At 56.6% G+C, this 115,343-nt stretch carries 93 protein-coding genes and 4 tRNA genes (1 of these 97 running past the window's edge); 50 read left to right on the top strand and 47 right to left on the bottom strand.

Annotation, left to right across the window (positions count from 1 at the left end; genetic code table 11):
* The 3 genes from G1C95_RS09940 to G1C95_RS09930 all read left to right on the top strand — a co-directional run.
* On the top strand, positions 1 to 1,728 hold the 3' portion of the coding sequence (locus tag G1C95_RS09940; protein ID WP_169172790.1) for an ABC transporter ATP-binding protein. It extends 141 nt beyond the left edge of the window; only the last 1,728 of its 1,869 coding nucleotides appear in the window; its start codon lies beyond the left edge, outside the window; its stop codon occupies positions 1,726 to 1,728.
* Positions 1,729 to 1,912: 184 nt separating this feature from the next.
* The gene (locus G1C95_RS09935) at positions 1,913 to 3,226 is read left to right on the top strand and encodes an ATP-binding protein (RefSeq protein ID WP_169172789.1); all 1,314 of its coding nucleotides are present in this window, start codon (positions 1,913 to 1,915) and stop codon (positions 3,224 to 3,226) included.
* 231 nt (positions 3,227 to 3,457) lie between these two features.
* Positions 3,458 to 4,747, top strand: coding sequence for an ATP-binding protein (locus tag G1C95_RS09930; RefSeq protein ID WP_240947529.1), 1,290 nt, complete (start codon positions 3,458 to 3,460; stop codon positions 4,745 to 4,747).
* Between the two features lie 137 nt (positions 4,748 to 4,884).
* Here the strand turns inward: G1C95_RS09930 and gdhA are convergent, their stop codons facing one another.
* Complete coding sequence (gene gdhA / locus G1C95_RS09925; RefSeq protein WP_169172788.1) at positions 4,885 to 6,231, bottom strand: NADP-specific glutamate dehydrogenase; 1,347 nt, start codon at positions 6,229 to 6,231, stop codon at positions 4,885 to 4,887.
* Positions 6,232 to 6,415: 184 nt separating this feature from the next.
* On the opposite strand from gdhA, the gene G1C95_RS09920 reads away from it, so the two are divergent.
* Together G1C95_RS09920 and G1C95_RS09915 are read left to right on the top strand one after the other, a co-directional pair.
* Positions 6,416 to 7,474, top strand: a complete 1,059-nt coding sequence (locus tag G1C95_RS09920; protein WP_169172787.1) for a bile acid:sodium symporter family protein — start codon at positions 6,416 to 6,418, stop codon at positions 7,472 to 7,474.
* A 459-nt stretch (positions 7,475 to 7,933) separates the two neighbouring features.
* Positions 7,934 to 8,356, top strand: a complete 423-nt coding sequence (locus G1C95_RS09915) for a hypothetical protein (RefSeq protein WP_169172786.1) — start codon at positions 7,934 to 7,936, stop codon at positions 8,354 to 8,356.
* Positions 8,357 to 8,415: 59 nt separating this feature from the next.
* On the opposite strand, the gene G1C95_RS09910 is transcribed toward G1C95_RS09915, so the two are convergent.
* Entirely contained in the window at positions 8,416 to 8,607 is a 192-nt protein-coding gene (locus tag G1C95_RS09910; protein WP_169172785.1) for a hypothetical protein, read from the bottom strand.
* A gap of 140 nt (positions 8,608 to 8,747) precedes the next feature.
* On the opposite strand from G1C95_RS09910, the gene G1C95_RS09905 reads away from it, so the two are divergent.
* The 3 genes from G1C95_RS09905 to G1C95_RS09895 all read left to right on the top strand — a co-directional run bounded on the left by G1C95_RS09905 (position 8,748) and on the right by G1C95_RS09895 (position 14,160).
* Positions 8,748 to 9,452 carry a LytR/AlgR family response regulator transcription factor gene (locus G1C95_RS09905; RefSeq protein ID WP_169172784.1) on the top strand — a complete coding sequence of 235 codons (705 nt, stop codon included), beginning with the start codon at positions 8,748 to 8,750 and terminating at the stop codon, positions 9,450 to 9,452.
* A gap of 1 nt (position 9,453) precedes the next feature.
* Positions 9,454 to 10,854, top strand: coding sequence for a sensor histidine kinase (locus G1C95_RS09900; protein WP_240947528.1), 1,401 nt, complete (start codon positions 9,454 to 9,456; stop codon positions 10,852 to 10,854).
* Between the two features lie 261 nt (positions 10,855 to 11,115).
* On the top strand, positions 11,116 to 14,160 hold the full coding sequence (locus tag G1C95_RS09895; RefSeq protein ID WP_169172783.1) for a glycoside hydrolase family 3 N-terminal domain-containing protein: 3,045 nt from the start codon (positions 11,116 to 11,118) through the stop codon (positions 14,158 to 14,160).
* Positions 14,161 to 14,274: 114 nt separating this feature from the next.
* Here the strand turns inward: G1C95_RS09895 and G1C95_RS09890 are convergent, their stop codons facing one another.
* The gene (locus G1C95_RS09890) at positions 14,275 to 15,249 is read right to left on the bottom strand and encodes a DUF5692 family protein (RefSeq protein WP_169172782.1); all 975 of its coding nucleotides are present in this window, start codon (positions 15,247 to 15,249) and stop codon (positions 14,275 to 14,277) included.
* 123 nt (positions 15,250 to 15,372) lie between these two features.
* Positions 15,373 to 15,564 (bottom strand): hypothetical protein, encoded by a 192-nt coding sequence (locus G1C95_RS09885; protein WP_169172781.1) that lies wholly within the window; start codon positions 15,562 to 15,564, stop codon positions 15,373 to 15,375.
* Between the two features lie 32 nt (positions 15,565 to 15,596).
* Here G1C95_RS09885 and mscL point away from each other — a divergent pair, with 32 nt between their 5' ends.
* Positions 15,597 to 16,031, top strand: a complete 435-nt coding sequence (mscL, locus tag G1C95_RS09880; RefSeq protein WP_169172780.1) for a large conductance mechanosensitive channel protein MscL — start codon at positions 15,597 to 15,599, stop codon at positions 16,029 to 16,031.
* 522 nt (positions 16,032 to 16,553) lie between these two features.
* On the opposite strand, the gene G1C95_RS09875 is transcribed toward mscL, so the two are convergent.
* Positions 16,554 to 16,626: transfer RNA gene (locus G1C95_RS09875), tRNA-Ala, on the bottom strand.
* Positions 16,627 to 16,690: 64 nt separating this feature from the next.
* Positions 16,691 to 16,764 (bottom strand) — tRNA-Ile (locus tag G1C95_RS09870).
* Between the two features lie 476 nt (positions 16,765 to 17,240).
* On the opposite strand from G1C95_RS09870, the gene G1C95_RS09865 reads away from it, so the two are divergent.
* On the top strand, positions 17,241 to 17,837 hold the full coding sequence (locus tag G1C95_RS09865; RefSeq protein ID WP_169172779.1) for a M48 family metallopeptidase: 597 nt from the start codon (positions 17,241 to 17,243) through the stop codon (positions 17,835 to 17,837).
* A 138-nt stretch (positions 17,838 to 17,975) separates the two neighbouring features.
* Here the strand turns inward: G1C95_RS09865 and G1C95_RS09860 are convergent, their stop codons facing one another.
* Complete coding sequence (locus G1C95_RS09860) at positions 17,976 to 18,707, bottom strand: FadR/GntR family transcriptional regulator (protein ID WP_169172778.1); 732 nt, start codon at positions 18,705 to 18,707, stop codon at positions 17,976 to 17,978.
* A 169-nt stretch (positions 18,708 to 18,876) separates the two neighbouring features.
* Here G1C95_RS09860 and G1C95_RS09855 point away from each other — a divergent pair, with 169 nt between their 5' ends.
* The 3 genes from G1C95_RS09855 to gnd all read left to right on the top strand — a co-directional run bounded on the left by G1C95_RS09855 (position 18,877) and on the right by gnd (position 21,948).
* Positions 18,877 to 20,307, top strand: coding sequence for a GntP family permease (locus tag G1C95_RS09855; RefSeq protein ID WP_169172777.1), 1,431 nt, complete (start codon positions 18,877 to 18,879; stop codon positions 20,305 to 20,307).
* Positions 20,308 to 20,402: 95 nt separating this feature from the next.
* The gene (locus G1C95_RS09850) at positions 20,403 to 21,011 is read left to right on the top strand and encodes a gluconokinase (RefSeq protein ID WP_240947527.1); all 609 of its coding nucleotides are present in this window, start codon (positions 20,403 to 20,405) and stop codon (positions 21,009 to 21,011) included.
* Between the two features lie 19 nt (positions 21,012 to 21,030).
* Positions 21,031 to 21,948, top strand: coding sequence for a phosphogluconate dehydrogenase (NAD(+)-dependent, decarboxylating) (gene gnd, locus G1C95_RS09845; RefSeq protein WP_169172776.1), 918 nt, complete (start codon positions 21,031 to 21,033; stop codon positions 21,946 to 21,948).
* 94 nt (positions 21,949 to 22,042) lie between these two features.
* Here the strand turns inward: gnd and G1C95_RS09840 are convergent, their stop codons facing one another.
* From G1C95_RS09840 to G1C95_RS09830, 3 genes are all read right to left on the bottom strand, one after another.
* Positions 22,043 to 22,522: a Dps family protein gene (locus G1C95_RS09840; protein ID WP_169172775.1), complete on the bottom strand. Its 480-nt coding sequence runs from the start codon at positions 22,520 to 22,522 to the stop codon at positions 22,043 to 22,045.
* A gap of 390 nt (positions 22,523 to 22,912) precedes the next feature.
* A complete protein-coding gene (locus tag G1C95_RS09835; RefSeq protein ID WP_240947525.1) occupies positions 22,913 to 24,352 on the bottom strand; it encodes a hemolysin family protein in 1,440 nt (479 codons plus the stop codon).
* 137 nt (positions 24,353 to 24,489) lie between these two features.
* Positions 24,490 to 25,179, bottom strand: coding sequence for a carbonic anhydrase (locus tag G1C95_RS09830; protein ID WP_240947524.1), 690 nt, complete (start codon positions 25,177 to 25,179; stop codon positions 24,490 to 24,492).
* A gap of 263 nt (positions 25,180 to 25,442) precedes the next feature.
* On the opposite strand from G1C95_RS09830, the gene ahpC reads away from it, so the two are divergent.
* The 4 genes from ahpC to G1C95_RS09810 all read left to right on the top strand — a co-directional run bounded on the left by ahpC (position 25,443) and on the right by G1C95_RS09810 (position 30,023).
* Positions 25,443 to 26,006 carry an alkyl hydroperoxide reductase subunit C gene (gene ahpC / locus G1C95_RS09825; protein WP_169172774.1) on the top strand — a complete coding sequence of 188 codons (564 nt, stop codon included), beginning with the start codon at positions 25,443 to 25,445 and terminating at the stop codon, positions 26,004 to 26,006.
* A 169-nt stretch (positions 26,007 to 26,175) separates the two neighbouring features.
* Positions 26,176 to 28,029 (top strand): FAD-dependent oxidoreductase, encoded by a 1,854-nt coding sequence (locus G1C95_RS09820; RefSeq protein ID WP_417852269.1) that lies wholly within the window; start codon positions 26,176 to 26,178, stop codon positions 28,027 to 28,029.
* Between the two features lie 191 nt (positions 28,030 to 28,220).
* The gene (locus G1C95_RS09815; protein WP_169172773.1) at positions 28,221 to 28,460 is read left to right on the top strand and encodes a hypothetical protein; all 240 of its coding nucleotides are present in this window, start codon (positions 28,221 to 28,223) and stop codon (positions 28,458 to 28,460) included.
* Between the two features lie 132 nt (positions 28,461 to 28,592).
* Positions 28,593 to 30,023, top strand: a complete 1,431-nt coding sequence (locus G1C95_RS09810) for an AIPR family protein (protein ID WP_205832805.1) — start codon at positions 28,593 to 28,595, stop codon at positions 30,021 to 30,023.
* 132 nt (positions 30,024 to 30,155) lie between these two features.
* Here the strand turns inward: G1C95_RS09810 and G1C95_RS09805 are convergent, their stop codons facing one another.
* From G1C95_RS09805 to G1C95_RS09795, 3 genes are all read right to left on the bottom strand, one after another.
* A complete protein-coding gene (locus G1C95_RS09805; RefSeq protein WP_169172771.1) occupies positions 30,156 to 30,527 on the bottom strand; it encodes a type II toxin-antitoxin system PemK/MazF family toxin in 372 nt (123 codons plus the stop codon).
* Positions 30,514 to 30,747, bottom strand: coding sequence for a hypothetical protein (locus G1C95_RS09800; protein WP_169172770.1), 234 nt, complete (start codon positions 30,745 to 30,747; stop codon positions 30,514 to 30,516). The genes G1C95_RS09805 and G1C95_RS09800 overlap by 14 nt, the downstream gene beginning before the upstream one ends.
* A gap of 116 nt (positions 30,748 to 30,863) precedes the next feature.
* Positions 30,864 to 32,186: an ATP-binding protein gene (locus G1C95_RS09795; protein ID WP_169172769.1), complete on the bottom strand. Its 1,323-nt coding sequence runs from the start codon at positions 32,184 to 32,186 to the stop codon at positions 30,864 to 30,866.
* A gap of 257 nt (positions 32,187 to 32,443) precedes the next feature.
* Here G1C95_RS09795 and G1C95_RS09790 point away from each other — a divergent pair, with 257 nt between their 5' ends.
* Positions 32,444 to 33,049 carry a sugar O-acetyltransferase gene (locus tag G1C95_RS09790; protein WP_169172768.1) on the top strand — a complete coding sequence of 202 codons (606 nt, stop codon included), beginning with the start codon at positions 32,444 to 32,446 and terminating at the stop codon, positions 33,047 to 33,049.
* Positions 33,050 to 33,357: 308 nt separating this feature from the next.
* Here G1C95_RS09790 and G1C95_RS09785 read toward each other — a convergent pair whose 3' ends face one another.
* A complete protein-coding gene (locus G1C95_RS09785) occupies positions 33,358 to 36,111 on the bottom strand; it encodes a phosphoenolpyruvate carboxylase (RefSeq protein ID WP_169172767.1) in 2,754 nt (917 codons plus the stop codon).
* 245 nt (positions 36,112 to 36,356) lie between these two features.
* On the opposite strand from G1C95_RS09785, the gene G1C95_RS09780 reads away from it, so the two are divergent.
* A complete protein-coding gene (locus G1C95_RS09780; RefSeq protein WP_417852271.1) occupies positions 36,357 to 38,351 on the top strand; it encodes a threonine/serine exporter family protein in 1,995 nt (664 codons plus the stop codon).
* Positions 38,352 to 38,533: 182 nt separating this feature from the next.
* On the opposite strand, the gene G1C95_RS09775 is transcribed toward G1C95_RS09780, so the two are convergent.
* Together G1C95_RS09775 and G1C95_RS09770 are read right to left on the bottom strand one after the other, a co-directional pair.
* Positions 38,534 to 39,805 (bottom strand): MFS transporter, encoded by a 1,272-nt coding sequence (locus G1C95_RS09775; RefSeq protein ID WP_169172765.1) that lies wholly within the window; start codon positions 39,803 to 39,805, stop codon positions 38,534 to 38,536.
* An 18-nt stretch (positions 39,806 to 39,823) separates the two neighbouring features.
* On the bottom strand, positions 39,824 to 40,621 hold the full coding sequence (locus tag G1C95_RS09770) for an alpha/beta hydrolase family protein (RefSeq protein WP_169172764.1): 798 nt from the start codon (positions 40,619 to 40,621) through the stop codon (positions 39,824 to 39,826).
* A 122-nt stretch (positions 40,622 to 40,743) separates the two neighbouring features.
* Here G1C95_RS09770 and G1C95_RS09765 point away from each other — a divergent pair, with 122 nt between their 5' ends.
* The gene (locus G1C95_RS09765; RefSeq protein ID WP_169172763.1) at positions 40,744 to 41,763 is read left to right on the top strand and encodes a LacI family DNA-binding transcriptional regulator; all 1,020 of its coding nucleotides are present in this window, start codon (positions 40,744 to 40,746) and stop codon (positions 41,761 to 41,763) included.
* A gap of 291 nt (positions 41,764 to 42,054) precedes the next feature.
* Positions 42,055 to 43,692 carry a sodium/proline symporter gene (locus G1C95_RS09760; protein ID WP_169172762.1) on the top strand — a complete coding sequence of 546 codons (1,638 nt, stop codon included), beginning with the start codon at positions 42,055 to 42,057 and terminating at the stop codon, positions 43,690 to 43,692.
* A gap of 316 nt (positions 43,693 to 44,008) precedes the next feature.
* Here the strand turns inward: G1C95_RS09760 and G1C95_RS09755 are convergent, their stop codons facing one another.
* The 3 genes from G1C95_RS09755 to trpS form a co-directional block, all read right to left on the bottom strand.
* On the bottom strand, positions 44,009 to 45,115 hold the full coding sequence (locus G1C95_RS09755) for a hypothetical protein (RefSeq protein WP_240947523.1): 1,107 nt from the start codon (positions 45,113 to 45,115) through the stop codon (positions 44,009 to 44,011).
* A gap of 110 nt (positions 45,116 to 45,225) precedes the next feature.
* Positions 45,226 to 46,824, bottom strand: a complete 1,599-nt coding sequence (locus tag G1C95_RS09750; RefSeq protein ID WP_169172868.1) for an amidohydrolase — start codon at positions 46,822 to 46,824, stop codon at positions 45,226 to 45,228.
* Between the two features lie 143 nt (positions 46,825 to 46,967).
* The gene (trpS, locus tag G1C95_RS09745) at positions 46,968 to 48,059 is read right to left on the bottom strand and encodes a tryptophan--tRNA ligase (protein WP_169172761.1); all 1,092 of its coding nucleotides are present in this window, start codon (positions 48,057 to 48,059) and stop codon (positions 46,968 to 46,970) included.
* Between the two features lie 133 nt (positions 48,060 to 48,192).
* Between trpS and G1C95_RS09740 the strand changes: the two genes are divergently transcribed.
* A complete protein-coding gene (locus tag G1C95_RS09740; RefSeq protein WP_169172760.1) occupies positions 48,193 to 48,588 on the top strand; it encodes a DUF3073 domain-containing protein in 396 nt (131 codons plus the stop codon).
* A gap of 76 nt (positions 48,589 to 48,664) precedes the next feature.
* Here the strand turns inward: G1C95_RS09740 and G1C95_RS09735 are convergent, their stop codons facing one another.
* Genes G1C95_RS09735 through G1C95_RS09720 form a run of 4 tightly spaced genes read right to left on the bottom strand, consistent with a single transcriptional unit; the run spans position 48,665 to position 52,387 of the window.
* The gene (locus G1C95_RS09735) at positions 48,665 to 49,084 is read right to left on the bottom strand and encodes a sterol carrier family protein (protein WP_169172759.1); all 420 of its coding nucleotides are present in this window, start codon (positions 49,082 to 49,084) and stop codon (positions 48,665 to 48,667) included.
* Between the two features lie 23 nt (positions 49,085 to 49,107).
* A complete protein-coding gene (locus G1C95_RS09730) occupies positions 49,108 to 50,358 on the bottom strand; it encodes a sensor histidine kinase (RefSeq protein WP_169172758.1) in 1,251 nt (416 codons plus the stop codon).
* 1 nt (position 50,359) lies between these two features.
* Complete coding sequence (locus G1C95_RS09725) at positions 50,360 to 51,007, bottom strand: response regulator transcription factor (protein WP_240947522.1); 648 nt, start codon at positions 51,005 to 51,007, stop codon at positions 50,360 to 50,362.
* A gap of 27 nt (positions 51,008 to 51,034) precedes the next feature.
* Positions 51,035 to 52,387 (bottom strand): MFS transporter, encoded by a 1,353-nt coding sequence (locus G1C95_RS09720; RefSeq protein ID WP_169172756.1) that lies wholly within the window; start codon positions 52,385 to 52,387, stop codon positions 51,035 to 51,037.
* 344 nt (positions 52,388 to 52,731) lie between these two features.
* On the opposite strand from G1C95_RS09720, the gene G1C95_RS09715 reads away from it, so the two are divergent.
* Positions 52,732 to 55,176, top strand: coding sequence for a glycogen/starch/alpha-glucan phosphorylase (locus G1C95_RS09715; protein ID WP_169172755.1), 2,445 nt, complete (start codon positions 52,732 to 52,734; stop codon positions 55,174 to 55,176).
* Between the two features lie 346 nt (positions 55,177 to 55,522).
* Here the strand turns inward: G1C95_RS09715 and G1C95_RS09710 are convergent, their stop codons facing one another.
* Complete coding sequence (locus G1C95_RS09710; protein ID WP_169172754.1) at positions 55,523 to 55,750, bottom strand: hypothetical protein; 228 nt, start codon at positions 55,748 to 55,750, stop codon at positions 55,523 to 55,525.
* A gap of 195 nt (positions 55,751 to 55,945) precedes the next feature.
* Positions 55,946 to 56,158, bottom strand: a complete 213-nt coding sequence (locus G1C95_RS09705) for a helix-turn-helix domain-containing protein (RefSeq protein ID WP_169172753.1) — start codon at positions 56,156 to 56,158, stop codon at positions 55,946 to 55,948.
* Positions 56,159 to 56,298: 140 nt separating this feature from the next.
* Here G1C95_RS09705 and G1C95_RS09700 point away from each other — a divergent pair, with 140 nt between their 5' ends.
* Entirely contained in the window at positions 56,299 to 57,072 is a 774-nt protein-coding gene (locus tag G1C95_RS09700) for a rhomboid family intramembrane serine protease (protein ID WP_169172752.1), read from the top strand.
* Positions 57,073 to 57,564: 492 nt separating this feature from the next.
* Here the strand turns inward: G1C95_RS09700 and G1C95_RS09695 are convergent, their stop codons facing one another.
* Entirely contained in the window at positions 57,565 to 58,134 is a 570-nt protein-coding gene (locus G1C95_RS09695) for a hypothetical protein (RefSeq protein WP_169172751.1), read from the bottom strand.
* Between the two features lie 314 nt (positions 58,135 to 58,448).
* On the opposite strand from G1C95_RS09695, the gene G1C95_RS09690 reads away from it, so the two are divergent.
* The 7 genes from G1C95_RS09690 to G1C95_RS09660 all read left to right on the top strand — a co-directional run bounded on the left by G1C95_RS09690 (position 58,449) and on the right by G1C95_RS09660 (position 65,169).
* On the top strand, positions 58,449 to 59,195 hold the full coding sequence (locus G1C95_RS09690; RefSeq protein ID WP_169172750.1) for a response regulator transcription factor: 747 nt from the start codon (positions 58,449 to 58,451) through the stop codon (positions 59,193 to 59,195).
* Positions 59,186 to 60,361: a sensor histidine kinase gene (locus G1C95_RS09685; protein WP_169172749.1), complete on the top strand. Its 1,176-nt coding sequence runs from the start codon at positions 59,186 to 59,188 to the stop codon at positions 60,359 to 60,361. Before G1C95_RS09690 ends, G1C95_RS09685 begins: the two co-directional genes overlap by 10 nt.
* Positions 60,362 to 60,951: 590 nt before the next feature.
* Positions 60,952 to 61,110 carry a Blp family class II bacteriocin gene (locus tag G1C95_RS09680; protein ID WP_169172748.1) on the top strand — a complete coding sequence of 53 codons (159 nt, stop codon included), beginning with the start codon at positions 60,952 to 60,954 and terminating at the stop codon, positions 61,108 to 61,110.
* 16 nt (positions 61,111 to 61,126) lie between these two features.
* On the top strand, positions 61,127 to 61,279 hold the full coding sequence (locus tag G1C95_RS09675; RefSeq protein ID WP_169172747.1) for a class IIb bacteriocin, lactobin A/cerein 7B family: 153 nt from the start codon (positions 61,127 to 61,129) through the stop codon (positions 61,277 to 61,279).
* The gene (locus tag G1C95_RS09670) at positions 61,254 to 61,493 is read left to right on the top strand and encodes a hypothetical protein (protein WP_169172746.1); all 240 of its coding nucleotides are present in this window, start codon (positions 61,254 to 61,256) and stop codon (positions 61,491 to 61,493) included. Before G1C95_RS09675 ends, G1C95_RS09670 begins: the two co-directional genes overlap by 26 nt.
* Positions 61,494 to 61,632: 139 nt before the next feature.
* Complete coding sequence (locus G1C95_RS09665; protein WP_169172745.1) at positions 61,633 to 63,786, top strand: peptide cleavage/export ABC transporter; 2,154 nt, start codon at positions 61,633 to 61,635, stop codon at positions 63,784 to 63,786.
* Between the two features lie 18 nt (positions 63,787 to 63,804).
* On the top strand, positions 63,805 to 65,169 hold the full coding sequence (locus tag G1C95_RS09660) for a bacteriocin secretion accessory protein (protein ID WP_169172744.1): 1,365 nt from the start codon (positions 63,805 to 63,807) through the stop codon (positions 65,167 to 65,169).
* A 314-nt stretch (positions 65,170 to 65,483) separates the two neighbouring features.
* Here G1C95_RS09660 and crgA read toward each other — a convergent pair whose 3' ends face one another.
* On the bottom strand, positions 65,484 to 65,963 hold the full coding sequence (gene crgA, locus G1C95_RS09655) for a cell division protein CrgA (RefSeq protein WP_169172743.1): 480 nt from the start codon (positions 65,961 to 65,963) through the stop codon (positions 65,484 to 65,486).
* Between the two features lie 99 nt (positions 65,964 to 66,062).
* Here crgA and G1C95_RS09650 point away from each other — a divergent pair, with 99 nt between their 5' ends.
* From G1C95_RS09650 to G1C95_RS09640, 3 genes are read left to right on the top strand one after another with little or no spacing between them, the layout of a single operon-like run.
* Positions 66,063 to 66,881 carry a DUF881 domain-containing protein gene (locus G1C95_RS09650; protein WP_169172742.1) on the top strand — a complete coding sequence of 273 codons (819 nt, stop codon included), beginning with the start codon at positions 66,063 to 66,065 and terminating at the stop codon, positions 66,879 to 66,881.
* Between the two features lie 20 nt (positions 66,882 to 66,901).
* Positions 66,902 to 68,065, top strand: a complete 1,164-nt coding sequence (locus G1C95_RS09645) for a class E sortase (protein ID WP_169172741.1) — start codon at positions 66,902 to 66,904, stop codon at positions 68,063 to 68,065.
* A 40-nt stretch (positions 68,066 to 68,105) separates the two neighbouring features.
* Positions 68,106 to 68,750 (top strand): anthranilate synthase component II, encoded by a 645-nt coding sequence (locus tag G1C95_RS09640; protein WP_169172740.1) that lies wholly within the window; start codon positions 68,106 to 68,108, stop codon positions 68,748 to 68,750.
* A gap of 105 nt (positions 68,751 to 68,855) precedes the next feature.
* Here G1C95_RS09640 and pknB read toward each other — a convergent pair whose 3' ends face one another.
* The 8 genes from pknB to G1C95_RS09600 form a co-directional block, all read right to left on the bottom strand.
* Entirely contained in the window at positions 68,856 to 70,916 is a 2,061-nt protein-coding gene (gene pknB, locus G1C95_RS09635; protein ID WP_169172739.1) for a Stk1 family PASTA domain-containing Ser/Thr kinase, read from the bottom strand.
* A 2-nt stretch (positions 70,917 to 70,918) separates the two neighbouring features.
* On the bottom strand, positions 70,919 to 71,863 hold the full coding sequence (locus G1C95_RS09630) for a serine/threonine-protein kinase (protein ID WP_169172738.1): 945 nt from the start codon (positions 71,861 to 71,863) through the stop codon (positions 70,919 to 70,921).
* Positions 71,860 to 73,326, bottom strand: a complete 1,467-nt coding sequence (locus G1C95_RS09625) for a peptidoglycan D,D-transpeptidase FtsI family protein (RefSeq protein WP_169172737.1) — start codon at positions 73,324 to 73,326, stop codon at positions 71,860 to 71,862. Before G1C95_RS09625 ends, G1C95_RS09630 begins: the two co-directional genes overlap by 4 nt.
* Entirely contained in the window at positions 73,323 to 75,020 is a 1,698-nt protein-coding gene (locus tag G1C95_RS09620) for an FtsW/RodA/SpoVE family cell cycle protein (RefSeq protein WP_205832804.1), read from the bottom strand. The genes G1C95_RS09625 and G1C95_RS09620 overlap by 4 nt, the downstream gene beginning before the upstream one ends.
* Positions 75,017 to 76,720 (bottom strand): PP2C family protein-serine/threonine phosphatase, encoded by a 1,704-nt coding sequence (locus G1C95_RS09615; RefSeq protein ID WP_169172736.1) that lies wholly within the window; start codon positions 76,718 to 76,720, stop codon positions 75,017 to 75,019. The genes G1C95_RS09620 and G1C95_RS09615 overlap by 4 nt, the downstream gene beginning before the upstream one ends.
* 4 nt (positions 76,721 to 76,724) lie before the next feature.
* A complete protein-coding gene (locus G1C95_RS09610) occupies positions 76,725 to 77,246 on the bottom strand; it encodes an FHA domain-containing protein FhaB/FipA (protein WP_169172735.1) in 522 nt (173 codons plus the stop codon).
* A gap of 12 nt (positions 77,247 to 77,258) precedes the next feature.
* Entirely contained in the window at positions 77,259 to 77,960 is a 702-nt protein-coding gene (locus tag G1C95_RS09605; RefSeq protein ID WP_169172734.1) for an FhaA domain-containing protein, read from the bottom strand.
* 426 nt (positions 77,961 to 78,386) lie between these two features.
* Entirely contained in the window at positions 78,387 to 79,421 is a 1,035-nt protein-coding gene (locus tag G1C95_RS09600; RefSeq protein ID WP_169172733.1) for a hypothetical protein, read from the bottom strand.
* A 644-nt stretch (positions 79,422 to 80,065) separates the two neighbouring features.
* On the opposite strand from G1C95_RS09600, the gene G1C95_RS09595 reads away from it, so the two are divergent.
* The 8 genes from G1C95_RS09595 to G1C95_RS09560 all read left to right on the top strand — a co-directional run bounded on the left by G1C95_RS09595 (position 80,066) and on the right by G1C95_RS09560 (position 90,415).
* Complete coding sequence (locus G1C95_RS09595) at positions 80,066 to 82,681, top strand: S9 family peptidase (RefSeq protein WP_169172866.1); 2,616 nt, start codon at positions 80,066 to 80,068, stop codon at positions 82,679 to 82,681.
* Between the two features lie 148 nt (positions 82,682 to 82,829).
* Positions 82,830 to 83,981 carry an alpha/beta fold hydrolase gene (locus G1C95_RS09590; protein ID WP_169172732.1) on the top strand — a complete coding sequence of 384 codons (1,152 nt, stop codon included), beginning with the start codon at positions 82,830 to 82,832 and terminating at the stop codon, positions 83,979 to 83,981.
* 127 nt (positions 83,982 to 84,108) lie between these two features.
* The gene (gene yddG, locus G1C95_RS09585) at positions 84,109 to 85,050 is read left to right on the top strand and encodes an aromatic amino acid DMT transporter YddG (RefSeq protein WP_169172731.1); all 942 of its coding nucleotides are present in this window, start codon (positions 84,109 to 84,111) and stop codon (positions 85,048 to 85,050) included.
* 325 nt (positions 85,051 to 85,375) lie between these two features.
* Entirely contained in the window at positions 85,376 to 85,834 is a 459-nt protein-coding gene (locus tag G1C95_RS09580; RefSeq protein ID WP_169172730.1) for an Hsp20/alpha crystallin family protein, read from the top strand.
* 427 nt (positions 85,835 to 86,261) lie between these two features.
* Positions 86,262 to 87,164, top strand: a complete 903-nt coding sequence (locus G1C95_RS09575) for a hypothetical protein (protein WP_169172729.1) — start codon at positions 86,262 to 86,264, stop codon at positions 87,162 to 87,164.
* Between the two features lie 27 nt (positions 87,165 to 87,191).
* Positions 87,192 to 88,514, top strand: coding sequence for a peptidoglycan-binding domain-containing protein (locus tag G1C95_RS09570; RefSeq protein WP_169172728.1), 1,323 nt, complete (start codon positions 87,192 to 87,194; stop codon positions 88,512 to 88,514).
* A 15-nt stretch (positions 88,515 to 88,529) separates the two neighbouring features.
* Positions 88,530 to 89,252, top strand: coding sequence for an ABC transporter ATP-binding protein (locus G1C95_RS09565; RefSeq protein ID WP_335341426.1), 723 nt, complete (start codon positions 88,530 to 88,532; stop codon positions 89,250 to 89,252).
* Complete coding sequence (locus tag G1C95_RS09560; protein ID WP_169172727.1) at positions 89,249 to 90,415, top strand: ABC transporter permease; 1,167 nt, start codon at positions 89,249 to 89,251, stop codon at positions 90,413 to 90,415. Before G1C95_RS09565 ends, G1C95_RS09560 begins: the two co-directional genes overlap by 4 nt.
* Positions 90,416 to 90,497: 82 nt before the next feature.
* Here the strand turns inward: G1C95_RS09560 and G1C95_RS09555 are convergent.
* Both G1C95_RS09555 and tgt read right to left on the bottom strand, forming a co-directional pair.
* Positions 90,498 to 90,583: transfer RNA gene (locus G1C95_RS09555), tRNA-Leu, on the bottom strand.
* 205 nt (positions 90,584 to 90,788) lie between these two features.
* Positions 90,789 to 92,078, bottom strand: a complete 1,290-nt coding sequence (gene tgt / locus G1C95_RS09550; protein ID WP_169172726.1) for a tRNA guanosine(34) transglycosylase Tgt — start codon at positions 92,076 to 92,078, stop codon at positions 90,789 to 90,791.
* 232 nt (positions 92,079 to 92,310) lie between these two features.
* On the opposite strand from tgt, the gene G1C95_RS09545 reads away from it, so the two are divergent.
* The 5 genes from G1C95_RS09545 (at position 92,311) to G1C95_RS09525 (ending at position 99,869) form a co-directional block, all read left to right on the top strand.
* Positions 92,311 to 94,230: a S1C family serine protease gene (locus G1C95_RS09545; RefSeq protein WP_169172725.1), complete on the top strand. Its 1,920-nt coding sequence runs from the start codon at positions 92,311 to 92,313 to the stop codon at positions 94,228 to 94,230.
* 261 nt (positions 94,231 to 94,491) lie between these two features.
* Positions 94,492 to 96,879 (top strand): HAD-IC family P-type ATPase, encoded by a 2,388-nt coding sequence (locus tag G1C95_RS09540; RefSeq protein ID WP_169172724.1) that lies wholly within the window; start codon positions 94,492 to 94,494, stop codon positions 96,877 to 96,879.
* A 54-nt stretch (positions 96,880 to 96,933) separates the two neighbouring features.
* Positions 96,934 to 98,382 carry an FAD-dependent oxidoreductase gene (locus G1C95_RS09535; RefSeq protein WP_169172723.1) on the top strand — a complete coding sequence of 483 codons (1,449 nt, stop codon included), beginning with the start codon at positions 96,934 to 96,936 and terminating at the stop codon, positions 98,380 to 98,382.
* A 225-nt stretch (positions 98,383 to 98,607) separates the two neighbouring features.
* Positions 98,608 to 99,591, top strand: a complete 984-nt coding sequence (htpX, locus tag G1C95_RS09530; protein ID WP_169172722.1) for a zinc metalloprotease HtpX — start codon at positions 98,608 to 98,610, stop codon at positions 99,589 to 99,591.
* A 204-nt stretch (positions 99,592 to 99,795) separates the two neighbouring features.
* A tRNA-Gly gene (locus G1C95_RS09525) sits at positions 99,796 to 99,869 on the top strand.
* A 325-nt stretch (positions 99,870 to 100,194) separates the two neighbouring features.
* Here G1C95_RS09525 and G1C95_RS09520 read toward each other — a convergent pair.
* Positions 100,195 to 101,061 carry a hypothetical protein gene (locus G1C95_RS09520; RefSeq protein ID WP_205832802.1) on the bottom strand — a complete coding sequence of 289 codons (867 nt, stop codon included), beginning with the start codon at positions 101,059 to 101,061 and terminating at the stop codon, positions 100,195 to 100,197.
* A 298-nt stretch (positions 101,062 to 101,359) separates the two neighbouring features.
* On the opposite strand from G1C95_RS09520, the gene G1C95_RS09515 reads away from it, so the two are divergent.
* Complete coding sequence (locus G1C95_RS09515) at positions 101,360 to 102,421, top strand: RNA ligase family protein (protein WP_169172721.1); 1,062 nt, start codon at positions 101,360 to 101,362, stop codon at positions 102,419 to 102,421.
* 471 nt (positions 102,422 to 102,892) lie between these two features.
* Here G1C95_RS09515 and G1C95_RS12430 read toward each other — a convergent pair whose 3' ends face one another.
* From G1C95_RS12430 to G1C95_RS09500, 3 genes are all read right to left on the bottom strand, one after another.
* Complete coding sequence (locus tag G1C95_RS12430) at positions 102,893 to 103,741, bottom strand: HNH endonuclease (protein WP_240947521.1); 849 nt, start codon at positions 103,739 to 103,741, stop codon at positions 102,893 to 102,895.
* Between the two features lie 78 nt (positions 103,742 to 103,819).
* Positions 103,820 to 104,740, bottom strand: coding sequence for a DUF4928 family protein (locus tag G1C95_RS09505; protein WP_169172720.1), 921 nt, complete (start codon positions 104,738 to 104,740; stop codon positions 103,820 to 103,822).
* Between the two features lie 12 nt (positions 104,741 to 104,752).
* A complete protein-coding gene (locus G1C95_RS09500) occupies positions 104,753 to 105,928 on the bottom strand; it encodes a DNA cytosine methyltransferase (RefSeq protein ID WP_169172719.1) in 1,176 nt (391 codons plus the stop codon).
* A 367-nt stretch (positions 105,929 to 106,295) separates the two neighbouring features.
* Here G1C95_RS09500 and G1C95_RS09495 point away from each other — a divergent pair, with 367 nt between their 5' ends.
* Together G1C95_RS09495 and G1C95_RS09490 are read left to right on the top strand one after the other, a co-directional pair.
* Positions 106,296 to 106,964 (top strand): ABC transporter ATP-binding protein, encoded by a 669-nt coding sequence (locus G1C95_RS09495; protein WP_169172718.1) that lies wholly within the window; start codon positions 106,296 to 106,298, stop codon positions 106,962 to 106,964.
* Positions 106,964 to 108,157, top strand: coding sequence for an ABC transporter permease (locus tag G1C95_RS09490; RefSeq protein ID WP_240947520.1), 1,194 nt, complete (start codon positions 106,964 to 106,966; stop codon positions 108,155 to 108,157). Before G1C95_RS09495 ends, G1C95_RS09490 begins: the two co-directional genes overlap by 1 nt.
* A gap of 39 nt (positions 108,158 to 108,196) precedes the next feature.
* Here the strand turns inward: G1C95_RS09490 and G1C95_RS09485 are convergent, their stop codons facing one another.
* The 6 genes from G1C95_RS09485 to G1C95_RS09460 form a co-directional block, all read right to left on the bottom strand.
* On the bottom strand, positions 108,197 to 108,856 hold the full coding sequence (locus G1C95_RS09485; protein WP_169172717.1) for a response regulator transcription factor: 660 nt from the start codon (positions 108,854 to 108,856) through the stop codon (positions 108,197 to 108,199).
* On the bottom strand, positions 108,849 to 109,913 hold the full coding sequence (locus tag G1C95_RS09480) for a sensor histidine kinase (RefSeq protein WP_169172716.1): 1,065 nt from the start codon (positions 109,911 to 109,913) through the stop codon (positions 108,849 to 108,851). Before G1C95_RS09480 ends, G1C95_RS09485 begins: the two co-directional genes overlap by 8 nt.
* 305 nt (positions 109,914 to 110,218) lie before the next feature.
* On the bottom strand, positions 110,219 to 111,679 hold the full coding sequence (locus G1C95_RS09475) for a zinc ribbon domain-containing protein (protein WP_277348208.1): 1,461 nt from the start codon (positions 111,677 to 111,679) through the stop codon (positions 110,219 to 110,221).
* Between the two features lie 321 nt (positions 111,680 to 112,000).
* Entirely contained in the window at positions 112,001 to 112,495 is a 495-nt protein-coding gene (locus tag G1C95_RS09470) for a hypothetical protein (RefSeq protein ID WP_169172714.1), read from the bottom strand.
* Positions 112,496 to 112,835: 340 nt separating this feature from the next.
* Entirely contained in the window at positions 112,836 to 114,572 is a 1,737-nt protein-coding gene (locus tag G1C95_RS09465) for a DUF262 domain-containing protein (RefSeq protein ID WP_169172713.1), read from the bottom strand.
* Positions 114,573 to 115,004: 432 nt separating this feature from the next.
* Complete coding sequence (locus G1C95_RS09460) at positions 115,005 to 115,160, bottom strand: hypothetical protein (protein ID WP_169172712.1); 156 nt, start codon at positions 115,158 to 115,160, stop codon at positions 115,005 to 115,007.
* Positions 115,161 to 115,343: the final 183 nt, after the last annotated feature.

Genomic DNA, 115,343 nt, shown 5'->3' with positions numbered 1-115,343 from the left:
GAGCAGCATTGGCGTATTTTCGTCGTTTGCGCGTCCATCGTGTGCTATGTGGCGGTGACTCTGGCCGGCCCGATGTACACCGCCTATCTCATCGACCTGCTGTGGGAGAAGATTCAGGCGGCGTTCACGCGTGGCGAAACCTTCCGCATCGGGTGGTTTGACGGCGGCCTGCAAATTGCGTTGCTGTTCGTGATTTACACGGTGCAGTGGGGCTTCTATTCCGCCCAAACCTTTATCATGGCCAGCTTCGCTGAACGCATCAACCTGAAGCTGCGCAACGCCGCAAGCGACAAGTTCACCAGGCTGCCGCTCAAGTATTACGACGCGAACCAGCCCGGCCGCATCATCAGCCGTGTGACCAACGATCTTGACAAGATGAGCGAGGTCATGCAGACCGGTCTGCTGCGTCTGCTGGTCGCCATCGGCCAGGTGACCGGCTCGGTTGTGATCATGCTGGTGATTAACGTGTGGCTGGCGTTGCTGTTCATCGTATTCGCTGCAGGCGCGATGGTTGTCACGCGTTTGGTGTCGAGTAAAACCTTGGTGCTGGCCGCCGAACGACAGCGTGCGGTGGGCGTGCTCACCGGGCATGTGGAGGAGGCCTATAGCGGCCGCTCCATCATCCGCTCCTTCAATCAGGAAAACACGAGTGCTGCGCGCATCCATCAAGCGACGCAGGATGTGGCGGAGGCCACGCTGCGCGCCGACTTCATGACCAACGCGATCAACCCTGCGATCCGACTGATCGTGCGTCTTTCGCAGGTGGGCATTGCGGTGCTGGCTGGCTTCATGCTGGCTGCCGGTCAATTCACTGTGGGTGTGTTCCAGGCGTTCTTCCAATACATCAACCAGGCCAGCGAACCGTTGACGGAGATGTCGTTCACCATCAACAGCCTGCAATCCGCACTGGCCTCGGTGGAGCGCGTGTTCGACATTCTGGACGCCGAAGAGATCGAGCCTGAACCGGCCGATGACAAGGCATTGCAGGTGGCGCAGCCGATTCGCGGGCAGGTTGACTTCCAGCATGTCCGCTTCGGGTATGACCCGGCAAAGCCGCTGATGAAGGACGTGACCTTCACAGCCGAGCCTGGTCATCGCACGGCCATTGTGGGTGCGACTGGTGCCGGCAAGACCACGCTGATTAACCTGCTCATGCGCTTCTACGAGATTGACGGCGGCCATATCCGTCTCGATGGTGTGGACACGCATCGTATGAATCGTGCGGACCTGCGTGCGAACTTCGGCATGGTGCTGCAGGACGCGTGGCTGTTCGACGGCACCATCGCCGAGAACATCGCCTATGGTCGACCCGATGCCACACGTGAGGAGATTATCGCCGCCGCGAAGATGGCGCGCGTGGACTACTTCGTGCGCACGCTGCCCGACGGCTATGACACGCGCCTGTCGAATGACGCGGAGAATATCAGCCAGGGCCAGCGACAGCTGCTCACCATCGCACGTGTGATCCTGTGCGATCCGAAGATCCTGATCCTTGATGAGGCGACGTCTTCTGTGGACACTCACACCGAGCAGGAGATCGGCAAGGCGATGGACACATTGATGCACGGGCGTACCAGCTTCGTGATCGCGCACCGTCTGTCGACCATCGTGGATGCCGACCTGATTCTGGTGATGGACCACGGCACCATCATCGAACAGGGCACACACCGCGAGCTGTTGGCCGCCGATGGCGCCTACGCCAAGCTCTACAACAGCCAGTTCGCGTAAGGGCTTCGCGTTGCCACCCTAGGAGATGCTTCGACTCCGCCTTGCATGACAGTGGAAGCGTTAAATGCGAAAAAATGTTGTGGTTTACATTTTTAAGTACGGAAAAATGTAAACCACAACATTTTTTCGCATTTATGATAATCTGGTGTTGTTGGAGAAACTCTGGAGCAAAGGCGGAAGCGTCATGAAACGTGCGATTATGGACACACTGATCGCGTGGGAATCACGTAAGCGTCGCAAGCCTTTGCTGGTCTATGGAGCGCGGCAAGTAGGCAAAACACATGTGTTGAAGGCCTTCGGCCAAGAGCATTGCGAATCGTGCGTCTACATCGATCTGGAACGGGATGGTCGCGCCCGTGCCGTGTTCGAGGCCGATCCGCATGCAGATCTGAATCCTCAGTCGTTATTGCGCAGGCTGAGCGCGGTGACGGGAGAGACGATCAACCCCGATTCCACATTGCTGGTGTTGGATGAGATTCAGGCATCCAATCGTGCGTTGGCCTCGTTGAAGTATTTCGCCGAGGACATGCCGCAACTGCGCATTATCGGTGCGGGCAGCCTGTTGGGCGTGGCGGTGAGACGCAAAGGATTCACTATGCCGGTGGGCAAGGTGCAGACCTTGACCATGCATCCGATGACCTTCCCGGAATTCCTCGATGCGCTGGGTGAAGGCGGTTATGTGGATGACATTCGCGAATGCTTCGCCACAGGTGCTGCATGTTATGCACATGAACATCTCATGGAACGGTTGTGGTCGTATATGTTGGTTGGAGGTATGCCCGAGGCAGTGGAGGTGTTTGCCGAAGACGGGGATTATGACGCGGTTGCGGAGGTTCAGCAGGATATTCGGGATTTGTATGCCGGGGATATGGCCAAATATGCGACTCCCGCAGAAACCGCCAAAATTCGTGATGTATGGGAGAGCGTGCCGGCACAGCTTGCCAAGGAGAATCATAAGTTTCAATACAAGGCGGTGAGAAGCGGTGGCAGGGCGTCGGTGTATGGCGATGCCATCGCATGGTTGTTGTCGGCCGGACTGATCAGTCGTTGTGTGAATGTGAACTCCGGCCGCATGCCATTGAAGCAGCATGAGGATCTGGCATCGTTCAAAGTGTATATGGCCGATACGGGACTGCTTGCCCAAGCCGATGGTCTGAACGCGCAGGTGATGTTTGACGCTGCGTTACGTCGCAATCTTGATTTGGGTGGCCTTGGAGAGAATCTGGTGGCGCAGATGTTGTCGGCGAATGGGGTTCCGCTTCGATATTGGACCAGCAGCAGCACCGCCGAGGTGGATTTCGTGGTTGAACGTGCGGGGATGGTGGCCGGGGTTCCAGTCGAAGTGAAGACGTCGGAGCATGTGCGGTCAAGAAGTCTGGCTTCGTACCGTGGAAAATACGAGCCTACGGAAGCCATCAGAATCTCTGCCAAGAATTTCGGCATCGACAACGGAATCCGATCAATCCCTCTCTATGCGGCCTTCTGCATCCAACCGTGAGGTCGTCAAGAGCTTCCTACTTTACAATTCCTACGAGCTCTACTTTACAAATCCTACAGTTTCTACTTTACAAATTTTACAGATGAGGTTTGTTTGGCTTTGTCAGTAGAGGAATCGGTAGAAGAAGCAGGGGATAAAATCCGAATCCAAAATGGTGTAAAAACACAAACAGAAATGGTGTAAAATCCTAATTAAGAATGGTGTAGAAACACAAATGTAAGGTGATAGAGCTTGAAAACTCTCATGAGAGAAGGCTATCGTCCTCGGGTTGTTGACGGACGGCTTGAGACGCTACTGCATGCATTCGGTGGGGTCGAAGTTGTCGGACCCAAGTGGTGCGGGAAAACTTGGACTGCAATGGCGCATGCCCATAGTGTTGATCGGTTGGATGAGGAAGCGACGTTGGAGGCGGCGCAAACCGATCCCAGCCTTGTACTGGAAGGTGAAGAACCACACCTGGTCGATGAATGGCAGGAAGTACCCGGTGTGTGGGACGCCGCGCGCCGTCATGTGGATGACAACGCCAACCGCAAAGGGCAGCTCATTCTTACGGGCTCGTCGAAGCCAAAAGATGAGGACAAGATTCGCCACAGTGGTACCGGTCGAATTGCACAGCTGCGTATGTGGCCGATGAGTTTGGCTGAGTCTGGGGATTCTACTGGCGCGGTGAGTCTGGCAAAACTCTTTGACGGAGATTTTGAGCCGACAAGACGTAAAACCGAGGTTGAAGACATTGCCCGATGGTGCTGCAGAGGAGGCTGGCCGTCGAATCTGGGCGTGGAGGACGAGTTCGCATTGGAGACTCCGTCTGAGTACGTTCGCAGCGTACTGGATGTGAGTATTCCCAAAAGCGGTAAAAGTCCAGAAACGGCCCGGGCGCTAATGCGCGCGTTGGCGATGAATGTTGCCCAAGCGCCGACGTATGGGACGTTGGCGCGCGATATGGCCTATGGCGACGAAGGTCGTGTCCCAGCGGATGAAACCGTGAAAAGTTATATGGAAGAGCTGAAGAAACTCTACCTTCTCAACGATTTGGAGGGATGGGCTCCTCCACTGCGGGCCAAGACGCGTGTGCGCACCAAGCCGAAGCGGTATTTCGTGGATCCCTCTTTGGCCGCCGCGATGATCGGCGCCTCCCCCGCGACATTGATGCGGGATACCCAGACGTTGGGTGATTTGTTCGAAACGTTATGCATGCGCGATCTGCATGTCTACATGTCGTCCATGCCGGGGGCGACATCCCGGGTGATGTACTATCGCGACGACAAAGGACTTGAAGTGGATGTCATCCTGGAACTGGCGGATGGGCGTTGGGGAGCGCTGGAAATCAAATTAAGTGACCTCAAAGCCACGGATGTCGCAGCCGATAAGCTCAAGACATTCGTAAAGAAAGTATGCGGCAATCCGTTGGCTCAGGTGAGAGAGCCGGAGTTCCTGGGATTCCTTGTAGGCCGTGGCGATATCGCCTACCGTCGCAACGACGGCATTCTCGTCATCCCTATTGCCACGCTCGGCGCATAATCCACGATTGGCGATTGAGATGTATACCAAGGCAATATAACGATGGTGGGGGTAACGGAATGAATCCGTTACCCCCACCATTATGTGAGGTGCTATGCGCGCCAGAGCCTTATGCGTTAGGCGTCAGGATGCGTTGATCAGAGCACGCCCTGGGCAACCATCGCGTTGGCGACCTTGACGAAGCCGGCGATGTTGGCGCCAGCCATCAGGTCACCTTCCTCGCCATACTCCTTGGCGGCGGCCAGCGTGTTCGCCACGATGGACTCCATGATGCCCTTGAGCTTGGCGTCGGTCTCCTCGAAGGTCCAGCTCAGACGATAGCTGTTCTGGCTCATCTCCAGACCGGAGACGGCCACGCCACCGGCGTTGGCGGCCTTGGCTGGACCGTACAGCAGGCCGTTCTTCTGGTAGACGGCGATGGCCTCCGGGGTGGAGGGCATGTTAGCGCCCTCGCACACGACCTTGCAGCCGTTCTTCACCAGAGCCTCAGCGGACTCCTCGTTGATCTCGTTCTGGGTGGCGCAGGGCAGGGCGATATCGCACGGCACGGTCCACACGCCGGAGCAACCCTCGTGGTACTCGGCACCGGGCACGCGCTCGGCGTACTCCTTGATGCGGCCACGGTGGCCGAGCTTGATGTCCTTGACCACATCCAGCTGGATTCCGTTCGGATCGTAAACATAGCCGTTGGAATCGGAGGCGGTGACGACCTTTGCGCCGAGGGCCTGAGCCTTCTCGGTGGCGAAGATGGCCACATTGCCGGAGCCGGAGATCACAACGGTCTTGCCTTCGAAGGAATCGTTCTTCAGCACGCGCAGGGCTTCCTGGGTGTAGTAGCACAGGCCGTAACCGGTGGCCTCGGTGCGGGCGAGGGATCCTCCGAACTCCAGGCCCTTGCCGGTGAGCACGCCGGAGTACTCGTCGCGGATGCGCTTGTACTGGCCGAACAGGTAGCCGATCTCGCGGGCGCCCACGTTGATGTCGCCGGCCGGCACGTCGGTGAACTGGCCGATGTGACGCTGCAGCTCGGTCATGAAGGCCTGGCAGAAGCGCATGACCTCGGCGTCGGACTTGCCCTTCGGGTCGAAGTCGGAGCCGCCCTTGCCGCCTCCCATCGGCAGCGTGGTCAGGGAGTTCTTAAGAATCTGCTCGAAGCCGAGGAACTTGATGACGCCCTCGTTCACAGTCGGGTGGAAGCGCAGACCGCCCTTGTACGGGCCGATCGCGGAGTTGAACTGCACGCGGTAGCCGCGGTTCACCTGCACCTTACCGGAGTCGTCCACCCAGGCCACGCGGAACTTGACCACGCGCTCAGGCTCCACGATGCGCTCCAGCACGCCGTTCGCCTCATATTCCGGATGCTTCTCGATCACGGGCTGCAGGGTGTCCAACACCTCATACACGGCCTGCAGGAATTCGGGCTGATCGCCGTCGCGCTTGGTGACCTGGTCATACACGCGCTTGACGTACTCATTGGTAAGCATTTATTTGCTCCCTTGCGTTGGGTATCAATAAGACGGTTCTGATTGTAAGCGCGCGCGAATCGCCCCACAAGACCCCGCCCATATTACGGTATGGGTTCAATGGTCAATATGTGAACAACGCTGCCCACGAGATGGGACAAAAGACTAGCTTCAACGGCGTTTGGCTTAAAGAGAGGAAGTCATCATGGAAAAAGTCAAAGCATTCAGCGCGTGGCTGACCAAATGGTTCACGCTGTTCGTCGTTGTCTGGGCTGTGTTCAACTATTTCGTGCCTGCCACCAGCATCTGGGCAAAGTCCTACACCAACTATCTGCTGAGCATCGTGCTGTTCGGCATGGGTCTGACCCTGTCGCTGGACGATTTCAAGCGCATCCTGACCCAGCCGCTGATGGTGATCGTCGGCACGGTCGCGCACTTCATCATCATGCCGTTGGTCGCCGTGGCCCTGTGCGCTATTTTCCATCTTGACGGCATGCTGGCCGTTGGTGTGATTCTTGTGGGCTGCTGCCCCTCCGGCACCTCGTCCAACGTGATGAGCTTCCTGTCGCGCGGCGACGTGGCGCTGGATGTGTCCATCGGCATCCTGTCCACCGTGTGCGCGCCATTCATGATCCCGCTGCTGATGCAGCTGCTGGCTTCCCGCTACGTGGCCATCCCGTGGCAGTCGCTGTTCCTCAACGCCGTGAAGATCGTGCTTATCCCTGTGGCGCTCGGCGTGATCTGCCACACCATCTTCGGTCAAAAGCGCATCAGCAAGGTTACCCCGGTGCTTCCGATCGTCTCCCAGGTCGCCATTCTGCTCATCATCGGTGTGGTTGTGGCCGCCAACGGCCCCAAGCTGTTCCAGGCTGCCTCGCTGATGGCCATCCCCGTGGTGATTCTGCACAACCTGTGCGGCTACGGTCTGGGCTTCGGCTTCTCCAAGCTTATGTACAAGGTGTATCCGAAGGGCTTCCGCTACGCGCAGCAGAAGGCCATCACCTTCGAGGTGGGCATGCAGGACTCCGCTCTGGGCGCCACGCTGGCCTTGACCTCCTTCGCCGCCGATCCGATCGTGGCCGTACCGAGCACCTTCTTCTCGGTGTGGCACAACATCTCCGGCTCGGTGCTTTCGAGCTGGTGGCGCAACCATGATGACCGCCACAACATTCACCCGGATTCCGACAATGGCGAGAAGGGCTCTGCCCTGACCGCCGGTGCCGCTGCCGAGGCCAAGGAGCCGGCTGCTGCAAAGGCCGAGTGATTGTCTGAATGATTGCGGCGCAATCGCGTCAATCCAATAGTCATCGTATAAACGGGTCATGTCGTCATATGCGGCATGGCCCGTTTCGTCTATGGTTTGAGGCTGCCGAGATGCGGTCATAGGTTCGTGATTGAGCAATGAACGTTGATGGACAGTCTATCTGCGTTACGGGTAGTGGATTTATGGTGTCGCGGAGGTCGATCTGCGTTACTGGTAGTGCCCAATGGGACGTATGCCGTGTATCCGGCTTGATATTTCAACGGTCATAGTCGAGTTAAAGCCAAAGACGCACTACCCGTAACGCAGATCGACCTCCGCAAGTCTCAATTTCCACTACCCGTAACGCAGATAGGTCGATCGAACAGCCAATATGATGAAGATAAGAGATAGTTGGATCCCGATTGGTGCGATAATGGCTGTATACGGAACCAAGGAAGGTTTCGCGCGGGAAGGGAGACGATGATGTTTGATGATTCGCTGGACCCGTTTGCAACGGCGTCTTTTTTCGATCCTTTTATCACGATTGCGTTTGTCGTAGTGTTGCTGGGTTTCGTGGCTTTTGTGATCGCCATTCCGATTCGGCTGGTTAAGGATCGGAAGGAGATCAGGCAGGCGTGGGAGGACGGCTACCAGCATGCGCTAAGCGTGCATGGCATCGCATACACCAAGTTCGATATGGATCTTTCCTTAGGGGATCATAAGGCCAGTTCACGTAGTGAGTCGTGGGAAGCTGGCTATCGCGCCGCGTTGGAGAGGCATCATCTGCCGCTTTCCGAGCGTGACAGTCAGGAGTTGTGGCATAACCCGCACAGGCAGGCGGATGCGGCGCGCATTATCGCCCGCACCAGCCATGGCGGAAACACTTATCATCACATGCCATGAGCTACGGATACTAGTGCCTTGATAACTGTTCCCTCAGGGGAGCAAGGCAAGCGAAAGTCTTATGCGAAACGAATCTTGCCGGCGGCTTCTTGTTTTTTCAGAAACGCCATGATCTCCGGTGTCATCTTGTCTTTGGGCCAACGGTCCAGGAAGACAGTGCCAACTCCGCCGCTGAAGTCGTATTCGCCGCGCTCGATTTTCTGTCCTTCACTTTCAAAATCGAACACATGCACGTTCGGATCATCAGTCATTGAAATCAGCTCCTTAGATTTCCGCCATATACGAATCGATATTGCGCAGTGAATGATGAACACATCGTAGTATCCACTTGGCACCAACACGGTATCGTGGAGTGTGAGAGAACGATGTATGCGATGAAGCGGAGGCGAAGATGTTCAGGGTCGCTGTGGTCGAGGATGAGGATGATGCCGCCGACAAGCTGATCGCCTGTCTGCGTCGTTACTCGGACGTTCATGAGGGCATCGCCTTCGACATCGTGGCGTTCGAGGATCCGGTCGGATTCCTGAAAACATTGACTCCCGATGAGTGGGACATCGTGTTCATGGATATCGAGATGCCGAACATGGATGGCATGGAGGGCGCGCATCGTTTCCGTGAAATCGACCGTGATGCCGTGCTGATTTTTGTGACCAATATGGCTCAGTTCGCAATGCAGGGCTACGAGGTGGATGCGTTGAGCTACATCCTCAAGCCGTTCTCCGAAGCTGATGTGGAACGTAAAATCACTCGGGCCATCCAGCTGCGCAACCGTGACGCAGAATCAATTCTCATTACCCAACGCGGTAATATTCAACGTTTACCGTTGCGAGACATCATGTATGTCGAAGTAAGGGGACGCAATCTCGTTTATCACACTGCGTCATGCACGTACACTGCAGCCGGCAGTATGAAATCCGTGGAGGCAAGCCTCGGGGAACGTGGCTTTGCGAGATGTGCCAATTCTTATGTGGTGAATCACCGTCATATCGCTTCGGTCGCAGGTGCATCCGTCATCTTGTCGAATGATGTCGAATTACCGATTGGCCGTTCATTCCGCATGGATTTTTTGGCTGCTTTGGCGAAAATTGCGCGGTGAGATGATGAGTAGCGAGTTGTTGGAGGGATTGTCTCACGTGGGATCTGCCATTGTGTTGCCGCTGTTTACCAGTTTTATCGTTGAGCTGCTGGTATGCGCCGGATTGTTTGTGTGGAGGCGGAACCGTCGTCCTCTTTTTGTGGCACGTGTGATGCTATCGGTGATTGTTTGTGTGGCAGCGGCGGTTCTGACGTATGTGACGGTTCGTTTTCCTACGTATGTACGTTTGTATAGAGAGTCTCCTGAACTGTTAACGAGCGTGATGCAGCATATGCCGGTGCTTCAGCGATGTCTCTACGCTGTGCCGACCATATTGCGGTTCATGATGCTTTATGCGTTGTGTTATGCAGCGATTCATTTTTGTTTCAGGATTAAGACTTCAACGGCATTGTTCTATACTGCCGCTGCAGTGGCGATGCAGCATTTTGTGCACTGCGCTTCGCAAATCATCGTTGACATGATGCCGGGAGAGTGGGGTGATGTCGATCAGTGGCAAGGAGCACTGGTGCTGTTTCTTTTGTCTGTGGTTTGCGAGATGGCCGGCTATTGGATGTTCGTGAGACCTTTGGCTGTAATACCTGAGGGTTTGACCGGACATGGAGTGCTGCTGCTGTTCGCTGGATTGATGTTGTGCGTCAATGTATTCGCATGCCTGCTGAGCACGTTTCCGTTGTTGCCACATGCTGTTTCCGTATTGATGATGTTGACGAGATTGGTGACTTGTGCATTTGTTCTTGCGCTGTTGGCAGTGATAGCGGGGCGTGAATCCGCTGAACGCGATGGTGCGGTGTTACGCGGATTGCTGAGCCAGCAGCAAGCGCAACTGGCCAGTGATAAGGAGACCATTGATCTCATCAATATAAAAACGCATGATTTGAAGAAACAGCTTACGTTGCTGAGCGGAAGAATTTCCCAGGATGAGATTGCTGAACTCAACCATCTTGTTGACATTTACGACGCATCGATTCGCACTGGTAATGAGGCGCTGGATGTGGTACTGGCGAATAAGTCCCTATTATGCGAGCAAAAGGGCATCAGGTTTGAGCGGATGGTGGATGGTTCGCAATTGGTCGCGATGAAGCCGGCCGATATTTACGCGCTTTTTGGCAATGCCATCGACAACGCTATAGAGGCCGTGCAATTCATCAAAGAATCTGAGCGTCGATACGTTGAATTGAACGTACGCGAACATATGGGCATGGTTCGCATTCATATCGAGAATCCGTATGATGCCGAGTTGACATTTGATGATGGATTGCCGCGTACCACCAAAAGTGATCGCCAATACCATGGGTTCGGTTTACGATCAATGCGTATGATCGCCAAGCAATATAAAGGTGTGCTTACGGTGAGCGCCGAAGGCGGCGTCTTTGCTGTGGATGTGCTGCTTCCGCTTAGCTGATTACCGAGCTGAATGTCTTGAATAAGTCCTGAATAAAAAGCATCTTTATCCTCTGTGTTTCAGCGTGATTGGCTCTGCGCATCGGTCACATGGGCGAGTGCAGATGTCATCCATAGCACGAAACCTACAGGTTGTCCGAAAACCTTCGAATTGCTGTATAACGATTCGCACAATGGAAGCACAAGCCTTGTGCAAGGCGGCATACGGGTTCTTTGACGAGCGGTATGCCTGATAATCAGTTGTTTCGTGTAAAGGAGCATCATGAACGCTGCGAAAAAGAAGAAGGTACGCAAACCTCATTCGATTCGCCACAGTATCGAATTATTCTTTGCCACATTGTTGGTTATTGTGGTGGCGGGGGTGAATGCGTTAGCGTTCTCCATGGGCACCATCATCGATGGATTCGTCGGAGCCGCATCGCCACAGGTGACGGCTGAGCAGCGTCAGGAAATTACTGACAAAGCCGAACTGCTAGCCAAGCAAGTGGAGTCGGAAGGCGCCACGCTGCTACGCAACGAGAATAGCGCTTTGCCGTTGTCTGCGGACATCACGCAGGTGAATGTATTCGGTTGGGCTTCGTCCGCATGGATTGGCGGCGGCTCAGGTTCTGGCACCATCACCGGTGTGGAGACGGATCTCATTGACGCATTACATGACTACGGCATCGCCACCAATACCGCGCTTACCGACATGTACAGGCAGTTCCAAGACGGTCGAGAATACACCAAAACGCTGGGAAGCCGTCCGGAGCAATCCGCCCGTTTGTATGAGCCCAGCATCAGCGATACTCGCTATTATTCTCAGAAGCTGCTTGATGATGCACAGTCCTTCTCTGACACTGCATTAGTGGTGATTGGACGCTTCGCCGGCGAAAGCAACGATATGCCGCGCCAACAGTACAAGCGTGTTGCGCAGGGGAGTGACATTGTCGTGGATGAGACGCGCACCAGTCTGCAGCTGTCCACCGAGGAAGAAGAGTTGCTCACCTATGTGGGAGAGCATTACGATCATGTTGTCGTGGTACTCAATACCGGTAATGTGATGGCCATCGGACAAATTGAGACTATTCCTGGTGTGGATGCCTGCTTGCATGTGGGAATGTCCGGTCAGAACGCGGCATCTGCCATTCCGGAACTGTTGTGGGGTGAAGTATCGCCGAGCGGGCGCACCGCTGACACTTGGGCATATGACATGGCGACTGCCGCCAGCTGGGCGAATGCCGGTCTTGAAGGTACCGGTTCGTATGACAATGCCGATGGGCTGTATCCTATTGGCACGTCCAATGGCAATCTGGGAGAGCCTGCGACATTCGATCGGGTGCCCTATGTAGATTATGCAGAAGGTATCTACGTGGGCTACAAGTGGTACGAAACCGCTGATGCGGAGGGTTACTGGAACGATGTGGCGAATGAGTATGGCTCCGGCTACGACGCTGTGGTGCAGTATCCTTTCGGCTACGGCCTGAGCTACACGACGTTTGATTGGGAGGTCACGCAGCCTCTGTCAGGAACGTTTGACGGCGATGATGAGTTGAGCGCGACGGTTCGTGTGACGAATACCGGTGACGTGGCAGGCAAGGATATCGTCGAACTGTATTATTCTGCGCCGTATACCGCAGGCGGCATCGAGAAAAGCGCATTGAATCTGGCGGCGTTCGCCAAAACCAAGCAGCTTGCCCCAGGTGAGAGCCAGGAGGTGACGTTGACCCTCGAAGCGGAGGATATGGCCTGCTATGATTTCTCCGACGCCAATCGGAACGGATTCTCCGGATACGAACTTGACGAAGGCGATTACGCGTTGACCTTGCGTCGCGACGCGCACACCGTGTCTTCCGCGGCCGACGCGACGATGACGATAACCTTGAAAGAGAACGTGCAATATGCCACGGATTCCTCGACCGGCAACGCAGTGGGCAACAAGTTCACCGGCGACGACGCGATTGACGGCGTTTCCATCGACGGCGACGATTCCGGACAAAACATCGTCTATATGACGCGTGCCGATTTCGCCGGCACCTTCCCCGCCGATAACGTCGACACCCGCGTAATGGACGATTCGCTGCGCGAGACGAATCTCTACGATGCGTCTCAGAATGGCGGCGATGGAGACGTTCAGGATGTGACCACTGGGGCGAACAATGGTCTGCTCGTCGAAGAGAACGGTGAAATTACCGAGTTGGGATATCAACTCGGCGAAGATGCCGATGATGAGCAGTGGGATGCCTTGCTGGATCAACTGACCGTTTCGGAGATGAAGAACATGTTCGTGCGGGCCTATGGTAATACTGCGCCATTAAAGAGCGTGGGCAAATCGCAGGGCAAGGATGCCGACGGTCCCGCGCAGATCGGTAGCATGACCGGTATGGGTGCCGGCACCGGCTTCCCGAGTTCGAGCACGATGGCACAGACCTGGAACACCGAACTCGCGCAGGAAGTGGGGCGCATCATGGGGCGCCAGGCGTTGGTGAACGGTTACAGCGGCTGGTATGCGCCCGCGGTGAACATGCACCGCAGCCCGCTGAACGGACGTAACTACGAGTATTACTCCGAGGATGCGATGCTCTCCGGACAGTTATGCGGACGTGTGGTTCAGGGTGCCGGCGAAGCCGGGGTCTACACCTACGTCAAGCATTTCGTGTGCAACGACGGCGAAGCCGGCATCTACCGTGATTCGGTGTATACCTGGATGACCGAGCAGGCGCTGCGAGAGGTGTACCTGAATCCCTTCCGCACCATCGTCGAGGACTATAACGCGGTGGGTCTGATGAGCGCCTACGGCCGTATCGGCGCGGTGTGGACCGGCGGCAGCGAGGCATTGCTGACGGGCGTGCTGCGTGACGAGTGGGGCTTTGACGGTGCGGTGATCACCGACTATTCCGACCATCACGAGTTCATGAACGGTGACCAAGCCTTGGCTGCAGGCGGCAGCTTGTGGATGAGCGGTCTGTTCGGAGGTTCGCTGCAGGGTGGATCTTCATCGACACAAACCGCTGACCTGCGTCGAGCCGCTAAGGAAACGCTGTATATGACGTTGCATGTGCGTGCCATGAACCGGGATTATGTTGAAGCAACTGGTGATACGGCGATGGAGCGTCCCGTTTTCCAGACCCGCGACGGATTCGGTTGGCGCAAACTGCTGGCAGTTGTGGATGTCATAGCACTGCTATTGTTTGCATTGCCGATCTGGGGTCTGGTTCGAGACCATAAGATTCGCAAGGCGCGCAAGGTGAATTTGGTCGTGGTTTCATCCAGGGCGGGCGATGCTGCCGCGGATGGGGCAGACGATTCGAGCCGGGCAACCGAGTAAGGAGGTGTCCTCCATCTAATCTAGATATCTCTCGCATTGCATAATGGAATGGGGGATGCCTTGGCGGCGTCCCCCATTCTTTGTCTTACGGCGGTCCGCCGCAATCAAACGCAACTACTCGGAGCGGGCCATGGCCTGCTCGTAGTCGCGGGTGCCCTTGAAGACTTCCTTGAGCCAGGGGTTGACGCCCTGCTTCTTGGCGCGCACCAAAATGTAGGTGAGCGCGGCGATGTTGGCGAGTAGCGCGACGATCGAGACCGCGAGGTTCACATTCGCGTTGTTCACGGACTGGGTGGAGAACACGGAATAATCCTGGAACATCGGGAACACCTGCGCAAACATGCACCACAGGGCGAGTGTGTTGGCGCGGTTCTGAATCCAACCGCCCTTGTTCCACAGCGCGTTCGCCACAGTGGGGGCGAGCAGCAGCGCCAGACCGCAGTACCAGGCGTGCGTGGGCAGGCAGTTGTAGGTGTAGCAGAAGTTCCACAGATCGTAGGCGACGATGAACACCCAGGTCATGTCGGGCCAGAGCATGTCCTGCTTCTTCTTGCTCACGTAGATGCCGAACCAGCCGGTCATGCAGGCGATGTTGATCAGGCCGGCCACGCCGTTGAACACGTTGTGCCAGCCGCCCATCAGGGTCACGCCTTCGGTGGAAACCCAGGTGGTGCCCCACGCGCGGACGGCGGATTCGAAGTCGGAGACGACAGCGATCAGGATGTTGATGGCCACGATCACGAAGGGGAAGCATTTGAACCATTCGGATTTGCCGATGCTGCCCCAGCGGTATTTCAGCGCCATGAAGCCGATGCAGCCGGCGGTGGCCGCATAGAGCTTGGCGTAATGGAACCAGCTGGTCATATGCACATAGGTTGGATTGTTCAGTGCCCAGTCAGCGCCGGCTGCGGCGGCCACATAGATAGTGACGAAGTAGACGGTGAGAATCGCCGGAATCACCACGAAGGCAACGATACCGCCGGTTTTGGTGCGGCGGGCCAGTTCGTTGGCGCCAATTAGGCAGCAAAATACTAGGATCCATCCGATCCATTGGAACACGGCATTGTCGCCGTAGACCTGGAACAACATGACGTTGGCCTTTCTTCAATCTCGTTCGCCCCTCGTCGGGCGTATCGGCGGATTCGTCGTGCGTCAAACAAGTTTGACAATCCGTCAATCACTAACGGACAGCAGTATATGTCTGAGTTGACGCTATGTCAAAAAGTATGTGTGGTCGCTGGCGGCGTTGTGGAATTGCAGCAGGCTGATGGCTGACTGGTGGCTGGGTTGGTAGGTGTTTGAAGGACGGTTGAAGGACGGTTGATGGGCGGTTGGTAAGGAAAAGGTATTACCGATACCCTGTTCATGTACTTGGTTGACGTGCGACTGCTTGGCGGTATGCATTGCGCCAGCTTGTTGCAAGCGAAGGAGGAATCATGATTGATGGTTTTAAGAAGTTCATCGCCCGCGGCAACATGATTGATATGGCCGTTGGCGTGGTTATGGGCGGTGCGGTGACCACCGTGGTCAACTCCATCGTCAACAACCTGATCAACCCGCTGATTGCCATGATCTTCGGTAAGCCCAATATGGATGGCCTGCTGGCGTTCACCTTTAACAACGCCACCATTTCGTTCGGTGCCGTGCTTGGCGCGATGCTGAACTTCCTCATCATCGCGGTGGCTGTGTATTTCTTCGTGCTGGTGCCGATCAATAAGATTCGCGATATGTCTGCCGCGCTGCTCGCCTCCAAGAAGGCGTCCGGTGACGACGATGCCGCCGAAGAACAGCAGAAGACCTTAAGTCCCGAAGAACAGACCGTGATCCTGCTCGAGCAGATCCGCGACCAGCTCGCCGCGGAAAAACAGTAAGATTGAAGAGTGTCGGGAATCAGACACTGAATCATTCTGATTGCACAAACTGTCCTGTAACACCTACGGAAGTCGGAATAGCGGTGCATATTGGCCTTCGTAGGTGCCTGGCTGCCGAGAATGCTGTAGATGATGGTTTGAAATCGTTGATATTCCAAGGTTTTCGTTACTGTTGATGAGATACATTGTTTTGACTGGCACCTACGGAAGCCGGTTTTGATGTCTATTATGCCGTCCGTAGGTGTTTGTCCTTGAATAATGAAGTAGCGGACAATGTCAAATCGTTGATATTCTGCGGTTTTCTAGGTGCTATTACTGAAGGATCGTGTCTCCATGCACCTACGGAAGCCGATATATGCCACTATTTCGGCCTCCGTAGGTGTTGTCGGATGGGCGAACAGATCGTGTGACTTAATGTGTAACTTAACGCTGCCGTATCCTGACCTATTATGGAAAGCCTTGGAGCCAAACAGAAACAGCAACGAAAAAGGCCTTTGGGATTTAGAATCCAAAGGCCGATTGTGGAGCTAGCCGGGTTCGAACCGGCGACCCTCTGCTTGCAAAGCAGATGCGCTACCAGCTGCGCTATAGCCCCGTTCGCTGTGCCGTGGCACCGCTGAGAAAAAAAGAGCGGCTGACGAGCCGCTGAATTTTTCCTGTGGGCCCGGGAGGACTTGAACCTCCGACCTCATCCTTATCAGGGATGCGCTCTAACCACCTGAGCTACGGGCCCGATCCGTGTGCTTTTCAAAAGCGCACAAGTGACTATGATAGCACCCAACCAATATATGTCAAACGGCGTGTCGCGCGCCGATTTTCCTTCGGAAAATCACAAGCGCGCGACGCGAGCTGGAATAGCGAAAGCCCAGTGGGCTTTCGCCCAGCGGAGCCATCCTTATAACCCAACTGGACCACCCGCAAACCGCGCGACGCGAGCCGGCCGAAGAGGAAGCCCTGTGGGCTTCCGTGCCGGCGGAGCCATCCTTATGACAAAACCTACCCACCCACAAACCATCGCGCGACAAATGAATGCCCATCAGACATCTGTGCTGTTGGTGTCCCATTGCTACTAACCTCAGCTGCTCACAAATCCACTAAACAAACGTCAATGAAAATTCCCATTCGCTGCAGATGGCCGAATAACCATCATCTACCCCCCGCACAGCGTGCGCCCCACCCAAAGACAACCCCTCGCGGCACAATACACGCATGCTGATTGATGGACTGACCGTAACCGTGACCCGTAAGCCCATCAAAAACATGTATCTGCGTATCAAGCCGCCGAATGGCGAAGTGGTGATTTCCGCACCGCGCCGCACTTCGGATGCAACGATTATCGAATTCGTGCGCGGGCGTCGTGCCTGGATTGATCGCAATCGGCAGCGCATGCGGCAGGCGCGCGAGCACTCCGATACGCCAGCGCCGTCAGAAAACGCCGATGAACAAACACCAAACACCACATTCGTCTGGACCGATGCCGCACGCAACCGTGCGGCTGCGAATATCAACGCTCAGCTGCCTGAATTACTGCGCAAATGGCAGCCGATTATCGGTCGCGCGCCGACGCGTATCACTTTGCGGGTGATGACTACGCGCTGGGGCTCCTGCACTCCGAAAACCGGTCGCATCCGGCTGAATCTGCAGTTGGGACTGATGTCCCCGCAGTTGCTGGAATATGTGCTGGTGCATGAAATGACGCATCTGTGGGAACGTGGGCATGGCCCCGGTTTCCAGCGGCGTATGTCTACATATCTGCCGAATTGGAAGCAGTTGCGCCGCGAGCTCAACCGTTGCGTGGTGTTGTAGGGCGACGAGCTATACGTTCAGCGAGCTATAAGGAACCGTGCCGTAGAGCGGTGGCCCCGTAGATAACGTCACCGTAGTGGGATCTGTAGGCGATGGCATCGCAGAAATAAACGCTAGCTGCAGATTGTTGACGACTTATTAGCCGTTTACTGACGCCCCTCCGATGCGGCTGATCGCTTCGTCAGATTCGCTGACGATTTGTCTCATTGCCGCCTCCGCCGCTTCGCCGTCGCCTTTGCGAATCAGCGCTGCGACTTCGGTATGCAGGCTGAGTGCGGTTTGATCGGCGACTGCGGGCATCAGCTCGTGTTGTGTGCGCCCGGCGAGTGTGGAGGCAATCACGTCGCCCAGCGCGGCGAACATCAGGTTGCCGGAGGCGGCCAGCAGTGTGCGGTGAAACAGCACATCGGCATCCAAGTATGGCTGTTCGTTGGCATGATTTGAGTAGGCGACCATGTCGATGGCGGCACCGGTGAGCGTAGCCCAGTGTTCGCTGGTGGCATTGGCGGCGGCTAGTCGCGCGGCTGTCGGCTCCACTGCCGCGCGCAGTTGGGAGAGCTCGTGCAGGGCGGCTATGCGATACGGGCTGCGCAGTCGCCAGTGGATTACCTGTGGGTCGAAGACGTTCCAGTCGGCGGGCGGGTTTGCGGTGGCGCCGGCCTTCCTTTTCACGCTGACCAGCCCCATTGATTCGAGCACACGCGTGACTTCGCGGGTGACGGTGCGCGAGGGGGCGGCGTCGCCGTCCATCGTGGGTTCGGGCAGACGCTCGCCTTTGGCCACGTCTCCGCGGATTACGGCCATTCCCCATTCGTCGAGCAGGCGGTCGTGCAGCGAGGTGTCGTTGGTGCTGGTGCTCTGTGGATTCATAAGACAAGTATCTCATAGGGGTTTCAATATGGCATACATATTCAACACGCCGGCAGTAAAAGATATTGCGTAATCCAAAAACCGGCGCTATATTATATTTCGTCACACAAAAAGAGCATGAATGATGTGTTTTATCATTCAATAAACATACTCAAAGAAGAGATGGATTATGAATACAATACTGATGGCTGAGGCAACCACGGCGGCTGTGCAGCTCAACAGCACCCAGCTGGGGTTGAGCGTGGTTGCCAGCATCGTGGTGCTGATTCTGCTGGTCACCGTAGCTAAGCTGCATCCCTTTGTGTCGCTGCTGATTTCGGCGCTCGTCGTCGGCATCGGCTCCGGATATGGGCCGGTCGCCACCGTCACCAGCTTCTCGGACACCTTCGGCTCCACCATGGCCTCCGTCGGTATCCTTGTCGGCCTTGGCGCCATGCTCGGCCGTGTGCTGATGGACACCGGCGCAGCGGACAGCATTGTGGACACGTTGCTGGCCAAGTCCACCCCGAAAACCATCCCGTGGATTATGGCGCTGATCGGTGCGCTGATTGGCCTGCCCATGTTTTTCGAGGTTGGACTTGTGGTCCTCGTGCCGGTGATTATCCTCATCACCCGCCGCTCCGGCCTGCCGCTGATGCGTGTGGCCATCCCCACGCTGGCCGGCCTGTCCGTGATGCATGCCTGCATGCCGCCGCAACCCGGCCCGCTGGCCGCGCTCTCCTGCTTCGAGAATGGTTCCGTGGGCGTGACCATGATGTTCGGCCTGCCCATCGCCGTGATCACCGCCGCGCTCGTCGGCCCGCTGTTCTCTACCATCGCCGCCAAGTGGGTGCCGGTCGGCGCTCCCGCCAACTTTGATACCGCCAGCGCCACCCGTCTCGATGCCGACGGCAATCCGATTACCGCCAAGCCGCCGTTCGCGCTGTCCGTGCTATGCATTCTCGTGCCGGCCATCCTGATGCTCGGCAACGCGATCTTCGAAATCGTGGCCCCCGACCAAGCCAACTCCGATGCCGTGTACGCCCAGGTCTTCGCCTTCTTCGGCAAACCGGCCATCGCACTGGCCACCGCCGTGCTGTTCGCCATGATCGTGCTCGGCCGCGCCACCCATATGACCTGGAAAACCGTCAACGACTCGCTGAAGGCCGCACTGCCGCCGATTGCCGGCATCCTGCTGATCGTCGGTGCTGGCGGTGGCTACAAGGGCGTGCTGGTGGACACCGGCATCGGCGACATCATCGGCAAATTCGTGGAAAGCTCCAGCATCTCCATCTTCCTGCTGGCATGGCTGATCGCCGCCTTCGTGCGTGTGGCCACCGGCTCGGCCACCGTGGCAATCATCACCACCGCGGGCATTCTCGGCCCTGTCGTCGAGCAGATGGGCGTGACCACCCCCGCCATCGCCCTGCTGGTCATCGCCATTGGTGCCGGTTCGGTCTTCCTTTCGCACGTCAACGATGCCGGTTTCTGGCTGATCAAGGAATACTTCGGACTCGAAGTCGGCGAAACATTCAAAACCTGGACCGTGCTCGAATGCCTGCTATCCGTTGTGGTGCTTGCGCTGGTGATGGTGTGCAGCATCTTCGTGCCGCTCGTCTGAGCCTCATAGAATCCTTCTGACTCACACCTATCCTCCATCGCTCCGTTATTCCATCCGCCGCACTATCGACGAACAAATCCGAAAGAAGAATCCAAATGACTGCAATGTGTGCAACGCTCGCTGAAACTGCTGCCGAGACTTCCGTTGAGGCATCCGCTCCCGCCATCATCACCGCCAACAACATTCCCGGCGACTATTTCGAGCACAGCACCCCGATCATCGTGATGATGGGTGTGTGCGGCTGCGGCAAAACCACCGTCGCCGAACATCTCGCCGCCCGCTTTGCCATGAAATCCGCCGAAGCCGATGACTTCCACCCCCAAGCCAACATCGATAAGATGTCCGCCGGCATCCCTCTGACCGATGATGATCGCTGGCCATGGCTCGACACCATCGCCGCTTGGATTGACGAGCGTATCGCTGCAGGTGAACCGGCCGTTGTCACCTGCTCGGCCCTGAAGAAGATGTATCGCGACAAGCTGCGTCGCAGAGGAGTGGTGTTCGTCTATATGCAGGGCGGCTTCGACGAGGTGATGGAGCGTCTGTCTCACCGCCAAGGCCACTTTATGAAGCCGAACATGCTGCAATCGCAGTTCGACATTCTCGAAGAGCCCGGCGACGACGAAGTGCACGTCAACGTGCATATCGGGCAGGGCAGCCCCGAACAGGAGGCTGCGGCCGTGGCCGAGGCGCTGGGACTGTAAACGAATTCCAAACTTCGCGATGCAATCGAAAGGAAAAAGAACTATGCAGATGGGAATGATCGGCCTCGGCCGTATGGGTGGCAACATGGTCAAGCGCCTGCGCGAAGGCGGCCATGAAATCGTCGGATTCGACATGAACCCCGAATCAGGGCGTGACGTCGATTCGCTGGAGGCGTTGGTCGCCTCGCTGGCCGCCCCGCGCATCGTGTGGGTGATGGTGCCGGCGGGGGCCGCCACGGACTCCACGGTGAACCAGCTCGGCGAGCTGCTGGAAGCCGGAGACATCGTGGTCGACGGTGGCAACTCCAAATACACCGATGACCGTATCCACGCGGCCGCTTTGGCCGACAAAGGTATTGGCTTCCTTGATTGCGGTGTTTCCGGTGGCGTGTGGGGTGCCGAGCGCGGCTATGCGCTGATGATCGGCGGCGAAGATGCCACGTATGAAACCGTGAAGCCGATTTTCGAGACCCTAAAGCCGGAAGGTGAGTATGGCCTTGTGCATGCCGGTCCGGTTGGCGGTGGCCACTTTGCCAAAATGGTGCACAACGGCATCGAATACGGCATGATGCAGGCTTTCGGCGAAGGCTTCGCCACGATGATGCGCAGCGAATACGTAACCAATCCGGCGCAAACCATGGATTCCTGGCGCTCCGGATCGGTCGTGGCCAGTTGGCTGCTGGATCTGTTCGAGAACGCCACCGCCGACGATCCTGAGCTGAAGGACGTGCCTGCCGTGGCCAACGAATCCGGTGAAGCCCGCTGGATGGTTGAGGCGGCTCTTGAACTCGGTGTGCCTACCCCGGCTACGGCCGCTGCTCTGTGGCAGCGTCAGACTTCACGCGGTGGTGCGGACGATATCCTGCGCACGGTAACCGCGCTGCGTGCCCAGTTCGGCGGTCACGTCACCAAAGTCGACGAAATCGCCACTCACTGATTGGTTTGTCTCCTCAATCTCGCCAATCGTCACATAAGCATGAAGAGGCCGTTCGGAACGATATCCGAACGGCCTCTTTCATGAACTCCAAGCCTTACGCCAGATGGCTACGCATGAACCACTGGAACTTTTCGAGCTGTGCCACGTGATCCTGCATGATGTTGGAGCTCACTAGATCCAGATCGTCGAGCTCAGCGATGGCCTTGCGGTCGTCGGCGATGAAGGAATCGTAGTATTCGATCAGGGCCTTGAGATACTCCTCAGTGGACTGGCGGCCTTCCAGATCGAAGGTCTTCCAGGTGCGGTTGCGGGTGATCGCGTCGGCGCGGCCATCGGGCGTGCCGCCCAGGGTGGCGATGCGCTCGGCGGTTTCATCGGCCTGCGCGAGCACGGACTCGACTTCCGGATCGAGCATTTCGTGCACGGCGATGAAGTTCGGGCCGGTCACGTTCCAGTGCGCGTGCTTCAGCACCAGTGCAGCCTCCTGCTCCTGGCTCAAACGGTTCTGCAGAATAGCAATGGCCTTCTCGCTGGCAGCTTCGTCGAGGCCGGGCACCACAAATGCAAGTGTCATATCGTTCCTTCCTTTCCTAGTGAGGAATGTTCACCCCAGTCTACGGTGTATCTGTTCGCTACAGGCCCGAAAAGAAGTGTTATCTGAGGCACTTCCTGTAGGAAATCCCACAAAAAGTGCCTCTAGCGTGTCCGAAAAGATCTCTACGCGGCACTTCTTGTGGGAAATCCCGCGAAAAGTGACTCCAGCACCTTTAAAAAGACTTCTGCGAGGCACTTTTTATGGAATATCGACAGAAAGTGCCGCGAGGGACTGCAAAAACGCGAGTTGGCGGCACTTCTTGTGGAAAAGTCCGCAAAAAGTGCCGCCAACTCATAACTCATATCGCTGGGCAGTCATAAATGTCGTCGACGGATACGCCTAAGCCGGACTAACCCGTTAAGTACTGATTTAGTGGTTGTTCGTATCAGCGGCTTCGGTATTTGGCTTGGAATCGATCGTTGCGGCCGCTGCAGAATCGTTGCTGGCATCAGACGCAGCAGTTGCATCAGACGCAGCAGTCGCATCAGACGTATCGGCCAGCGGCGCATGGTCGGGAGCGCCGGCCTTGCGCACTTCGATGGTTTCGATGCGTCGGCCATCCACCTTGGTCACTGACATGTCGTAGCCGTCGTCGGAGTGCAGCACGTCACCCACCTGGCCCATCTTGCCGGTGTGCGCCAGGAAATAGCCTGCCACGGTCTCGTACGGGCCATCCTCCAGCTCAATGCCGGTCAGGTCGGCGAAGTCTTCGATGGTCATGGAAGCGTCGATGGTGGCCACGCCGTTGACGAAGGCGGTGCGCGGCGTGCGCTCGCCGCCCTTTTCGCTGGGCAGATCGTATTCGTCGCGAATGTCGCCCACCAGCTCCTCGGTCATATCCTCAAGGGTGACGATGCCGTCCGTGCCGCCGTATTCGTCGATAACCACAGCCAAGTGGATGCCGCGCTTGCGCAACAGTTCGAGGCTGGGCAGCAGTTTTGATGTGCCGGGCAGCGAGATGCCTTCGCGGGTCACGTCGCGCACAATGGTGGCGTTCGGATCGCGCACATCCAGCAGGTCGCGCACGTGCACGAATCCCACCACATCGTCGAAATCCTTGCCGGTCACCGGGTAGCGGGAATACGGCTGGTCGCGCACGAATTCAGCGGCCTGAGCGATGGGCTGGTCGGCGTCAATGAACACCACGTCGGCGCGCGGGCGCATCACTTCGGCCACGATGGTTTCGGAAGCGTCGAACACGTCGTCGAGAATCGTGCGTTCATCCTTGGAAAGGTTGGTGTTGGAGCTGACCAGCACGCGCAACTCGTCGTCGGACACTTCGGATTCGGTCTGCTGCGGGTCGAATCCCAGCAGTCGCACGATGCCATTGGTGTTCTTGCCAATCAGCCAAATAATCGGGCGGCAGACGGTGGCGAACGCATCGATGGCGGGCACCACGGCGCGTGCGATCTGTTCGGTGCGCTGCATAGCGATGCGCTTAGGCACCATTTCGGAGATGACGATGGAGCAGTAGGAGATAATCAGCGTCAACACGATATTGACCAAGCCGCCGGCCATGCCCTTGGGTACGCCCCAGCTTTCGACCAACGGCGTGATGTAGGGTGCGATGGACGAGGCGCCGAACGAGGCGGACAGGAAGCCGGAGAGCGTTACGCCGATCTGCACGGTGGATAGGAAGGTGTTCGGATCACGCGCGATTTTCGCTACTTTCGCGCCGCGCGCATCCTCCTGTTCCATCTGCTCGATCTGTGAGCCGCGCAGGGAGACCAGTGCTAATTCGGTGCCGGAGAACATGGAACCGATCAGCAAAAAGACGAATATCAATACGATGTTCAATCCAAGTGACATAATGCTCCCTACTGTAGGGGTAAGGCACGTCAATTTGGACTTCCAGGCTGCACATGTTGTGCGGAGACGTTGGCCAAAGAATTCGTGAGGCCGGCCGTTAAATCTCCTTGGACGTCATCGCTATGACTCTAGCCTTCTTAGAAGCTGAGCACTTCGACCTTGCCATCTTCGAGGCTGTAGCGTGCGCCGACGATCATCAAACGGTCGTCGGACAGCGCTTGCTGAATCGACTCGGAGCGTTCCACCAACGTTTCGATCGTGTGGGCGATATGCACGCGCTCGACGTCATCAGAGGAATCGATTTCCGCTTCGCGCGCCTGCCAAACCGAATAGCCGGCCTGACGTAGGAAGATGGAATCAGCGTCGAGAATCGCGCTGTCCAAATCGTCCATCGCATCGGCGGCCTCCAGCGAGCCTGCAGCCTCGTTTACCGTGCGTTCCAGCAGCTGGTCGAACTGCTTGGTGGCGGATTCAATGGCACCGCAATGCTCGTGGCCCAGCACCACAATCACGCTCACATGCAGATAATCCACTGCATATTCCAGAGAGGCGAGCACAGCATCGTCAATAGTCATGCCTGCGGTGCGCACGGTGAACAAGTCGCCTAGGCCCTGGTCGAAGATAATTTCCGGGGGCACGCGCGAATCGGAACAGGCCAGCACAGCGGCGTCCGGATTCTGACCGTCGATCAGCGTTGTACGGGTTTCCTGATCCTGCCACGGGTGGTCGGGTTTGCCTTCAGCGAACCGGCGGTTGCCTTGCAACATACGGCTCCAAGTGGCGTTGGCGGTGGATTCATGCTCAAGCGGCGCTTCAAAATCGGTCATAAGCCTAATCCTAGCCACGGCTGTGCGCGAACCGGCGAAGGTTGCGTGGGTTTCACGCGTGGCGCACGCCGCATACCATGCGCATAACGGCATAACGCATGCGTGGCGCGAACGCGGGACATTTGCTGAGACTAAGTTCACAGCGATAACCAGGGCCTCTCCCCCGTGTTCGATGCCGCGAACGGCTAGGCTGAGTATAGGTCGATAACGGCCCCTGTGTTACGGATCCGAAGGGTTACGAATCCGAAGGAAAGGAATCCATCATGACGATGCTTCAGCATGAAATCACCGATTTCAAAGCCCAAGCCTTCCAGAACAACGACTTCCACGAAGTGACCAAGGCTGACGTGCTCGGCCACTGGTCCGTGTTCTTCTTCTACCCCGCCGACTTCACCTTCGTGTGCCCCACCGAGCTTGAAGACCTCGCCGAGGCCTACCCGAAGTTCAAGGACGCCGGCTGCGAGATCTATTCCGTCTCCTGCGACACCCACTTCGTGCACAAGGCGTGGCATGACGCCAACGAAAAGATCGCCAAGATCGAATACCCGATGCTGGCCGACCCCACCGCCACCCTTGCCCGCGACCTCGACACCTACAATGAGGCCGATGGTCTGGCTGAGCGCGGCACCTTCATCCTCAACCCCGAAGGCAAGGTTGTGGCCTACGAGGTTATCTCCTCCAACGTTGGCCGTAACGCCGACGAACTGCTGCGCCGCGTGCAGGCCTCCCAGTTCGTCTACGAGCACGGCGATCAGGTCTGCCCGGCCAAGTGGCAGCCCGGTGAGGACACCATTGAGCCGAGCCTTGACCTTGTCGGCATGCTGTAAATCGCTGCTAATCGCTGATCAATGAGCTGATCATTTATTGGCGATATGTGATTTCGAATCGGCTCCCGTTTGCTTGTGCAGCGGGAGCCGACTTATACGAGGATGTTGCGGGTATCGAAGATATCAAGAACATCGGGAATATCGAGATATCGAGGATATAAGGAGAATCGTGGATACCAAAACTTTGTATGACGTCGTTGTAATCGGCGGCGGCCCGGCCGGCCTGACCGCCGGCCTGTATCTGGCCCGTGCGCGCTACCGTGTGCTGGTGCTGGAAAAGGACGATTTCGGCGGGCAGATCACCATCACCGACGAAGTGGTGAACTATCCAGGCGTGGGCCGTACCTCTGGTCGCGCACTCACCCAGACCATGCGTCAGCAGGCCAAGGATTTCGGTGCTGAATTCATGAGCGCTGAAGCCACCGGCTTCGAACTGGGTGGCGACATCAAAACCGTGCACACGTCGCGCGGCGATCTCAAGTGCTTCGGTGTGCTGCTGGCCACCGGTGCCTCCCCGCGCAAGCTTGGCTTCGCAGGTGAGGCTGAGTACGCCGGCCGTGGCGTGGCCTACTGCGCCACTTGCGACGGCGAATTCTTCACCGGTCGCGAAGTGCTGGTGATCGGTGGCGGTTTCGCCGCAGCCGAAGAAGCTGTGTTCCTGACCAAGTACGCCAGCAAGGTCACCGTGCTGGTGCGCGAAGACGATTTCACCTGCGATGTTTCCGTGGCCGCCGAAACCAAGAAGAACCCCAAGATCGAAGTGCGTTATCACACGGAAATTGCCGCCGTCGAAGCCGGCCAGGGTGGACTTGTCTCAGCCACGCTGCGCGACGCCCACTCCGGCGAGACATCAACCTGGCAGCCGGCCAGCGGCGGCACCTTCGGCGTCTTCGTGTTCGCCGGCTATGTGCCCGCCACCGGTTTGGTCAAGGGATTGGTCGATCTTGACCCGCAGGGCTACGTGCTGACGCACGATTACCTCGAAACCTCGGTGCCGGGCGTCTACGCCGCCGGCGACCTGCGCGTTAAGAACCTGCGCCAGGTGGTTACTGCGACCGCTGATGGTGCGATTGCGGCCGTGGAATTGGAGCGCTATGCCAAGGCGATGAGCGAGAAAACCGGTCTGATTCCGCCGCGTCCGACCACTTCCGCCTATGAAAAGGCTGAAGCTGATGCCGCCGCCAAGGCACAGTCTGCTGCGCAGGCTGGCACCACACCCGCCCCCGCGCCGGCCAAGCGCAGTGCCGATGCGGCTGCTGCTGCCTCTGCCGCACGCAAGTCCGGCGAACTGTTCTCTGATGCGGTTAAGCAGCAGTTGAACGTGGTATTCGGACGTATGAGCCGCCCAGTCACGTTGCTGCTGGAACTGGACGAGACGCCGCTATCGGCGGAATTGGAAGGATTCGTCACTGAAATGACGAAGCTTTCCGGTGGCAAGGCTGTTGTGGCCAAGGCTGGCGATCCTGGTGTGACGGTTGCTGCTGGTGCTGCGGTTGCTTCGGCAGCGGCTGAACTGGATGAGAACGGTCGTGCAGTGTTCGATGCTGCCGGTGTGCTGCCTGTGGCCCGACCTTGCGTGCGTGTATGTGTGGCTGGCGACGGTTCCAATGGAGGTAAGCCGGGTGAACTGGTGCCCACTGGTCTGGCATTCCATGGTGTGCCGAGCGGTCACGAATTCAACTCCTTCGTGCTGGGCCTCTACAATGCGGCCGGCCCTGGCCAGCCCATCGACGACGACCTCGCCGAACGCGCGAAGGCTATCGCAGCGCCTGCGAACGTGATGATTCTCGTGTCGCTCAGCTGCACGATGTGCCCCGAAACCGTGCTGTCTGCCCAGCGCATCGCCTCGCTCAACACGAATGTGCGTGCGGAAGCCTACGATGTATCGCACTTCCCGGAGCTCAAGGATCAGTACGGCGCGATGAGCGTGCCCTGCATCGTCATCAACCGCGATAACGAGCCGCAAAAGGTCGAGTTCGGCAAGAAGGGCATCGCTCAGATGCTTGCGTTGCTCGGTGCCTGAGCCGTAGCTACGCGTAAAGGCATATAAGTGTGGGTGGTACCTGACCAAACTCAGGCACCACCCACACTTTAATCTTTCGGTGTTGTTACTTTGCTCTCAGATCTTCTGCGTGGTTGGAATTCAACGTTCGGCTGTTGAAATATTTACCATTGCTGAATAATGTGGCATACTTGTAAGCACGAATCAGCCGGATGGCTGGTGGAAATTCTCTCTACCAGAGAGACCAATTAAGACCGGATTGGATAATTCGGCGGAAAGAAGGTTGCTATGGTCAACTCTCCCTATACATGGATCCCAACTTTGGGCTGCTTATTGAGCGCAAGCTGTTGGCGGATAAATTGATCAACGAGTTCGGTGACAATGAAGATGCCGATCTGCTTGGTATGGCCAAGTTCTGGTTCCATATCAATGTGTGTACGTTTGCCACATAGCGTGTAGGTTGCTTTGCATCAATCCTGTCACTCTTAAATACTGCAAAAGATGCAGTGAATAGTAATCAAGATACATGCCGGTTGACGAGTCTCCGAAGACTCGCAAACCGATATTCAAGAAAGGAGACGTATATGAGCGTCGCAACAACAAACGTCAATACCGCGGAACGTGATGAACAAGGTGTCATCGTCCGCTTCGAAAAGCCTTCCCGTCAAACCATCGGCGATACCAGCAAAATCACCGGACTGGTGAAGGCGAAGTATATTATTCCGTTGATCGATCACCTTGATCTTCAAGCGAATCCTCGTGATTCGAAAACTGGTAATGTCACTGATGCCATACAGGATTCCATCGAGAGCGATCCTTCATTGTTCCCATTCAAGACTAAAGGTATCCTTCTTGCGGCATCCGATTATGAGGATCTTGAACGGGATCGCGTACACATGTTTTTCGATAATCGCAGCATTGAGGGCATCCTCGACGGTGGTCATAACACACTCGCCATTGGCATGCTGATTCTGAAGCGTGCTTTGGCGTTGCAGGGCAAGAAGCTTGGTCGCAAACGCGTGACGTGGAGCGAATTCAAGGAACTGTGGAACGATAACCGAGATGCAATCCAACGCTATCAAATTTCTGTACGTAAAAGCGCCGACGGTTCCGATGAAGACAGTGGTGAGCCAGACCTTTCATTCTATGTGCCGGTTGAGCTGCTTGTCCCCGCGAATCCTGATGATAAGCTATGCGCGGAAGAGTTCCGTCATAATCTGCTGGAAATTTGTGAAGCCCGCAACAATAATGCGGAACTTACTGCTTCTGCGAAGGCGAACCAGCAGGGTCTGTTCGATGAGCTGAAGAAGCAGTTGCGTAAACGTGACCCGAATCTGTATGAACGCATCGAGTGGAAGACCAATGAAGGCGGCGACATCCGCGTTCAGGATCTCATCTCGCTGGTCTGGATTGTGCTGCGTCATGCTCCTGTGGTTACTGACGAGGATGGTAAGAAGGTGGAACCGCCGGCGCCGGTGAAGATGTACAGCAGTAAGGCGGATGGTCTGCAGCGTTTTGAGCGGTACATGAGCTCGCCCGATGTGTCATCGGCAACTGGCGACTACACCATGGATTTGCGTAATCCCGCCACGCTTCAGGCATTGAAGCTCGCCGTGGAAATCCCAGCGCTCTACGACTATATCTACGAACAGTTCCCGTCGTTGTACAACCGTGCGGGTGGTGCATACGGCAAGATCACTGCTGTTGAGAAGGCCAATTCCACTAACACCATTAAAACCACTCCGTTCGGGGGTAAGAAGGTGGACAAGGAGAATCCTGAAGGCTTTATCGTGCCACTTGTATATGGGTTGAACGCGCTGGTTGATCCGGAGACGTTGACATGGAGGCGTAACCCGCAGCGGTTCTTGGAGCAGTATTTACCGGCCATCGTGAAGCGATATATAGAGGTATTCAAGCCTCTGGGCTGGGATCCACAGAAGGTGGGTAAGGCTGCGATGAGTTACAGCACTGTTGAGGACGCCTACAAGATGGCACTCGCTGGCATTCTGAGTTGATCGCTGGTGTGGAAAGCTGAGGCGGAGTGACCGATCGCTATTCACGATCAGTCACTCCGCCTTTTCCAATTTGGCCTATAACCCCAAAAACCTTGGTTGCTGTCGGGGACAATCAGGGTGCTGAGAGCGGTACTAATCTCGTGGTCGTATGCGTTTGTGCGGCAAGACATCCTGTGTGCGTTCCAAGCCGGATGCCACTCGCTCTGCATCCCGGTCGGATAATGCTCCGAAACGTCGGTAAAGGTCTTCGAGTTTGAATTCAAAACGTTCGCCGCATCTGACCATTGAAGGAGCCAATAAACCTGCTTCTTGCCAGTCCAACAACAGTACGTCACCGGCACCGGTCCAATCGGTTCGACTGGTCACTTTTGCGACCACGCCGGAGATTGAATCGTCATCGACTTCGGTAATCACCACTGGACGAGTTTTACCGATGCCGGGGTGATCTGGAAATTCCACCCACATCAGAAAAACATCGTATGGCGTAACGTCACATGTTGTCATAAATGGCATCCTCGGGATCATCCCATTCGGCTGGCAACACAATACGGCCGCTGGATGACCTTTCCGGTTTGTATACAGTATTGACTTTGACAACGCGGCGTTCGCCAACTGCTGCGACTCCCGCGAGATAGGCGCTGATCATATCGATGATGTTGGAACCGCGTGCCTTGGCCACGGCTTCTGCCTCTGCATAATGCGGCAAAGATTCAACCATAGTCATAAGCCACCTCCTGTTGATATTGCTATTCTATCGGCTCTCTCTGTGAGAGATCGGATTTCGATCTTGGCATACTCTTAGTCTGCGCGCATCAGGACGATGCACAATCATGGAACTAGCTATTCGTCATACGCCAATTGCGACACCATGTAGATCGGCAGATAATCGATGATTCCGTCAGTCTCCACATTGGCTTTGGCAAGAACGATGCCATGCTCCATGTCATAATTCGGGGTCGATAGTGCACGCGTCAATGCGCTGTGTCGCTTGTAGTTTTTCCCGGCCTTCACTTCAATCGGCATAACGCGACCGCGCGGGTGCTCGATTACGAAATCAAGTTCCCCTATCGCGTTGTCCTTGAAGTAATACAACGGGAAACCATGCGCTTTCAGTTCCTGAGCTATGGCATTCTCATACAGTGCGCCATAGTTGATGTCGGTGCGGTCGTTGAGCAGATCACGCACTATGTCCATGCCGCACAGACAGGTCAGCAGACCCACGTCATCCAGAAATAGTTTGAACAAGCGCGAGTTCATGGACAACATCAGTGGATATCGTGGTTCGTCAACGTTGTATACGGGAATGGCCACGCCGGCGTCGGCCAGCCAGAGAAAGTCGTTCTCGTGGCGGGTCATGCGAGCGTGTGTATCCATGCTGGAAATGCGGAATCGTTTGTTTTGCTGATTGAGTTCGCTGGGAATCAGATCGAAAATGCGACGAATATCCTGCTTATGCGCCAACGAATCGGCATACTGTGAGATGTCATCCTGATAGCGGTTGATGATGGCTGTCTGCCGCGCCCGCAGTGATTGTATATTGTGCTCCGCGATGAATACGGAAACCGCATCCGGCATGCCTCCCACCAGCAGATACTCATGGAACAGATCGGTCATACGCTTGTGCACAGCTTGGTTGACGGGACGTCGCTCTACATATGCGTCGGTTACTTCCTGCAACACATTCTGCGGCACTTTGCGTGCCCAACAGTATTCCTCAAAATCCATGGGGTACATGGTGAAGGAATCCAAATAGCCAACTGGTACGGAAACAACTGATTTCAGTTCGACGCCAAGCAGCGATCCAGACAATATGTAGTCGTATTGCCCATAGCGGTTGACGAGGAATTTGATCATGGTGACCACGTTGGCGCATTGCTGGACTTCATCGAGGAAGATCAGTGTTTCACTGGGAACAAGTTCGTCGTCAGCGTAGGCGGAGATGGCGAGAAACAGATCGTCGGCGGTGCTCGCGTTATTGACGGCAGTGAGTGCATCGGGATTGTCTACGAAATTGATTTCGACCATATGCTGGTAGTTGGAGCGCCCGAAGTCCTCGATGATACTTGTCTTGCCAACTTGTCGAGCTCCGTCGATCAGTAATGCCTGCTTGCCCTTGTGCTGCTTCCAAAAGGATATCTTCTCAGTTGCCTTGCGTTTCAACATGTTCCACCGCCTTATGTCACATAATAGAGCCAATTATTGCAGTCCTATGTCACATTATAGAGACAGATTAGCCCTCTGTTTGTCACATTATAGAGCCGGTTTGAGGGGTGATTTGTAACATTATGGAACCGTGCGCTGGTGTTCGAGGATTGTTGGCGCGATGGGGTGGGGCGGTTCTGGACTCGATGGTGTTGTCCGTCCATAATGGGAGGCAAGGCATTGAGGCAGGTTTCACAATGGCGAAAGGAGACGCGACGATGAGTGTTCCACAGGAAATTTTGGATGTTATGCGCAGCCCAGGTGTGTATTTCTGCGACTACCCCGGCATGGCCGAGGCACAGCGTGCGCAGTTGCAGCTGCTGTATGACTTCAACAATTCACGCCCCGACGATCCGGAACGTCGCAAGGCGATTATGAAAGAGTTATTCGCTGAGGTAGGCGACAGCACGTATCTTGAGCCGCCCGTGCACGCCAATTGGGGCTGCTGCACGCATTGGGGCAGCCACTGCTATGCAAACTTCAACCTCACACTGGTTGACGACACAGACATCACCATCGGCGACTACACCATGATCGGGCCGAACGTCACCTTAGTGACTACCGGGCATCCGATTCGTCCTGATCTACGTGAGAAAAGTGGCCAGTATTCCGCGCCGATTGTCATCGGACGTAACGTATGGATTGGCGCTGGCGTAACTGTGCTGCCCGGCGTGACCATTGGCGATAACAGCGTAATCGGCGCGAACAGCCTGGTTACCAAAGATGTTCCGGCGAATGTGGTCGCTTATGGGAGCCCTTGCAAGGTGATTCGCGAGATTGGCGAGCATGATTATGAGTATTACTGGAAGGATCGGCGGTATTAGTTATTGGGGGCCAGTGTGTGATGGTATTGACTGAGGGGCACGATAGACGCGATAGAGAAGACTCATAAGTCTGAAAAAGGAATGGCCGCGCAATGTGCGCGGCCATGCTGTACTGCGAGTGTGATGCGCGGGAGCTTCGCTCCCCTCGAGCGCATCACACTCGCTACATTTGCGGTTTGAAAGCCCACTGGGCTTTCAAACAGAAGGTATCGCGCGCGGGCGCGATACCTTCTACGCAAATGTCGTTTTGTGCGACGCTCGCGACGCTATCGCTGCTCGCTGCTATGAACAGCGCACAGCGCTGTTCATCAGCCTGTGTTCTGCAGGCCGGCGGCGACGCCGCTTACGGTGCACAGGATCAGATAGATGAACCCGGCCTGTTGGCTCTGGCTCAGCTCTTCCTTGTCCACCTTCTTACGCAGCGACTTCAAGGCCAGCACCTGCGTGACGGACAGTGCGTCGACGTACGGCGAGCGGATGCGGATCGCCTGGCCGAGCACGTGGCGGTGCTGCAGCGGCCATTCGTCGCCCACAATCTTCAAAACCCACTTGCGGGTGAGTTCCATCTCGCCAAGCACCTTGTCGTTGAGATCCTCACGGTCGCCCAACGCCAGATACATCTTGGCGATGCGCTCGTCGGTCTTGGCCAGCGACATTTCGATGTTGTCGATGAACGTCGAGAACAGCGGCCATTCCTCATACGCCTTGCGCAGCGTAGCCAGATCGCCGAACTGCTCGCACGCGGTGCCCAGACCATACCAAGCGGCCAGGTTGATGCGAGCTTGAGCCCAGGAGAAGATCCACGGAATCGTACGCAAATCGTCGAGCGACTTGGCACCAAGACCGCGCTTGGCCGGACGAGAGCCGATCGGCAGCAAGCCAATCTCCACCAGTGGCGTCACCGTGGAGAACCACGAAGCGAAGTCGTCGGTGTGCAGCAGATCCAGGAAGCGTTCGTGAGATGCCTTATCCAGCGAGGCAGCCATGTCCGCATACTTGGCGGTCATGTCGGTGTTCGTCTTCTCCACACTCGGCGCGGACTGTAGCAGGGTTGCCGCAGCCACGGATTCGACGTGGCGGATGGCCAGCACCGGGTTGCCGTAGCGAGCGAAGATGACCTCGCCCTGCTCGGTGAGCTTGAAACGGCACTTCACCGAACCGACCGGCTGGGCGAGCACCGCACGGTTGGCGGGGCCGCCACCACGACCAACAGCACCGCCGCGGCCATGGAACAGGGTCAGATCGATATCGTGCGACTCAGCCCACTTGGCGATGCGCTCCTGAGCGGAGTGCAGAGCCAGCGTGGCGGAAGTCGGGCCAGCGTCCTTCGAAGAATCGGAGTAGCCGAGCATGACTTCGAGCTTGCCGCCGGTGGCCTTAAGACGTGCCTGTACTTCAGGAATCTTGATCATTTCCTCAAGCACATTCACCGAGTTCTGCAGATCCTCAAGCTGCTCGAACAGCGGGATCACGTCGATGGTCGGCACATCCTCAGGATGAGCGAAAGCCAGACGGTTCAGCTCGTAGACGTCCCTGATGTTCTGGGCGCTCTGCGTGAAGGAGATGATGTAGCGGCGAGCGGCCTTTTCGCCGTTGCGCTTCTGGATTGCGCCGAGGGCACGGAAGGTGTCGAGCACCTCGTGCGTCATCGGCTGCAGTTCACCGCGTTCGCCGTGCAGGCCGTGCTCGCGAATATCCGCAAGGGCGCGGGCGTGCACCACGGAATGCTGACGGAACTCCATCTCCACCATGTGGAAGCCGAAGGTTTCGGCCTGCCAGATCAGATCCTGCAGCGGACCGTAAGCTGCGCGCTTGGCGCCAGCTTCGGCCAGGGAACGCTGCACCACCTTAAGATCGGCGATGTAGTCATCGCAGGAGTGATACATGAGGTCGGCGTCGCGTTCAATGGTGTAATGCAGGCGATCAGCGATCACCAGCATCACCGCACGATGCAGCTCCTTGGTGGAGATCAGCGCGGCCTTGTCGGTCAGACGCTCGCTCATTTCCTTCTGATGACCCCACAGTGCCTTCAGCTCGGGCGAAGTCGGGGTGGTTTCCGCTTCCATCGTCAGGTTGCGGCCCACGGTGCGGGTGGCTTCTTCAAGCGCAGTCAACACATGGTCGGAGAACTTGCGAGCCACCTGACGGCTCACCTTGGCGGTGACGTTCGGGTTGCCGTCGCGGTCGGAACCGATCCAGCTGCCCGGGTGGAAGAATGCGGGGCAGACAGGCTCAACCAAACCGGCCTTGTCGCCCAGCACCCAATCGTCAAAGCGACGGTACACCTGCGGAATCGTGTGGAACAGGGTGTTGTCGAAGATGTCGAGAATCGTATCCGCTTCCTCAACCGGCGTCGGCTTCTTCAGCGCGATCGGCGACGTGCGGAACATGGCGTCGATCTCGTTATAGAGACGACGGCAATTCTCCTTCTTATCCGAGCCGCCGAGCGTCTTATGCAGCTCCAGCAGTTCGGCGATGCGGCGGATCTTGCCCTCGATAGCCTTACGACGCGCCTCAGTGGGGTGCGCGGTGAACACAGGGTGGAATTCGAGGCGATCCAACAGCTCCTTGGCCTTGGCCGGGCCCATCTCGTTGATGAGCTGATGATAGGCCACGGTCAGTTCGTTGATGGGATCGACGGCCTGATCCTCGGAAACCTCGGCTTCGCGCTTATGCAGCACGGAAACGCGGTAATTCTCCTCAGACAGGTTCGCCAGATGGAAGTAGGTGGCGAAAGCGCGAGCAAGCAGTTGGGCATCGCGCAGACGCATGTTGTCGATTACGTCCACGGCTGCCTGAAGACCATCATGCCCGGGGTTCGGGTCGGTCATGCCGCCGAAGTGCTCAGCCGAAGCCTCCACCGCGTAATTGCGCACGGTATCGAAGGTGGCGAGCAGCTTGGGATCGTATTCGCCCAGCACGTCACGCAGGATCGTAAGACACAGATCCATGTCGTGCTTGAGGTTTTCGGGAAGATCATGCTCCTCCGGCACCTTGGTTCCGGTTCCGGTGGTGACGATGGCGGCGTCAGCGGGAGCGATCTGTTCTTCTGATGATGCCATATAACCTCCTTTGCTGAATCACAGGTTGCTCGGTCTGCCGGTCGTCCGCGGCTCCTCCGCGGTTGTTGAGGCCGGTTGTTGCGAGCCCACAGCCCAAAATCCAACTTGGTTGTTGTGTGCGGACTAGTTTAGCGCCGCCTAATCACCATTTACGTTACGAAGTCCACATTGTGCGTAATTGTGCGGGTTTATGTGCGGGAATGTTTGCGGGGTGTACGTGGGGCGTTCGCGGTTGTGCGTGGGGTATCCCCACCAGTAAAACGGATATTGTGAGCGAACACAATCATCTCGGCGACAAAAAGAACACTGGCACTGCCGAGGCCTCAGGTGCCTCCGCCGTGCGCAAATTCCATACACATTCGATTCCATTGGATATGGAGGATATTGCCCGCGATTGGGAGCGTCCGATTGTGGACGCGGGCATCGCTGCCAAAGCCAGCGTGATCGTGCGCGTGGGCATGCTGGACTTGGGCGCGGGCACGGGAAGCTTCCGCGTGCGCGAGATGATGCACCGCATCGCCTATCCGCTGGGCGTGCACGTGCGCGCCGACGTGAACCTCACCGACATCGAAGCCACCTGCACCGACGGTCGCCATCGCATCACCGAAGTGGTGGATCTACCGACCACAGGCGTTAATACTGAACGCATCTGGCTGCTGGAGCACTTTGCCGACTGGTTTGCCGTGAACCTGGGCAAGGGATCGATGTATCACGTGGATTCCAGGCTGTCCGAAGGGGTGGTCCGGCATTTGGACGAGCGCGATGCCTCACAGTATTCCGCAGATCTGGCCAAGCGTCTGCGCGAACAGGCTAAGAATGATGGCAATGATGGTGCCGCTGGCACTGCAGAGGCGGTAGCAGCTAACGCTGAAACCGCAGCTTCCGGTGATGAGCAGTACAGTGAACGGTCTGGTGAGCAGGCCTATAACGAGGCGGAGGCGTTCGCTGGAGACTCCGATGTTGCCGTGCAGGGGGCAGCGCCGGAGAGCGATGGCCAGTCTGCGCACTCGTTGGACACCCGCGTGGATCAACAGCTGGATCGCCAAGCCGCCAAAGACAAAGCGCGCTATGAAAACATGGGCTACGTGGACGAACAAGGCCGTCCGCGCGAAGGTGGCGAGGCGTCCAAGCCGCGTCGTAGCAAGGCGCCCAAGGGCTATGCCGAGCATTTCGAGCATGTGCAAGGCAACGCAGATGAGTCTGCGGGTGGGGCTGCCACCTCTGCTGCATCACCATCAGCGCGTGGTCTTAAGGGCATTACTGTGCGTCAGGCGCATGAGAGGCTGGATCTGATCGAACGCCGCAAGCCGCTGTACAAACCATGGCAGTCGGGTTTTGCTTCGGCTGTGGCCTGCGCGGCCTTCGTGTTCCTGCTCGGCGGCGGCCCCTACGATATGGTTGGCGCATTCGTCGGCGCCGGACTGGGCCACTGGCTGCGTCGCCGCTTGTTCGCTCATCATCTCAACCAATTCTTCGTCACCTTCGTGTGCGTGGCCGTTGCTGCGCTTGCCTGCACCGGCATGCTGCGTCTGATTGGCATCTTCGACCCGGTGGCATTGCAACACGACACCGCCTATATCGGCGCAATGCTATTCGTTATCCCTGGATTCCCGTTGATTACCGGCGGTCTTGATATGGCCAAAATCGACTTCCCATCTGGCATACAACGCATCGCTTATGTGTTGTGCATTATCCTTATGGCCACGCTTGCAGGTTGGATGGTCGCCATCATCGTGCATCTGAACCCCGAAGGCTTCGAACCATTGGGATTGAACCCCTGGGTGAATTGCGGACTGCGATTCGTGGCCGCGTTCCTCGGTGTATGGGGCTTCTCGGTGCTGTTCAACTCGCCGCAGCGCATGTGCATGACCGCCGCCGTGATTGGTGCCATCACCGACACCCTGCGCCTCGAACTGGTGGATGCCGGGCTGCCGCCCGAAGGCGGCGCCTTTCTCGGTGCCCTGTTGGCGGGTCTCTTGGCCTCCGCATGGCGTTCCTCAGTGCGCCACGGCTGGCTGCCGCCCCACCTGGGCTACCCGCGCATCTGCCTGACCGTGCCCTCCATCGTGATCATGGTGCCCGGATTGTACATGTATCAGGCCATGTTCCACCTTGGTCAATTCGATACCCAATTGGCCATCGATTGGATGTTCCGCGCGTTCATGGTCATCATCTGCCTGCCGATCGGACTAGCCATGGCGCGTGTGATAACCGACAAATCCTGGCGCTACGACATCTAATCAACGTTCCGCGGAGCGTTGGCTGCGTTGCTGTTCGCTCGACGTACCTCTGTACGACTTCGCTCACGCGCCTTGCCACCGCACACGCGGAACGTTGATTGACAATTGTCACGCGCACGGAGTGCTTGGGGAGCCGCACACGTGTGCGTGCAGATTCATAACGTTCCGTGCGCGGCTGCCGGTTACTTGTCGCGGACGAACGGATCGCCTTCGACGTGTTCATCGTCTTTTTTGAGAATGAACCAGGCATATATGGCTGCGGCGAACACGATGCCGGTGATAATGAGGAAGGTGCGGTGGTAACCAATGGCGTCACGCAGGCTTCCCAACGGGGTGGAGAGTGCTGCAGTGCCGAGCTGCGCGGCGATCTGATCGCCGATCATGTATAGCGTGGCGGACATTGATGGGTTGAAATGCAGCGTGAAATAGCGGAAGATGGGCAGGCTGAACATAGGTACCTCGACGGCGCTGAGCATCTTCACCAATGAGATGACGATCGGATTGGTGAACGTGGCACATCCGAGCAGACGGATGAACATGACCACCATGGCGAGCAACAAGGTGTTGCGCACGCCGACTTTGCGCATGATTACAGGCACCAGTCCCATCATTGCCGATTCGAGAAAGACCTGCACCGAACTGAGCGTGCCGTAGAAACGCTGGCCCTGTTCGGGGCTTTCAAACAGGTGGGTGTAGAAATCGGGGAACATCTGCTGATCGAACACGGTATAGAAGGTCCAGGAGAACACCACGAACACGATCAACGCCCACAGCATCGGAATGCGAAGCAGTGACAGCATCTGTCGGAATGACGGTGTGGGGGCTGCCTCTGTGGATGCGGCTGCATGGTCGGCTTCTCGTTCGGCACGAGGCCTCCACAACAGCACGTTAAGCAGCATCGCCAATCCGAACAGTGATCCCACCCAGAAATTCAGGCTTGGGTCGATGGAGAACAGGAATCCGCCGACCAAGGCCACGACCGCATAGCCAAACGATCCCCATGCGCGTGCTTGTCCATACTCGAAGTTGAACCGACGGCTGAATCGTTCGGTCAACGCCTCGACCAAACTGCAGCCAGCGATGAATCCTGCGGACAACACCAATGAACCGACAATAGCGCCCATCATGAGATTGGTGGCGAGCAGAGGGCGATACACCCATGTGGCGAACGGTCCAATCAACATGGCGATGGCGGCCACGGCAATCAGCAGATTGCGCTTGATGCCGAGGCGATCCTGCGCCATACCGTACAGCAGCATGAGAATCAATGAAGTGATGGAATTGACGGAGTAGACGGTGCCGACCTCCCCACCGCTGAGCATCAGTCCCGCGCGCTCACTGGTGAGCCATAGCTGGAAGAACGCCCACCAGATGCCCCATGAGCAGAAGAACAGGAAGCAGGTGAGCGAACTTTGCAGATACCAGGGATTCTTGGCGGAATGCATGAGATTCATGGGTGTGTTCTTTCAATATCAGTGGTTGGCTCGATGGTTGACAGCGGTGAGGAATTGCATGGTCCGCTCAAAGAGGGCGGTGCGGGTGGGGATGGTTGACCATCCGTGCGTGGCCTTGGGCACGATGGTCACTTCGACGGGTTGGCTGTATGCCGCGGCGTAGTCGTGCGCGTAGTGTTCGGGTACGGTTTCGTCACTGTCGCCGAGGATGACGGCAACAGGTCCGGTGAAACGGGTCGAGACGCCGTAGATGTCGATGGTTTTGAAATCGTCGAAGAACCGTCTTCCGACGGGGAAGCTGAGATAGTCACAGTGGCCCAGTTCGTTGAGCTGCTGGTTCACGTCGGTGCCGGCTAGAATGCCTCGGGGGACGTCGTCGCCAAACACCGCTGCAGGGGACCACATGCAGACGGCGTTCACTTGGTCGGTGGCCAGGCCTGCCACCATGCCTGCGGCCACGCCACCCAAGCTCATACCAAGCAGGGAGATGCGGCTTTCGTCCACGTAGTCGAGGCTGCGTATGCGGTTGATAAGCTCGGTGCCTTCGCGCAGCTCGTGGCTGAACGTGAAGTTGATAGGTTCGCCGTCGCTTTCGCCGTGACATGAGAAGTCGAATCGGATTGCGCAGATTCCGGCCATATTCAGCAGACTGGAAAGCTGGACGAAAGCGTTGAAGCATTCATCTCGCACGGCAAAGAATCCATGGAACATCAGTACGGTGGGGAACGGGCCGTCGCCGTCTGGAATATGTGCGGTTCCGCGCAGAGTGAGACCGTCGATGGTCTCTTCGAGGTAGGTGATATGGGATTGCGTCATCTCTCAGCTCCTTTGATTGAGATCGTGCTGCTCATCAGTGAAGTAACTCGTGTTACTAACACGTGTTATCTGAGATTCTATACTGGTGAAGGAATTTGTCAAATGATGATGGTGGTGTGTTCATGAGTGAGTCCAGCACAAGCAAAGCCAAGGTGAAAAGCCAAGATGTGGCTGACTTGGCTGGTGTGTCGCGCACGACAGTGAGCTTGGTGCTCAATGGTCGCGGGGCTTCCATACCCGAGCGCACCCGCATCAAGGTGGTGAAAGCTGCGGAACAGTTGGGTTTCGTGCCGTCGGCCGCCGCTCGAATTTTACGCAGCGGCAAAGCCAATGTCGTGTTGGTGTTGGCACCGGGCTGGATGTCGTCTGAGCGTGCGGACCGCATGTGGGATTCCATCAGCAAAGGACTTGAGGATCAGGGCCTCACTTGTGTATTCTCGCGTTCCGCTGGAACAATCAGTCCTTTGCGCCAACTGTTGGCCGACCTGACGCCAAGTGTTGTGGCGAGCTTTTTCTCGTTAGCGGAAGAGGATCGTGTGTTGTTGGACCGCATGAACATTCCGCTTGTGGAACTCTTTCTACCCATGATGCAGGGCAGAGAGGGTGCGGATACGGTGTTCGCGCAATTCCAACAGCGTCTTGGCTATGCACAGGGGCAATATTTCGCACAGGCGGGGGCGCGCGATGTCGCATACCTTGGCACTTCGGATCCACGGGGCAAGGAGCTGCAAGATTACCGTGTTCTGGGTGTCACACAAGCCTTGGGCGTCGCCGGATTGAGTTTGGTCTGCCAACGCAACGTTGGGCTGAACGATGAAGCTGATATGGACCAAGTGCTGCATGAACTGCGCGGGCATACAGTGGACGCTGTTTGCGCTTTCAACGACGACTATGCGGCTGCCCTGCTCAGCGCCGCACGACGTTGCGATGTCAATGTGCCGAAGGATATGAAGGTGCTTGGAGCTGATAATTTGGCGATGGGACGATATCTAGTTCCGTCATTGTCCAGCGTCGATTTTTCGATTGATTCGTCTCTGTACGCGCGGGCGATTCTGCAGGCGTGTGATCCAAGTCGTGCGTCGGCGGAATGCCAGATGTCGGTGCCAAATGACGTTTGTCTGGTACGTCGGGAATCGGCTTAATGACCGTGCTCGAGTGGACGTTCCCATTGCCGAATTCATAGGCGGACTCTATGCGGAAAAGAGTGGAACGCGGCTGGCCCTGCTATGTCATCCTGAGCAGAGCGTAGCGGAGTCGAAGGATCTTGGCTGTGCTCCCACGTTCTGAGACGTGGGCGTGGACAGTAACTCTCGCTCGGTACATTGTTGTGGCGCGAGCATTCGCTTGCGGCACAACACCGTCACACCATATCGGCCCGGCGGCGCAACGCGTCCAAGCCGGCATGGGGATTCGCTGAACAGAGAGGCGAACACATGATTTCGAGCGATTTCTGGGTCGCGCTGGCCATGATCATCTACTTCGCGGCCATGCTGTCCATCGGCTTCATCTATTCGAAGCGCTCCAATTCGTCCGCCAAACAATACTTCGCAGGCGGCCGCGGCGTCGGACCCTGGCTCACCGCCCTGTCCGCCGAAGCCTCCGACATGTCCGGCTGGTTGCTCATGGGCCTTCCCGGCGTGGCCTATTTCACCGGAGCGGCCGACGCGATGTGGACCGCCATCGGACTTGCCATCGGCACCTACCTCAACTGGAAAATCGTGGCCAAACGCCTGCGCCGCTACTCGGTCGTCGCCGGCGACGCCATCACCATCCCCGACTTCTTCTCCAAACGATTCCACGACCGCCGCAACATCATCTCCACCATTGCCGCACTCATCATTCTCGTGTTCTTCTGCGTATACGTGGGCAGCTGCTTCGTCACCGTCGGCAAACTCTTCGCCACTCTGTTCGGCCTCGATTATCGCCTGATGATGATCGCCGGTGCGCTAGTGGTGTTCGCCTACACCATCATCGGCGGTTACCTATCCGTGGTCGTCACCGACTTTGTGCAGGGCGTGCTGATGTTCTTCGCGCTCGCCGTCGTGTTCATCGGCTCCGTCGTCTCTGCTGGCGGCGTGCATGAGACCATCTCCTTCTTGCAGTCCATTCCCGGATTCCTTTCCGGCACGCAACTCGCCACCCCGCAGCTCGACTCCGCAACCGGCGAGCAGCTCGTCGAAGCCGGTCGCGCGTTGTTCGGTGAGCCCTCCGACTATGGCATCATCACCATCGTCTCCATGCTGGCATGGGGCTTGGGATACTTCGGCATGCCGCAGGTGCTGGTGCGGTTCCTCTCCATCCGCAGCGCTGACGAAATCAAACAGTCGCGCGTTATCGCCACCACCTGGTGCGTGATTTCCTTGGCCTGCGGCATTTGCATCGGCTTGGTCGGCCGTGCCATGATGCCGACCGAATTCGCCACGCAGGCCGCTGCGGAAAGCGTGTTCATCGTCATCGCGCAGGCCCTGTTGCCGAGCTTTATGTGCGGTGTGGTGGTATCCGGCATTTTCGCCGCCTCGATGAGCTCGTCGTCCTCATACATGATCATCGGCGCATCCGCGTTCGCAGAGAACATCTTCCGCGGCGTGCTGCATAAGAAGGCCACCGACCGTCAGGTGATGATCGTCGCGCGCTGCACGCTGTTCGCCATGCTCATCTTTGGCATCATTGCCGCTTCTGATCAGAACTCCTCGATTTTCCAGGTTGTCTCCTACGCGTGGGCTGGTCTCGGTGCCTCGTTCGGTCCGCTGATGTTGTGCTCGCTGTATTGGCGTCGCGCCAACAAAGCCGGTGCCATCGCCGGCATGCTGGTCGGCGCGGCTACTGTGTTCGCATGGCATACGCTGGTCAAACCGCTGGGCGGCGTATTCGCGATCTACGAACTGCTGCCTGCGTTCCTCATGTCATTGTTGGCGATCGCGGTGGTTTCACTGCTCACGCGTGCGCCCAGCGCCGAGGTGCTCGACGAATTCGACCACTACATGGATCGTCTGCCCAACGAAGTAGTCGCCGGCGGCGTAATCTCCTCCGAAACTATGGGCGATGCGGTGGCTCATTCGCCATCCGTCTGAGAATGGAGCCTATTAGCTGCGTTTTGGGCCGATGAAGGTGTATTGCCGGAATTCATGTGGATGGTCGTTGCATGCAGCGTGTTAATTCGGTCATTATCGTAGCTATCTGCGTTACGGGTAGTGGATTTGGGACGTTGCGGAGGTCGATCTGCGTTACGGGTAGTGCCATCTGAACTGTATCGCATCTATGACTGGCGGAATATCAAGCCTCATACACGGCATACAGTCAATTGGGCACTACCAGTAACGCAGATCGACCTCCGCAAACCCAATAATCCACTACCAGTAACGCAGATAGGCCTAAACGGAATACAATTCAGGCAATGTTATCAAGGTCATCGCCATATTGGACAGTACGGTCGAACACGCTGCCCGGATTGATGCCATTGTGATCCGTGAAGCCTGCTGCTGAACCGTCGATTTTGATGCCCTGTTCTGATTCAACGATCGTCTGTTTTCCTCGTGGCGAGGAGTTTTCGGTTATTCCCAATCTTTTCCATAGCGGTTGGATGCGCGTGCGACGGCCATCGCAAAGATGCTGTATGGATTGTCGTTCGGTTAGGGGAACGAGGACTCCTGTTTGTCGTTCTATGCTTTGGGCAACGCGTTGGGCCAGTTTTTCCTCGGACTGGTCATTGCCAAGGTTGAGTTTGGTGATTTGTGAATAATCCCATCCCTCGTCTTCAATGAGTTGCTGTCTGGTGACATCTGCCAGCCATTGATCGGCATGATGGGAGCCTTCATATTCAATGGCTACTCGGAATTCCGGATACGCCATGTCGATGTATAGGGTTTTCCCGTTCTTCGGGTTACGTATGGGGTAGTTGAACTCTGGGTGATCGAAGCCGTACCGCATCAGTGCAATGCAGGACCGGGTCTCTTGTGAGGAGTCCGAGCATTCGCGCATGAGACGAAGTGCGCGCCGGCAGTTGCGCATGCCCCGGAAGCTACGTTTGCCCTTATTCTCTGGCTGCTTCAGCCAATCGTCCACGCTATCGAGATAGGCGATGAAATCGGAAATGCTTGCGCGCCGCAAACGTTTATCGCGTCTCATCATGGCATCACCCAAAACGATCAGTTCTTCCAAGGTGATTATGGATGACATCATGGCCCATGTGCATGCCGGCGATGTGCATACGAGTTGCCGTTCGACGGTGACGGTTTCCAAGGGCCACGACCATGCCACGAACGATAGGTTGGGTGAACGAAATCTTGCGTTATGAGCCCGGATCACAACGTAGAGTGTGTCGGCGCGCTGAGCGCCACGCGGTATGTGGGGTTTTTCCACAGAGAGCAATTCTAAGGCTGTGGAGAGCGCATACACGTATCGGGTCGATACATGTTTCTGCAGCTCGAGGCAGGACTGCACTCGCTGATACTTGAGTTCTGTAAGGCCGGTGAGTGCCAAAGGTTGCTTGCTCATGCGGCTCACCTTATGGCGGTTTGATTCAAGCGTCCAGCGACCTTGTGAAAAATGTGGATAAGTGGATAACTCAGTAGGCCGTGGGCGCGTGTGGCATCAGATATCGAACATTAACAGGCTTGATAGGTCCAGTGGCCGGCGAGCATGGTGGCGGTGACGTGTGCTGGCATGGCGCGCATGGACTCGGGGGACTCCAGTGCGTATGGGTCGCAGTCCAGCAGCACCAGATCGGCGGCGTCTCCCGGGCGCAGATGGTCGCGGCCGAGCGCGGTGCTGGCTGCCAATGCCGTGCGCACATCCAAGCACTGCTCGGGCTGGAAAGGCTCGCGCTCGGAGCTTTCCGTACCGAACGCGGCGGCGGAGATAGCCAGCCAAGGGTCAAGCGGCGCAACAGGAGCGTCAGAGCCCATGCGCAGTGTGGCACCGGCTTCAAACAGCGAGCGGAACGCATAGGGGATGCCGGCTGGATTCGCCCAGAACCGGCCGATTACATCGCGGTCGTCCATGGCATGCTGCGGCTGGATGCTGGCTGCCAGACCCAGCGCCGCAAACCGTGGAATATCCGTGGGTTTGAGCATTTGCGCATGTTCGATGGAACCGTGGGCATGCGTGCGTTCCGCTGCATCAAGCACGATGGTGTTCGCTTCGTCGCCAATGGCATGGCATGCGATGGCGAAGCCGTGTTCGGTGGCCAAACGCATGTAATCCTCGATCTGCTCCGGCGTATAGCTCAGCACACCGTATGTGGGCGGCGTGATGCCGGAATATGGCGTGGAACAGTAGGCGGAACGCGTGTTCAGTGAACCGTCGGAAATCATTTTCATCGCGCCCACATGGCCCAGTCCACGGCTGCCGGGCAGTTCGTCACCGGTGTGCCAACCTGCGTCGATTGCGGCCTGCAGCCGTTCCGGGTATACGCCGGCGTCCACACGCAAACCGTCGATTCCGGCGGCGAAGCGAGCAATCCAGCTGTCGATATTCTCCGCCATCTCATAATCACGGATGCCCACCACGCCCTTGCCGGCGGCATCGGCCTGAGCCTCGCGCAGCAGACGATCGGTTTCCTCGGCCGCGCCAGGCGCAGCATCGAACTTGCAGTAGGCGTCAAACCATTCCAGCTCGCCCACCAGGCCAGTGACCGGATCAGGATGCACGCCAAGCAATCGCGCTGCAGCCGAATTCACCCATCCGCAGTGCATATCGGCGCTGGACAGGGCCACGGGCTGTTCGCCGGCAGCCTCATCGATTGCGGCCAAAGTCGGCTGTTCGCTATCGGCCCACAGTGAATGGCGGAAACGCATACCCACCACGAAACGTGACGGATCCAGCGTGCCGGCCTTGCGCCGCTCATCCAGATGTGCGCGCAGCAATGCCATCGCCTCGGCCGCGCTACGGGCCGTGATCAGATCAAGTCGACCAAGAGTTTTCGCCCACTGCGTGAAATGTGTGTGGCAGTCCCACAATCCGGGGATGATCCAACGTCCGTCGGCATTGATGACATCGGCAGCATCAGCAGCGTCGTCAGCGCCAGCAGCATGGGTGGCATGGGCGGCACGATTAACATTGGTGATCTGTGCGGCCCTGCTCGCAGAAGCGTCATTATGCGCCACAATTGCCGTGACTGCGCCATTCTCAATCGTCACATCCACCACGTCATCGCAGCCTGGCACCCGGCATTCTCGCAGAATCATCGCACTCATACACGTCATCATAGGCGTGACGCATAACGGCCCGCCCGCACCCGTACAAGAGACGGGCGGGCATAGCAAAAGCCGCTCCGGAAAATCCGAAGCGGCCTCAGCTATGTCTACGTCTACGTAAGAGTACTTACGTGAAGAAAAGAACGATCGGCTCAGTACTTCATGCCCATGGCGCAGCGCACTTCGTCAAGGGTCTCCTCGGCGATGGCGTTGGCGCGCTTGTTGCCGTCGTGCAGAATGTCGCGCACGGTGTCCATGTCCTTGGCCAGTTCGGCGCGGCGCTCGCGGTGCGGGGCCAGGAACTCGTTCACCGAGTCAATGACGTACTTCTTGAGTGCACCGGCACCGGCATCGCCGATCTCCTCGGCGATTTCCTTCGGGTCGCGGCCGGTCACCAGACCTGCGGTGGTCAGCAGCGCAGAGACCTGCGGGCGGGCAATCGGATCGAAGGTGATGCGGCGCTCGGAATCGGTGGGGCTCTTCTTGATGAGCTTGGCGGTTTCCTCGGCGGTGGCGCCCAGCATGATGGAGTTGCCGTAGGACTTGCTCATCTTGCGGCCGTCAAGACCGGGGATTTCCGGTGCTTCGGAAAGAATCGCAGCCGGCTCCGGGAACACGGGGTTCTTCTTGGCGTAGCGCTCGTTGAAACGACGCGCGATGGTGCGGGTGATTTCGATATGCGGCAGGTTGTCCTTGCCGATCGGCACGACGTTCGCCTTGCAGAAGAGGATATCGCACGCCTGATGCACCGGGTAGGTGAGCAGCAGGCCGGTCAGGGCATGACCGGAAGCTTCCATTTCGGACTTCACGGTGGGGTTGCGGTGCAGCTCCGCCTCAGTGACCAGGGAGAGGAACGGCAGCATCAGCTGGTTCTCGGCCGGCACGGCGGAGTGGGTGAAGATCATAGTCTTATTCGGGTCGATGCCGGCGGCCATATAGTCAAGCACCAGGTTCAGCACGTTGTCGTCAATGTGCTCGGTGGTGTCGCGGTCGGTGATCACCTGATAGTCGGCGATGATGATGTTGGTGTTCACGCCACGCTCCTGCATGGCGACACGTTCGCGAATCGAACCGAAATAATGTCCAAGATGCAGACGCCCGGTGGGACGATCGCCGGTGAGCATCGTGAACTTGCCCGGCTCGGCCTCCAGCTTGGCAAGCGTTGCGTCCGAACGCTTCTTGGCCGCTAGGAAGCTGGCGCTCATCTCGTTGCCTGCCGCTGTCAACTGCTGCTCGTCGGTCATCGAAAAGTCCTTTGAAATAGCCCTGAATTCAACGTTTTTATGGTAAAAGTGTGAGCCGACAACGCCGAAGCCGCAAACAGGTGGTACTCTTGCTTGTTGATGAATCGAACTGTATGAAATCTCAGGGGGTCAAATGGGCCGCGGACGTCAGAAAGCAAAGCAACAGAAAATTGCCCGTAAGCTCAAGTACTTGACCACCGACACCGACTACGATGAGCTGGCCAAGGAGCTGAGCGAACGGGAGCCAGGTGAGGGATCGTTCGATCCGTTCGCAGACGTTGATGATCAGTATGCTGTTCACGATGCGGACGCTTCCGATGAAGAATCTGCGTCGGTTTCCGGCAAGCAGCAGGAATCCGCTGTGGACGACGATCTTGATGAGTACGCAAAGTGGGCTGCCGAGGCAGCGGCGAAGGCGACCAGCGGTGAGTTCCCGAAGACTTCCGCCGCTTCCGCGCCGAAGCCGGCTGCGCCGCGCAAGCCGATTCCCATGCCCATGCCGAGCGCACTTAAGCCCAAGAAGGCCTGACGCCTAGGACACTAGAGCAGCGCCCAGTGTAGGCCTAGCGCAGATCGGCACAGGCTTAAATACGTAATACGGCCAACTACAGCGGCAGTAGTTCGCTCAGGTCGTCGCGTTCGCCGACGGCGGTGATGTGCCCGGCTTCTTTTTCCTCATCCCACGTGGTGATACCCGCGGCCAGACGCAGCCAAACGTCCGGTTCCAGCTCAATAACATCGGGCGGGGTGAGATTGTGGGGGTCGGATGCTGGTCCGTCCAAGATTTTGATCGCACCCCATGGTGCCACGCGTACTTCAACGCCGGGGCCGGGAGCCTTACGTTCCAGCAGGAACAGTGTGTATCGCACGGCCATGGCCCATGTGGGCCTGGGCAGATCAGGGCTGATGCTGTGGCGCAGCCAGTCGCGTCCGTCGCAATCGGCGTTCAGCTTGTCGGCCGCCGCGCACCATGTATCCCAAGCGGTGCGGCCCTTGCTCAAATCCTGTTCGCGTATTACTGCCATGCGCCTTATTGTACGACCGGGCGTTACGCGCGTACTGATGCCACGTCGGTGCTAGCATCCCATGGCAGGCGCGCATACAGGATCCAAACGCCCTCCTCGGCGTTGGTGTGGAGCACGCCGCCGAGTTCGCGGATGCGCGTGCGATGCATGTCCAGTCCTCGCCCCGATCGCTCCGCTTCGGTCAGATTGTCGGGCGCAATATCATTGGTTTCGCGAATTTCTACGCATTGCTCCGACACCAGTACGGAAATAAGATACGAATCACTGCCTTTTCGAGCATGACGACTGATATTCGTGCCCAATTCCGTGAGCAGCGAACACACCTCCCGCTGAACGTCGGGTGCCTTCCCGAGGAACAATCCCGCGCAATCGCAAGTGCCGTCGTATCCCATTGCGGCGAGTTGGTCATGCACATCGGTGAGTCGCCGCTGCACCTCATCCATGAATGGCGGTTCCGGCAGTGATGAATGTTGCGGATCGTCCAAATAAGCGATGATGGCGTGAACCTGTTCGAATGCTTTTTGACTGCGTTCCAGCACGCTGCTCCATGCTTGAGCATCCGGTGAGTCGGATTGCAGCCGGTCTCGCGCGATGGAAGAGACGAAGGTGAGTTCGTTGGATAGTGTGTCATGAATGGCGATGGCCAGCTGATTGTTGTGCTTGAGCCGCACCAACTCTTCGTGCTCATCGGCTGCTTGCTGTCGGCGGTTTGCCGCCAGATAGCGGCCTCGCGTGAGCAGCCGACCAAGTATGACCATGCCTGCGCTCAGAGCCGCCGCGGCCACGGTGCGTATCGTCCACTGAGCCGGTGTCGCCAAAACGGTGGGTAGCGGAATACTGGCCAATATCACCGCGACATTGATGGCGCAGCAGAGCGCCGCAATGATAGCCCAACGCAGCGTGGAATAATACGACAGCACCACCAGTGCCACGCACAGGCCGACCAAACGTGACGTTCCGGCAGGCATCACCAGGGTCAGGGCGATGGAGAACAGTATCGTCGCCCATCCGGCACGGCGAGGGTCGAGCATCAGCATTACCAGCGCGGCGGCCCATGCTATGGTCAGGGCCCATACCAAGGGACTATTCGGCAGCTGTGCGCCCGGTGCCAGTGCCAGCCAAACCAGGCTGGCAGCCATGGCGACGAACACCACCGAACTGACGTGAATGGATAGGTCGATGTCCAGTGAAGAATCATTGCGGGGCGGTTCGGTGGACTGCCGTTCACGACGATGAGCCGACGGTCCTTTGTTGACAAGGTAAGCGTTATGCATTTCAGTGTGTGCTCAACTTCACCCATGCCGCGATCAGCGCGCGATTGTCGGCAACGCCCAGCTTGTCGCATGCGCGTTTGAGTTGCGTGCGCACGGTGGGCTCGCTGATGCCCAGCGCGGCGGCGATGGAGGCTAATGATTCGCCGTGCGACCACATATTCACCACCTCGATCTCGCGCGGAGACAGTTCGCGCGTACCTTCGGCTTTGACACGTCGATGAGCTTCCTGCATCGTATCGAACCGCACGTCGGCGGTGTCTCCCCAAGTATGCCCCTGCAACAGCGCATGGATGGCTACGGCCAGAAGCCGTATGTCGTCATTCTTGCTGGCGATGCCTTGCGCGCCGGCGTCGGCCATATCGCGCGCATGATTGGCCAGCACGGAGGCCGTCAGCGCGAGGACGGCGGTGGTGTCATTGGTTTTGCGAATGGCGCGTACAACCAGCGGCCCGTTGATATCGTTCATCGACACGTCCGCAAGCAGCACGGTGGGTGGATGCGCGGTACCTGTGCACAGGCGGATGGCATCCGCGCCTTGGCTGACCGCAGGCAACATAGTGCAATCCGGCAGCGCTTTAGTGAGCAGCGTGGTCAGGGCCATGCGAGCCATTGCGTCGTTATCCATCAGCAATATCGTCGGCTTCCCCATGCGGCTCATCCTAGTGCGCTAGACATGCTAGTGGCGCTCCAGATGCCATCGTTCGATATGCTCCTCCCAATGCTGTGGCGTGGGCAAAGTAATCAGGCTGCGCATGGTGATGGCCGCGATAGCTGCGAGGGCGATGGTTGCCGCAAGCCCCACACATGTTGGTGCGTAACCCCACAGCTGCATGCATGAGCCTGATCCGGCGGCGAACAGGGCATACGCGCCATATTGCACAAGTCCACTTCCAGCGCCGACGCGTCCCTGATTGCCTTCGGAGACCAAAGCGGTCGTAAAGCCACCGAGCACTGCGTTGGCGGCGGGAAGCGCAACGACAGCCAATGCTACGAATGCTGCTTTGCCGCTTGCGTCGGGGGTGAAGGCCGCGCCAGTGAACCCGATGCCCATGGCTACGAACATCACGCCGATAAGTATGCCGCCTGGAACGCGGTCGATCAGCGTCGGGGCGATGAGCGCGCCGACGATCATGCTGGCAGCCGACACCATGTTGAGTAATCCGGCTGACACCGTGGCGGTGCCACTGGCGGATATGTGCATGACGGTGACGAGCAGAAAAGCATTCGAAGCCCCTACCAGAGCCGCGCTGATCAGCAGCAGACGGCGTTGGAAACGGTTGGTGAGCAGCCATGTCAGTCCGCTGAACGCATCCTTCCATGCGGAGGTCTGCGCTGCTGCGGGGGCGTCCGTCGATGTGTGATTCGCTGCGTCATCGTTGCTGGGATGGGAGGCTTTGCGCTGAGAGTCCGTGCGATGAGTATCCGTGCGCTGCCAATACCGGTGGATGGGTGCGGTGGATACCATGCCCATCAAACTCAGAACCGCACTGGCCAACAACGGGCATGCGTTGCTGATCGTCATCATAAGGCCACTAATAGGGCCACTGAGTAGCGATACGGTGTTGTCGCGTGCGTCATTCATCGACAATACTTTGGGTAGCGCGCTGTCGGGCACCAGTCCGCGCAGCATGGTGTTCGAGGCGTCCTGCAGCAGTCCGCCGCGCACGCCCATCAGCAGGGCGAGTGCGACGATGGTGGGTGCCGTAAGCCAACCTAAGTGTTGCATGAGTGCGGCCAGCGCGAACAGCGTCAGACCGGTGCCGCCCCATAGGGCCATGAGCAGCTTGCGATCGCAACGATCCTGCAGCAGTCCGCCGGCAAGTCCTACTACGGTTTGCACGGCGACGCCGGCCGCTTGCACGAACGCGGCGATGGCCGGAGAGCCGGTGGCGGATAGGGCGATAAGCGGCAGCGCGAAGGTTGCGATGCTTTCGCTGAGCGCGCCGAAGGTGTCGGCTCCCAGCCACCAGCCATAGTCGGTGGTGCGCAACAGATTTGCATAGGTTGGACGTACGCTGGCGCAACTCATAATCAACTCCTTGGCTATGTGAGCTTTGTCTGCCAACATAGGGCGGTTCACAAGTGCTACGGAAACGATGTCATCAATGGTGCGGACGGATAGTAAGGCGTTGTCATCATTGGTGAGGACAGGGCGTGCCGCAGTTGCTCGGGGTGTGTTGTCTCACAATAAGCAAAGAACCGGCGCTGGAGTAGGTGTCCGTGCGTGGGCTACGGTATAATGAAGCGCGATGACAACGTATGCAAAAGACAGTGAGGCCTTTATGTAACCAAGAGTTCATACACACTCTCGTCAACCGGAGCATATCCGGGCATAATGTTGTTTGGGGAATAATCCCGGAAGGAAAGCAGAATATGACCGAAATCACCGCACCGAAGTCCCCCGTGACTGCCGAGCAGTTCACCGAGGAGATTCGCGAACAACTCAAGTACACCCAGAACGTCACCCCTGAGCAGGCCACCCCTGCCGACGTGTACGTTGCCGCCTCCAAGGCCGTGCACAACCATCTCGCCGACTCGTGGTTCAAGACCCAGGCCGACACCGTCAACGGCAACACCCGCGCCGTTGGCTATCTGTCCGCCGAGTTCCTCATGGGCAAGCAGCTGCGCAACGCCCTGCTGAACGCCGGCCTGACCGACCAGTTTGAAGCCGCTGTGGAAGCCTTGGGCTTCTCGGTGCAGGACGTGGTCGACGCCGAATACGAGCCTGGTCTGGGCAACGGCGGCCTTGGTCGTCTGGCCGCCTGCTTCATCGATTCTCTCGCCTCCCTCGGCGTGCCGGCCTTCGGCTACGGCATCCAGTACAAGTACGGCATCTTCAAGCAGGCCTTCGATAAGGACGGCAAGCAGGTGGAAACCCCGGACTACTGGCTGGCCAATGAAGAGCCGTGGGGTCACATCGACTACAACCGCTCCCAGAAGGTCTCCTTCGGCGGCGAAGTCGTCGAGGAAAGCGGCAAGAAGGTCTGGAAGCCGGCGTGGTCCGTGCGCGCCGTGCCGGTTGATTACTTGGTGCCCGGCTATGCTTCCGGCCGCGTGAACACGCTGCGTCTGTGGAGTGCCAAGAGCTACGACGAGTTCGATCTGCTCGCCTTCAACCGTTCCGAATACATGGAAGCCGTTGAGCCGCAGGTCAAGGCCGAGAACATTTCCAAGATTCTGTATCCGGAAGATTCCACCAAGGTGGGCAAGGAACTGCGCCTCGAACAGCAGTACTTCTTCGTCTCCGCCTCCCTGCACGACGCCATCCGCGTGTTCTACCCCGGCCAGGACAAGCCCGACCTGACCACCTTCCCCGACAAGATCGTCTTCCAGCTCAACGACACCCACCCGGTGATCGGCATCCCCGAGCTGATGCGCATCCTCATCGACGAGTACGACTACGACTGGAACACCGCCTGGTCCATCACCACCAAGACCTTCAACTACACCTGCCACACGCTGCTGCCTGAGGCTCTTGAGGTCTGGCCGGCCAGCCTGATCGGCGAACTGCTGCCGCGTCATCTTGAAATCATCAAGAAGATTAACGAGCAGTTCGAGGCCGAGCTTAAGACCAAGAATGTGGACGCCGCCACCATCAAGGATATGGCGATCTACACCGGCGACTCCGTGCGCATGGCTTACCTCGCCACCTACGGCGGCTCCCACGTCAACGGCGTGGCCGAACTGCACTCCCAGCTGCTTAAGGACGTCACGCTGAAGAACTTCTCCGACGTCTACCCGGACAAGTTCACCAACGTGACCAACGGCGTCACCCCGCGTCGCTTCATCAAGCTCGCCAACCCGCGCCTGTCCGACCTGATCACCGAAGGCCTCGGCACCGACAAGTGGCTGAGCGACCTCGAGCTGCTCAAGGGCCTCGAACCGCTGGCTGCCGATGATGAGTTCGTCAAGAAGTTCGCCGCCGTCAAGCAGGCCAACAAGGTCGACTTCTCCAACTACGCCAAGCGCGAGTACGGCTTCGACATCGACCCGAACACCATGATCAACACCATGGTCAAGCGTCTGCACGAATACAAGCGCCAGGCCCTGAAGATCCTCGCCCTGATCGCCCGTTACGCGGACATCAAGAACGGCAACATGAAGGCCGACGAAGTGCTGCCGCGCACTGTGGTCTTCGGTGCCAAGGCCGCCCCCGGCTACTACCTGGCCAAGATGACGATCCAGCTGATCAACAACGTGGCCCGCGTGGTCAACAACGATCCGGACGTCAAGGGCGCTCTGCACGTGTACTTCCCGTGGAACTACAACGTGCGCCTGGCTCAGCACCTGATCCCCGCCACCGACCTCGACGAGCAGATCTCGCAGGCCGGCAAGGAAGCCTCCGGCACCGGCAACATGAAGTTCGCCCTCAACGGCGCGCTCACCGTCGGTACCCTCGACGGTGCCAACGTTGAGATCCGCGAGCGTGTGGGTGCCGAGAACTTCTTCCTCTTCGGCATGACCGTTGACGAGGTGGACGCCCTCTATGCCGAAGGTTACGATCCGGCCAAGTTCTACGAGGCCGATCCTCGCCTCAAGCAGGCCATCGACATGGTCTCCAACGGCACCTTCTCCAACGGCGACCGCAACGCTTACGCTCCGCTGGTTGCCGACTGGCTGACCAAGGACTGGTTCATGACCTTGGCCGACTTCCACGCCTACACCGAGATCCAGGGCGATATCGAAGCCCTCTACCGCGATCCGCTCGAGTGGAACCGCAAGGCCATCCTCAACGTCGCCAACTCCGGCTACTTCAGCTCGGATCGCTCGATGGAGGATTATTTGGAGCGCATCTGGCACACCGGCCCTCTCGCCTGACGGCTCGGAGCCGGCGCGCCAGATGCGCGCTGGTTCCTGCCTCACGACTGTCGTCGTTCGGCGTCGCCTACAAACACCCCACTGGGGTGTTTGCTATACGGCGCCGCACTCTGGCACACCGGCCCGCTTCAGTGATGATGGAGCGTCCTCGTCGTTGCGGAAGGCTCGACGTATTCCAATACGCCTTCGCCTTCCGCGCCTAGAGGACGCACGCATCATCACTTTCGCTCCGCTCGCCTGACGGCTCTCCTGCCTTACGGCTGGTGCCGTTCGGCGCGCAGGGCACATAGCAAAGAACCCCGCAACTGTAATGGTTGCGGGGTTCTTTGCTAACGGTTGCGAAGGTTCAGGCGACTTCGGGAGCGACCTCAGCCTCTTCGGCCTCCGGTTCGGCGGCTTCCTCAGCCTTCTTCAGGCCCAGGTCAACCGGCGAAGAGCTGTTCTCCCACGGCTCCTCCCACGGATCGTAATCCGGGTTCTGCTGCTTATAGATGTACAGGCCTACCACTGCGGCGAGCAGCGCGCCGAACAGCAGAGCGAAAAACTTCCAACCGTTAGAAGACTTATTCTCCATGACGGCTCCTTTCCCTGAGGATTCTTGGCCGGTCTGCCCATTCAAGCCGACCCTGCCTTCCATCATAATCCCGTTGTTGTGACGATTGAGTGAGCTTGCCAGACGAACACCCAACGTGTCGATTCCGCCCCCGCCCAATGCCAAAAGCTCACAACAGTTCTACAACAGCCGTCTGTGGTCTAAGCAAGTTGGCGATTATTCATTGGGGAGTACCTCGATGTGTTGGTTGAGAGCTGCCATCACCATGAGTACGCGGCGGAAGTCGAAGGCAGCCTTTCCTGTTTCCACTTGCGCTAACCAGCTGCGCGATACATGGGCTTTGGATGCCAATTGCTCTTGCGTCAATCCCAGTTCATCGCGAGCATCGCGAATGGCGAGACCCATATCGTACATGGTGAGAATTTTCATACTGCCTCGTCTGTTTGATTACGTTCGTGTACAATCTATATTGTATACGAACGTGTACATTCTTGGCGTAGGAACGTGTCAGTTTCGCCTTCAATGGTTGAGTTTGAGACTGACCTACAACAACCGATACCATGGAATTTATGACACGATTCAGCATGTTTCCGCAGTCCCCGATGTTTGGCGGTTTGAACAGGAAGACGATCGCCTACGAGTGGAAGCATGGTGGGCCGGTGATCACGTGGGCGATCATCCTCGTCTGTGTAGCCGTGTGGCTGATCGAGGTGCTGCTTGGCTTCCTGTCCCCAATATTGCAGGGGTGGTTCATTTCGATGGGCATGATTGCGCCGTCCGCTGTAATGCGTATGCCGTGGACGCTGGTCACGTCGATGTTCCTGCATGCGCCGAATTCGATTATGCACATTCTATTCAATATGATTGCGCTATATTCCGTGGGTCCGGTGCTGGAACGCATGATGGGCCATTGGCGTTTTCTGGGATTGTATATGATTTCCGGCTTCGGCGGCTCGCTGGGCCTCATGGTTTGGGCGGTGGTTGCCCCGAACGGTCAGGGCTGGCAGGGAGCCGCCTATGGTGCCTCCGGTGCGCTGTTCGGACTGTTTGCCGCGCTGCTGGTGGTGTATCGCCGCATCGGTGTGGATATTCGTTCAATGCTGGTGTGGATGGCAATCAACTTCCTGCTGCCGTTCGTGGTTGGTGGCGTGGCGTGGCAGGCGCATATCGGCGGCTTTGTGGTGGGTGGCGCGCTCACATGGCTGCTGGTGGCCGGGATTCCCGCATGGCATGGCAAAAGTCTTGCATGGCGCATGCGCGTGTATGGTGGCACGATGACCGTGCTGGTGCTTGCGTTGATCGCATTGTGCAATCTTGCCAATCCATACAGCGCGATGCTGTAATCGCCCTCGCAGTTCACTCCGTGGTTGCACCTCACAGCTGTGCTTCGCAGCTGCATGCCCGCTAACAATCCACAGGCATTCGCCTTATGTGGATAACTTGAAGTTGTACACAACGAAAGAATGTGGATAACTCAAGTTATCCACACCACTACATGTAGTGGTGTGGATTCTCGTTTCCACTATCCACTGGTTATCCACCACTTATCCACCGGTTTTACACGCTGAAATCAAGGTTGTCCACCACTTATCCACGGAGTTATCCACATTATGTGGAGAACTACAAGTGTGTAATTCATCCACATTCTGTGGAAAACCATGTGGATAACTCGTGGATAACCTGTGCACAACGGTGGGTAACTGATGCAGATAACTTGGCAACCGTAGTGTGCACAGGTGGGAATATGCGAGTAAGTGCATAAAATAAGCCGCTCGGAGCTTGCCATTAAGCTCAAAGCGGCTCTATCGGATTTGAAATGGTTGGAGAAGAGGGCGTTACTGCCGAGCGTGCGCCCGCTGATATCGGCAATAGAAGACGGCTGCTATCAGAAGGAGCAGGTAGGCTGCCTCGATCCATAGGTTTCCGTATCGCACCACAAGCCATGCCAGAGCGGCGATGACAATCAATGGGCGAGTGGGGCAATAGGCACCCGCGATAAACAGGGCGATGGCATACAGCCAACTGCTCAGAATATTCAGCAGCAGCACAGGAAGGGCGTCTGCGGTGAATCCCTGCCGTGGGAAGTCCCCGATGGCGGCGAGCACGATGGTGACGATGGCGGCGATAAGCACCACCTCGCAGCACACCAACGCCGTTATGCGCGCAATATTCGACGGTGCGACGATTGCCCGGATTTTGGGGGTATCGGCGTCATTATGAAAGGTGAGGGTTGCCAGCTGAATGCCGCAACAGGCACCTGCGAAGCTGAACAGCGGCGACAGTTGGCGCAACAATGCGGCGACGTCGCTGGTGTTCACGTTGGAATAGCTGGGGATAAGGCACAAAAGTCCTATGCCTGTCCAAAGCAGCATCGAGCGCAGTATGCGCAAAAGCCGTGATGTCATCAATCTTCCTTCTCTGTGGGCAAGCGCAATGGCGGGGCATGTCAGAACAATGCCGTGTCCCCACCATTGCGCTTGATTATATGCCGGCGATATTTCTGGCGTGAGGAATTGCAGAGCAACATTCCATATTGTTGCGAAACGCGGTTGTGTTTCGCATGGCTTATATAGGTTCTCTCGTGGTAAGCGATTTCATCGCGTGTATGCCGGCTTTTGTTAACGGGTGTCCACTGATATTTGGCGCGTGTGGACGATTGTTGCTTGTGGATATGAGAATCGGTGCGTGGAATGTAGGCGAGATGGCTAAATGACAACGTATGTCCACAAATTTGCTTGATTGGGCAAACGCAGATGATCCAGCCGGTAGATTGCACTATATGGATAGTCTTGATAATGGTGCTGATGGCTTTCAGCCATTGCGTTTGGCCATCGTGGATAACGACCCGTTGACGGTGAAGCTGTTGGCACAGGCGGTGCCCAGATGGGTACCTGGAGTGCAAGTGATGTGGTACACGCAATCCGGCGGTGATGCGGCACGCAAATGCACCAACCCCGAACTGGCCCCGGATATTCTGATGCTTGATATGTCGTTGAACGACGGCGAAAGCGGCTTGGATGTCTGCCGCCTGATTCGCTCGGATACGGATAAAGTGCCAGTGTTGGGCATCACATCATTCAGTCTGACCTATTACGCGGCAAAACTTGCCGCTGCCGGTGCCCAAGGACTGGCCACTAAATCCGATAGTTCCATGATGTCATTAGCGATTAGTCGGCTTCGTCGAGGAGGAACCTTCAGCCCTGTAAGTGGTGTGCAGTTTGAGACTACGGAAGAGGCGCACAGGCGCATTATCAGCGAACCTGCCTCCACGCGGCCCAAGCTTAGCGCGCAGGAAGCTCGAATTCTGGACCTACTATCTCAGGGAAGAAAGTATGCTCAGATTGCTGAGGAATTTGGCGTTACCGAATCCTCGATTCGCACACAGTCACATCGTGCAGTCAAAAAACTCAATGCCAACACCTTGAGCCAAGCCATAGCCATCTGGGTGACGGGTACATGGCAGTGAAACTGAAACAACTGACAGCGCAAATAAGCAAGTGGGTGGCTCTGATTGTCAAAAGAGGCGGCGTGGTGCCAATCGTGCTTATAGGCATGGTTTGCTGCATTACGTTGTCGATTGTCGATAAAACGTATGCATATGGTTGGACCGGAATTATTCTGACGATCTGTGCTGAGTGCGTTCTGATGTTAATGATTCCGTATAGTCGTATTGGTGCGATTGCGGCAATAGGGCTGAGCGTTTTTATCGACAATGCTCCATCCTACTGGGTTTCTCCGTTGGTGACATTGGCAATGACGATATGCGCAAGTTTCATATTTGGATATGTTGAGCGCAGCAGATGGTATTCCATCGTATTTGTGTCTTTGTCAGCAGTGGCATTATGTGTGGGGGCATTTCTGAGGAATGGGGAGGTGCTGGCGGTCATACTGTATGGGGGCATCACGCTTTTGCCGTGGTTGATGGGGCGTGCAATGCAACGTTGGATGATTGAGAAAGAAGAAATGAGCGCTCGTTTTGCGTTGGAAAAAGCTCGTATGAGGTTAGCGCAGCAAGAGCAGAATAATGCGTTGGCAAGGCGTATCCATGATTCGGTGACCAATGATTTATCCGCCATTCTTCTGTTGACGGGGCAGCTGTCGGATAGTGCGTCTGCGGAATCCGTACGGATTGGTATCGATGAGCATGCGCGTCAGGCTCTTAATCATGTGCATGAAGTGATTGATTTGTTGAATTTAGATATGAATGGCCATTCAGAGGACTTGAGTGTTCATCATATGCAGGGGGTGAAATCTCTACGTGAGATATGCGACCAGAAAGATAAAGATCTGAGTCGTCAAGGAATACAAGGAACTTCAGCTGTCATGGGGGACGTGTTGCTTTCGGACGAGCGCGAAGAATTCATAGCGGATTTATTACAGGAATTATATACGAATATTCTTCGTCATTGCAGTGGTGGCGTAGATGAATACTCTGTAGTGGTCAAATTGTCTGTTGACGGTGTTCGTGTTATACAAACGAATACATGTGCGAATGGAGCGCGTCATATGGAAGGGGTTCGCTCAGGGCGTGGCTTGTCGTTGTATCAGCAGGCGGCACAATCTCTGGGAGGCCATTTGCAGACCGGTTTTGAGGATGGAACATGGATGCTGAACTGCTGGATTCCTGTTTGACGTGTGAACATATGCGTACAAAAACTACAGTGGTGTAGACGTATGTTGACATTTTGAATAATTTGCTAACGCAGCAGATGTCTCTAGGTGTGTGATGAAACTGAAGTTGTAATCCGTGATGAAAGAAAGGGCATTATCATGGACAAGTATGATGAAGTTTTGTCATTTCAGGCGTGCGAACCTGATGAGCTGGGTGAGATCAACGGTGGTGATCTTGCCAGTTTTCTTTTGAACCTGATATTTAATAAAAGATGACAGTTTTTACTGTGAGAAATATTAAGATTTGATGCTCTTACGAAATATAATTCGTAATTATATGAAACTTATGATAATGGCTACGACGATAACTGTCGTAGCCATTTTGTTAATGTAGAAACATTCGCTTATGGCGCATTAATATATCGAAGAGTTTTATATTAATCCTTGATTAAGGCTATCGCGTTGTGGACGGTTGCTGCATGGAAGAGAGTTTTGTAAACGAGAGTTTATCGTTTCTTTCGGGGAATGGATGATGGCATCGAAGATGTGTTGAACTGAACATAGGTCGTCATATTCGGCCTATAACAAGAAAACGAATGAAAGGATTGCATATGAGTAATGCGATGGCGCAGTTTGACTCACTGCAAGAAGATGCGTTAATGCAGGTCGAAGGCGGTGTGGTCATCACGGCGACGACTTGTGCCGCTATCGGTTTGGGAATTGCCGTTGTTGGCCTTGCGGCTGGTATTTTTGTTGGCGCTCATTTGTGATTTATGGAGGATAGAAATGGAAAATCAAACTGAATTGACAGTTGCCGAGCTCGAGACTGTAGACGGTGGATTTGTTATTACAGGTAGCATGGTAGCTTTGGGTGTCGGTATTTTTGCCGCTAGCTTTGCTGTAGGAGTGCCAATTGGTCAAGCTTTTTTCGGAAAATAAGCATGTGGTCATTACTGGACGTATGGTAGCCAAGGTGATTCTTATCAGCGCGATGATTGCGCAAGCAGTTATGTTAGCGTTGGCTTGCTGCGGCTTTGTATTTCCACCGTCGAGTAAAACAGTATTATTGCTAGGATTACCTGCGACCTTTTTGACATATTTGACGGCGATTCATAATCCGTCTAAAACAATCAATAAGGCAAGCAAAGAATAGCGATGCAGTAAACGAATGTCCACAATGAGTAATCATTGTGGACATTCGTTTATTAAGAGAAGCATATGAGTCGTGGAATGACCGTGCGCCTGATTGGATGGAATCATTCATACGGCGGCTTACGGATGATGGGGGTTTCATGTTCAAGCGATACGCTTATGTGCCGCAGGTGGACATGCGTGATTGCGGTGTGGCTGCGCTGGCTACCATCGCCAAGCATTATGGTTCTGACTATTCTCTGGCGCATCTGCGGGAATTGGCGAAAACCAATATGGAGGGCACTACTGCGCTTGGCTTGGTTGAAGCTGCCAAAGCCATCGGTTTCGAGACCAAAGCCGTCAAAGCAGACATGTCGTTATTCGGCATGGATGATGTGCCGTATCCGTTCATCGCTCATATCCTTAAACAAGGCAAGCTTCTGCACTATGTGGTGGTGTACAAGTCCGTAAAAGACAATCTGGTTATCGCCGATCCCGACCCGCACACGGGCGTGCGCAAGGTCGCCAAAAGCGATTTTGAAAAAGAGTGGTCGGGCGTGGCCCTGTTCATGGGGCCGGCACCACAATACCGGCCGCACAAGGAGACAAACAGTGGTCTGCTTGGCTTCGTGCCGCTACTGTTGAAAAACAAACGGCTCATCGCCAACATCATTGTTGCCGCGTTACTGGTCACCCTCATCAACGTGGTGGGTTCATACTTTCTGCAAGCGCTGATTGACACGTATATTCCAGATCAGATGAAATCAACGTTGGGCATCGTCTCCGTCGGTCTTATCGCTGCTTATGCTATCCAACAGGTGCTGTCATATGCGCGGCAATATTTGCTCACCGTGCTTGGGCAGCGTCTCAGCATTGATGTGATTCTTTCATATATCCGTCACATCTTCGAACTGCCCATGAGCTTTTTCTCCACTCGCCGCACGGGAGAAATCATCTCGCGTTTTACCGATGCGAACTCGATTATTGACGCTCTTGCCAGCACCATCATCTCCGTGTTCCTTGACGTCGGCACAGTGGTAATCGTCGGAGCCGTGCTCGGCCTGCAGAACGTGCAATTGTTCCTGCTGACGCTGGTGGCATTGCCGGTGTATGCACTGATCATCTTCGTGTTCGTGAAGCCATTCGAGCGTATGAACAACGATACGATGCAGGCAAACTCCATCGTCAGCTCATCCATCATCGAAGACATCAATGGCGTGGAAACTGTCAAATCTTTGTCCAGTGAGCAGGAGCGTTACAGCAAAATCGATCGTGAGTTCGTGAAATACCTTGACAAGTCTTTTTCCTATGCCAAGGCTGAGACGCTGCAAACCGTCTTGAAAAGTGCTGCGCGGCTGCTGCTCAATGTGGTGGTGCTGTGGGTGGGTGCGCGATTGGTAATGGATAATGCAATCAGCGTCGGCCAACTGGTTACCTACAATACGCTGCTTAATTATTTCACTGAGCCATTGTTGAACATCATCAATTTGCAGACCAAATTGCAATCCGCGCGAGTCGCCAATAACCGCCTCAACGAGGTGTTTCTGGTTGCATCGGAACACAACAACAGCCAAACCGTCACCGACTCCGCGCAGCTTGCCGGACCTATCAAACTTGATCATGTGTCATATAAATTCGGATATGGGCGCAACACCCTTACGGATATCAACCTGACCATTCAGCCAGGTGACAAGCTGGCAATCGTCGGTATGAGTGGTTCGGGCAAGACCACATTAGCCAAGCTGTTAGTTGATTTCTATGACGTTACCGAAGGCAGCGTGACTGTTGGCAATGCGAACGTGAACAACGTGGAACGAAACGTTCTACGTCGTCATATCAATTACTTGCCGCAGGAACCCTACATTTTCTCCGGATCGATCATGGACAACCTGACGCTTGGTGCCAAGCCTGGAACCACGCAGGAAGACATCATACGGGCCGTGGAAATCGCTGGAATTCGAGCGGATATCGAATCGATGCCGATGAATTATTCCACTGAACTTACCAGTGACGCGGCTGCCATTTCCGGCGGGCAAAAACAACGGATCGCTCTTGCCCGTGCCCTGCTTGCGGATGCGCCCGTGATGGTGCTGGATGAAGCCACCAGCAGTCTGGACGTGGCTACGGAAAAGATAATCATTGATAACCTATTGGCCTTGCATGACAAGACCATCATATTTATTGCACATCGTCTTACTGTTGCCTCGCGCTGCGGATCAATTATGGTGATGAACCACGGGCGTATCTGCGAACAAGGCACCCACGAGCAGCTGATGGCGAAGCGCGGCGAATATTATCACCTGTTCACCGATTGATGACGAAACGGGATTGTTATGGACTCACGACTGTTTGAAAGTTCGGAATACTACAGCCGGCGATACAGGAATTTTTCAACAATGGTAATCATGCCGGTGCTTGCCATTGTGGTGGGATTATTGGCGTTTTCATTGATCGGTACGCGTGAGATTACCGTGAAAACCGTTGGTGAAATCGTGCCGTCGCGAACTGTGACACGTATCCAATCCACAAGCAACAAACCGATAACGGTTAATCATGTGGAAGAAAACCGTGAAGTGCATAAAGGCGATTTGCTGCTCGCCTACGACAGTGCGGAAGATGACACTCAGTTGGAAGCACTACGTCAACAGTTAGAAGTGGCCGACCAACAGCATCGCGCCTTGGAACGTCTGATCGCAGGATTGAACGACGACACCGGAGCTTCCATCGAGACTGATGAATTTGGTTACAGCGCCATGCTGGACGATTTTCATGCGCGGGTGGACGCACTGCGTCGTGATGCGGCTACGCAGTATCAATCCACTGCTGATCAGAATGCCGCTATCGCCACAGTTCAGGCATCCGTGGATGAGCAGATAGTTCACGCGCAGCAATTGCTTGATGACTATGCACAATTGCGACAAGCAGTGGCCTCTGACGGAGTGCTGCCCGACGACAATGCTTTTATCGCATCGTATGCTACATACCAGGCCCAAGCGAATGCAACTACAGATGCGGAACAGAAAACAACCCTGCAAAACCAAACCCTCGCCGATATTGATTCGTCCGTGCGGGAACTGAATGAGTCAATCGCGTCATTGCGCACACAGCGAGCAAGTGCCGGCTCGATAACCGCTCAATCCAGCAGCCTCGACAGCCAAATAGAAGCCTTGCAAGCCCAATATCAACTGAATGCCGATAAAGAACTGGCTACCGTGCAGTCGAAACAATTGGAATTGAAAACCAGCATTGCCCTTGCCCAAGGTGACACAGAGAATCTGTGGGTGGAAGCGACCGCGAATGGTGTGCTGCACGTCAATGAGGAAGTGAAGGGACTTAAGCAGATACCTGCGGGAACGACCGTGGCTGAAGTGTACCCAAAACTGACTGATGGAACACAGCTGGACGTGATGCTGATGGTGCCGGTATCCGAAATCACGGAAATCCGAAAGGGGCAGGGGGTGCGTCTCAGTAATTATCAGAATTCAGCGAAGCCGCTAATTCTTGAGGCAACGGTTCGCTCCATCGCCTTGTCTCCTACTCGTACGGAGCAAGGTAATTATTATGAAGTGCGTGCGAGCGTAGTCAGTAAACCTGGCCAGTCGCAGTATCTACGGTATGGATTTCAGGGCGAAACCGTGATTATCACGGGGAAGAAGCCCTATTTGGCCTATTACTGGGACAAATTAGTGCATCCGTGATGCCGAGGCGGTGCTGAATCGTACTAAACCTGCTTGAAGCAGACCTGTTCGCGGCACTTCTTGTGGATTTTCCCCGAAACGTGCCGTTAACAGACACAGAATGGGCTACTCGCGGCACTTATCGTGGAAAATCCGCAAGAAGTGCCGCGAACAGGGCGTAATAATGCTGTTGCCGGCACTTTTTGAGGGAATCCCCAACAAAAGTGCCGGCAACAGGCATATAACAGACTATTTGAGGCACTTCTTGTGGGTATTCAACAAGAAGTGCCTCAAATCAAACTAGAGCAAGCTCAATTACTCTAAAACCAAACGCTTTAGCGCCATCCCATGGTCATCAGGAAGCCGACCATGATCAGGGCGAAGCCGATGGCAAGGTTCCAAGCGCCGATGTTCGGGATGGGCCAGGAGCCGGAGGGGGAGAGGTAGTAGACCACGCACCAGATCAGGCCGATGATCATGAAGAAGCAGAACAGTGGCACGAACCAGCGCGGGTTCGACTTGGTGCCCTTGATGGTCTCTTCCACACGCTTGGTGTTCTCTGCCTGACGGCTCATCATACGCTGCATCTGCGGGGTCAGCGTGGCCTTGTCGGCGGTTGCGTTGAGCACGGCCTGGACTTCTTCCATGTTGACGCCAAAGTCCTCATCATCCGTGGCCGTTGCATCAGCAGTAGTATCAGCGGCGGCAGTATCGGTCGCAGCAGCGTCGGTGGTCTCGACGCTTTCGGCGGAAGCCTCCGCCTGCAGGTTCTTCTGGTCGTTCGAGTCGGTTTCGTGCAGCTCTTCGTCAGCCATCAGCTTAGTCTCCATTCATTAGGCTAGAAATCATAATAGTGGGTAGACTCGAAAGCAGCGCACAATCCACCAAAAAAGTAGGGTAAAGGCAGGAAATTCATGGCTAAGCACGTCGGCAGACACGGCATACGCCGCTCCATATGGGGCAGTGTGGCCGTTTTTGTCGTAGTGGCGCTCAGCGGATTCCTGCTGACCACCAATATGCGCGTCAATCAGACTGCCACCGTATATAACGATACTGCCGACCGTGTGGAGCAAAGCGTTGACGAAGTCAACGAGTTGCAGAAAGATATCACCGATCTGACAGCTCAAGTGGGTAACCTCACCGAAGTGCTCGGTGACGGCAAACAAGGCACGGATAGCGATGACACCGGTTCCAGCCTGATGCTGCCACGTTTGACGGGTGAAGGCGTCACCGTGACCCTGGATGATTCGCCGATGTGGGAGACCGCCGTCAACGACAGTGGTTCGACTGCCAATATCAACGACTATGTCATCCACCAGCAAGACGTCGAGGCCGTGGTGAACGCGCTATGGGCGGGTGGGGCCGATGCGCTGATGATTATGGATCAACGCGTGCTATTCAATTCGGCAGTCTATTGTTCGGGCAACGTGTTGTCGCTGCACGGTAAGAAATACGCGCCTCCGTTCACCATCTCCGCCATCGGTGATCCGGAGGAGCTGCGCAAGGCGCTCAACGATTCGGATGCCATTACGATTCTTAAACAATACGTCACCACATTCGGTATCGGGTACAAGGTGGAAACCAAAACGGATCTTGATTTTCCGGCCACCGCCCAGTTGTTGCAGCAACTGCAATATGCCACGGTTGATACGTCGAAACTGGAAGATGGCCAGCAGAGCACGCAGTCGGGCACGGGTACAGGCTCCGGTGACGGTACAAGCAACGAAAACTAACAGGAACAGAAGGCATATATATGGCACGCAGTAGGCACGCAGCCCATCGTTCCAGTGAAGGTAAAGCATTGAACACAGAGGCGACCGGCAGTGCGAACGTCGTTACGCACGAACGTCGTGGCGTGCTGTGGCAGCTGCTGGGCATTCTGGCGGAAATCTTGATTACCTGCGCTGCGATCTGCGCGCTGTATATCGTTTGGCAGATGTGGTGGACCGGCGTCGAAGCGGAACAGACGCAGAATGAAACCATGCAGTCGGTGTCGTGGAGCGAACCCGGGCAGGACGGCGAACAGGTCAGTGTCGCCCAAGCGCAAGAGGGTGATCCGCCAGTTCAACCCGAAAGCCCGCAATACGGTGATCTGATCGCACAGGTGTACATTCCCCGCTTTGGTGAGAATTGGCATCGCAATCTGGTCGAGGGCACCACACTCGAACAGCTCAACCGTCACGGGCTTGGCCATTATTCCACCAGCCAACTGCCCGGTCAGGTCGGCAATTTCGCCATTGCCGGGCATCGCAACGGCTACGGTCAGCCGTTGGGCGACGTGGATAAGTTGCAGGTTGGTGACGCAATCATCATCCGCACGCAGGATTACTGGTACGTCTATTCCTATGCCAGCTACGAAATCGTGCTGCCCACCGACGTGTATGTAATCGGTGCCAATCCGGAGAATCCGGGAGCCGAAGCCACCAAACGCATGATCACTCTGACCACCTGCGAGCCGAAATATTCCACTCCCACACACCGGTGGATTAGCTACGGCGAGCTGAAATATTGGGCCAAAGTATCCGACGGCGTACCCGCCGAGCTGGCCACCACCGATTCGTCCGGCACGGTGACGTTCGCAGTCAAACAGACCCCCTCCGTCGCCTCGCGCATCGGTTCGCTGGACAAAGTGGTGGCGTGGGCGTTGGTGGCTTGGGCGATAGTATTCATCGCCGCCGCTGTGGCCTGGCGCTGGCCTGCGCTGCGTGCGATTCGTGAGGGCCGTCGTCGCCGCCCCGATGCCTCCATCTACGGCACTCTGCAGCGCTTGCAGCCCGGCGTACTGCCGATCCGGTGCCTGTTGCTGTTGCTGTTGCTGTTCGCCGCTGCTGCCGCGCTGTTCCAGTGGGGATTCCCATGGGCTGCCGCCAATATTCCACTGTTGCAACAGATGTCGAATTTCGTGGCCGTTGAATGAGTAGTATGGCTTGCAGTACCAGACGTGAAGGAGAACAAGCATGACTGATTCGGCGCACATCTTGGTGGTGGATAACTACGATTCCTTCGTCTACACCATCGTCGGATATTTGAAAACCCTGGGTGCCACCGTGGACGTGGTGCGCAACGATGCCATCGATCCGTCCGCACCCGGCGTGCTTGACGGTTATGACGGCGTGCTCATTTCCCCTGGCCCTGGCGCTCCGGCCGACTCCGGTGCCAGCGAGGATATGATTCGCCTGTGCGCCGCCGAAGGCATGCCGATGTTCGGTGTGTGCCTGGGATTGCAGGCGCTCGCGGAGGTCTACGGTTGCACGGTGAGCCACGCGCCCACCATTATGCACGGCAAAACCAGCTTGGTAGAGCATGTGGATGATGAGATTTTCGAAGGTGTGGCCAATCCGATGACCGCCACCCGTTACCATTCGCTGGCAGTGGAGCCCGATTCGGTGCCCGATACGCTGGTCGTCACCGCTTGGACGCAGGATGATCATATTGTGCAGGGCATTAGGGTGAAGGACAAGCCGATGTATGCGGTGCAGTTCCACCCGGAATCGGTGATGACCCAGGACGGCTACCGTCTGCTGGCCAACTGGCTGAAGGTGTGTGGCCAGCCCAGCGCGGTCGAATTGTCGGCCGGTTTGCAGCCTAAGGTCAATAAGTAGGCGGTCACCTGACAACAATCTGTCTTACGAAAACTGCCCTTGGCAGTGTCAGCTATTAAGTTGACACTGCCAAGGGCAGTTTTCGTTTGTTTGATTATCGCCGAATCAGTCGGTGTCGCTACCGCTGTCAGGATCCGGCGTTGGGGTGGGTGTAGGCGTCGGCTCCGTTGTGCTGCTGCTCTGGGTGGTGACGGTGATGGTTGCGCCTTCATCGGCCATTGTGCCGGATGCCGGGTTGGTGGACAGCACAATATCGCTGTTTCCGGAGGATCCGGACTGCGTCACTTTGAATCCGAGCGATTCCAGCTGTGCCTTGGCCTGGCTGAACGTCCAGCCAGTCACGCTTGGCACGGCGACCTGGCTCTTGCCGGACGACACCCAGATGGTAATGGTGCTGCCCTGCATCACCGATGTGCCGGAGCCGGGCTCCACACGGGAAACCGAACCGGCTGCCACATCGTTGGATGTTTCGCTCTGAATCACCACGGAGAAGCCACGGTCGGTCAACGACTTCTGCGCCGCATCCTGCGTTTGCCCCACAAGATTGTCAGGCACCTTGGTCATGCCGGACGAGACGTAAATCGTAATCGACGTGCCCTTGGGCTGCGAGGAGCCGATAGCCGGATCGGTTCTGGTCACCATATCCTTGCTGATAGTGTCGCTATCTTCGGTGCGTATGCTGGAACTTACCGTGAAGCCGGCATCCTCAAGCTCTTGGCGGGCCTCTTCCTGGCTCTTATCCTTAACGTCAGGCACAGGCACGGACTGCGGTCCGGCCGAGAACCAGACCTCCACTTTGGAGCCCTTCTCCACGCTGGTGCCGCCCTCCGGATCCTGATCGGTGAAGGTTCCGGCCTTTTCGGTGGAATCGGTGTCCTGCCGCTCCACCATCGTCAGGCCCAACGCCTTGAGCTTGGCGCTGATGGTGTCTTTGGACATGGTGGCGTTGAACGTGGGCACGGTGACCATTTCGGTGGTGTTGTTCTTCGGGTTGCCAATGGCGAAGGCGATGCCCAGAATAATCGCCAGCAACGCCAGTATGCCGATTACCGAACCGATGATGATCTGCTTGCGACGCTTGGTTTTGGCCGCCGCCGCACGCTGCTCGGCGCGTGATTTGACGGCGGTGGGGTTGTTGAGCGGCGACGGTGTGACGCGCTCGAACTGCCCGGTGATCGGATTGAACGTCTGCGTGGCCGTTGTGGGGGCAGTGCCGTTTTTATACGCGTCATCCTCGGCGGCTTTGCGCGCCTTGACATTCGACAGGTCGGTTAGCGGGTTGAACGCGGCCGCCACCGGCACACCACCGTTCATGAACGACAGAATATCGTTGCGGAATTCGGCGGCCGTGGCATAACGGTTCTGGCGATCCTTGGCCATGGCCTTCGCACAGATGCGATCCCACATGGGCGGCAAGCCCGGCACCACCGAAGACGGCGGCGTGGCGATTTCGGAAACATGCTGGTAAGCGATGGCCACAGCGGAATCGCCGGTGAAGGGCGGGCGTCCCGTCAGCATCTCATAGAGCACGCAACCGGCCGAATACAGGTCGGAGCGCATATCCACGGTTTCGCCGCGAGCCTGTTCGGGGCTCAGGTATTGCGCGGTGCCCACCACACCCTGGCTCTGGGTCATTGTGGCGGCCGAATCGTCGAGCGCGCGGGCGATGCCGAAGTCCATGACCTTGACCACGCCCTGTTCGGAAATCATGATGTTGCCGGGCTTGATATCGCGGTGGATCACACCCATGCGGTGCGAATAATCAAGGGCACCCAGCACGCCGAGCATCACCATTTCGCTGTCGCGCTGGCTCAGGGCACCGTTCACCTTGATGATGTCGCGCAGGGTTTGACCCTTGATGTATTCCATCACGATATACGGCAGGGTTTCGGTGGTGCCGTTCGGCCCCTCAACAACCTCTTCGCCGGAATCATAGATGTTGACGATGTTCGGATTATTCATCTGCGCCACGGCATGAGCTTCGCGGCGGAAACGCTTAAGGAAGATGTTATCGGTGGCCAGATCGGCGCGCATGATCTTGATGGCCACGGTACGGCCCAGACGCGTGTCCAGGGCCACATGAACCTCGGCCATACCACCGCGTCCGATGAGCTGACCGAGCTGGTAACGCCCGGAAGCCAGCGCACTGGGCATAGTGCTGCTCATTGCTAATCCCTTCTTCCAATTGTCGTGCGGCCGCTGAGCACAATGCGAGGTGTGCTGGAGACTCTACGGGGCAAGCGGCTGCCGCTAGTGACCATGGTGCTATCCATCATTTCCGTTTGCTGGTCCAACAAACGGCGTTCGATGCGCGCCAATGTGCGCGACACCACCAGCGCATCCTTCGGGCGATCGAGAGGGTCTTTGGCCAGCATCGACATTACGAATTCTCGAAGCTGAACATCCACCGTATCCGGCAGGGGCGGTACGGGGTCGTTAACGTGTGCGGCCGCGATATCCACCGGTGTGGCACCGGTGAACGGTCGATGGCCGGCAAGTCCTTCGTAGGCCACTACGCCCAGCGAATAGATGTCTGACTGGGGTGTGGCCTGCTGTCCCTGCGCCTGTTCGGGGGAAATGTATTGCGCGGTGCCCACCACCATGCCATCCTGCGTGATCTGGCCTTGGCCGGTGGAGTAGCTGACGCCGAAATCGGTGATTTTGACTTCGCCGGAATCGGAGACCATGATATTTGCGGGCTTCACGTCGCGGTGAATCACGCCATGCGAATGCGCAATGAACAGGCCGCGTGCCGTTTGAATCAGGATCGGCAGCAATTCGATGGGATCCATCGCGCCTTTTTCGTGGTACAGGTCGGCCAACGATTTTGACGGCACGTATTCCATGATCAGGAAGCCGATGCCATCGTGCTCGTAGTATTCAAACAATGCTGCGATGTTCGGATGCGCCAAATTGGCGGAATTATGCGCTTCCGCACGCAGGCGACGCAGTTTGGCCTCGGCGCTGGTCACATCCGATCGCAACGCTTTGATCGCTACGGTGCGGCCGAGCTGAATGTCGTAGCCCTTCCACACTTCGCCCATGCCACCTTGCGCGAGTCGGCTGTCGAGACGATATCGACGATGAATCAGCTGTCCTTCGATCAGTTTCATTGCTGCAACGCCTCCTGCATCATCGCACGCATGATCGGGCCAGCGGCGAGCGAACCATAAAGATCTGTATTATGCACCACCACGGCGATGGCGATTTTCGGGTCTTCGGCCGGAGCGAAGCCGATAACCCAGCCGTCGATGCTTTCGCCATTGACACCAATCTGGGCGGTACCGGTTTTCGCAGCCACGGAAATACCATCAAGAGCCAACTGCTGGTTTTCCTTGGTCACTACGCCTTGCATCATCGAAGTGAGCTTGTCCGCGGTCTCCTTGCTGAAGACATTGGCCATAATCTGAGCCTTGGTCTGCGAAATCACGCTCAAATCGGCGGCACGCACGCGGTCAACCAGCGTCGGGCGCATCAGCTCGCCGTTATTGGCAATCGCCTGAGCCACCATAGCCATTTGCAACGGGGTGGCAGTCACATCGCCCTGGCCGATGGATGCCAAAGCCAGCCTGTCGTCAGCCGGATCATTGGGGAACGAGGAGGCGGTGGCCGTCATCGGTGTGCCGGTGGACTCGTTGCCATCGATAGTGATGGTGCTGCCGAATCCCAGCTTGGTGGCCATATCGCTTACCTTGTCGGCACCAAGCGTGACGCCCAACTGCGCGAAAGCGGTGTTGGACGAGTAGGCAACGGCGTCCTGCAATGAAATCTGACCATTGGTGCCATCGGCAGCCGCGTTTGAATTCGGCAGCTGGGTGGCCGTGCCGGGCAAGGTATAGGTGGAGCCGGCCGGTATCTGCGTATCGGGCTGATAATCGCCGGTTTCCAACGCAGCCGCAGCCACGATCGTCTTAAAAGTGGATCCCGGAGGGTACACCTGGGATGTGGCTCGGTTGATCAGCGGGCTATTCTCGCCCTGGGCGAGTGAGTTGTAGGCTTCGGCCGCGGCCTTGGTATCGTGCGTAGCCAGTGTGTTCGGATCGTAGCTTGGCGTGCTCACCATGGCCAGAATACGGCCGGTTTTCACCTCAATGGCCACAGCGGCACCATCGCGATCGCCCAGCTGATCGTAGGCCACCTGCTGCAACGCGGGGCTGATGGAGGTTTCCAGCGAGGCGCCCTGATTCACACCGCCGGTGAGCAGGTTCTTCAAACGCTGCCACATCAGCGAATCAGATTCGCCGTTGAGCAGCTGGCTGCTGGAGGCTTCCAGACCGCGGTCTGCCGGTTGGCTGATCGAGAAGTAGCCGGTAACCGGCGCATACAGCGGACCATTCGTGTACGAGCGCTGATATTTGAAAGCGTCGTTAACAGGCTCGGATTTGGCCATCACCGTGCCGTCTGAAGCGAGGATTGCACCGCGATAGGCACCCAGCTGGTGATACAGCGAGCGGGTGTTGCGAGAATCGCTGTTCAACTCATCGGCGCGAATCGCCATCAGTATCGTGGAACTCAGCCCAAGCACCACAAACAAGACCACGACGGCAGTGAACAGCTGACGAAGACATTTGTTCATGCGCGTTCACCTCCGTTATTGCGGATCGTTGGTTTGTTGGTTGTGCTGGCTGAACCGCTGGTTGGCGGCAGCGGCGGAATCGTGCCGGTTGTCGGCAACGCCTCACTGGTGATCGGCAGATCGCCGTCCTCGGCGTGCGCTGGCGTGGCGGCATGGCGTGCTTCGGATCGTGTGCTGGTCCACGCGTCGGCCGGCGTATCGGTTGATGTGTGATCCGACGCATGGGTCGGCACGTGGGCAGGCGTGTGCGCCGGCTCTTCAACCTGTGCGGCATATCGTGGCGCCGAAGCACGCGGGCGTTCAATCGGCTCAGTGGCACGGGCGCGTGCCTCAAGCTCCTTATTGCGCAGCACGGCGAGAGCCTCGTACTGGAATGTATCCGACGTCAATTCCGGCTCGGGTTTGTTGGCCGCATTGGAAATCACAATCAGCAGTGCGGCAAGAATATAGTTGGCGATCAGGCTGGATCCGCCAGCCGCCATATACGGCAGGGTCAGGCCCGTAAGCGGAATCACCAGCGTAATGCCACCGACCACGGTGAACACCTGGAAGGCCATGGTGAACACCAGTCCGGAGGCCAGCAGCTTGCCGAACCCATCCTTGATTTTCATGGCAGTGATGAAGCCGGAGGCGATAATCAGCAAATACAGCACCAAAATGGCCAGCAGTCCGACCAATCCCAACTCTTCGCCCAAAGAGGCATAGATAAAGTCGGAGTTCGCGAATGTGGTGAGTGCAGGATGCCCCTGGCCCAAGCCGGTGCCGACCATACCGCCGGACGCCAGGCCGAAAATGCCGGTAACTAGCTGCCAGGAGCCGCCATACGGCTTGGTGTACTGCTCGTTGCTGAACGGATGCAGCCAGGCATCCACACGCGAGCCAACATGGCTGAATACGCTGGCCGCCAGCACCGCACCGGCAGCGAAAGCGATCAGACCGATGATAATCCAGCTGGTGCGGCCGGTGGACACATACAGCATCGCCACGAACATGGCAAAGAACATCAGTGACGTGCCCAGATCATGCTGCATAACCAGCACGCCCATCGAAGCGACCCACACCAGAATAATCGGGCCTAAATCTTTGATGCGCGGCAGTTGCAAGCCCAACACTTTTTTACCGCCCACAGCCAGCTGGTCACGATGATCGAACAGGTAGGCGGCGAAGAAGAAGGCGAGGAAGAGTTTGGCGAATTCGCCCGGCTGGAACGAGCCGAGACCGGGAATCTTTACCCAAATACGCGCGCCGTTGACCTCGCTGCCGATCACCGGCAGCATAGGCGACAGCAGCAGCGCCAAACCCACCACCATCGACACATAGGAAAAACGCCGCAACAGGCGGTAATCGCGCAATCCCACGATGATAATCGCCACCAAAACCAACGCCAGACACAGCCACTGCAGCTGGCGCATGGCACTGGCAGTATCCAACGACTGATCGATGCGAGCGATCATCACCACACCAGTGGCCGTCAGCAACAGCACGCATGGTGCAATCGACTGACTGGCGTAGGGCTGGAATTTAACGACCAAACCCCACACCACCACGTTCAGCAGTGCGACCATGCCAAGCATAATCGCATAATTCGTCGGGAAACTGCCTGCGGTGCGCATGAACATTTGGAAGAACGCAAGAAAGCCGATGCCCATGGCGATCAGCAGCAGCGAAATCTGACGCAAACGGGTCACGATCATTGCGTGCCTCCCGTTGTCGCATCATCGGCTGCGCCAATATCCGGCTTGTTGTCGGATTGGTCGGATTTATTCGACGTATCCGATTTGTCGGATGCATCAGACTTATCGGATGCATCAGACTTATCGGATGCATCAGACTTATCGGACGTATCCGACTTATCTTCGGACTTATCAGAGGATTCGGATCGCTTGGTATCCTCTTCCTGCTGCTTGCGCAGCTTATTCATTTCGCTGCGGATAATGTCCACATGGGACTCAGCTTCGCTGAGCGAATCCACGGTAATACCCTGCTCCAATTGATCCTGCCAGGTCTGCGGCAGCGATGACGTGACGATGGATGTGCGCGTCACCTCGTGAGACAATTCAAATCCAAACAAATTCGTGGGCACGCCCTGATAAATCGTAACCTTGCCGTTGCTATTGCCCACATAGTAGCGCGTCTGGCTCCAGGCGTAGGTACCAAAACCTGCGCCAACCAGCGCCAGCACCGCAAGTACGGAGATGATAATCGTTGCCAGACGGCTGCGGCGTTTCTTGGCGCGCGTGGCCTTGCGCTGTTCGGCCTGCTCGGCGCGAATGGCCTTGGCCACCTCCGGGTCGTTCGGATCGGCGGAAATACGGCCGTCCGGCTTTTGCACCACCGGAATCTCACCGGTGTCGGGATTCGGACGCTCGCCGATCTCTTCGCGCACGGTTGACGGCTGCACCACGCGAGAAGCCTGTTCCTCAGAATCCTGCGTATCCTGCTGTGTTTCATTGTCGTTTGCCGGGGCTGAAGCGGACTGAATCAGCGCCGCCGCGCGCTGGGCGGGCGAATCATCCTCGCGCAGGGGAGGGGCGGTGGCCACCGGTTCGTTGACGATATCGGCGATCGGCTCCAGATTGCTGCTGGCCGCGCCACCCACCAAAGGCGTCTGATGCGGCAAATCGAACGCATCGGCATCCAGCGCCAGTGTGGCGTCGGCGATTACGGCGGTGACATTATCGGTGCTGCCAGCACGCAGGGCCATCTGCACCAGCCGCTGAGCGCATTCGCCCTGATCAGACATGGTGGTCAGGGCCTCTTCGAGCGTGGAATCCTCCAGCACACCGCACAGGCCGTCGGAGCATAACAGCCAGCGGTCGGCAGGGTGGGCCTTGCGAATCGAAATATCAGGCCTGGGGTCGATGTCGAAATCGCCGAGCACGCGCATAACCACGTTGCGCTGCGGATGATTCTTGGCCTCGGATTCGCTGATGCGGCCAGTGCTGATCAAGTGCTGCACATAGCTGTGGTCACAGGTGATGCGGCGCAGATGGCCGTCGCGCAGCAGGTAGGCGCGCGAATCGCCGATGTGTGCAACCACCCAATAGCCGGCCACCAGCGCCACTGCGGTGACGGTGGTACCCATGCCGGCAAGCTTGCGTTCGCGCTTGGCCTTGCCCACGATGGCGTCATGCGCGGCCATCACGGAGGTTTCCATCATGCGCGAGATGACTTCCACGTCGCCGCCGGTGTCGTCCTGCTCGATATGGGCGAGTGAGCGGATGGCGATGCTGGAAGCTGTGTCGCCGCCGGCGTGGCCGCCCATGCCATCGCAGATGGCGATAAGATGCTCACCTGCGAAGGATGAATCCTGATTATTCGAACGCACAGTGCCCACGTCGGACACGGTGGTGGAATACAGGAACAACGGTTGTGAAGCGGCGGATGTGGGCATGCGGCTACCTCAGTTCGAAGGTGGTGGCGCCGATGCGCACGGGAACGCGGGCGGGCAGAATAGCAGGCTGGCTAATGCGCTGCTGATTGACCACGGTGCCATTGGTAGAGTTGAGATCCTCGATGACCCACTGGCCGGAACGGGAATCCTTGTATACGCGGGCGTGATGGGATGAGACGAATTCGTCATCCAGCACTACGGTATTCGACGCGGCGCGACCAAGGCTGATTTCGGTGTCGGTCAGCGGCACGGAACTACCGGCCAGCGGCCCGTCGATAATAACCAACAGCGTGGGCTCCACACGGGAGGCCGGCTGCTGGGGATGCTGCGGGCGCTGAACCTGAGGTGCGACCGGCGTCGCCGATTTGGCGGCGGTCGCCTCACGTTCGCGGCGACGACGCGTGCGCGAAGGTCGCGGGCTGAACGTCTCGATGTCCTTATGCAGCGAACGAATCGCCAGCCATACGAACACCCAGAGCAGGATCAGAAACCCGTACTTTAACAGGGCGAATGTCAGTTCGGTCATAAGCCGGCCTGACTACTCCTGGGCTTGCGCGGAGGCCCAATACAGGATGCGCGTGCGGCCAATCGTAATGGTATTGCCGTCCAGCAGTGTGGCGGCAGGAACCTGATGGCCTTCGACGTAGGTGCCGTTGGTGGAACCCAGATCGCGTGCAATCACGCCATTATCGGTGATGTCAATCTCCAGATGCTTGCGTGAAATGCCCGGGTCGTCGATAACGATGTCGCAGCCGGAGCCGCGGCCGATAATGGTCTTTTCCTTGGTGAGCAGGTACTGGTTGCCGTTCACCTCAAGCACGGGGCTGTCCTGGGTCTGCGCGTCGGTGGTGACGGGCACGGCATTGCCCTGCACCGATTCGGAAGACAGATTGAAGTTGCCCTTGCTCAGGTTCAGATCCTCTTCGAAGATCACCACCACCGGGCCTACGAAAGCGTAATGCTGGCTTTTGGCGTATTCGGTGAGGTTGTCCGCCAGCTCGTTGGCCAGGGTTTCGCTGCCCCATGCTTCAATGCGGTCGAAATCCGGGGTGCTCAGCTTGAATCGGTATTCGTTCGGGGCCACCGTGCGGTCGCGGCCCACGGGCATGGCTTCGGCGTCGATCTCGCGCTCCAGGGCGCTGGATAGATCGACGGGCTGCAGGTCTTTGGAGCCGAATTTGGCAAATACTCCGTTGACCGCGCCTTCCACGCTTTTCTCAAAACGGTCGAGAACGCTCATAGTCCTCCCTTTCTATTCTTGGACTATAGTACGCACCGAGCCGCATTAGGCCAAAACCACTTGTGAATACTTGCAAAAGCTTCATTGCGTGCCGTAAGCGTCGAGAATTGCAGGGGCATGTTCTTATGGCACTTCTTGTCTGTATTCCCGCAAGAAGTGCCTCTAACGGAGTGAAGTTTGGTTCTACGGGGCACTTATTGCGGGGTTTCCCGTAAAAAGTGCCGCGAGCGGTCGGAAAATGGGCTGTTGGCGGCACTTATCGTGGATTTCTCACGAAAAGTGCCTCTAACGGAGCAGAGCATGGTTCTACGGGGCACTTATTGCGGATTGCTCCGTAAAAAGTGCCGTAGTGATGTTATACAAAACGTCGGTAGGGCGCACAGATAGTTCGTCGCTGCGTGATACCGCATATGTGCTATTTCGTCATTACAAGATAGTTCCGTAATTCTCGTAAAACAACGATGAAGGAAATATGTCTACTCGAGGAATGCCGGCCAGATCCAGCTTGCGTTTGACAATCTCGGGTTGTTGTATGAGCTGCTTGAAAGAGAACCGCACCAAACCGATATTGCCAGAGAGCAGTAAGTTACTTTCTCGCTCTTTTTCCTTGAGTACCACGTCTACTGCGTCAAGTCCATTGGTTATTGCCGGGTCGGTGTACTTTGCCTTGCCATCAAGTTCGCCGATAACTATGCGTCCGTTGGGAAGTTTCCAGAGAAAGTCGACACGGTAGGTTCCCTGCGAAATGGGATCGGTGAAGGTTGCTTGAACGTCCGGAATCATATATCCCCATTCGCGCATGGCGGCACGGGCGATGGATTCACCTCCGCTTTCGCTGCGTGGATCGGCGCAATCCAGAACGAATAGCACACGTTCCCGGCCTTGCTCGTGGAGTGATTGGAAATAGCGGCGTAGCTCGGCTTTACTATTGCCGCTAGCCATGCCTATTCGTGAAGCATCGGCAATCATTTTGGCAAGTCCGGCATCCATTATGGCGACTGCGTCGCGGAATGGCAGCATCCGCGCGCAGTCAAAAAGAGTGCGTGATAGTCCGGTTACTTTGATGCCCTGCACAAGTTGTTCATCCGTTGTCGGTATGGGAATGAAGATGAGGAAGTTGCGCTTGAGGGGCTGTGAGAGATATTTCGTAGTGATGAAGGTTCGTGAATGCAAGGCATAGGATTGTGTGAGCCCCCAGACTGCGGCCGCGCTGATTCCTATTAGTGTCCAATTCGGTTGCTTAGCGGATACCGCGCGCAGAATATGCATGATGCGTTCATAATGGCTTAGCGATTCCCAATAGCTTGTTCGCGTGTACAGCGTTTTGCGAACGCGGGTGAGATAGCCGCCGCGATGGTGCCGGTACAGGGTTTTGCGCCCGGCGTTGGTTGTGGCCCATAGGCAGCGTTTGGCATGCTCGGCTTGGTTGAGCGCTTGCTCTAGTCGTTTGTTACGTCTCATGTTGGGACCATAGCTGATTTTGCGTTCGGATTGCCATAAAAATGAGGCATGTGGAGAGAGCTTTCGATTATGCGAGGATATGTTGTTCGATGGCGGTTTCTCCGATGTGTTTGTGCGGTAATGTGCGCAGTTATCCACATTGATACGGGGTTGGTGCGTTGTTCGCACTGATGCGTTGAGATGGAGGTTATTGCAACAACAGGCGCGCGGCAGTATGGTCGGGGCACTTTTAGCGGAAATTTCTACAAGAAGTACCGCGAATGGAACTGAGCACGGTGCTACGAGGCACTTATTGCGGATTGTTCCGTAAGAAGTGCCGCGAGCGGTCGGGAAATGGGCGGTAGATGGCACTTATTGTGGATTTCCTACGAGAAGTGCCTCTAACGGAGCAAAACACGGTTCTACGAGGCACTTATTGCGGGGTTTCCCGTAAAAAGTGCCATGAACGGTGGGCACCGACTGCTCAGGCCGCTGCATTGTCGTTGGACTGGCACTGGGCGTGGCAGAGGGCGGCTAGGGGTATTAGGGTGGGGAGCATGAGCGAACAGCATGATGACAAGAAATTTGTATCGGCATCTGAATCGAATGGACAATCAGTGCCGGCAATGGCGAGCAAAATGACGCAGCAGACACAGCATGATGAGATGAGCGAAGTCGCGGCGATTGCGGCATATCCGCGTATTAAGGCCCGCACCTTGCGGTTTGGTTGTGGTGCACCGCATGCGGCCCAAGCGATTGGCGATGGCACGCGGGCGTTATTCCTGCGGTCGGATGGTGCCGAAGACCTGGTGAACAACCTGTGGATGAGCTGGTTCGATGCCGCCGGCAATCATCATGAAACCGAACTGGTCGATGCACGCAACCCGTTGGGTGCCGAGCAAGACGACAAGGATGTTGCAGGTGACGAAGACGTGCCGCCGGAGGAACGGGCACGTCGTGAACGCGCACGCGAAGGCGGTGCCGGCATTGTGAGCTATAGCGTTGACGATGCGGGCAAACGAGTGGTGTATGTGATCGGCTCCCGCCTGTTCGTATCGACAGTTGATATTGCTGACGGTACGCAAGATTCACAGGGCCAGCGGCCTGCGTGCGTGGAGGTGCGCACCAGCGAAATTCTCGTCGCCGACTTGGCGGATCAGTCGCAGGATGATTTCGATCCCACTCCGGTGCTCAATCCGCGTATCAGCCCGGATGGCCGTCGTGTGGCTTGGAGCACGGGTTCACTGCTGGTGGTGTTCGACCTGCAATCGCATGCCATCGACGCGGTGATGGGCGTGACGCCTGAGCATCGGGATGTGGTGAAAGTCGGTCTTGCAGAATTCGCCGCAGGCGAGGAAATGGACCGCTATGAGGGCTTCTGGTGGGGGCCGGATTCACGGACGCTATTGATCGAACGGTTCAGTGCCGAGCAGGAGCCGGTTTGGTATATCAGCGATCCCACCAACCCCGAAGCGGCCGCTACGGCCCGCCGCTACCCGCGGGCGCTGTCGTCCAACGCGCAGGTGGCATTGTATGCGGTGCGTTTGGGCGAGAACGGCACGCATGTGGAGGCTGCGGGCCGTGTGGCTTGGGATAGCGACGCGTACGAATATCTTGCCGTGGTGAACTGGCGTCAGGGCCACAATCCGCTGCTGTTGGTGCAGAATCGCCGGCAAACGGACGACCAGGTGCTGGAAGTATTGATTGCGGGGGATGATGCGCATTGGTTGGATGCTGATGTTCTGGATGCTGCCGTTGATGCTGAAGTCGCAGTCGACGCTGACCAGCCGGAAGCTTCCGCCACGTCATGGCCGATGATCGAAACCCGTGTGCTGCAGGAACATCACAACGACCAGTGGCTTGATTTGATCGCCGGTACTCCCGCATACACGCCGGATGGCCGGTTGGTATGCGCGCTGAACGATATGCAGTCGGACACGAACCGGCTGACTGTGGATGCCCGTCCGTTCACGCCGGTGGGCTGGAATGTGCGTACGGTGCTGTCGGTAACCGATCAGGACGTGCTGTGCGTTATTCAACGTGATCCGCAGCTGGCCCATGATGTGCCGGCCGAATGGGGCGAACATGCCGACACAGACCAGCACGATGCACGCAGCTTCGATGTGGTGAGCTTCGATTATGACGGGCATGTGCGCCCGATTACTACTACGCCGGGCGTATGGACCGCGACTCGCGGTGAGAGCGGTCTGGTCGTTTCCGGGCGCACGATGGGCGACCGTCAGCCCACTATGCTGCATTGCCTGTGCGGGGTGCAGGGGGAGCGCGGTTCGCAGTCGTCTCAGCCGCAACAAACGCCAGCTGGTGAGGCTATGTCTTCTGAGACTATGTCTTCTGAGAACGCTGCGATTGCCGATAGCGCGGCCAACGATGCCGGATCTGGTGATTGGACAGCCGATACTGCATTCGACGATGTGACAGCAGAATACCGCACATCCTGCGTTAGCATCGCCAGCTACGCCGCCGACCCGGGCTTCACGCCAAACACTCACTTCGTCACCATGCCCGGCGAACATGCGCTGCTGGCCGCCATCACCATGCCAAGCGCAGGTAGTGAGTATGCGAAGGCTGCGCAATTGCCGGTGCTGATGTTGCCGTATGGTGGCCCCGGCTTCCAGCAGGTCGCGCTTGCGCAGAGCTACTATCGCGACGCACAATGGTGGGCCAATCAGGGCTTCGTGGTGGTTACGGCGGACGGTCGCGGCACCACAGGCCGAGGCCCGAAGTGGGATCGTGAGATTTTCGAGAATATGAAGGCCGTGACGCTCGCCGATCAGGTCGAAGCCGTGCACGGTCTTGCCGAGTTGATGAAGCAGTGGCCGGCCGATGCGCCTCGTCCGAATCTCGACAAGGTGTCGATGATTGGATGGTCCTATGGCGGATTCCTCTCCGCGCTCGCCGTACTGGACGCGCCGAATGTGTTCAAGGCCGCCTGTGCCGGCGCGCCGCCCACCGATTGGACGCTGTACGATACGCACTACACCGAGCGCTATCTTGGTCTCGACCCAGCCGTTTACGAGCGCAACTCCATCATCGCCGACGCGCCGAAGCTCGTGCGTCCGCTGATGCTAATTCACGGTTTTGCGGACGACAATGTGACCATCGCACACTCCCTGCGCCTCAGCCAAGCGTTGATGGCCGCAGGCCGACCGCATACCTTCCTGCCGCTGACCGGCATCACGCATATGACCAACGATGAGACGGTGGCCGAAAACCTGCTGGTGCTCCAGCGAGACTTCCTCAAGCAAGCACTGGCTGACTGACGCCTCACGCTAACGCCTAGAGACAACACCTAGAGACAACGTTCAGAACTGATTGGCCCGATTGATCCGATTTGTCGCAATTGCGCTGACCGGATTAATCGGGCCAATGAGCCCGATTGGCGGCGAACGCCCCGCTAGGATGGTCGATATGGAATTCAGCTTGATTGACGAGTCCAATTACCAGGCCGAGATGGAAGGCACGGTTCTGCCTGCGCTCGCCCGCTGCCGCCAAGAAGGCTGGTTCGACCCGACCAAGGCCGAGCGTGACGCCGGTTTGGAACCGTTGACCGATGGCGGATTCGTCGTCGAGCTCGACAGCACGACCCAGCCGATTGCACAGGGCACCGTATCCAGCACACTCGCCGACGAACGAAACGGCAAACTGCACTATCTGGCTTACGATGCCGGCAAATTCGACGAGATTCGCGAGCAGGGTGCCACGGCCAGTTTCCGTGGCTGTATCGTTATCAGCCATGGCTTCACCGAATTCGCTGAAAAATACGACGAACTGGTGTGGTATTTCCTGCTCGCCGGCTATTCGGTGTGCGTGCTGGAACATCGCGGGCATGGCAAGTCCGAACGCAACGTGGACAATCCCAGCATGGTGTGGATCGACGATTGGCAACGGTATGTGGTCGACCTCGCCGCATTCGCGTCCAGCGTGGGCCAACAGTATGCGGGCGGTATGCCGCTGAATCTGTTCTGCCATTCGATGGGCGGCGGTATTGGTGCGGCGCTGCTGGAACGCTACCCCTCGCTGTTCGATAAGGCTGTGCTGTCCGCTCCCATGATCGCCCCGCAAACCGGCATGCCGCTATGGCTGACGCGTGGTTTGGTCGGAGCGCTATGCGCGTTGGGCATGGGTCGTCAGCGTGTATTCGGGCAGAAGGATTTCGACGGTGTGCTCGACCTGAGCTCCTACCAATACTCCAGCGAAGCCCGCGAACGCTGGTATCACAAGCTGCGCTGTGAGCATCCCGAATACCAGACTTACTGCGCCACGTTCAGCTGGGTGCGTGAGGCGCTGCGACTGAACCGTGCGATTCTCCAACCCGAGGCGTGCGCCGAAATCGAAACGCCGTTGCTGCTGTTCCAGGCCGGGCGCGATGTGTGGGTGCTCAATAAACCGCAGAACACGTTCGTCCAACGCGTGAAGGACGGCGGCGGCGAGGCACAGCTGGTGCGATTCGCCGAATCCCAGCATGAGATTTTCTCCATGCCCAACGCCACCTACCAGCCATATCTGGAACGCATCCTGAACTTCTACGACGATCCAATGATTGCCAGCGCATCCTATTAGTTCCGACCCGTCAATGGCTCGCACACATCGCGACAGACCGTATCGTGTGCGGTGGGTTGGCGCGGTAGGTCGTGGTCGATAGAGTGTCCCTGTATTGCGTAGGAACATGTTCGTATGCGAGGGGATTATGGCGGGTATCAACAACAATCGGCTTCCGGCTGGAAGCCATGTGATTTCCAGCCGGGCCACCAGCGTAGGATTGCTGGCAATCGCCCTGTGGAGCTTGATGGCCGGCACTGTGCGCATCGTTGCTGAAGCGTTTGGTGCCACGCTTGGTTCGGCGCTGATCTATACCGTTGGCAGCGTATTACTGCTGATATTCCGGCGTCCCGCACCGCTTAAGGAATTTCCCAAACGATACCTGATTATCGGCGGCGCATTGTTCGTGTTCTACGAATCTTCGATTTCGCTGTCGCTTGGACTGGCATCCACCGCTGCCTCTTCGGTGGAGGTGAGCCTGGTCAACTATCTGTGGCCCACCATGATGGTGCTGCTCACTGCGATTGTTTCGCGCCGGCGGCATGGTCTGCTTAAGGTGCTGCCCGGTGCGATTGTGGCCACCTGCGGCGTGATGCTTGCGGTCGGCGGCAATTCCGGGTTGGACTGGGGCGCGGCGGCCCAGCACATTATCTCCAACCCGTTGCCGTATGCGCTGGCGTTTATGGGGGCGTCGGCCTGGTCGGTGTATGCGGTGTTCACCCCCGCCCTGTCACGCGGAGTGGATGGTACGTCGCTGTTCTTCCCCTGTGTGGCTGTGGCGCTGTGGATTATTCACTTCGCTTCAGGGCAAGGCATGCCGGTTGTCGCGCCAAACGTGGTGGATTGGTTGTTCGTGCTGATTGCCGCTGTGTCCATCGGTGGCGGCTATGCCTGCTGGGGCCATGGCATTCTGCGCGGCTCGATGGAGACGTTGGCCGTCGCGTCCTATGCCACGCCGGTGCTGTCGACCGCAGCCAGCACGGTACTGCTGGGATTGTCGCTGTCGCTGCCGTTCTGGGTGGGCGTGGCGCTCGTGGTGACAGGTTCCATGCTCAACTACATAGCTCAGCGCAAGCAATCCCGCCGCTAGATTTCGGCAAGTTCCCAACGATTGGGCTTGGGGAGCCTGTGAATAGGGACGGTCGGAATGATCCGAATAACCGAAGAGGCTGAGGGAAACTGTCGCTACATAGTGACATCAGACATGATTTTGCTGTGGGAATAATTCCGGAATGACCTTTGCCTCGGAATGTTGGGTGAAGTGAACAAGGAAAACGATGGAGCCCCGGTGAGGGGTTCCGGGAACGGCTACGAAAAGCCGGCCGGATCGCTTGGGCTTGTGCCGCAAGGTGCAGGGGCTTGGGGTTCTGGCCGGCAAGCCAAACCGCTCCAGCTCCAACTAGGGAGTATGGATTATGGCAATGTTTCCGGCTTTGATGAATGACACAATGTTCTCCGATCTGTTCGATGATCCGTTCTTCTCGGGATGGCGTGAGGCTGCGAACACCGCTGCCGATCGCATGCCCTCGCAAGCGTTGATGAGCACCGATGTGAAGGAAAACGAGCACAGCTACGATGTTGATATCGATATGCCCGGCTTCAAGAAGGACGATATCAATCTGGAACTGCAGAACGGCTATCTGACCGTGTCCGCGCATCGTGACGGCTCTCACGAAGACAAGGGCGAGGACGGCAAGTGGCTGCGCCGCGAACGCTACGCCGGCTCTGTGTCCCGCAGCTTCTATGTGGGCGAGGACGTGAAGGAATCCGATATCCACGCCTCCTACAAGGACGGCACGCTGTGCCTCGAAGTGCCGAAGGCTGAAGCCAAGCCGCAGGTCGAGGCCAAGCACCAGATTGCCATCGAAGGCTGATTCCACAGCTTAAGACTGTTTGATAAGGGTCGAAACCGCAAGGTTTCGGCCCTTTGCCGTATGTGATTGCGTATCAGAGTGCCCTATGTCGGTGCGGTGGAGCCTAACATGACGGATCATGGCGTGGATGACCATGGGTATCCCTGTGATATCCATTTCTGATTCATTTTGCTTGACTTTGTAGCGTGCTGCTGATGGCATGATGTTGTTGCCAGAGACATGGAGCGATGTTGTTTGAGTCTGCTCGCCTCATCTTATTGCCGGTTCACCGTGAGATGCATTACGCACGGGGATAAGGTGTGTCGATGTTTTGAAAGGCGTAACATAAATTATGTCTACAGCTTGCTGGTAGTTGGGAAGCTGCACTATCTGACATGGGGTTCGTCAGTGTCCATAACTTCTTTTCCTTTCATACAAGGAGCATGCAATGAAGCATTTGAAGAAGGTGGTGCTCGCGATTCTCGCCGTGACGCTGGCAGTTGGGGCTGGAGGGTGCGGAAATGCTCAGGAAGCCGAGGTATCCGATTCAGTGGTGAAGGCGACTAGTGACCTCGTCACCATCGACCCGGAGATTATGCAAGCCTATGGCATTCTACGGCAGCAGTGCGCTCGGAGCAGAGGTTTCGACGTTCCCGTGGACTACTCGACCATCCCGATGCTTCAAGGATATGCGGATGTTGGAGGTATCTTTCGCAGCGAACAGGAGGCTGTGTCCTTGGGATACAGCATGCAGACCATGGACCAAGTCGAGGGGGATTTCTCTGAGGAGGATTTCGAGAAAACCTTGGGAGCCGAGGATCGGAAACGCTACGAACATGAGGTGATTGGGGACATTTCTGACGAAAAATCTTTCTTCGGCAGTTGTGCGGCGCAAGCATACGCCGCGTTGTTTGGATCCTATGAGAAGTCCAACGAGGTGCTCAACACCTTTAACGAGATGGCGAACGAACAGACGCGCACGTCTTTGGATGACGGTGAGGTTCGCAAAGCGATCACCGATGTCTATGCGCCGTGCATGACAAAGGCCGGCTATCCGTTGAGGGGACTGAAGGCCGGCGAACTCGCCGGCGAACGGTTCGGCAGATACCGTGCGTGGAACGAACCTCCGAACGCCGAGGAGCAGGCCATGGCTCGGCAGGATTATGCATGTCAAAGTGAGGCTGGGATCATGGAACGCATTGACATGGCCATGGAACGCAACGCTGGCGCGTGGATGGCTGCGAATGAGGCGACGTTGCTGGCTCGGTATGAAACATTGGAAGAAGCCCTTGGCAAGGCCAACCAAGTCATTAACGGGCAGGCGGATTTTGACAGTCTCATGGCCCCCTGATGGGCACGGGCTGTAGTGGGGGGCAAGATGAGACACACGACGCGGGGCAAGGCCGCATCCGGCGGCAAGGAGCGCGGTTTCGACGGCAGTGGGACGCCAGACGTTGCTATAGCGGAGAAAAACAATCGTGCGCCATCCAGACTGGGATCGGTGTTGCTTGGCGCATTGCTGGCGCTTATGCTGGTCGTCGGCACATGCGTGGCCACCCTTGGTATCCGGGCGGAATGGGAACGCGAGACCGAACCCGAACCCATTAAGGTGACTACCACGGTGCGCAGGACGACACTTCGTCACAACGCCACCGGTCGTCTCGAGGCCTCGTCTCACGGCAAGATTACGGTGCGTGCTACGGGAACCGTGACCCGCAACGGTCTTGTCGCCGGCGCGGAGGCAGCGGAAGGCAACGTCATCGGAACCATTGATGAGCGTCCCGTCCTGCTGATGCAAGGCGATGTGCCGGCCTACCGGACTATGGCTCCCAACATGAGTGGCACGGACGTGCGTCAGCTTCAGGCGGCGTTGGGGCGCCTCGGTTATGTGTCATACGACGAAGCCGGAACCTACGGCGAATCCACGGCTCTTGCCCTGTACCACTTCATGCGGAACTTGGGATTCGCCACGGTGGACGCCTCCGGCGCCGAACTCGCCAGCGCCGACTGGAAGAACAGTGCCATACCCCAGGGGCAGGTCGTGTTTGCGAGCCAGCTGCCGCTTCGCGCCGTCACCACTTGCGGCATTGCCGGGCAGCAAGTTCAGGACAAGCTGTGCGGAATGGAAACCGTCGCCCGCGACTATATGGTCGGCTTCCTCAAAGTCGACGTGCCTGATGTCACTGTGCTCGCCGGCAAGGAAGCGACGATACTGCTAGGTGAGCCCGCCACAGTGACTCTGGGAGGCTCTTGTGCCTCGCCACAAAACGCAGTGGGTGATGATTTGGAGGGCGGCGCATCGACAGGAGCTTCAGCGTCGAGTCTTTCGGACTCCGCCAGCGAGCGGCAGGTCGAGGATCGTACGTGGGTATGTCTTGCCGATGCTCGGGGTGTGTCGTTGCCAGTTGATCCAGGTGAGACCATGGTCACCGTCACGTTAGGGGCGAGCGCCGAGAATACCTTTGTCACCGATGTCGTCGCCTTGCGGGGCGATGGCACGTCGCGCTGGCTGGAACAGCGGAACGGTGAAAGGGTGGACGTGAAAATGGGCTTCTGCTATCAGGGTGAGTGCGAGATCAGTGGAGAGAACCTTAAGGAAGGCATGGTTGTCATCGTCCCGACCGATGGCTCCTCCGCTGGTGCGGCCGGAGAAGTCTCTGCGGCCGATGGGACAGGGACGGCCGGCGATGTGTCGCAATAACCAATGGGATAAGAAGTGCACCAAGATAGCCGAAGACGCGGCAATGGCGGGGAAGAAACAAACGTCGATATACCTCTGCTCAGGTTGGTGAACGTCAGCCGCACGTTCCCACCGAGCAGCGTCGCCTTGCGTCATGCCAGTCTTGACGTGCATGCTGGAGAATCTGTAGCTGTTACCGGGGCGTCGGGATCCGGCAAATCGACGTTGCTTGCCATTATCGGCCTGCTGGATCGCCCCACCGACGGCATGGTCCTGCTGGACGGAATGGATGCGGGACACGCGCCACCTCGTGTGCGTAACCGGCTGAGGCGTCAATATGTGAGTTTTGTGTTCCAAGCCTTCCATCTCATTGATCACCTCACAGTGGAGGAAAACGTCCGCTATGCGCTTGCTATCAAAGGCATCAGGGGAGTGCAGTCGCGGACACTGGCGCAACGGGCGCTTGCCCTTGTAGGGCTCGCGGACAAGGCTGGTGCCTGGCCGGCGGATCTCTCTGGCGGAGAACGGCAACGTGTTGCCATTGCCCGGGCCATCGCCAGCCCTCCTCGTTTGTTGCTGTGCGACGAGCCTACCGGCAACTTGGATTCCGTTAACTCACGTCTCGTCGTGGATCTGCTGCATCGTACGACGGCAGGGGACACCACCCTTCTCGTCGTCACCCACGACGAGGACGTGGCCCGCTCTTGCCACCGACGGTTACATGTTGCCGATGGAACGGTCCGGGAGGGGGAAGGATGACGAACCCCGTGACATGCGCGCTACTGGCATTGGCGCGCCGATGGCGCAGGAACCTGCTGTCGATGCTCGCCGTGCTGTTCTGCGCGGCCACACTGGTCGCGTTGCAAGGCATAGGCCTAGCATCCGGTGACCGCACCGCGCAACGCTTCCTCGACATGGAGGATTCCACTGTCGAGGTTACGTTGCCGACCTCGGCTTGGGAATTGAATGAACGTGAACTGACGGCGCGCCTTGACGGTATTGCCCAAGTGATCGAGGCCGGTACGCTCAACATTCCCGACGGTTCCGGCGTCTCCTTGGACGTGTCGTCCACCGCATGGGGGATATCTGTGTCGGCCAGCGCCGCCATCGCTTCGATGGAAGGCCTGGAAGCACGTGGTGCCGCATTGACTGCGGGACTGCCTCTTCCCCCGGACGAAGATCCGTCCAACGACCACCGCATCGTGCTGCTGGGGACTAGGCTCGCGCGACAACTTGGTATCACCATGGCACAGCCCGACGCGGCGGTGGACATAGGCGGTGTCAGACTCAGGGTGACGGGAACCATACAGGACGCAGATGGACGCTCCGCGCTCTCCACAGCCGTCATCATGGGGCCGGACACCGCGCGCATGCTCGGCATACTGCCGATGCAACGTGTCATGCACGTGGCTGTGGAGGACGGTTCCGTGACACGTGTGGCACAGGCTCTGCCTGTGGCGCTGCTGCCCTCCGATCCCGAGACGGTGGCCGTGCGCGCCCCATCCGACCCGGCGCGGCTGCGGGCCGGTCTTCTTGAGGACTCCGAAACTACCGCCGGCATCATCACTGGTGTGATGGTCGGCGTGACCGCGTTCAGTATCATCAACACGATGCAGATGGCCGTGTCCGAGCGACGCAGGGAGATTGGCATCAGCCTCGCCCTTGGTATGCCTGCATGGCATATCGCCGCGCAGTTTCTGCTGGAAGCGATGCTACTGGGATTGGCTGGCGGCATGCTTGGGATGTTCGTCGGCGCACAGGCGGCGGCTGTAATTGCTTATGCCAACGGATGGCGGTTTCTTCTTCCTGTGTCGGTTCTGGGTGTACCTGTGCTGGGGGCGGTGGCTGGAGCAGTGTCCGGAACACTGCCCGCCGTGCAGGCCACGAAGGTCAATCCTGCGGAGTTGTTGCGCTCCACTTGAGCTGAGGGTGACGCGCTCTTTTGCCGTATGTGCGAGCGAAAAGCAAAAAGGCTGGAACCTTTCGGTTCCAGCCTTTTCTTGCTGGTGCGAGTGGGGGGAGTTGAACCCCCACGAGCATACACTCACTGCCACCTGAAGACAGCGCGTCTACCATTCCGCCACACTCGCAGACAAAAGGACAATTTACCACTACTGGGTGCGGTAGGCAAATTGGCGTGTCGCGCCGTGACTTTCCTGAAAGGAAAGTCACGGCGCGACACGAGCTGGAATAGCGAAAGCCCAGTGGGCTTTCGCCCAGCGGAGCTATCCTTATAACCCAACTGAACCACCCGCAAACCAGCGCACAACATGAGCCGTACAGGCAGCCCTCCTCCTACTTCCCGTAGAAGTGCGCCAGCGACTCGTCGCGGAATTCTTCGAAATATCCACCGTCGATGGAGTCGCGGATGTCGTCGAGCAGCTTCACGAAGAAGTGCTCATTGTGAATTGTGGCTAGGGTGAAGCCGTTGATTTCGCGGGCGCGCAGCAGATGATCCACATAGGCCCTGGAATAGTTGCGGCAGGTGTAGCAGTCGCAGCCCTCCTCCAGCGGGCCGAAATCGAGCTTGTGTTCGGCGCGTTTGATGTTGTAGCGGCCGAAGCGGGTGAAGATTGCGCCGTTGCGGCCGCAGCGCGCGGGGGCCACGCAATCGAAGGTGTCGCCACCGTTCTCCACGCATGCGAAGATATCGTCCACCGAGGCGATGCCGAGCACGTGGCGAGGCCGGCTTTCGGGCATCGCATCGCAGATCCACGCACAGGTGTTGCCTATGATGCGTTTTTCGATGGCACCACCGATGCCCACGCCGTCAAAGTCCAGCGAGGCGATCTGCTCGGCCGCATGCCGGCGCAGATCCTCATAATTCGCGCCCTGCACCACGCCATACAGCGCCTGATACGGCTTGCCCAAGCGTGCGGCAGTGAGTCGTTCGTGCTCCGCCACGCACCGCTTGGCCCAACGGAACGTACGCTCCACCGACTGCTCCTGGTAGCCGCGCGTATTCATCAGCGTGGTTAGTTCGTCGAACGCGAACATGATATCCGCGCCGATCTTGTGCTGGATGCCCATCGAAATCTCAGCAGAGAACCGGTGCTTGTCGCCATTCAGCGGCGATTTGAAGGTCACACCGTCCTCATCCACGAAGGCCAGACGTTCCTTGCCTTTGGCGATCACATCGTCGGATTTCATGCCGGTGACGTCCATCGCCAGCGTCTTTTTGAAACCGGCACCCAGCGAAAGCACCTGGAAACCACCGGAATCGGTGAAAGTGGGCCGATCCCAGTGCATGAAACGCCCCAAACCGCCGGCCGCGTCCAGCACGTCTTCGCCGGGGCGTTCGAACAGATGGAAGGCGTTGGCGAGCATGCACTGCGCACCAAGCTCCTTCATCGTTTCAGGCAGCACGGCTTTCATCGCAGCCTGCGTGCCCACCGGCACAAAAGCAGGCGTGCGAATGTCGCCGTGCGGCGTATGGATGATGCCGGTGCGCCCATATCGGGCCCCGTCGCGCCCTAGGCCTTGCGCGCTGGGGGACAAACGGGTGATGGTTTCGAAGGAGAATGCGCTGCGGTCGCCGGGTTTGCCGGCCTCGGCTCCGCGTGGGTGCTCAAGCAGGTCTGTCATATGATTCACTTTAGGCGAACAGGGGGAGCTGTGCATCGATTGATGGCCGAAATTGAGGGGTTTAGGCGGCTTGCCCTGTGAGTTGCGAGAAGATTCGATTATTTCTTCCAACTAACATTCAGGAAACTTCCAGAGCGGATATCTTTACTACATAGGTAGCGAACGAAAGCGGCGGATGAAGCAAGCGCCGCACCACACAAGACGTTCAACGTACAAGGACAAAGGAGCAGCAATGGCTGACGAAACCAATGGCACCTGGAACGCCGAGAACGGCGACCAGAACCAGCCGACCACCAGTGGCGGATCAACCGCCGCCAACGCCGACAACACTACCAATACCAACACTACTAACAATGAAACCAACGGTGGCGATACCGCCGTTCAGACTCCGGTCACCTCCGAGCCCGCGCCCGACTACGCGTCCGCTAAGGGCGAAAGCACCGTGGTTTCCAACGCGCCGACCCAGCCGATCAATATGGGCCAGCAGCCCAGCGCACAAGAGCAGCCGACCGCGCCGCTTTACCGCCCTGCCCCCGAATTCGGTGCGTATGGCCCGGTTCCGACCTCGGTTACCAACGCACAGAATGCGCAGAACCCGCAGAACGCGCCAACCCAGCGATTCCCGTTCGGCGGCCAGCCGCAGACTCCTGCTTCGCAGAACGGCCAGCAGCCCCAGGGCGGCAATCGCAACCCTTACTTCACCAATACCCCGTTCTCCACGCCGGCCGGCCAGCAGAACGCGCAAAACGCTCAGTCGCAGAACAACGGCAACCCCTTCATCAATCCGAATGGGCAGAACGGTGCCAACAACGGTGGCCAGCAGCCTCCAACAGGCCCGTTTGGCGCTCCCGGAGTTCCGAACGGCCCCGACGGCCAGCCGGCCGCGGCCAAGCGCGGCATGTCGAAAACCGCCGTCAGCATTCTTTCCGCAGTGATTGCCGCCGTGGTGGCCGTGGCGCTGAGCCTCGGCCTTGGCTTTGCTGCCATCACCAACGGTTGGGTCAAGGTGCCGACCTCCAATTCGCTCAGCAATGTGAGCTCGAATAAGTCCGGTTCCGGCAGCGCTACCGCCAAGTCCGGTGAGGCCGCCGACTGGCAGGCAGTGGCTAGCAGCGTCTCCGATTCCGTGGTCGCCATCACCACCCAAACCAGCGACGGCACCGCACAGGGCTCTGGTGCGATCCTCGACACTGAAGGTCATATTGTGACCAACAACCACGTGATTTCCGGCGCTCAGCAGATCACGGTGACGTTGTCCAACGGCACCATGTATTCCGCGCAGGTCGTCGGTACCGACACCACCACCGATCTGGCCGTCATCAAGCTTGACAACCCGCCGAGCGACTTGAAGGCTGTGGAATTCGCCGACTCCGACAAGCTCGCCGTGGGCGAAGGCGTGATGGCCATCGGCAACCCGCTCGGCTATGACGACACAGCCACCACCGGCATCGTTTCCGCGCTTAACCGCCCGGTGAGCGTGATGGACGACAACAACTCCGAAATCGTGACCAACGCCGTGCAGATCGATGCGGCCATCAACCCGGGTAACTCGGGCGGCCCGACCTTCAACGCGGCTGGCCAGGTGATCGGCATCAACTCGTCGATCGCTTCCACTGCCAGCTCGTCCAGCTCCGCCGGCTCCATCGGCATCGGCTTCGCCATCCCCTCGAACCTGGTCAAGCGCGTGGCCGAAGAGATCGTCAAGGACGGCTCCGTGAAGCATGTGGCGCTGGGCGTGACCATCAAGAGCACCACGGTCACCGCTGACGGCGTGACCCGCGCCGGCTCCCAGGTCTCCAACGTGGTCTCCGACGGCCCCGGCGACAAGGCCGGAATCAAGAGCGGCGACACCATCGTGGCCTTCAACGGCAACGCGGTGAGCAGCAACTATTCATTGCTCGGCTTCGTGCGCGCGGCAGCCCTCGGTGACAAGGCGACCCTGACCCTTGTAAGGAACGGCAAGACCATGGATGTGGAAGTCACTCTTGATCAGGAGGAATCCGCAGTCAACGGTTCCAACCGCTCTGAGTCGAACAACAACCAGAACCAACAGAACCAGCAGAATCAGCAGGATCAGCAGGATCAGGACGGCAACAGCCAGAGCCCCTACGGTGACGGCGGCGGCCTGTACGATCCGTTCGGTCTGTGGTAAACCCAAGCCGTTACTAACGGCACCATAGCGCGAAACCCGCGGCAAGCACATCGCTTCGCCGCGGGTTTTGTGTTTTTGCCGGACCTTTGGTACGGTAATCACCGATAACTGAATATGACATTCTTACGCCGTGTATCGGAAGGTCGCGCTCGGGCTTAGTGCCTTGGCAATGACGCCGGTGGGTTAACAAGGCGTGACTGCAGTGCCGGCGCGGGCGAAAGCCTCGACGTCCGGCTCCGTATACGAGCGTAAGGAGAATTGATGAGTCGAATCATCTCTATCTTCACTAAAATTATTGACCTGTGCCGTCGCGTACCGCTGCTGCCCATCGTTATCCTCGCGGCGATTCCGCTGATAGTGTGTCCCACTTGGCGACCGTGGGGGCAGTTGGATTGGCCGGTGAATCCCGGCGTGGGCCAGTGGATTGTTATCGCGCTGGTTGTGTACACGATTATCGACACTGTGCGCGGCATGATCGACGATATTCGCCATGGTCAGGTGGGCGTTGATTTGCTGGCCGTCGTGGCCATTGCCAGCACTGTCGCCGTGCAGGAATATTGGGCGGCTTGGGCCGTTACCCTCATGATTTCTTCGGGCGAGGCCATTGAGGAATACGCGCAGGGTAAAGCCGAAAGCAATCTGACCGCGCTGATGCAAGCTGCGCCGCAGATCGCACATATCGCCACGCTGCCGGGCGTGGGTGCTGGTGCAGGAGCTGGCGATGGCAGAGTTGTTACCTCTGAAGCATCCGGGGAATCTGGACAATCTGGCGATGCCGAACAAAGCGGCAAAGCCGACGACGGTTTCCGCCCTGTAGCTTCGGCTGCTGCAGCGCGCACGAAAGCGAATCACAACAGCCAGTCGTCCGCCCATTTCCGCACGGTGCCGGTGGACGAAGTGGCGCTGGGCGACGTGCTTATTGTGCTGCCCGGCGAAACCGTGCCGGTGGACGGCGAACTGCTGTCTGGCTCGGCCACGCTCGACCTATCCAATATCAACGGAGAGCCTGTGCCGCGCGAGGTATTCGCCGGTGCGCGTGTGATGTCCGGAGCGGTGAACGGATCCACCACGCTGACCATGCGCGCCACCGAAGTGGCCAAGGATTCGCAGTATCAGCGCATTCTGGAGCTTGTGGCCTCTGCGCAGGAATCGCGACCGGCCGTGGTGAAAACCGCCGATCGGCTTGCGGTGCCGTTCACTATATTGGCGTTCATCATCGCTGGCGTGGCGTGGGCCGTGTCTGGCACGCCGCTGCGTTTTGCGCAGGTGCTGGTGCTGGCCACGCCATGCCCGCTGCTGATTGCCGCGCCAGTGGCCTATGTGGCTGGCACTGGGCGATTGGCTAAGGCAGGCATTCTGATCAAAGCACAGGATGTGCTCGAAAACCTTGGGCGCGTGAATCACGTGTTCTTTGATAAAACCGGCACGCTTACCGTCAAACAACCGCAGGTGGTGCGCGTCGACCGTCCATTGGGCAATACTGCGCTGGGCAATGCAACGCTGAGCAATACTGCGTTGGATAATAGTGCGCTCGGCAATGGTGGGCCAGCGTCGGCCTCTACGGCTGCGCAACAGCGGCCACAGACGCTGAACGACGATCATGTGCTCATGATGGCGGGCGTGGTCGAAAGCTACTCCGTGCATATTCTGTCCAAGGGCATCGCTGCGGCCGGTCTTGAAGCCATGAACCGTCTTAACGGGCGGTATGCCGCTGGACAGCGCCAGTGCCCTGAGCGTGATATGCCGGGCCATGGCCGCGATTATCCGGTGGTGAAGAACATCGTCGAGGACGCAGGCAAGGGCGTCAGCGGCGAGGTGAACGGCCATGTGGTGCGCGTCGGTCGCTTGGCTTTCGCCAGTGCCCGTGCCGACGGATTCCAGCCGGTTGTGCCGGCTGGTGGTGCTGCGGTGAGCGCGGTCGGTGACACAACTGCTACGGCTGCGGCTAATACGGTTTCTGGCGTTACGACTGGAGCCAAAGCCGCGACGAACGGCGAAACAACGGTGCCTCGCGTGCGTTTCGCGCCCCTGGCGGCGGACGAAATGGCCACTTATGTATCCATCGACGGCGTGCTGGTCGCGCGCATCGTGCTGCGTGACGTGCCGCGCAACAATGTGCAATCGGCACTGGCATGGCTGCACAAGCTGGGCGTAGGCGAACTGACCATGCTCACCGGCGACAAAGCCGCGTCGGCGGCCGTCATCGCCCAGGAGGTTGGTATCGACGAGGTGCATGCTGAACTGTTCCCTGAAGACAAGGTAGCTGCGGTGCGCGAAGCCACCGTGCGCGACAGCAAAGCCGTGACGATGATGGTGGGCGACGGCGTGAACGATGCGCCGGTGCTGGCCGCCGCGACCATCGGCATGGCCATCACCGACGGCACGTCAACGGCTGCCTCGCAATCTGCGCAAGTGGTGATCATGAACGACGACATTGCCTGCGTGCCGCGCGCCATCGCCATCGCCCGCCGTACCAAGACGGTGATGCTGCAAGCCGTGCTGCTGGGCCTCGGCCTGGCGTTGATCGGCATGATCGCCGCCGCGTTCAACCTCATCCCTGTGGTGGTCGGTGCGTTCTTGCAGGAGGCCATTGATGTGGTTTCGATTCTGTGGTCGCTGATGGCCTTGGTGGATAAGGAATCGCAGTGATATTCCGCTGTCGGCCCCTGTTGCGATTCGCCGTCTTGCGCTAGGCTTGTCCCCGTGACTGAATCTCAAGAACTTCGTATTGCCGTAATCGGCGCCGGTCCGGCCGGCGTGTATTCCTCCGACATCTTCCTGCGCCAGCTCAAGAAGCTCGGCGAGGAACTGGGTCTGGGCACCAAGGCGCGCATCGACCTGTTCGAAAAGCTGCCTGTGCCCTTCGGCCTGGTGCGCTACGGTGTGGCTCCCGACCATCCGTCCATCAAGTTCATCGCCGACGCGCTCGAAAAGACGCTCGACAACCCCGACATCCACCTCTACTGCGATGTGGAATTCGGCAAGGATGTGACGCTTGACGAGCTGCTCGCCCGCTACGACGCCGTGCTGTTCGCCACCGGCGCGGTTAAGGACAAGCCGCTGAACCTGCCCGGCGCCGACCTTGACGGCGTGTACGGTGCGGCCAAGTTCGTCGAATGGTACGACGGATACCCCACCGGTGCTCGCGAATGGCCGCTGACGGCCGAAAACGTGGCGGTCATCGGCGGCGGCAACGTGGCTATGGACGTGGCCCGCGAACTGATGCGCAACGCTGACGATCTCAAAGCCAAAACCGACATCCCCGACAACGTGTACGAGGGCATCGGTGCCAACAAGGCGCGCGTGCTGCACCTGTTCATCCGTCGCGGCGTGGCCCAGGCCAAGTTCAGCGTGCAGGAACTTCGTGAGATGGAGAAGCTGCCCGGCGTGCAGCTCATCATCAACGAAGACGATTTCGACCTCGACGAGGAAACCATCGAGGTGGCCGGTCAGGACAAGCTCACCCGCCAGATGGTCGAAGAGCTGTTCACCATCCGCGAGATGGCCGAAGACATGGAAGACGACGGCGACGTCGACTTCGAAGGCAACCCCGCCGACCGCAAGTACTACGTGCACTTCAACTCCGCCCCCACCGAGATTCTCGGCGAGGATGGCAAGGTGAAGGCGATTCGTGTGGAGCGCACCGAAACCTCCGCCGACGGCAAGATGAGCCGCACCGGCGAATTCACCGATTATCCGGTCGAAGCCGTGTATCACGCCATCGGCTACCAGCCCGCCGAAGCGCCCGGCATCGCCTACGATACTAAGGGTGCGCACCTGGCCAACGCCAATGGCGACGGTCGCATCACCGTCGAAGCCGAAGCCGGCTCCGAGGTGCGCGAACGCCTGTATGCCACCGGTTGGGCCAAGCGCGGACCGGTGGGTCTGATCGGCTCCACTAAGTCCGATGCGCTCGCCATTGTGACCAATATGCTGGAGGATCTGGCCAAGGCTGCTGAGGGCGGACGCGTGGCTGCCGACCGCGACCCCGAATCCATCGACCGCTTGCTGGCTGAGCGTGGCATTAAGCCGATCGACTTCGCTGGTTGGAAGAAGGTCGATGCCTACGAGCGTGCCGAAGGCGCGAAGGAAGGCCGCGAACACAAGAAGGTTATCGAACCTGAGCAGATGCGCGAGCTGGCTCACGCCTGATTCTCGCATGTGATTACGCGCGGCGTTTGAGGGCAAGCATTGCCGCAAGTATTGGCCGTCATGCTGAGCGGGGCAACGCCGGAGTCGAAGCATCTCCCTGTGGGGTGCTCCGACTCCGGCGTTGTTGTGATCAGAATTCTGAGCATCGTATGCGTGTGATTTTGGATTTTCGTCTGTAAGCGCACGTTCAGATAATTTTCAGCCAAAATCTTTACGCTGAGCCTCATGGATGCCAAACTACGGGTTCATGGCCATTACAATGGCTTGAAAACAACGCTGCTGTTCGCCCTGATGTGGGCCATTGTCATGCTGATTTGGTGGGCCACTGGTGGCAGCCGCCAAACACTCGGCATATACATCATCATCGGTTTGGCCACAACATTCGGCTCCTACTGGTTCTCCGACAAACTCGCCATCGCTTCGATGGGCGCGCGCGAGGTGTCCGAGCAGGAAGCGCCGCAAATCTACCAGATCGTACGCGAACTATCCGCCAAGGCCGGCAAGCCGATGCCTCGCATCTATATCGCGCCAACTATGAGCCCCAACGCCTTTGCCACCGGACGCAACGAACGTCACGCGGCAGTATGCTGCACACAGGGCATCCTGCAGATACTGAACGCCCGTGAATTGCGCGGTGTGCTCGGGCACGAACTGATGCACGTCTACAACCGCGACATCCGAACCTCTGCCATCGCCTCCGCCATGGCCACCGTCATCACATATCTGGGGTATTCGCTGATGTATTTCGGCGGCGGATCCTCGCGCGACGACCGCGATAATGCTTCGGGCGGACTGGGGCTGATCGGCTTGCTGCTGAGCATGATTCTCGCTCCCGTGGCCGCTTCTCTGATACAGATGGCTATCTCGCGTACGCGCGAATATGATGCCGACGAGGATGGCAGTGTGCTGACCGGAGATCCCGAAGCGCTCGCCTCTGCGCTCAATAAAATTTCCTACGGCGCGCAGTCTGCGCCGATGCGCAAAACTGCAGGCACCCAATCCGTTTCGGCGATGATGATTGCCAACCCATTCTCCGCCGCCGGATTCTCCAAACTGTTTTCCACCCATCCGCCGACCGAGGATCGCATCGCAAGGCTGATGCAGATGGCTGCTGAAATGCGCGGGGCTGGCATTGGGCAAGGTGCTGGCGGGTATGCTGCTGGCGGGTATGTCGGAGGCCGTGTCGGGGGTGGTCAGGTTCGTTATTGATGGTGTCGGCTACTGGGTGCTGGCTGCGGGTGCCGGCTCGAGGTGCCGACGGTGTGTTATAGCCCCCATCCCCGGCGTTGTCTTGGGGAACAGTGGTGACATGGCGGCAACGTGCCGGCGGAATAACGGATAAAAATGGGCAACAGGCGTTGCCGCTGGCAAAGGCATGCTAGACTAACCACTTGTGCCCCACAAGGGCCGCATGCGGATGTAGTTCATCGGTAGAACGAAAGCTTCCCAAGCTTTAAAGGCGGGTTCGACTCCCGTCATCCGCTCCACTTCAAATCATTGGAATTTCAACGTTTTCAAGGCTTTTATCGCTTGATAATTTGTGTATTGGTACCATTTTGGTACCAATACAAATTATTCTTACGAAGCTCGCCGCAAACAATATGCCATGAGCTTCGTCATTGTAGGTGCTTTTATCTGGTGAATATTCTCAAACACTCTGTATAGTGGTTGAGAAGAGATTGAACACGCGTCCTGTTGCTGAATTCAATGTTTGGTATAATAACCGTGTTGTTTGGCCTGTCCTTCTTCGAAAGTCGGCTGCATGCCGTTGTTGCATAAGCAACTAGAGTTGTGACGGGCCGTTCCTTTTGCTTATGGTTCTGGCCACTCAGGCTTACGCCAGTCAGCGAAACCGATTGCTTCAGCTGTCAGCGGATTGTATTTGGTTCTGTAGTAATTTTTTGATTTTTCGTAACGACTTTGGTCGTAGACGTCATGAACCAACTTAATTTTTGATTCCAGAAGTTTGTAGTACTTTGTATCGCCTTTTTCGAACACCCTTTGCGCGGACCATAGGCAGTAATCGGTTAGTGATAGCAACAATTCATGGTCATAAGGCTGTACGTTGAACTTAACCTTGTTGTTCATCTCTTTTGTCAAAGTCCCGCGGCGACTGCGCTCGCGGGCGACATCAACTGCATGTTGCAAATTCATGTTAGAAGTGCTGCTGCCGCGTTCTGCGATATCAAGTATCAACGGGTCGATTTTATGAGTGTATTTGAGCAGATGAGACATGAGATCGGCATAGAACTCGCGCTGCAACCTTTGGTGTTTGCGCAAAAAGACATCCGGTAGCTTGCGGCCTACAACGATTTGAGCAGAGAAATCAATCTTCTCCTTCATGAGTTTGAGAAATTCATAGCGTAATTCTGCCGGGTCTTTACTCGCATGAGGATAATATCCCTGCCACCCTTTTTCTGTTCTGGAGGCAACGCTTGGAAAGCTTTGGAAGAATTCGTTGGTGTCTACCATTTCGCAAAAGACTTTGATTGCTGAACGTGCTTCCGCCAGATCTCCTTTAACGTGCACCATGCCTACCATGAAGCATCTAGAGACGCCGGGGTCTCCGATGAGAGAAGTTTTTGAGCCTCTTTTGCTTGAAAAGAAAGTCATGTCTCCAGCCTCATCGATAAAGCGATGATTGTCCCCCGTGTGTACAGCAAGCTCCTTGGTGTCCATGGCACGCTATTGTACCTGAAATTAGCTTCACTGAGGTCGATGTCATATTGTTGACAGACTGTTGGCTGTTGCAATGATGTCATGAGGCAGTTGGAGCATCATGCTTGAAATTCTTGTGAAAGTGCATGATGTATGACTTTTGTCAATCTGTATACATGATGTTTGGTTTGCTGGTGTTACTTGTTTTTTGAGAGCTTTTGCTACTGGATTATGCTGTCAACGAAATTGCAGATAAGCAAAACCATGTTATGGTGTTGGCATTGGTTTTTCGTGTTGGTTCAACGAAAGTGAGGGGCTCATGGCTGAGCGCAAGATGGTATCTGTGCAAGAAATTGCCGGTATATATCCTGTCAAGGATGCGGATCGTATCGAAAAGGCGAAGGTGCTGGGTTGGATTGTTGTGGTCGGCAAAGATATGGGACTCAAGCCGGGTGATCATGTTGCATATTTTGAAGTGGATTGCCTGTTGCCAGCTGATGATCCTCGATATGCGGCGTTCCAGAAACGTGGTGTGAAGACGTTGATTGTGGAAGATCCGAATACGGGCAAGGACGTAGAGGTTTCTGGTCATGTGCTGCGTACCGTACGACTGCGTGGTACTTATTCACAGGGGCTTATCATGCCGTTAAGCGAGTTGGGAATCGATCCCGAGACTCCGGTGGGCGCGGATGTCACGCGCGAGGCAGGGGTATATAAATACGAAGAGCTACCGCCATTGCGTGGCGGTGATATGATTGGCCCGTTTGGCTCAGCATATGCTTCGAAGTCGGATGCTCCACGACTGCAAAACTTAACTGATGTCTGGAGTGAACTGGTTGGTTTAAGGGCTACGCCGACGGTGAAAGTGGATGGCACCAGCACCACCATTGCGCGTGATGATAACGGTATTGCACACGTGTATTCGCGTAACTGGGAAATTAAGCCGGAATGCACGAATATGGTTGTTGCGCAGCGTGATGGTTTGGTTGACGCTCTTGAACCGGGGATGGCTATTCAATTTGAACTGGTCGGCCTTGGGATTCAATCGAATAGGTTGAAGCTGCGTCGTCCTACTCCATTCGTGTTCGCGGTGTGGCGTAATCATCGGAAAATCAATCGTTCCGATTGGCCGCAAGCCTGTTTAAACCATGCGGTACCTGTGCTTGATGCTGCACGATGGCGGCTGGAAGGTTCTGTGGAAGACATGGTGGCCAAGGTTGACGGGTTGCGAGGCTGCGTAACAGATGGAGTGCTGGACGAAGGCATCGTATGGCATTTGGACGCTGATCAGCTGCTAAGTAGTGATGTTGCCGGACGGCTGAGTGCCAATCGCTGCTTCAAAATCATCAACAATAAATATTTGCTCAAGCACGGCCTATAAGTCCCTATGCCGACTTGGCAAACTGACTCATGGCTTATCTACCCGCTGAGAATGAGATGCGTCGCAAACAATATGAATATTGTTTAGGTTGTCTGCTGTCATTCGGACGCACCTACGGAGGGCGATTTGCGATGCTATTTCGGCTTTCGTAGGTGTCGTCTTTAGGTGATGTCTCGGTTTGTGTGTCGCGTAAACCGCGGAAATAAGCCATTTTGCATATTCCTGCAATTTGCGTGGCGGTGTTGCAACACCTACGGAAGCGCATTTACCTGCCTATTGGCCCTTCCGTAGGTGTTTGACGGAACTGCTTATCGGAGTGAGGAGCGGCAAATTGGCGGAAATAAGCCATTTGTTAGAGATGTGATTCAGTACTTAAGCAAGTGAGGCACCTACGGAAGGCGAAATAGCATTGCAACTGGGCCTCCGTAGGTGTTTGTGTCGGCGAACTGGAGTTGAGGGTGGGCATGAGAATTATGCTGCGTCGGCAAGAAATATGTGTTTGTGATGGTATTCGATGAATTCATGAGATGGCAGGTTGATTGACGGCAGAGTAATCGCGTGCCCTTCAAAGCTGTAGATCCACTTATCGTTAATTTCGGAGTGCTTCACTCTGCCATGATTAACCACGACACGATAATCGTCGTCGATTGTAATGAGCCCCTGGTCAAAAGCACGATCGTGAAACGCATTGAGTAGCAGTCCGTTGGCTGCTGCGGTTTTCTCTGACGGCGTTGATGCCTTCCACGGTTTGATGTGACTTGCCACAAGTAGTGAGGGGATTTGTATTCCGGTCATGCAGCATGTATTGCGGTAATTCTGCAGCAATGAGTTGCGGAAGTAAGACTGGTTAACTCGCTGGAGAGTTGTCGCCATACGTTCTTTGCCATCGGGCGTCTTCCCTGCGAGCAATAGCTTGGTGGCGGATTCCAATGAAGAGTGCCTGTCTGGCGCGAGAGGTGTGAGCGTGGAAGTGCTTTCGTCTGCTTGGAGCAGTGCGTTCTCTAGCAGGGTCAAGCATTCCGCCATGAAGTTATCCGGCTCTGCTGCATACCATTCCCAAATCCGGGCGTCCATCTTACTGCCATGCTTCATGCCGGCAAGGCCTCGAGCTTGGCGGTTGACGTCATAAGCCGCAATATTCCAGATTTTTAACGCCACTGAGCCGGGCGTGCGCTGCAAAAAACGTGCTAATCGTTGAACGTCAAGCCCTTTGTCATCACATTCGCGTGGTTCAAGTATTCTGTACAGCGCAAACGCCATCATCGTTTCCTCGCGCGACCAATTGCGGCGGGGTATTTTCGAGCTGACGTTTGTTGCCATACAACCAGGATAGTGACGAACGATATTGCGCCGTGTCCTGGGCGCGGCGCATGAATGCCATCAGCCGATTGGAACGAATCAGCCGTTATATTCGATGCGCAGGCTGGGGTCGGTCTCTTGCTCGTCGATGATTCTGTTGTAAGTGGCTATGAGCTTGGACAGCGACGCATGGCGCGATGCGCTGTCAAAACGCCCATGCTCGTGAATATTGGTGGATAGGAACGATTGTATGTCCCAGACTTCGATGTTCTCGGCGATGCCTGCATCGGCTGCCAAAGTATATGCGGTGTTAGTGCGCTCGCGAATGGTGACGATGATGGGATGAAGCCCGTCATTGATATTGTGTTTGCATTTTTCGATAAGAAGCGAACCGGGTGCTGTGGTGCAGTGAATGGCAGTATCTCCCACATTAAAGTCGCCGTCTCTGCCGGTGGGTGTATCCGCTGTGGAAGCGCCGTTGATTTCGATATTTTCGATTATGGAAGATAGTTTGGCAGCTACAAGTTGTTGTAGGACGGTTCCTGTGTAGGTGGCACCAGGAATGCCTTGTTGTCGTTTGGTGGCTTGTTGCAGTAGGTGATCAATTGCTGTGCTGATGGAGAGCGAATTATCGGCTTCCAGCTTTAAAGGCTGTCGATTAAGAAAGTCGAGGATGCGATCAACCCAATATTGTTCAATGATTGCGAATTCTTGCTCTGAAGGCGCAATGGCATTGATGAGTACGGCATAGTCCCGCATAAGACTCATATTGCCGCGATTAGTGCGGCCTCCTTCGGAGACAAATCGTCGATTCATGCCGTGTTCGCTGAGAATCTGCTTGAGTCGCGAACCGCTAAGACCTTTTATCTGGCCTTCCTTGTCGGTGAGGTAATTCTCAGGGTTGATCGGAAGCGTGTCCTTTGAGAAAAGCCTTGTTAGTTGAAGGGCCGCTGCTAATGCGCCTTTGGTTTCAGCGACATTATGGGCAATGCAGAATTCGTTGAGATGGTGCAGATCCATGTGGAATTCTCCTTAACTGGCAGAGGCAAGCAGTGTCTGCTCGGTGTAGAGGTCTTTGCCAAGAGACCCGTGCAAAGCGGGCATGAAATAGTGTTTGCCAAGCCATTCCACGACGGGTACGGATACGGCATCACCAAAGCCGAACATAACTTGGTTTGGACGCAGTCCGTCAATGTTGTAATGGGCCGCGCCCATAAGAGTTGCATACTCTCGGGGCGTCATCCAGCGAACGGAGGCTTTACCGTTGCCCAGTCGAATGACGGCTTGCCGGGAAGATCCACCTCGAGCAGTGCGCAGGCATCCTGATACATCATCTGCGCGCACTTCCCAAACGGCTTTGCCATTGCGGGTGCGGCGATAAGCGGTTCGATAGGATTCGTTCGTGCTCTTGCGTAGCGATTCGATGCGGCTGAATTGGACGGGCGATAGAGTGTCGAGAAATTTGTCGGTTTTTTCAGCGTCCCACCAACGGCCGTCATTGTCAGGCATGTTTTCGATATACATGCTCAACCCAGACATGAGGGGAGACGGAGGCTCAGGCAGTGGCGCGCGGTGTGTGCGTAAGGAACTATCAGCGAATACCTGTTGCATCCAATCCGGGCGCAACGGGGAATTGAACTGTTCAATGGCAGGCGGATCCTGCAGCCCGATGAGGAATAGTCTTGGCCGGGATTGTGGAATAAATCGGCGGGTATCGATGGACAACACATCTACGGAGTAGCCAAGTTCGTTAAATGCGCGCACTGCAGCAGCGAGATCTTCGCCTGAATGGGAGGTTGCTAGGCCGTTCACGTTCTCTAGCACTGCGATTGGCGGACGGTCGGAGCCGAGTTCTCTCAGCAGGCGTGCGTATTGCCAGAAAGCGCCGGACTGCTTACCGTTCAGACCTGTGCGCGTGCCGGCAAGGGATAAATCGGTACAAGGCGAAGACCCCCAGGCGAGGGAGGCATCTCGCGGCAGATCTTCGCCATGGAGATTGCTCATGTCGCCTTCAATAAGCTTATGTTCTGGCGAATTGCCGAAATGATTACGGTACATTTCGCATTTGGCAGCATCGATATCGTTTGACCATTCAACTTGGAAGCCGGCTTCTTCAAGCCCGAGTCGTGCGAGGCCTATGCCTGCAAAAAACTCAAGCGCTTTGGGGCATGCCAAATTGGTGGTCGTGTGCGTGCGGTTGTCTGCCATGGCTCCACCTTACCTCGCCCGTACTGCTCATTTTTAAATTATGATACATGGTGTATCGAACATATGTTCGACGGTAGTGTCGAAGTTGTATTGCTGTGCCGGGCCTTTTGCTTATTGGCTTACGCTGGTAAACGGCCCGTCATATCAATGGGGATTCCGTAGGTGGTGGCATCGCGTATCAGGGAGTAGCGGGATGAAACCTACCCTGACGAACTGCGGTGTTCGTCCCCGAATGTTGACGGTGTAATGGCGCTGCGTTGCTGTGTTTGACTGATGCCGAATGATGGAACATTGGCCAATGGTTCCGGCAACCGTAATGGTTCGCGTTGCTTGAGCGCATTTGTTTATGGATCGGGGCGGCAGCGCTATGACGCAGGACATCGAAAACAGCATTCTCGTCTTCGACCAAGTGTCGAAACGCTACATAAGGGACGCGAACCGCCGATTCGTGCTGGGAAAGATCTCCTTCTCGCTGAAAAGCGGCGAAATCCTGAGAATCCGAGGCGACTCCGGCTCCGGAAAGACCACGGTGCTCAGAATCGCCGGCCTGCTGACGGTGCCGGATCGCGGCAGCGTGCACGTCTGCGGCGAAGAGGCGGCCAGTGAGAAAAATCGAGACCGACTCCGTGCCGCCTGCATCGGAATAGTGTTCCAGAACGCCAATCTGTTCGATCATCTGACAGTGCTGCAGAACCTCCTCGTCGCCGATCAAGGGAACGGGAACCGCGAGGAATGCTTGGAAATGCTCGCCCGGTTCAATATCCAGCGACTGGCAAATGTGAAGGCTGGCAGAATCTCCGGCGGCGAACTCCAACGCGCCGGAATATGCCGTGCGCTGATTAACCGGCCGAGACTGCTGTTGCTGGACGAACCCACTTCATCACTCGACGATGCGGCCGCCGATGAAGTGGCATCTGTTATTCGCATGCTGAGCGAAAGGGGAGTGGCGATTCTGCTGGCCAGCCACGACCCTCGTTTGGACGGGTTGGAGACCAAATCGTTGCGTCTTGAGGCCGGAAAGGTGGTTATGAGCTGATGAAAAGGGTTCTGCGACTGGTCTGGTTTGAACGATCGTATACGCTCAAAACGTCACGCGCGCTGGTTGTTCTGCTGGCAATCGTTGTCGGCACCTGTTACTGCCTTCAGGGGTTTGTGGTCGGTGCCGTTCAGGCGCATGCGAGCAATGTCGAGAAACACTCCAACGTTTCCGTCATCGAACTCAACACAATGCGTCCGGACGCACGTGTTTTGAACAAGAAATCACTCTCCGAGATATCCAACTTGGAACATGTTGTTTCCGTGTCTCCATGGATGCAGCATGACTTGGATCTGGCCGATGAGGGAGATTGGCCGGATCCGACAGTCGGCCCCGGATCCTTGTGGGCCACCACGTATTTCGAGCCCCGGCTTCCGAAAATGATCAAGGGAGACAGGCCCTCAACCTTGCAAGACAACGAGATTCTTTTGCCTCATTCCGTTCCTGGAGGCGATCTCAGCCAGCTGTATGGCAAGACAGTGACGTTTGGTTACACGCACATCGACGGCCAATATCAGGGATCATATAGAACCATCCCGCTCAAGGTGGTGGGCATTTACGACAACTCCGTGCCCGATAGAGACGGCGAGAATCCATCCTATGTTTCCGAAAACACGATGAATACTCTGTTCGACGAAAAGACCCCGGAATCCTACACATTCGCCTATGTGAAAGTCGATTCGGGCAAGCATGCCTCGGCAGTTCAGAAGGAACTTGCAAGCAAGGGCTTCGGAGTGACCGGTGCCGCGGGGCAGCAAGACACTATGGGAATTCTTGCCACGCTTATGAACATAGGCAGGTTCGTGTTCCCTGTTGTGCTTATCTGTTCCCTGGTATTCGGCGCCTTCCTGAGCGTGATATGGATGAAGCAGCGCAAGCGCTCGCTGGCTCTGCTTCGATGCTTGGGATACACGGCCGGTCAGCTAAGCGCTCTCGCGCTTGTCCAGGTCATCCAAATGGTCATCGCGTCGGGCATCGCCGGCATCATTGTGGGCGTATGTGTGAACCTGCTGCTGACGAACTTCATCAATACCAACGATTTGCTTAATCTTGTGAGTTTGGATGCAATGGTTTTCGACCCACTGCTGGCGCTTGAGATGCTTGGTATCACTGGCGTTGGTACGATTCTTGGCGCGCTTCCTTTGAGTATGACGATTGCGCGTACGCAGCCGGATGAGCTGTTGCGCAAGTAGTCAGATCTGTAAGTATCTGTAAGTCAGTATTCACGTACGTCAGTATCCGGCTTTTATGGCGGTTATGGTGAGTTCGCCGCGGTTGGTGTATCCGAGTGCGGTGAATATTTCGGATATGTAGGAGCGCACAGTGGCTTCGCTCAGACCAAGCTTTTTGGCGATTGTCTTGTTCGGTAGCGCCTGGATGAGCAGGTCAAATGTGGCACGCAGATAGTCCGGGAGCTGTTCCACCTGTGCGCGGAAATCATCGTACCCGGGGTCGTTTTTCCCGGAGCTCAGGTAACTGTCGGCGAGAATCTGTGTGGGGCGCGGCCCGAACACCGAGTATCCTGCGTGAGCTTGTTTAATCAATTGGGCGAGCTGTGCGGAAGGAATGTCTTTGGTCAGGAATCCGCGTACGTTCAGGGCCAGCGATTTGGCGAGTGATTCCTCATGTTCGAACACGGTGAGCATCACTACGGCGACTGACGGGTAGAGTCTTGCCACTTCCTTCGCCGTTGCTATTCCGTCGAGGACAGGCATGTCTACGTCCAACAGGGCCACGTCCACGGTTTGCTTGGAAAGCTCGCGCAAGGCTTGGCTTCCGTTCTCCGCGACGGCGACCACGCTGATACCATTCTGACGATTCAGCAGACTGGCAAGCCCCTCGCGAATGATTGCGTCATCGTCGGCGAGCAGAACGCGAATTGCCTCACTCATTAGAGCCTCCGGTTTCCCTTTGATTCGGTATGACTGCATTGACGATCCAGTGCCCCGAATTCGAAACGAAAGATAGTCTGCCACCCTCGCTCTCGATTCGGGACTTCAGATTGCCGAGGCCGAAGCCTCCTGTCAGTGCATTCTTCGAAGGCTTCTCGGCGATTGCGTTGGTCATCATCAGCGACAGTTCCCCGTCTCCAACCTCCACGAATAGATCCACAGAGGTTTCTTGCTGCGCATATTTCAAGGCATTCGTGGCGGCTTCGCGCGCGAACAGCGATCCCGTAAGAATCGCCTGCCTCGAAAGCAGTTGGTCAATATCCTCAGGCATATGCGCAACGAGGTCGAGTTGTCGGGATTGCAACATCAGCTTGGATTCCGCTATGGCATTGTTCAGGCTTGGGGTAGGTGCGTCGGCGCTGAGTTCCATGATCACGGGCCGCAGACGGCGCGAGGAGTTATGCACGAGACCAACGATTGGAGTGATTTCATCGGTCAGATCCGGGTGTGCTGCGGCGAGACTTTCCAGTGAAATGGAGATGCGGGCGAGATCCCTGGCGATTGTGTCGTGCAATCCCATGGCGAGCTTGGCGCGAATCGCCTCCGCCGCTTTGGCGGACTCTTCTTTGGTTTTCTCTAAATCCTGTCGAGACTGCTCGGCCTCATCCATGAATTTTCTGAATGCGAAGCCGACTGTGAGCACCACGACCATCAGCAGGGTATCGCTTGCAAGACGGTACAGTCCGGCATCCGTCTGCCAGAACATCAGCAGAACATACCCGGCAAGCAGCAGAACGGCACGGATCGCCTGATGGCGGACGATCCATACAGCGGCGATCAGAAACACGCCAAGCACAGGAAACGTAAGCGAGAAACCATAGTGGAGGATCCCCACCGCGGCGAACGCGCCCGCATACAGGAAATCCCCAATATTGCCCAGCCAAGGTGCTGCTGCCAGCAACGTGCACAGCATCGCCAACAACAGTGTGTCGGAGCCATTCAGCGGACTTGAAATCGCGTGGAAAACAACCTCCAAAACCGCAATCGACGCCGCCATGAGCAGGTATGCCAGCCTATAGCCGCGAGAATATGGCCGTACGGCATTCGAGAACAACCCCGACAAGGACTTGCGCATTATTTCTTCTTGCCAATGTTCGAACTAGAAAATGATTTGAACAGCGTTTTCTCCCAATGGTACAAAGCAAAGCCTCGGTTTCAACACCGATAAACGTCAGGGTCAGACTCCCTCTGTTTTTGATAACAAAAGGGTTTTGAGATTTCGTTCAAAACCCTGATGGCGGAGGATGGTAGGGCTTAGTGGAACCAAAAAAGAGATGTTTACTTTCTCCTTAACGATATGACTCAACTCACCTTGTAGAACACGAAATCATTCCCGATTTCAAACGGACCGTTGGAGCCCGACTCTTGCTGGAACACGAGGAACGATCGTGACATATCCGGGTCGCTTCCCCGAACTACAGAAAATGACTCTTGCTCTGCAGTGCCCAAATCCGATCCTGCCGCAACATAATAGAACCAAGCAGCTAACGGTGTATAGCTTCCATCTGAAGAATTGCAAGTGCCTGCATTTCCCTCAGTGCCATTTGGACATGATAGGTTCGCGTCGCCGCGAATGCCAAGATTGATTGCTGCCGAAGTTTGTGGAGGTGTTGACTGCCATGCCACTTGCAAAGTCAAACCTTGTAGCTTGGATGAAAATGGGTATGAGCCATTCGTGTTGTCTGTCCCATCCGTCATCGTACGTGCTACTGAACCATCCGAATTGAACGTCAGACATGCCCCATCATTCCTGCAATACTGACCGGCAAGGCCAGACCAATCCAGAGTATTGAGCTGGTTCACAATGACTGAAAGTGGCGTAGATGTGGCGGCGGTTGTGTCGTTATCGTTGGCAGCTTGTTCTTCGTTAGGAATGGAATCGTCTGAAGCGGCCATATTGCTAATGTCTTCATGGAAGTAGACGAATGTTGCTACACCTGCTCCTTGCCCTAGTGCCGACACCATTGATACGCTGCTAGTAAGTTGGATTCGATTGGCCTCCATCAAGTCATGCACACCATCTTCATCAAGATGGGATTGGTCCTTCATCGAAATGTAGGAGCCATCGGACTGTGGAACAATTACCGGACCTTGCATCACCTTGGTTGCCAAGTTCATGGCAGCAATTTGATCTAGGTCGGATTCTGAAGCGATGCCCAGCTGTTTTGCCACGCAACCGAAGAGAGCCAGCACTTTGGAGTCCAAACTGTCTGCCTCCAGCAAGTCCTTTGAAGGAGCCGTCAGTAAGAGATCGCCCTTGTACGGGCCGTCTTTCTTTACCTGTCCAACTGCTAGAAGGGAATCGACATCATTACTCGGAGCGCATACATCATTGACCTTCTTCAAGGTTGGAGCATTCGACCAATCAGCCTCATCGGTTGTCGTTTGCGACGTGTCTAAATCATCGGAACCATTGTCTTTCACTGGTTTGGTATTCACCGCGACAATGACTCCGATAACTAGAGCAGAGATCACGATAATAGTGATAATGATGCCGATGATTGCGCCAAGCGATAGTCTCTTATGTGACGTATTCCCAGTGCTGGAAGCGCTTTCGTCCGAATCCGGATTATTGGATGTCTGATGCGCCCATGCTGGTAATGGTTTCTGCTGTGGCGCTATCGGTGTTGGATCTGTAACAGACTGTGCTGGCTTGTTAATCTGTGCGTTCGTATTTGTGTCGGGTGCGTCTACTGGACGTCCACATTTGGGACAGAACTTTGAATCAGTGGGCATACCAGTGCCGCAATGCCGACAGAACATCTTTGATTCCTCTCTCCGTTAAGAATCTTTCCGTCTTCCATTGTTCCACTGACGAACGTGACCACTCGCCGCAGCCGCCAAAATGACAGGTGAAGATACCAGAACAGAAGGCTCTGTTAAATCGAAATTGGCATGCTGGTAAGGGGCTGCGGGCGTCTCCTTGAAGACTGAACACTCATGCTCCTTTTGTGCTTAGTCTCCGAAAAACGCCCGCAGTCCCTTGTCTTACTTCAGTCGGTTCTCCCATTTTTCTCGCAACTGAAGTGGCCTGATTTTTGTTCCGCCTCACTATGAAGGCGGAACAAAAATCAGGCCACTTCATTATTTGCGACTGGTCAGATGGTGTCCGAAATGGTGAGTTCTGGCTGCCGCATGATATTTGGCTGCATATTCTGGATCGTTTTCATCTAGCACATGGAGTATCGGGTAGATGGATTCGCGTCTAAATCCCAACTCGGACGCGACTTCATCGATTGTTTTGCCCCCGATTAACTCGTCGGCGATGTGCCGGGCGCGATTCAGGCGCTGCTCAGCGCGTAGCCGGCGTCGTTCCTCTGCTTCCTCTTTCCTGATTTGGTATTTTCGTTTGAGGATTTCTGCTGCTTGCTCTGGCGGTATGCAATTAGTGATGTACCATTTTCTTTCGTTTCTCACGTGAGCGGTTGTAAGCCCAACGGTTGCCGCGATTTCATCGAATGTTTTCCCGTTTGCATACTGTGCAAAGTAGTACTCTGCTCGGCGGCGGCGGTTCTCAAGCCGCTCAGATTCGGGGAGTTTATGCTTTCGTGTGTCGAAAACTATAGGCTTGTCGTCCATAGGGCCTCCCGTTGTGAGATATTCCGAATCGGTAATTGGATTATATAATAATTAATCCTCGAAAAATACCAAAACTGTTGAATAGATGGGCGGTGCCTTGGGGATGGGATGCTGTCGCCTGGGGCGCGAAATCTGCTGGCATCAATACGTTTCATGTTGCCGCGTTGTTCGTAGTGCCACAGGAACAATGACGTCGATGGCAGACAGCCGCCCATGCTTGGCTTTTCATTTGCGGGAAATTAAGAAGGAGCTGATGAAACATGTTGCCATACGGTAAGTGCTGTGATTCTCTCAATGAGAGGCTTATGTCATATGGCAACATGTCGGTTAAACCGGTCAATTATGCGACGGCTTCTCGGATCATTGCGCGGATTGCTGCTCTACGGGCTTCGATGAAAGCTCGAAAATCTTTGAGCTCGAGGCTGGTTCCCTCTGGCACGTAGAAGTTTCTGGGTGCATTAGGCTTGGAAGCCCATTCAGCGAGTGACATGTTGGACTTGTCGATATTGCTGAGCTTCTCGAGGAGTTGGAGGTTGGCGATGCTGTTCCAATTCGCTTCATCCTTTGCAAATTGGAGATCCTCATTATTGGTAAAGGTCTCTTCGAGCTTCTTCTCATCATGGAACACTGACTTCGGGTGTAGATGGTCCTGCTCGTAGCTGAGTCCGGGATTGACGGCTCCCTGCAGCAGGCGCAGCACGTATTCGGTGCCTGACTGCTGGTAACGGTAGTCCATGATTTGATCGAGGAAATCGTCGTCCACACTGTAATTCTTGTTGGTGCCCTTGAATTCGGCGATGATTTCCTGGAACGGGAAGCGCTGGTCAGTGCCATGCTGTTCGATGACGTCATGCAGACGCTTGAGTAGCGTATCGGTCTGGCCGCTGAAGATGTTTTTCAGGAAAGAAATTGTAAGCCAATGGATAATATCCATCGTGATCTCTGTCGAGAACGTGGTCTTTGCTGCTGAATGGTACAGTCCCGTCTTTTGGAAGTAGTGCATCAATGGGATTGCCGCGTTCTTGGCGCGGAACAGATCGTCAGTGAAGTTCTGATTCTTCAGGAATAGGAAAGTATTGGTGGTGACCTCGGTCAGCTCATCCCATTTTTCTCGCAACAGATCAACTTGAGACTGCCCGAAGTTATTGACTTTAAACCGGATGTCGTTGGGGTTGTAGATGACGAGGAACGACTTCAAGATGAAGTCTTTGCTGACACCAAAACCGGTGTCGTTCCATACGGTTCTGACGAGCTCTTCCGACTTTTCGCGGATTTCCGGCCAATTCGAGGTGGCGATGGCCATGATGAGATCGGACTTGCTGAGGGGAACCCCACCGCTGTTGGTACGGGTGAATATATCGAGTACCTTGTCTTGGTTTTGGTCGTTCTGCTGATAGTAGGTGACAGAAGGATTCTGGCAAATTGCCGAATAAAGACGATCAAGCATCTGGCGGGCTGGTTTCGGCAGATTGTGATTGATCACATAGTCACTTATGTCGTTGTCCTCGCCGGGTTTAGACAAGTTTAAGATTTCCCCGACTGGGAACCAGTAGCTGCCGTCCTGTATGGTTTCATCGCTGTCAGATGGTTCCCTGAATTTGAAATCATAAACAACGTTGTCCTCATCAGGTTCGGTTTCTTTCATGAGGTCAAGATACAGGTATCGCTTCGTGAAATTGGACTCATTCTTCCACGACTTATTTTTCTTGTGGCTTGAGTAGCTGCCCAGCAAACCGATGTACAGGCTTGTTAGACGTTGCTGTCCATCAATAACAGCGTCGAAATCCTCTTGGCCAGAGGCGTTGCATATTTGATTCGTTGTTCCGCCTGCGAATTCCGAGTAGTCGCAAATGAAGTCGTAGAAGCGATAGTCCTTCTTGATATTGGAGTCTGTGATATGCCAGAGCATCAATGTGTTGATGGGATAATCCTGCATCAGGCTATCGAACAGCTTCTCGATGCGTTCTGTGTCCCAGGTAAAGCGTCTTTGAATACCGGGCAGCAGCCACTTCCTTTGACGGATGTTCTTGATTGCTTCATTGATGGTAATCGGCATCTGATACTTATTATCGCTCAATGTCAGGCCTCCTTGACCTAGCGTTTGGCTAAGTATATCTCCAGACACGCGTAGTGAAAGGTGCGCGCATCGTTGTGAATGTTGATTCTATGATTGCGTTGGATTAACGTGACCAGAAAAGCAAGGTCGAGGGGAACCTCATGATCCCAACGTTTTTGAGACTCAGATGCAGACGGAGATATGTGATGCCAATATCAACTACCATTCCTCTCCGATGCCGCATGGCTCGCAAGTTGTCTCAATTGCTGTGTGTCAGATACCCCGTCTCCCGATAATCTGTGCTCCAGCATGGTGTAGCAGCGCTGGGATTCGTATAAGTACTGCCATAAAACTTGCGGGTGCTTGCCGATGTGATCATGTGTCGTGACAGGATCGAATGTGGTTAGGGGTACCGGCGCGGTACCGGTAACGATACCGCGCCTTATGAATCGGCTAGGCTATGAGCCTAAGCAGCTGGTAGAGTTGCCAGAGACTATGCACGTTGAAACGTACACCGTTAACCGTGGCGTAGTGTTCGGAACCACCCAGATGGATGGTCACGGACTGTCCGCGCACGGTCAGCTCGCCATGCACCGTGATATTATTCATTTGTACCCTTTGGTTAAGGGCGAAAGCCGATAACCAATCAAGGCCCGGCACTGCAATGAACTGCCTCCCATTTCTTGGACACGAGAAATGGGAGGCTCTTTTATGACTGGAAAAGCCATCTACGATGTCGGGATGAGGATGCGCGCCGTCGAGCTGTATGAGGAGGGGCGTGGCTACCCCTCC

Source organism: Bifidobacterium oedipodis (assembly GCF_012932425.1).
Classification (GTDB): Bacteria; Actinomycetota; Actinomycetes; order Actinomycetales; family Bifidobacteriaceae; genus Bifidobacterium; species Bifidobacterium oedipodis.
The sequence above is the reverse complement of the archived record's forward strand: the minus strand, read 5'-3'. Positions and strand labels throughout refer to the sequence as shown.

Coding starts and splice junctions, on each gene's coding strand:
- G1C95_RS09935 (WP_169172789.1), top strand. CDS start 1,913: ATGAAACGTGCGATTATGGACACACTGATCGCGTGGGAATCACGTAAG.
- gdhA (WP_169172788.1), bottom strand. CDS start 6,231: ATGCTTACCAATGAGTACGTCAAGCGCGTGTATGACCAGGTCACCAAG.
- G1C95_RS09920 (WP_169172787.1), top strand. CDS start 6,416: ATGGAAAAAGTCAAAGCATTCAGCGCGTGGCTGACCAAATGGTTCACG.
- G1C95_RS09915 (WP_169172786.1), top strand. CDS start 7,934: ATGATGTTTGATGATTCGCTGGACCCGTTTGCAACGGCGTCTTTTTTC.
- G1C95_RS09910 (WP_169172785.1), bottom strand. CDS start 8,607: ATGACTGATGATCCGAACGTGCATGTGTTCGATTTTGAAAGTGAAGGA.
- G1C95_RS09905 (WP_169172784.1), top strand. CDS start 8,748: ATGTTCAGGGTCGCTGTGGTCGAGGATGAGGATGATGCCGCCGACAAG.
- G1C95_RS09900 (WP_240947528.1), top strand. CDS start 9,454: ATGATGAGTAGCGAGTTGTTGGAGGGATTGTCTCACGTGGGATCTGCC.
- G1C95_RS09895 (WP_169172783.1), top strand. CDS start 11,116: ATGAACGCTGCGAAAAAGAAGAAGGTACGCAAACCTCATTCGATTCGC.
- G1C95_RS09890 (WP_169172782.1), bottom strand. CDS start 15,249: ATGTTGTTCCAGGTCTACGGCGACAATGCCGTGTTCCAATGGATCGGA.
- G1C95_RS09885 (WP_169172781.1), bottom strand. CDS start 15,564: ATGCATACCGCCAAGCAGTCGCACGTCAACCAAGTACATGAACAGGGT.
- mscL (WP_169172780.1), top strand. CDS start 15,597: ATGATTGATGGTTTTAAGAAGTTCATCGCCCGCGGCAACATGATTGAT.
- G1C95_RS09865 (WP_169172779.1), top strand. CDS start 17,241: ATGCTGATTGATGGACTGACCGTAACCGTGACCCGTAAGCCCATCAAA.
- G1C95_RS09860 (WP_169172778.1), bottom strand. CDS start 18,707: ATGAATCCACAGAGCACCAGCACCAACGACACCTCGCTGCACGACCGC.
- G1C95_RS09855 (WP_169172777.1), top strand. CDS start 18,877: ATGAATACAATACTGATGGCTGAGGCAACCACGGCGGCTGTGCAGCTC.
- G1C95_RS09850 (WP_240947527.1), top strand. CDS start 20,403: ATGACTGCAATGTGTGCAACGCTCGCTGAAACTGCTGCCGAGACTTCC.
- gnd (WP_169172776.1), top strand. CDS start 21,031: ATGCAATCGAAAGGAAAAAGAACTATGCAGATGGGAATGATCGGCCTC.
- G1C95_RS09840 (WP_169172775.1), bottom strand. CDS start 22,522: ATGACACTTGCATTTGTGGTGCCCGGCCTCGACGAAGCTGCCAGCGAG.
- G1C95_RS09835 (WP_240947525.1), bottom strand. CDS start 24,352: ATGTCACTTGGATTGAACATCGTATTGATATTCGTCTTTTTGCTGATC.
- G1C95_RS09830 (WP_240947524.1), bottom strand. CDS start 25,179: ATGACCGATTTTGAAGCGCCGCTTGAGCATGAATCCACCGCCAACGCC.
- ahpC (WP_169172774.1), top strand. CDS start 25,443: ATGACGATGCTTCAGCATGAAATCACCGATTTCAAAGCCCAAGCCTTC.
- G1C95_RS09815 (WP_169172773.1), top strand. CDS start 28,221: ATGGCTGGTGGAAATTCTCTCTACCAGAGAGACCAATTAAGACCGGAT.
- G1C95_RS09810 (WP_205832805.1), top strand. CDS start 28,593: ATGAGCGTCGCAACAACAAACGTCAATACCGCGGAACGTGATGAACAA.
- G1C95_RS09805 (WP_169172771.1), bottom strand. CDS start 30,527: ATGACAACATGTGACGTTACGCCATACGATGTTTTTCTGATGTGGGTG.
- G1C95_RS09800 (WP_169172770.1), bottom strand. CDS start 30,747: ATGACTATGGTTGAATCTTTGCCGCATTATGCAGAGGCAGAAGCCGTG.
- G1C95_RS09795 (WP_169172769.1), bottom strand. CDS start 32,186: ATGTTGAAACGCAAGGCAACTGAGAAGATATCCTTTTGGAAGCAGCAC.
- G1C95_RS09790 (WP_169172768.1), top strand. CDS start 32,444: ATGAGTGTTCCACAGGAAATTTTGGATGTTATGCGCAGCCCAGGTGTG.
- G1C95_RS09785 (WP_169172767.1), bottom strand. CDS start 36,111: ATGGCATCATCAGAAGAACAGATCGCTCCCGCTGACGCCGCCATCGTC.
- G1C95_RS09775 (WP_169172765.1), bottom strand. CDS start 39,805: ATGAATCTCATGCATTCCGCCAAGAATCCCTGGTATCTGCAAAGTTCG.
- G1C95_RS09770 (WP_169172764.1), bottom strand. CDS start 40,621: ATGACGCAATCCCATATCACCTACCTCGAAGAGACCATCGACGGTCTC.
- G1C95_RS09765 (WP_169172763.1), top strand. CDS start 40,744: ATGAGTGAGTCCAGCACAAGCAAAGCCAAGGTGAAAAGCCAAGATGTG.
- G1C95_RS09760 (WP_169172762.1), top strand. CDS start 42,055: ATGATTTCGAGCGATTTCTGGGTCGCGCTGGCCATGATCATCTACTTC.
- G1C95_RS09755 (WP_240947523.1), bottom strand. CDS start 45,115: ATGAGCAAGCAACCTTTGGCACTCACCGGCCTTACAGAACTCAAGTAT.
- G1C95_RS09750 (WP_169172868.1), bottom strand. CDS start 46,824: ATGACGTGTATGAGTGCGATGATTCTGCGAGAATGCCGGGTGCCAGGC.
- trpS (WP_169172761.1), bottom strand. CDS start 48,059: ATGACCGACGAGCAGCAGTTGACAGCGGCAGGCAACGAGATGAGCGCC.
- G1C95_RS09740 (WP_169172760.1), top strand. CDS start 48,193: ATGGGCCGCGGACGTCAGAAAGCAAAGCAACAGAAAATTGCCCGTAAG.
- G1C95_RS09735 (WP_169172759.1), bottom strand. CDS start 49,084: ATGGCAGTAATACGCGAACAGGATTTGAGCAAGGGCCGCACCGCTTGG.
- G1C95_RS09730 (WP_169172758.1), bottom strand. CDS start 50,358: ATGCATAACGCTTACCTTGTCAACAAAGGACCGTCGGCTCATCGTCGT.
- G1C95_RS09725 (WP_240947522.1), bottom strand. CDS start 51,007: ATGGGGAAGCCGACGATATTGCTGATGGATAACGACGCAATGGCTCGC.
- G1C95_RS09720 (WP_169172756.1), bottom strand. CDS start 52,387: ATGAGTTGCGCCAGCGTACGTCCAACCTATGCAAATCTGTTGCGCACC.
- G1C95_RS09715 (WP_169172755.1), top strand. CDS start 52,732: ATGACCGAAATCACCGCACCGAAGTCCCCCGTGACTGCCGAGCAGTTC.
- G1C95_RS09710 (WP_169172754.1), bottom strand. CDS start 55,750: ATGGAGAATAAGTCTTCTAACGGTTGGAAGTTTTTCGCTCTGCTGTTC.
- G1C95_RS09705 (WP_169172753.1), bottom strand. CDS start 56,158: ATGAAAATTCTCACCATGTACGATATGGGTCTCGCCATTCGCGATGCT.
- G1C95_RS09700 (WP_169172752.1), top strand. CDS start 56,299: ATGACACGATTCAGCATGTTTCCGCAGTCCCCGATGTTTGGCGGTTTG.
- G1C95_RS09695 (WP_169172751.1), bottom strand. CDS start 58,134: ATGACATCACGGCTTTTGCGCATACTGCGCTCGATGCTGCTTTGGACA.
- G1C95_RS09690 (WP_169172750.1), top strand. CDS start 58,449: ATGTCCACAAATTTGCTTGATTGGGCAAACGCAGATGATCCAGCCGGT.
- G1C95_RS09685 (WP_169172749.1), top strand. CDS start 59,186: ATGGCAGTGAAACTGAAACAACTGACAGCGCAAATAAGCAAGTGGGTG.
- G1C95_RS09680 (WP_169172748.1), top strand. CDS start 60,952: ATGAGTAATGCGATGGCGCAGTTTGACTCACTGCAAGAAGATGCGTTA.
- G1C95_RS09675 (WP_169172747.1), top strand. CDS start 61,127: ATGGAAAATCAAACTGAATTGACAGTTGCCGAGCTCGAGACTGTAGAC.
- G1C95_RS09665 (WP_169172745.1), top strand. CDS start 61,633: ATGTTCAAGCGATACGCTTATGTGCCGCAGGTGGACATGCGTGATTGC.
- G1C95_RS09660 (WP_169172744.1), top strand. CDS start 63,805: ATGGACTCACGACTGTTTGAAAGTTCGGAATACTACAGCCGGCGATAC.
- crgA (WP_169172743.1), bottom strand. CDS start 65,963: ATGGCTGACGAAGAGCTGCACGAAACCGACTCGAACGACCAGAAGAAC.
- G1C95_RS09650 (WP_169172742.1), top strand. CDS start 66,063: ATGGCTAAGCACGTCGGCAGACACGGCATACGCCGCTCCATATGGGGC.
- G1C95_RS09645 (WP_169172741.1), top strand. CDS start 66,902: ATGGCACGCAGTAGGCACGCAGCCCATCGTTCCAGTGAAGGTAAAGCA.
- G1C95_RS09640 (WP_169172740.1), top strand. CDS start 68,106: ATGACTGATTCGGCGCACATCTTGGTGGTGGATAACTACGATTCCTTC.
- pknB (WP_169172739.1), bottom strand. CDS start 70,916: ATGAGCAGCACTATGCCCAGTGCGCTGGCTTCCGGGCGTTACCAGCTC.
- G1C95_RS09630 (WP_169172738.1), bottom strand. CDS start 71,863: ATGAAACTGATCGAAGGACAGCTGATTCATCGTCGATATCGTCTCGAC.
- G1C95_RS09625 (WP_169172737.1), bottom strand. CDS start 73,326: ATGAACAAATGTCTTCGTCAGCTGTTCACTGCCGTCGTGGTCTTGTTT.
- G1C95_RS09620 (WP_205832804.1), bottom strand. CDS start 75,020: ATGATCGTGACCCGTTTGCGTCAGATTTCGCTGCTGCTGATCGCCATG.
- G1C95_RS09615 (WP_169172736.1), bottom strand. CDS start 76,720: ATGCCCACATCCGCCGCTTCACAACCGTTGTTCCTGTATTCCACCACC.
- G1C95_RS09610 (WP_169172735.1), bottom strand. CDS start 77,246: ATGACCGAACTGACATTCGCCCTGTTAAAGTACGGGTTTCTGATCCTG.
- G1C95_RS09605 (WP_169172734.1), bottom strand. CDS start 77,960: ATGAGCGTTCTCGACCGTTTTGAGAAAAGCGTGGAAGGCGCGGTCAAC.
- G1C95_RS09600 (WP_169172733.1), bottom strand. CDS start 79,421: ATGAGACGTAACAAACGACTAGAGCAAGCGCTCAACCAAGCCGAGCAT.
- G1C95_RS09595 (WP_169172866.1), top strand. CDS start 80,066: ATGAGCGAAGTCGCGGCGATTGCGGCATATCCGCGTATTAAGGCCCGC.
- G1C95_RS09590 (WP_169172732.1), top strand. CDS start 82,830: ATGGAATTCAGCTTGATTGACGAGTCCAATTACCAGGCCGAGATGGAA.
- yddG (WP_169172731.1), top strand. CDS start 84,109: ATGGCGGGTATCAACAACAATCGGCTTCCGGCTGGAAGCCATGTGATT.
- G1C95_RS09580 (WP_169172730.1), top strand. CDS start 85,376: ATGGCAATGTTTCCGGCTTTGATGAATGACACAATGTTCTCCGATCTG.
- G1C95_RS09575 (WP_169172729.1), top strand. CDS start 86,262: ATGAAGCATTTGAAGAAGGTGGTGCTCGCGATTCTCGCCGTGACGCTG.
- G1C95_RS09570 (WP_169172728.1), top strand. CDS start 87,192: ATGAGACACACGACGCGGGGCAAGGCCGCATCCGGCGGCAAGGAGCGC.
- G1C95_RS09560 (WP_169172727.1), top strand. CDS start 89,249: ATGACGAACCCCGTGACATGCGCGCTACTGGCATTGGCGCGCCGATGG.
- tgt (WP_169172726.1), bottom strand. CDS start 92,078: ATGACAGACCTGCTTGAGCACCCACGCGGAGCCGAGGCCGGCAAACCC.
- G1C95_RS09545 (WP_169172725.1), top strand. CDS start 92,311: ATGGCTGACGAAACCAATGGCACCTGGAACGCCGAGAACGGCGACCAG.
- G1C95_RS09540 (WP_169172724.1), top strand. CDS start 94,492: ATGAGTCGAATCATCTCTATCTTCACTAAAATTATTGACCTGTGCCGT.
- htpX (WP_169172722.1), top strand. CDS start 98,608: ATGGATGCCAAACTACGGGTTCATGGCCATTACAATGGCTTGAAAACA.
- G1C95_RS09520 (WP_205832802.1), bottom strand. CDS start 101,061: ATGGACACCAAGGAGCTTGCTGTACACACGGGGGACAATCATCGCTTT.
- G1C95_RS09515 (WP_169172721.1), top strand. CDS start 101,360: ATGGCTGAGCGCAAGATGGTATCTGTGCAAGAAATTGCCGGTATATAT.
- G1C95_RS12430 (WP_240947521.1), bottom strand. CDS start 103,741: ATGGCAACAAACGTCAGCTCGAAAATACCCCGCCGCAATTGGTCGCGC.
- G1C95_RS09505 (WP_169172720.1), bottom strand. CDS start 104,740: ATGGATCTGCACCATCTCAACGAATTCTGCATTGCCCATAATGTCGCT.
- G1C95_RS09500 (WP_169172719.1), bottom strand. CDS start 105,928: ATGGCAGACAACCGCACGCACACGACCACCAATTTGGCATGCCCCAAA.
- G1C95_RS09495 (WP_169172718.1), top strand. CDS start 106,296: ATGACGCAGGACATCGAAAACAGCATTCTCGTCTTCGACCAAGTGTCG.
- G1C95_RS09490 (WP_240947520.1), top strand. CDS start 106,964: ATGAAAAGGGTTCTGCGACTGGTCTGGTTTGAACGATCGTATACGCTC.
- G1C95_RS09485 (WP_169172717.1), bottom strand. CDS start 108,856: ATGAGTGAGGCAATTCGCGTTCTGCTCGCCGACGATGACGCAATCATT.
- G1C95_RS09480 (WP_169172716.1), bottom strand. CDS start 109,913: ATGGCGGCGTCGATTGCGGTTTTGGAGGTTGTTTTCCACGCGATTTCA.
- G1C95_RS09475 (WP_277348208.1), bottom strand. CDS start 111,679: ATGTTCTGTCGGCATTGCGGCACTGGTATGCCCACTGATTCAAAGTTC.
- G1C95_RS09470 (WP_169172714.1), bottom strand. CDS start 112,495: ATGGACGACAAGCCTATAGTTTTCGACACACGAAAGCATAAACTCCCC.
- G1C95_RS09460 (WP_169172712.1), bottom strand. CDS start 115,160: ATGAATAATATCACGGTGCATGGCGAGCTGACCGTGCGCGGACAGTCC.